The sequence below is a fragment of the Micromonospora sp. NPDC048842 genome (assembly GCF_040649935.1).
In the GTDB taxonomy this organism is placed as follows: Bacteria; Actinomycetota; Actinomycetes; order Mycobacteriales; family Micromonosporaceae; genus Micromonospora; species Micromonospora hortensis.
On sequence record NZ_JBEZGK010000002.1, the window covers coordinates 419683 to 524162 of the forward strand.

The 104480-nt window shown below is 70.8% G+C and carries 100 protein-coding genes, 4 tRNA genes and 1 pseudogene; 49 read left to right on the forward strand and 56 right to left on the reverse strand.

Translation table 11 applies throughout. From position 1 onward, the window contains the following. The 9 genes from AB0C19_RS04465 to AB0C19_RS04505 form a co-directional block, all read right to left on the reverse strand. On the reverse strand, positions 1 to 721 hold a 721-nt coding region (locus tag AB0C19_RS04465; protein ID WP_357179195.1), incomplete at its 3' end, for a hypothetical protein. Positions 722 to 1014: 293 nt separating this feature from the next. Beyond that, positions 1015 to 1088 (reverse strand) — tRNA-Phe (locus AB0C19_RS04470). Between the two features lie 99 nt (positions 1089 to 1187). Further along, positions 1188 to 1261, reverse strand: a tRNA-Asp gene (locus AB0C19_RS04475). A gap of 83 nt (positions 1262 to 1344) precedes the next feature. Continuing rightward, positions 1345 to 1417: transfer RNA gene (locus AB0C19_RS04480), tRNA-Glu, on the reverse strand. Between the two features lie 154 nt (positions 1418 to 1571). Beyond that, a complete protein-coding gene (locus AB0C19_RS04485) occupies positions 1572 to 2354 on the reverse strand; it encodes a polysaccharide deacetylase family protein (protein WP_357179198.1) in 783 nt (260 codons plus the stop codon). Between the two features lie 75 nt (positions 2355 to 2429). Further along, positions 2430 to 3380, reverse strand: a complete 951-nt coding sequence (locus AB0C19_RS04490) for a MerR family transcriptional regulator (RefSeq protein WP_357179520.1) — start codon at positions 3378 to 3380, stop codon at positions 2430 to 2432. Beyond that, positions 3370 to 3990 carry an isopentenyl-diphosphate Delta-isomerase gene (gene idi, locus AB0C19_RS04495; protein WP_357179201.1) on the reverse strand — a complete coding sequence of 207 codons (621 nt, stop codon included), beginning with the start codon at positions 3988 to 3990 and terminating at the stop codon, positions 3370 to 3372. Before idi ends, AB0C19_RS04490 begins: the two co-directional genes overlap by 11 nt. Continuing rightward, the gene (gene crtI / locus AB0C19_RS04500; RefSeq protein ID WP_357179204.1) at positions 3987 to 5468 is read right to left on the reverse strand and encodes a phytoene desaturase family protein; all 1482 of its coding nucleotides are present in this window, start codon (positions 5466 to 5468) and stop codon (positions 3987 to 3989) included. Before crtI ends, idi begins: the two co-directional genes overlap by 4 nt. Positions 5469 to 5496: 28 nt before the next feature. Further along, complete coding sequence (locus AB0C19_RS04505) at positions 5497 to 6639, reverse strand: polyprenyl synthetase family protein (protein WP_357179207.1); 1143 nt, start codon at positions 6637 to 6639, stop codon at positions 5497 to 5499. A gap of 64 nt (positions 6640 to 6703) precedes the next feature. On the opposite strand from AB0C19_RS04505, the gene AB0C19_RS04510 reads away from it, so the two are divergent. Beyond that, the gene (locus AB0C19_RS04510; RefSeq protein WP_357179210.1) at positions 6704 to 7627 is read left to right on the forward strand and encodes a phytoene/squalene synthase family protein; all 924 of its coding nucleotides are present in this window, start codon (positions 6704 to 6706) and stop codon (positions 7625 to 7627) included. After that, complete coding sequence (locus tag AB0C19_RS04515; protein ID WP_357179212.1) at positions 7624 to 8949, forward strand: deoxyribodipyrimidine photo-lyase; 1326 nt, start codon at positions 7624 to 7626, stop codon at positions 8947 to 8949. The genes AB0C19_RS04510 and AB0C19_RS04515 overlap by 4 nt, the downstream gene beginning before the upstream one ends. Here AB0C19_RS04515 and AB0C19_RS04520 read toward each other — a convergent pair whose 3' ends face one another. After that, on the reverse strand, positions 8950 to 10026 hold the full coding sequence (locus AB0C19_RS04520; protein ID WP_357179215.1) for a serine hydrolase domain-containing protein: 1077 nt from the start codon (positions 10024 to 10026) through the stop codon (positions 8950 to 8952). An 80-nt stretch (positions 10027 to 10106) separates the two neighbouring features. Here AB0C19_RS04520 and AB0C19_RS04525 point away from each other — a divergent pair, with 80 nt between their 5' ends. The 8 genes from AB0C19_RS04525 (at position 10107) to AB0C19_RS04560 (ending at position 25027) form a co-directional block, all read left to right on the forward strand. Next, positions 10107 to 11594, forward strand: coding sequence for an NAD(P)/FAD-dependent oxidoreductase (locus AB0C19_RS04525; RefSeq protein ID WP_357179218.1), 1488 nt, complete (start codon positions 10107 to 10109; stop codon positions 11592 to 11594). 92 nt (positions 11595 to 11686) lie between these two features. Then, entirely contained in the window at positions 11687 to 12691 is a 1005-nt protein-coding gene (locus AB0C19_RS04530) for a LacI family DNA-binding transcriptional regulator (protein ID WP_112586239.1), read from the forward strand. A 333-nt stretch (positions 12692 to 13024) separates the two neighbouring features. Beyond that, the gene (locus AB0C19_RS04535; protein ID WP_357179223.1) at positions 13025 to 14404 is read left to right on the forward strand and encodes an extracellular solute-binding protein; all 1380 of its coding nucleotides are present in this window, start codon (positions 13025 to 13027) and stop codon (positions 14402 to 14404) included. 86 nt (positions 14405 to 14490) lie between these two features. Further along, positions 14491 to 15447 carry a sugar ABC transporter permease gene (locus AB0C19_RS04540; RefSeq protein ID WP_112586243.1) on the forward strand — a complete coding sequence of 319 codons (957 nt, stop codon included), beginning with the start codon at positions 14491 to 14493 and terminating at the stop codon, positions 15445 to 15447. An 11-nt stretch (positions 15448 to 15458) separates the two neighbouring features. Further along, entirely contained in the window at positions 15459 to 16346 is an 888-nt protein-coding gene (locus AB0C19_RS04545) for a carbohydrate ABC transporter permease (RefSeq protein ID WP_357179227.1), read from the forward strand. Positions 16347 to 16485: 139 nt separating this feature from the next. Beyond that, the gene (locus AB0C19_RS04550) at positions 16486 to 18105 is read left to right on the forward strand and encodes a glycoside hydrolase family 13 protein (protein ID WP_357179230.1); all 1620 of its coding nucleotides are present in this window, start codon (positions 16486 to 16488) and stop codon (positions 18103 to 18105) included. Positions 18106 to 18248: 143 nt separating this feature from the next. Continuing rightward, positions 18249 to 21146 (forward strand): discoidin domain-containing protein, encoded by a 2898-nt coding sequence (locus AB0C19_RS04555; protein ID WP_357179233.1) that lies wholly within the window; start codon positions 18249 to 18251, stop codon positions 21144 to 21146. Positions 21147 to 21331: 185 nt separating this feature from the next. Then, entirely contained in the window at positions 21332 to 25027 is a 3696-nt protein-coding gene (locus AB0C19_RS04560) for a discoidin domain-containing protein (protein ID WP_357179236.1), read from the forward strand. A 1-nt stretch (position 25028) separates the two neighbouring features. On the opposite strand, the gene AB0C19_RS04565 is transcribed toward AB0C19_RS04560, so the two are convergent. Continuing rightward, entirely contained in the window at positions 25029 to 25829 is an 801-nt protein-coding gene (locus AB0C19_RS04565) for a crotonase/enoyl-CoA hydratase family protein (RefSeq protein ID WP_357179240.1), read from the reverse strand. 185 nt (positions 25830 to 26014) lie between these two features. On the opposite strand from AB0C19_RS04565, the gene AB0C19_RS04570 reads away from it, so the two are divergent. After that, positions 26015 to 26869, forward strand: coding sequence for a DUF2231 domain-containing protein (locus tag AB0C19_RS04570; RefSeq protein ID WP_357179243.1), 855 nt, complete (start codon positions 26015 to 26017; stop codon positions 26867 to 26869). 885 nt (positions 26870 to 27754) lie between these two features. Here the strand turns inward: AB0C19_RS04570 and AB0C19_RS04575 are convergent. The 12 genes and pseudogenes from AB0C19_RS04575 to AB0C19_RS04630 all read right to left on the reverse strand — a co-directional run. Next, positions 27755 to 28789: pseudogene (locus tag AB0C19_RS04575) on the reverse strand (LysM domain-containing protein); the annotation flags it as partial. Positions 28790 to 28803: 14 nt separating this feature from the next. Then, positions 28804 to 29253 (reverse strand): pilus assembly protein TadG-related protein, encoded by a 450-nt coding sequence (locus AB0C19_RS04580; protein WP_357179246.1) that lies wholly within the window; start codon positions 29251 to 29253, stop codon positions 28804 to 28806. Beyond that, positions 29250 to 29717: a TadE/TadG family type IV pilus assembly protein gene (locus AB0C19_RS04585; protein WP_357179249.1), complete on the reverse strand. Its 468-nt coding sequence runs from the start codon at positions 29715 to 29717 to the stop codon at positions 29250 to 29252. Before AB0C19_RS04585 ends, AB0C19_RS04580 begins: the two co-directional genes overlap by 4 nt. Continuing rightward, on the reverse strand, positions 29714 to 30157 hold the full coding sequence (locus AB0C19_RS04590; protein WP_357179252.1) for a TadE family protein: 444 nt from the start codon (positions 30155 to 30157) through the stop codon (positions 29714 to 29716). Before AB0C19_RS04590 ends, AB0C19_RS04585 begins: the two co-directional genes overlap by 4 nt. Positions 30158 to 30165: 8 nt before the next feature. Further along, a complete protein-coding gene (locus AB0C19_RS04595; RefSeq protein ID WP_112698784.1) occupies positions 30166 to 30366 on the reverse strand; it encodes a hypothetical protein in 201 nt (66 codons plus the stop codon). Between the two features lie 25 nt (positions 30367 to 30391). Continuing rightward, on the reverse strand, positions 30392 to 31264 hold the full coding sequence (locus AB0C19_RS04600; protein WP_357179256.1) for a type II secretion system F family protein: 873 nt from the start codon (positions 31262 to 31264) through the stop codon (positions 30392 to 30394). Then, positions 31261 to 32163 carry a type II secretion system F family protein gene (locus AB0C19_RS04605; protein ID WP_357179259.1) on the reverse strand — a complete coding sequence of 301 codons (903 nt, stop codon included), beginning with the start codon at positions 32161 to 32163 and terminating at the stop codon, positions 31261 to 31263. Before AB0C19_RS04605 ends, AB0C19_RS04600 begins: the two co-directional genes overlap by 4 nt. Positions 32164 to 32167: 4 nt before the next feature. Continuing rightward, on the reverse strand, positions 32168 to 33709 hold the full coding sequence (locus AB0C19_RS04610) for an ATPase, T2SS/T4P/T4SS family (protein WP_357179261.1): 1542 nt from the start codon (positions 33707 to 33709) through the stop codon (positions 32168 to 32170). Further along, positions 33699 to 34499, reverse strand: a complete 801-nt coding sequence (locus AB0C19_RS04615; protein ID WP_357179264.1) for a ParA family protein — start codon at positions 34497 to 34499, stop codon at positions 33699 to 33701. Before AB0C19_RS04615 ends, AB0C19_RS04610 begins: the two co-directional genes overlap by 11 nt. A gap of 2 nt (positions 34500 to 34501) precedes the next feature. Beyond that, positions 34502 to 35161: an SAF domain-containing protein gene (locus AB0C19_RS04620; RefSeq protein ID WP_357179267.1), complete on the reverse strand. Its 660-nt coding sequence runs from the start codon at positions 35159 to 35161 to the stop codon at positions 34502 to 34504. Continuing rightward, on the reverse strand, positions 35158 to 36093 hold the full coding sequence (locus tag AB0C19_RS04625) for a hypothetical protein (protein WP_357179270.1): 936 nt from the start codon (positions 36091 to 36093) through the stop codon (positions 35158 to 35160). The genes AB0C19_RS04620 and AB0C19_RS04625 overlap by 4 nt, the downstream gene beginning before the upstream one ends. Then, a complete protein-coding gene (locus AB0C19_RS04630; protein ID WP_357179273.1) occupies positions 36087 to 36653 on the reverse strand; it encodes a hypothetical protein in 567 nt (188 codons plus the stop codon). Before AB0C19_RS04630 ends, AB0C19_RS04625 begins: the two co-directional genes overlap by 7 nt. Before the next feature lie 797 nt (positions 36654 to 37450). On the opposite strand from AB0C19_RS04630, the gene AB0C19_RS04635 reads away from it, so the two are divergent. Next, the gene (locus AB0C19_RS04635) at positions 37451 to 38128 is read left to right on the forward strand and encodes an A24 family peptidase (RefSeq protein ID WP_357179523.1); all 678 of its coding nucleotides are present in this window, start codon (positions 37451 to 37453) and stop codon (positions 38126 to 38128) included. Positions 38129 to 38269: 141 nt separating this feature from the next. Here the strand turns inward: AB0C19_RS04635 and AB0C19_RS04640 are convergent, their stop codons facing one another. After that, entirely contained in the window at positions 38270 to 38899 is a 630-nt protein-coding gene (locus AB0C19_RS04640; protein ID WP_357179276.1) for a phosphatase PAP2 family protein, read from the reverse strand. A 170-nt stretch (positions 38900 to 39069) separates the two neighbouring features. On the opposite strand from AB0C19_RS04640, the gene AB0C19_RS04645 reads away from it, so the two are divergent. Continuing rightward, the gene (locus tag AB0C19_RS04645; protein WP_357179279.1) at positions 39070 to 41469 is read left to right on the forward strand and encodes a glycosyl hydrolase family 65 protein; all 2400 of its coding nucleotides are present in this window, start codon (positions 39070 to 39072) and stop codon (positions 41467 to 41469) included. 54 nt (positions 41470 to 41523) lie between these two features. On the opposite strand, the gene AB0C19_RS04650 is transcribed toward AB0C19_RS04645, so the two are convergent. Then, entirely contained in the window at positions 41524 to 41988 is a 465-nt protein-coding gene (locus AB0C19_RS04650) for a hypothetical protein (RefSeq protein ID WP_357179282.1), read from the reverse strand. A gap of 152 nt (positions 41989 to 42140) precedes the next feature. Here AB0C19_RS04650 and AB0C19_RS04655 point away from each other — a divergent pair, with 152 nt between their 5' ends. The 3 genes from AB0C19_RS04655 to AB0C19_RS04665 all read left to right on the forward strand — a co-directional run bounded on the left by AB0C19_RS04655 (position 42141) and on the right by AB0C19_RS04665 (position 44576). After that, a complete protein-coding gene (locus AB0C19_RS04655) occupies positions 42141 to 42416 on the forward strand; it encodes an SAM-dependent methyltransferase (protein ID WP_357179526.1) in 276 nt (91 codons plus the stop codon). 75 nt (positions 42417 to 42491) lie between these two features. Next, complete coding sequence (locus tag AB0C19_RS04660) at positions 42492 to 43652, forward strand: low temperature requirement protein A (protein ID WP_357179286.1); 1161 nt, start codon at positions 42492 to 42494, stop codon at positions 43650 to 43652. A gap of 27 nt (positions 43653 to 43679) precedes the next feature. Then, entirely contained in the window at positions 43680 to 44576 is an 897-nt protein-coding gene (locus AB0C19_RS04665) for a helix-turn-helix domain-containing GNAT family N-acetyltransferase (RefSeq protein WP_357179289.1), read from the forward strand. A 28-nt stretch (positions 44577 to 44604) separates the two neighbouring features. On the opposite strand, the gene AB0C19_RS04670 is transcribed toward AB0C19_RS04665, so the two are convergent. The 3 genes from AB0C19_RS04670 to AB0C19_RS04680 all read right to left on the reverse strand — a co-directional run bounded on the left by AB0C19_RS04670 (position 44605) and on the right by AB0C19_RS04680 (position 46180). Further along, positions 44605 to 44988 carry a hypothetical protein gene (locus AB0C19_RS04670; RefSeq protein ID WP_357179292.1) on the reverse strand — a complete coding sequence of 128 codons (384 nt, stop codon included), beginning with the start codon at positions 44986 to 44988 and terminating at the stop codon, positions 44605 to 44607. Further along, entirely contained in the window at positions 44985 to 45767 is a 783-nt protein-coding gene (locus AB0C19_RS04675) for a methyltransferase domain-containing protein (RefSeq protein ID WP_357179295.1), read from the reverse strand. Before AB0C19_RS04675 ends, AB0C19_RS04670 begins: the two co-directional genes overlap by 4 nt. A 119-nt stretch (positions 45768 to 45886) precedes the next feature. Further along, on the reverse strand, positions 45887 to 46180 hold the full coding sequence (locus AB0C19_RS04680; RefSeq protein WP_328651444.1) for a hypothetical protein: 294 nt from the start codon (positions 46178 to 46180) through the stop codon (positions 45887 to 45889). A gap of 56 nt (positions 46181 to 46236) precedes the next feature. On the opposite strand from AB0C19_RS04680, the gene AB0C19_RS04685 reads away from it, so the two are divergent. Continuing rightward, the gene (locus AB0C19_RS04685; RefSeq protein ID WP_357179300.1) at positions 46237 to 46881 is read left to right on the forward strand and encodes a TetR/AcrR family transcriptional regulator; all 645 of its coding nucleotides are present in this window, start codon (positions 46237 to 46239) and stop codon (positions 46879 to 46881) included. A gap of 9 nt (positions 46882 to 46890) precedes the next feature. Here the strand turns inward: AB0C19_RS04685 and AB0C19_RS04690 are convergent, their stop codons facing one another. Continuing rightward, positions 46891 to 47772, reverse strand: coding sequence for a LysR family transcriptional regulator (locus tag AB0C19_RS04690; protein ID WP_357179303.1), 882 nt, complete (start codon positions 47770 to 47772; stop codon positions 46891 to 46893). A gap of 114 nt (positions 47773 to 47886) precedes the next feature. Between AB0C19_RS04690 and AB0C19_RS04695 the strand changes: the two genes are divergently transcribed. Together AB0C19_RS04695 and AB0C19_RS04700 are read left to right on the forward strand one after the other, a co-directional pair. Continuing rightward, positions 47887 to 48498: a dihydrofolate reductase family protein gene (locus tag AB0C19_RS04695; protein WP_357179306.1), complete on the forward strand. Its 612-nt coding sequence runs from the start codon at positions 47887 to 47889 to the stop codon at positions 48496 to 48498. After that, positions 48495 to 49439 carry a GNAT family N-acetyltransferase gene (locus AB0C19_RS04700; protein WP_357179310.1) on the forward strand — a complete coding sequence of 315 codons (945 nt, stop codon included), beginning with the start codon at positions 48495 to 48497 and terminating at the stop codon, positions 49437 to 49439. The genes AB0C19_RS04695 and AB0C19_RS04700 overlap by 4 nt, the downstream gene beginning before the upstream one ends. Positions 49440 to 49462: 23 nt before the next feature. Here the strand turns inward: AB0C19_RS04700 and AB0C19_RS04705 are convergent, their stop codons facing one another. The 4 genes from AB0C19_RS04705 to AB0C19_RS04720 all read right to left on the reverse strand — a co-directional run bounded on the left by AB0C19_RS04705 (position 49463) and on the right by AB0C19_RS04720 (position 55035). Beyond that, on the reverse strand, positions 49463 to 51370 hold the full coding sequence (locus AB0C19_RS04705; protein WP_357179313.1) for an ABC transporter permease subunit: 1908 nt from the start codon (positions 51368 to 51370) through the stop codon (positions 49463 to 49465). A 125-nt stretch (positions 51371 to 51495) separates the two neighbouring features. Continuing rightward, positions 51496 to 52926, reverse strand: a complete 1431-nt coding sequence (locus AB0C19_RS04710; protein ID WP_357179316.1) for an extracellular solute-binding protein — start codon at positions 52924 to 52926, stop codon at positions 51496 to 51498. Between the two features lie 438 nt (positions 52927 to 53364). Further along, positions 53365 to 54171 carry an IclR family transcriptional regulator gene (locus AB0C19_RS04715; RefSeq protein ID WP_357179319.1) on the reverse strand — a complete coding sequence of 269 codons (807 nt, stop codon included), beginning with the start codon at positions 54169 to 54171 and terminating at the stop codon, positions 53365 to 53367. 144 nt (positions 54172 to 54315) lie between these two features. Then, positions 54316 to 55035: an SdrD B-like domain-containing protein gene (locus AB0C19_RS04720; RefSeq protein WP_357179322.1), complete on the reverse strand. Its 720-nt coding sequence runs from the start codon at positions 55033 to 55035 to the stop codon at positions 54316 to 54318. 186 nt (positions 55036 to 55221) lie between these two features. On the opposite strand from AB0C19_RS04720, the gene AB0C19_RS04725 reads away from it, so the two are divergent. Next, entirely contained in the window at positions 55222 to 55395 is a 174-nt protein-coding gene (locus AB0C19_RS04725; protein WP_357179325.1) for a hypothetical protein, read from the forward strand. A gap of 170 nt (positions 55396 to 55565) precedes the next feature. Continuing rightward, the gene (locus AB0C19_RS04730) at positions 55566 to 55946 is read left to right on the forward strand and encodes a DUF4839 domain-containing protein (RefSeq protein ID WP_357179328.1); all 381 of its coding nucleotides are present in this window, start codon (positions 55566 to 55568) and stop codon (positions 55944 to 55946) included. 400 nt (positions 55947 to 56346) lie between these two features. Here AB0C19_RS04730 and AB0C19_RS04735 read toward each other — a convergent pair whose 3' ends face one another. Both AB0C19_RS04735 and AB0C19_RS04740 read right to left on the reverse strand, forming a co-directional pair. Further along, positions 56347 to 56934 (reverse strand): nucleoside monophosphate kinase, encoded by a 588-nt coding sequence (locus tag AB0C19_RS04735; RefSeq protein ID WP_357179331.1) that lies wholly within the window; start codon positions 56932 to 56934, stop codon positions 56347 to 56349. A 169-nt stretch (positions 56935 to 57103) separates the two neighbouring features. Then, a tRNA-Lys gene (locus tag AB0C19_RS04740) sits at positions 57104 to 57175 on the reverse strand. 247 nt (positions 57176 to 57422) lie between these two features. On the opposite strand from AB0C19_RS04740, the gene AB0C19_RS04745 reads away from it, so the two are divergent. The 4 genes from AB0C19_RS04745 to AB0C19_RS04760 all read left to right on the forward strand — a co-directional run bounded on the left by AB0C19_RS04745 (position 57423) and on the right by AB0C19_RS04760 (position 60528). Next, positions 57423 to 57845: a helix-turn-helix transcriptional regulator gene (locus AB0C19_RS04745; protein WP_357179334.1), complete on the forward strand. Its 423-nt coding sequence runs from the start codon at positions 57423 to 57425 to the stop codon at positions 57843 to 57845. Continuing rightward, positions 57842 to 58891: a GlsB/YeaQ/YmgE family stress response membrane protein gene (locus AB0C19_RS04750; protein ID WP_357179337.1), complete on the forward strand. Its 1050-nt coding sequence runs from the start codon at positions 57842 to 57844 to the stop codon at positions 58889 to 58891. Before AB0C19_RS04745 ends, AB0C19_RS04750 begins: the two co-directional genes overlap by 4 nt. Before the next feature lie 103 nt (positions 58892 to 58994). Further along, positions 58995 to 59297 carry a hypothetical protein gene (locus tag AB0C19_RS04755; protein ID WP_357179340.1) on the forward strand — a complete coding sequence of 101 codons (303 nt, stop codon included), beginning with the start codon at positions 58995 to 58997 and terminating at the stop codon, positions 59295 to 59297. A gap of 148 nt (positions 59298 to 59445) precedes the next feature. Beyond that, positions 59446 to 60528, forward strand: a complete 1083-nt coding sequence (locus tag AB0C19_RS04760) for an NAD-dependent epimerase/dehydratase family protein (protein WP_357179342.1) — start codon at positions 59446 to 59448, stop codon at positions 60526 to 60528. A 151-nt stretch (positions 60529 to 60679) separates the two neighbouring features. Here AB0C19_RS04760 and AB0C19_RS04765 read toward each other — a convergent pair whose 3' ends face one another. The 7 genes from AB0C19_RS04765 to AB0C19_RS04795 form a co-directional block, all read right to left on the reverse strand. Continuing rightward, positions 60680 to 61864: a hypothetical protein gene (locus tag AB0C19_RS04765; RefSeq protein WP_357179529.1), complete on the reverse strand. Its 1185-nt coding sequence runs from the start codon at positions 61862 to 61864 to the stop codon at positions 60680 to 60682. 177 nt (positions 61865 to 62041) lie between these two features. Continuing rightward, the gene (locus tag AB0C19_RS04770; RefSeq protein WP_357179346.1) at positions 62042 to 63232 is read right to left on the reverse strand and encodes a GNAT family N-acetyltransferase; all 1191 of its coding nucleotides are present in this window, start codon (positions 63230 to 63232) and stop codon (positions 62042 to 62044) included. A gap of 68 nt (positions 63233 to 63300) precedes the next feature. Next, positions 63301 to 63993, reverse strand: coding sequence for a hypothetical protein (locus AB0C19_RS04775; protein WP_357179349.1), 693 nt, complete (start codon positions 63991 to 63993; stop codon positions 63301 to 63303). After that, positions 63990 to 64835: an ATP-binding cassette domain-containing protein gene (locus AB0C19_RS04780; protein WP_357179352.1), complete on the reverse strand. Its 846-nt coding sequence runs from the start codon at positions 64833 to 64835 to the stop codon at positions 63990 to 63992. Before AB0C19_RS04780 ends, AB0C19_RS04775 begins: the two co-directional genes overlap by 4 nt. Beyond that, positions 64832 to 65170, reverse strand: a complete 339-nt coding sequence (locus AB0C19_RS04785) for a PadR family transcriptional regulator (RefSeq protein ID WP_357179357.1) — start codon at positions 65168 to 65170, stop codon at positions 64832 to 64834. Before AB0C19_RS04785 ends, AB0C19_RS04780 begins: the two co-directional genes overlap by 4 nt. A 102-nt stretch (positions 65171 to 65272) precedes the next feature. After that, positions 65273 to 65992 (reverse strand): protein phosphatase 2C domain-containing protein, encoded by a 720-nt coding sequence (locus AB0C19_RS04790; protein ID WP_357179360.1) that lies wholly within the window; start codon positions 65990 to 65992, stop codon positions 65273 to 65275. A gap of 49 nt (positions 65993 to 66041) precedes the next feature. Further along, positions 66042 to 66668 (reverse strand): XRE family transcriptional regulator, encoded by a 627-nt coding sequence (locus tag AB0C19_RS04795; RefSeq protein ID WP_357179364.1) that lies wholly within the window; start codon positions 66666 to 66668, stop codon positions 66042 to 66044. A gap of 55 nt (positions 66669 to 66723) precedes the next feature. Here AB0C19_RS04795 and AB0C19_RS04800 point away from each other — a divergent pair, with 55 nt between their 5' ends. Then, a complete protein-coding gene (locus AB0C19_RS04800) occupies positions 66724 to 68013 on the forward strand; it encodes a benzoate/H(+) symporter BenE family transporter (protein WP_357179367.1) in 1290 nt (429 codons plus the stop codon). A gap of 67 nt (positions 68014 to 68080) precedes the next feature. On the opposite strand, the gene AB0C19_RS04805 is transcribed toward AB0C19_RS04800, so the two are convergent. The 4 genes from AB0C19_RS04805 to AB0C19_RS04820 form a co-directional block, all read right to left on the reverse strand. Continuing rightward, positions 68081 to 68452: a hypothetical protein gene (locus AB0C19_RS04805; RefSeq protein ID WP_091395802.1), complete on the reverse strand. Its 372-nt coding sequence runs from the start codon at positions 68450 to 68452 to the stop codon at positions 68081 to 68083. A gap of 316 nt (positions 68453 to 68768) precedes the next feature. Beyond that, positions 68769 to 69020 (reverse strand): hypothetical protein, encoded by a 252-nt coding sequence (locus tag AB0C19_RS04810; RefSeq protein ID WP_030486188.1) that lies wholly within the window; start codon positions 69018 to 69020, stop codon positions 68769 to 68771. Positions 69021 to 69101: 81 nt separating this feature from the next. Next, on the reverse strand, positions 69102 to 69563 hold the full coding sequence (gene mscL, locus AB0C19_RS04815) for a large conductance mechanosensitive channel protein MscL (protein ID WP_357179533.1): 462 nt from the start codon (positions 69561 to 69563) through the stop codon (positions 69102 to 69104). 39 nt (positions 69564 to 69602) lie between these two features. After that, positions 69603 to 70319 carry a FadR/GntR family transcriptional regulator gene (locus tag AB0C19_RS04820; RefSeq protein WP_357179372.1) on the reverse strand — a complete coding sequence of 239 codons (717 nt, stop codon included), beginning with the start codon at positions 70317 to 70319 and terminating at the stop codon, positions 69603 to 69605. Between the two features lie 50 nt (positions 70320 to 70369). On the opposite strand from AB0C19_RS04820, the gene AB0C19_RS04825 reads away from it, so the two are divergent. Further along, on the forward strand, positions 70370 to 71659 hold the full coding sequence (locus AB0C19_RS04825; protein ID WP_357179375.1) for an MFS transporter: 1290 nt from the start codon (positions 70370 to 70372) through the stop codon (positions 71657 to 71659). 13 nt (positions 71660 to 71672) lie between these two features. Here AB0C19_RS04825 and AB0C19_RS04830 read toward each other — a convergent pair whose 3' ends face one another. Next, positions 71673 to 72029, reverse strand: a complete 357-nt coding sequence (locus tag AB0C19_RS04830) for an STAS domain-containing protein (RefSeq protein ID WP_091395791.1) — start codon at positions 72027 to 72029, stop codon at positions 71673 to 71675. 163 nt (positions 72030 to 72192) lie between these two features. On the opposite strand from AB0C19_RS04830, the gene AB0C19_RS04835 reads away from it, so the two are divergent. The 6 genes from AB0C19_RS04835 to AB0C19_RS04860 are packed head-to-tail and all read left to right on the forward strand — an operon-like array spanning position 72193 to position 77790. Next, on the forward strand, positions 72193 to 73053 hold the full coding sequence (locus tag AB0C19_RS04835; RefSeq protein WP_357179379.1) for an STAS domain-containing protein: 861 nt from the start codon (positions 72193 to 72195) through the stop codon (positions 73051 to 73053). Beyond that, positions 73053 to 73463, forward strand: a complete 411-nt coding sequence (locus tag AB0C19_RS04840; RefSeq protein ID WP_334508955.1) for an STAS domain-containing protein — start codon at positions 73053 to 73055, stop codon at positions 73461 to 73463. Before AB0C19_RS04835 ends, AB0C19_RS04840 begins: the two co-directional genes overlap by 1 nt. Beyond that, positions 73460 to 73879 carry an anti-sigma regulatory factor gene (locus AB0C19_RS04845; RefSeq protein WP_357179382.1) on the forward strand — a complete coding sequence of 140 codons (420 nt, stop codon included), beginning with the start codon at positions 73460 to 73462 and terminating at the stop codon, positions 73877 to 73879. The genes AB0C19_RS04840 and AB0C19_RS04845 overlap by 4 nt, the downstream gene beginning before the upstream one ends. Further along, the gene (locus AB0C19_RS04850; protein WP_357179536.1) at positions 73876 to 74889 is read left to right on the forward strand and encodes a SpoIIE family protein phosphatase; all 1014 of its coding nucleotides are present in this window, start codon (positions 73876 to 73878) and stop codon (positions 74887 to 74889) included. The genes AB0C19_RS04845 and AB0C19_RS04850 overlap by 4 nt, the downstream gene beginning before the upstream one ends. A gap of 32 nt (positions 74890 to 74921) precedes the next feature. Further along, positions 74922 to 76247: a sensor histidine kinase gene (locus AB0C19_RS04855; protein ID WP_357179539.1), complete on the forward strand. Its 1326-nt coding sequence runs from the start codon at positions 74922 to 74924 to the stop codon at positions 76245 to 76247. A gap of 13 nt (positions 76248 to 76260) precedes the next feature. Beyond that, positions 76261 to 77790 carry a SpoIIE family protein phosphatase gene (locus AB0C19_RS04860; RefSeq protein ID WP_357179385.1) on the forward strand — a complete coding sequence of 510 codons (1530 nt, stop codon included), beginning with the start codon at positions 76261 to 76263 and terminating at the stop codon, positions 77788 to 77790. Between the two features lie 22 nt (positions 77791 to 77812). Here AB0C19_RS04860 and AB0C19_RS04865 read toward each other — a convergent pair whose 3' ends face one another. After that, the gene (locus AB0C19_RS04865; protein WP_357179388.1) at positions 77813 to 78640 is read right to left on the reverse strand and encodes an AraC family transcriptional regulator; all 828 of its coding nucleotides are present in this window, start codon (positions 78638 to 78640) and stop codon (positions 77813 to 77815) included. A gap of 31 nt (positions 78641 to 78671) precedes the next feature. Here AB0C19_RS04865 and AB0C19_RS04870 point away from each other — a divergent pair, with 31 nt between their 5' ends. The 4 genes from AB0C19_RS04870 (at position 78672) to AB0C19_RS04885 (ending at position 82232) form a co-directional block, all read left to right on the forward strand. Then, complete coding sequence (locus tag AB0C19_RS04870; protein ID WP_357179390.1) at positions 78672 to 79250, forward strand: TIGR03086 family metal-binding protein; 579 nt, start codon at positions 78672 to 78674, stop codon at positions 79248 to 79250. Between the two features lie 218 nt (positions 79251 to 79468). Continuing rightward, positions 79469 to 80005 (forward strand): PadR family transcriptional regulator, encoded by a 537-nt coding sequence (locus tag AB0C19_RS04875; protein ID WP_357179393.1) that lies wholly within the window; start codon positions 79469 to 79471, stop codon positions 80003 to 80005. Then, the gene (locus tag AB0C19_RS04880) at positions 80002 to 80703 is read left to right on the forward strand and encodes an ABC transporter ATP-binding protein (RefSeq protein WP_357179396.1); all 702 of its coding nucleotides are present in this window, start codon (positions 80002 to 80004) and stop codon (positions 80701 to 80703) included. The genes AB0C19_RS04875 and AB0C19_RS04880 overlap by 4 nt, the downstream gene beginning before the upstream one ends. Beyond that, the gene (locus AB0C19_RS04885) at positions 80700 to 82232 is read left to right on the forward strand and encodes an FtsX-like permease family protein (RefSeq protein ID WP_357179399.1); all 1533 of its coding nucleotides are present in this window, start codon (positions 80700 to 80702) and stop codon (positions 82230 to 82232) included. Before AB0C19_RS04880 ends, AB0C19_RS04885 begins: the two co-directional genes overlap by 4 nt. Positions 82233 to 82249: 17 nt before the next feature. Here AB0C19_RS04885 and AB0C19_RS04890 read toward each other — a convergent pair whose 3' ends face one another. Further along, positions 82250 to 82435, reverse strand: coding sequence for a hypothetical protein (locus AB0C19_RS04890; RefSeq protein WP_357179402.1), 186 nt, complete (start codon positions 82433 to 82435; stop codon positions 82250 to 82252). A 159-nt stretch (positions 82436 to 82594) separates the two neighbouring features. Continuing rightward, positions 82595 to 84691, reverse strand: a complete 2097-nt coding sequence (locus AB0C19_RS04895; RefSeq protein WP_357179405.1) for a S9 family peptidase — start codon at positions 84689 to 84691, stop codon at positions 82595 to 82597. Between the two features lie 96 nt (positions 84692 to 84787). Between AB0C19_RS04895 and AB0C19_RS04900 the strand changes: the two genes are divergently transcribed. Next, positions 84788 to 86146, forward strand: a complete 1359-nt coding sequence (locus AB0C19_RS04900; protein WP_357179408.1) for an FAD-binding oxidoreductase — start codon at positions 84788 to 84790, stop codon at positions 86144 to 86146. Positions 86147 to 86198: 52 nt separating this feature from the next. Here the strand turns inward: AB0C19_RS04900 and AB0C19_RS04905 are convergent, their stop codons facing one another. Together AB0C19_RS04905 and AB0C19_RS04910 are read right to left on the reverse strand one after the other, a co-directional pair. Beyond that, entirely contained in the window at positions 86199 to 86630 is a 432-nt protein-coding gene (locus tag AB0C19_RS04905) for a hypothetical protein (RefSeq protein WP_357179411.1), read from the reverse strand. A 48-nt stretch (positions 86631 to 86678) separates the two neighbouring features. Beyond that, positions 86679 to 88751: a SpoIIE family protein phosphatase gene (locus AB0C19_RS04910; protein WP_357179414.1), complete on the reverse strand. Its 2073-nt coding sequence runs from the start codon at positions 88749 to 88751 to the stop codon at positions 86679 to 86681. A gap of 294 nt (positions 88752 to 89045) precedes the next feature. Here AB0C19_RS04910 and AB0C19_RS04915 point away from each other — a divergent pair, with 294 nt between their 5' ends. Beyond that, positions 89046 to 93413, forward strand: coding sequence for a HAMP domain-containing protein (locus AB0C19_RS04915; RefSeq protein ID WP_357179417.1), 4368 nt, complete (start codon positions 89046 to 89048; stop codon positions 93411 to 93413). Then, positions 93410 to 93964 carry a response regulator gene (locus tag AB0C19_RS04920; protein ID WP_091395745.1) on the forward strand — a complete coding sequence of 185 codons (555 nt, stop codon included), beginning with the start codon at positions 93410 to 93412 and terminating at the stop codon, positions 93962 to 93964. The genes AB0C19_RS04915 and AB0C19_RS04920 overlap by 4 nt, the downstream gene beginning before the upstream one ends. A 15-nt stretch (positions 93965 to 93979) precedes the next feature. Here the strand turns inward: AB0C19_RS04920 and AB0C19_RS04925 are convergent, their stop codons facing one another. Beyond that, positions 93980 to 94315: an STAS domain-containing protein gene (locus AB0C19_RS04925; RefSeq protein ID WP_088951070.1), complete on the reverse strand. Its 336-nt coding sequence runs from the start codon at positions 94313 to 94315 to the stop codon at positions 93980 to 93982. A gap of 179 nt (positions 94316 to 94494) precedes the next feature. On the opposite strand from AB0C19_RS04925, the gene hemL reads away from it, so the two are divergent. From hemL to ccsB, 6 genes are read left to right on the forward strand one after another with little or no spacing between them, the layout of a single operon-like run. Beyond that, a complete protein-coding gene (gene hemL / locus AB0C19_RS04930) occupies positions 94495 to 95832 on the forward strand; it encodes a glutamate-1-semialdehyde 2,1-aminomutase (RefSeq protein ID WP_238683221.1) in 1338 nt (445 codons plus the stop codon). A 19-nt stretch (positions 95833 to 95851) separates the two neighbouring features. Next, positions 95852 to 96487: a histidine phosphatase family protein gene (locus AB0C19_RS04935; RefSeq protein ID WP_357179422.1), complete on the forward strand. Its 636-nt coding sequence runs from the start codon at positions 95852 to 95854 to the stop codon at positions 96485 to 96487. Further along, on the forward strand, positions 96487 to 97056 hold the full coding sequence (locus AB0C19_RS04940) for a TlpA disulfide reductase family protein (protein ID WP_357179425.1): 570 nt from the start codon (positions 96487 to 96489) through the stop codon (positions 97054 to 97056). The genes AB0C19_RS04935 and AB0C19_RS04940 overlap by 1 nt, the downstream gene beginning before the upstream one ends. Further along, complete coding sequence (locus AB0C19_RS04945; RefSeq protein WP_357179428.1) at positions 97056 to 97874, forward strand: cytochrome c biogenesis protein CcdA; 819 nt, start codon at positions 97056 to 97058, stop codon at positions 97872 to 97874. The genes AB0C19_RS04940 and AB0C19_RS04945 overlap by 1 nt, the downstream gene beginning before the upstream one ends. Next, positions 97874 to 99511, forward strand: coding sequence for a cytochrome c biogenesis protein ResB (locus tag AB0C19_RS04950; protein ID WP_357179431.1), 1638 nt, complete (start codon positions 97874 to 97876; stop codon positions 99509 to 99511). Before AB0C19_RS04945 ends, AB0C19_RS04950 begins: the two co-directional genes overlap by 1 nt. Further along, a complete protein-coding gene (gene ccsB, locus AB0C19_RS04955; RefSeq protein ID WP_357179434.1) occupies positions 99511 to 100482 on the forward strand; it encodes a c-type cytochrome biogenesis protein CcsB in 972 nt (323 codons plus the stop codon). The genes AB0C19_RS04950 and ccsB overlap by 1 nt, the downstream gene beginning before the upstream one ends. 53 nt (positions 100483 to 100535) lie before the next feature. Here ccsB and AB0C19_RS04960 read toward each other — a convergent pair whose 3' ends face one another. Next, on the reverse strand, positions 100536 to 100736 hold the full coding sequence (locus AB0C19_RS04960; protein ID WP_112677587.1) for a hypothetical protein: 201 nt from the start codon (positions 100734 to 100736) through the stop codon (positions 100536 to 100538). A gap of 332 nt (positions 100737 to 101068) precedes the next feature. Between AB0C19_RS04960 and AB0C19_RS04965 the strand changes: the two genes are divergently transcribed. Next, a complete protein-coding gene (locus AB0C19_RS04965; RefSeq protein ID WP_357179439.1) occupies positions 101069 to 101875 on the forward strand; it encodes a helix-turn-helix transcriptional regulator in 807 nt (268 codons plus the stop codon). Beyond that, positions 101866 to 102054, forward strand: a complete 189-nt coding sequence (locus AB0C19_RS04970; RefSeq protein ID WP_357179443.1) for a DUF397 domain-containing protein — start codon at positions 101866 to 101868, stop codon at positions 102052 to 102054. Before AB0C19_RS04965 ends, AB0C19_RS04970 begins: the two co-directional genes overlap by 10 nt. Before the next feature lie 132 nt (positions 102055 to 102186). Here the strand turns inward: AB0C19_RS04970 and AB0C19_RS04975 are convergent, their stop codons facing one another. Next, on the reverse strand, positions 102187 to 102663 hold the full coding sequence (locus AB0C19_RS04975; protein WP_357179446.1) for a MarR family winged helix-turn-helix transcriptional regulator: 477 nt from the start codon (positions 102661 to 102663) through the stop codon (positions 102187 to 102189). Positions 102664 to 102746: 83 nt separating this feature from the next. Here AB0C19_RS04975 and AB0C19_RS04980 point away from each other — a divergent pair, with 83 nt between their 5' ends. Then, complete coding sequence (locus AB0C19_RS04980) at positions 102747 to 103301, forward strand: carboxymuconolactone decarboxylase family protein (protein WP_357179449.1); 555 nt, start codon at positions 102747 to 102749, stop codon at positions 103299 to 103301. Between the two features lie 25 nt (positions 103302 to 103326). Here AB0C19_RS04980 and AB0C19_RS04985 read toward each other — a convergent pair whose 3' ends face one another. After that, the gene (locus AB0C19_RS04985) at positions 103327 to 104202 is read right to left on the reverse strand and encodes an alpha/beta hydrolase (protein WP_357179452.1); all 876 of its coding nucleotides are present in this window, start codon (positions 104200 to 104202) and stop codon (positions 103327 to 103329) included. Between the last annotated feature and the right edge of the window lie 278 nt (positions 104203 to 104480).

A 104480-nucleotide genomic window follows, 5' to 3' on the forward strand; every position in this document is an offset into this window, starting at 1 on the left:
CGATCGCCCGGGTCTCGATCGCCCGGGTCTCGATCGCCCGGGTCTCGATCGCCCGGGTCTCGATCGCCCGGGTCTCGATCGCCCGGGTCTCGATCGCCCGGGTCTCGATCAGTCCGGCAGTGGCCGTCTGGGTTCTGATCGGCCGGATGCGGGTCGGTCTGGGGCTGGTTCGGTCGGCGCGGGACCGGGTGCCGGCGGCCCTGGGCCGCGAGCCGGCGGCGCAGGGCCGGCCGACCAGGCGCAGCCGCAGGGCCAGCAGCCGCAGGGTCGGCAGTCGCAGGGTCGGCAGTCGCAGGGCCAGCAGCCGGAGGGCCGGCGGCCTGAGGGGCCGCGTGGGCAGGGCCAGCAGTCGGAGGGTCGGCGGCCTGAGGGGCCGCGTGGCGCGGGTGACGGGGAGCACCCTGCGGCGGGCCGGAACCAGCAGCACCTCGGGGGATCGACGGGGCCAGCCGCCGGGGAGGTTGGCAACAAGACCGGCCAGTCGGCGGCGTCCGGGCCGAACCCCTCCGGGGATGGTGACGGTGGTCTGCCGGGCGCGGCGCAGGCTGCGGCGCAGAGCGCAGCCCAGTTCGCCGAGCAGGCGGGGGAGACGCTGCGAGAGGCCGGACGCAGCGTGTGGGAGGCGATCCAGGGCAGCGTGGCCCAGCATCGTCCGCAGGGTCGCCGCGACCACTGACGCCGCACGGTCGCGCGTCACGTCCGCCGCACGGTCGCGCGTCACGTCCGCCGCACGTTCGCGCGTCACGTCCACAGCGCTGCCCCGATGCGGGGGTGACCGCGGGCATGATCGACTCGGTTTCTTTGAACACGCGGTGTTGCGCCTGCTGGGACACCGCGACTTCAAGGAAGTCGTGTTGATCACGCCGGCCGGCGGGGGTCGATCACGCAGGCCGGGCAGGGGCTGGTCATTGAGACCGCGACCCGCAAAAGTCAGGTAGACCGCGACCCGCAAAAGCAAGATCCCCACCTGCGTTTCCGCTGGCGGGGACCTCTGTAGCCCGGCGAAAGGCTATGTGGCCAGGGGCGGGGTCGAACCGCCGACCTTCCGATTTTCAGTCGGACGCTCGTACCAACTGAGCTACCTGGCCGTGTCGCTCGGCTCATGTTACCCGGCAACCGGACGAACCGGCGGCAAGGCGACCTGCTCCGATACGCAGAACGCCGCGCGGGGCGCGGCGTCAGCGCTGCGGTCCTGACGGGACTTGAACCCGCGACCTCCGCCTTGACAGGGCGGCGAGCACTCCAACTGCTCCACAGGACCTAGCTTGTGTTGCTCCGGCTTGCGCCGGTCGTACCTTGCTCCGGCTTGCGCCGGTCGTACCTTGCTCCGGCTTGCGCCGGTCGTGCCCCCAACGGGATTCGAACCCGTGCTACCGCCTTGAAAGGGCGGCGTCCTGGGCCGCTAGACGATGAGGGCGGCCCCGCCATCATTGCACATTCGCAACTTCAAGCGGACTTGCTCCCATCCGGCCCCGCCGGAGGCTTGGAAAGCATACGTGATGCTCCGTCGGTCGACAAAATCGGTGTCGGCAAGGGCTTGGGACGGGTCATAACCGCAGGTCAGAGCAGTTCTAGCGGAGTCGGGTGATGCCGAAGCGCTGCTTCAGGTCGGCGATCAACTTCGGGCACGCGGCGAGGGTCGCGGCCCGATTACCGCCTCCGTCGTGCAGAAGAACGATCGCACCGGGCCGGGTGGCGGCGTGGACACGCTTGCCGATCGTGGCCGCTGTTGGCTTGTCCCAGTCCTGCGGGTCGACCGACCAGTGCAGCGGGCGCATGCCGAGGTCCTTGGCCACCCCGATCACCTCCGACGTCCACCGGCCGCCGGGCTGCCGGTAGAACGACACCTTCGCGCCGGGAGCGGCCTTCTGGATGGCCTTGTTGGTGCGGTCCAGGTCGGCCCGGATCTCGCCGACAGGTCGACGGGCGATATCGAGGTCGTGACGCCAGCTGTGGTTGCAGAGCTGGTGTCCCTCCCGGACGATCCGCCGGACCAACTCCGGGTGACGCTGCACCTCGCGACCGACGACGCAGAAGGTCGCCGTCACCTTGGCGGCCTTCAGCTGGTCGAGCACCTTGGGTGTCCAGGCCGGGTTGGGCCCGTCGTCGAACGTCAGGGCCACCGGGCGTACGCCGGTGTTGCGCCCCAGGCCGGAGGGGAGCTTGGTCGGCAGCGGCCGCAGTGGCGGCTTGGCCGGCTTGGTGACGCTGGGGTGCGGTTTCGGGGTGGGTGGCGTGGTCGACTCCACCGGCCTTGGAGCGGCGGCGGGTGTGATGGTGCGGGTCGGCTGGGCGCAGCCGGACAGGAGCAGCGCCACGGCGAGGACGGACGCCAGGACGGCGCGGGCTTGCATCTGCTCGCTCCCGGAGGGTCGGGGTAGGCGGACCCGCCCGACGGTAGTTCACGCCGCGATCCAGCGACAGTGCGATCAATCACGCCTCGACTGGTCCAGGGAGTCGCGGACGGCGGCGGAGAGCGAGACCGCCTCGGCCAGGTCGACCGGCCGCACCACCCCGGCGGGCAGCGTGTCGGCTCGCCAGCCGGGGCCGGCGGCGAGCACCAGAAGTGGGCGCCGGGGCGCGGCGAGCAGCGCGCTGAGTTGGGTCGGGTCGGCGGTGGCCCGGGTGTGCGACCAGAGCACCACGGCGGCCGGTCCGGTCCGGTTGACCGCCTCGACGAGAGCGGCCACCGGCACCCGGGCGCCGAGCATCCGGTAGCTGACACCGGCCTCCGCGAGAGCTGCCGCCAACGCCTCCAGCGGCAGGGTGTGCTGCTCCTCGTCGGCGCAGGAGAGCAGGATCCGGGCCGGCCCGGTGGGGACGTTTGCCCGACTGGCCGCCGCGAGCGCCTCCGAGACGCAGCGGGACACCAGGTGTTCCACCTCGATCAGGCCGGCGGTGGCTGCGTGTCGTTCGCCGATGCCGGCGAGCACCGGGCGCAGCAGGCCCTCCCAGGTGGCGACGACCCCGCTGGCGGCCAGGGCGTGCGCGATCGTCTCGCTGATCGCCGCCGCGTCCAGTCGCATGGCGGCCCGGGCCAACCCGCGGGCCGCCGGACCGGCACGGCCGACCGGGATGGAGCCGCCGCCGTCACGGCCGGTCGGCTGGATCCGGACGGGGGCGACGGTGCCGGTGCCGTTGGGCATCGGGTCCGGTGCCTGGCGGGCCCAGCGGGCCGCCTCGGCGGGGCTCACCCCCTCGGCGGTGAGCCGGCGCATGATCTCGAGACGGGCCAGATCACTGGGTGTGTACCGGCGGTGGTGACCGGGGATGTGTTCGCTGGGCCCGAGCCCGTAGCGCTGGTGCCAGGTGCGGAGGGTCGTCACCGCGACCCCCAACCGACGTGCGACAGCGCCCGCGCTCAGCGCCTCATCGACCACCCGACCGCTCCGCCGTGTCATCCGCCGACGATCCGGGCGGCGTCATGGCCGGGCCGGTTGCTCCCGACCGGGACTCCGCGGGGCGTAGCAAGCGGTTCACCACCCCGCCCAGCCAGGGCGCGTACGACCGGGGGTCGAGCTTCAACTCGGCCTCCAGTGCGGCGGGGTCGGCCCACCGCAGCTCGGCCACCTCGTCCGGGTCGGGCAGCAGCGGAGCGCCGGGCAGGAACTCGCCGCGCAGTACGTGGTCGTACTCGAACTCGACCCGACCGGTCGCCGGGTCCTCGGCGTAGTAGACGTAGATGCCGACCTCGGTCAGCTCGACCGGGCCCGCGCCCAGCTCCTCGCTCAGCCGTCGGTTGGCAGCCTCGGCGAGTGACTCCCCGGGTTGGGGGTGGCCGCAGCAGGAGTTGGCCCAGCGCAGCGGGAACCGGGTCTTGACGGCGGCCCGGCGCTGGAGCAGCACCTGGCCGTCCGGGTCCACCAGCAACACCGAGAAGGCCCGGTGCAACTGCCCCGGTGGTTGGTGCGCGGCCGCGACTGTCGTCTCGCCGTGGGCACTGCCGGTCTCGTCGACGAGCTCGACGAGGTGTTTCTCGCGGCTGCTCATCGGCCTTCCCCGGTGATCCGGCCGGCGGCGAGCTTGCCGGAGATGAGCACCATCGGTACGCCGACGCCGGGCTGGGTCCCGGAGCCGACGAAGACCACGTTCGGCAGGTCGCGGTGCAGGTTGGACGGGCGGAACGGGCCGGTCTGGAAGAGGGTGTGCGCGGCGGCGAACGGGGTGCCGGCGGCCATCCCCTGCTCCTCCCACTCGGCGGGGGTGATCGCCCGGAGCACCTCGACCCCGGCGCCGAAGCCGACGTAGCCGCGCTCCTCCAGGGTGCCGATCAGTTGGTCGGTGTAGCGCTGGGTCAGGTCGCCACGCCACTCGAACGGTGCCCGGTGCAGGTTGGGCACCGGGGCGAGCACGTAGTAGGTGTGTCGGTCCGGTGGTGCCACGGCGGGGTCGGTCCGGCTGGGGTTGGTCACCAGCAGCGATGGATCGGTCATCAGCTCACCCCGTCGGATGACCTCATCGAAGGTGCCCTTCCACGCGCGTCCGAAATGGATGTTGTGATGGGCGATCTTCGCATAGGCCTGTCGGGAGCCGACGTGCAGAACGACGCAGGACGGCGAGTAGGTGAGCCGGCGCCGCGGCGCGGCGGGGAGCAGGTCCCGGTAGGCGACCGGCAGGTCGGGGTTGAGCACCACCACGTCCGCCGGCACCAGGTCGCCGTCGGCGGTGAGCACGCCGGTGGCGCGACCGTTCACGGTCTCCACCCGGGTCACAGTGGTGTCGTACCGGATCTGCACGCCGTGCTTCTCGGCCGCGCCGGCCATCGCCCTGGAGACCGCGTGTATGCCGCCGCGTGGGAAGTAGACCCCGGCCACCGAGTCGAGATACGCGATGACCGCGTAGATGGCCAGCGCGTCGTGCGGGGCGAGGCCGGCGTACATCGCCTGGAAGGAGAAGATCCGCTGGGTACGCGGGTCCCGGAAGAACTGGTTGATCTTCGTCTGGAGGCGCCGGAAGGCCCCACCGCTGAGCAGCTTGAGCAGGTTGCCGGTGATCAGGTCGGTCGGTGCGTCCAGGTTGCGCTCGATGAAGTCGGTGCGCTCCAGCCGCCACAGCTCCCGCGCGTACTCGACGAACCGCAGGTAGCCGTCGGCCTCCCGGGGGCCGCAGACCCGGGAGATCTCGGCCGCCATCCGGGTGGTGTCGGTGAGCACGTCGAGGGTCGAGCCGTCCGGGTAGTACGCCCGGTAGGCGGGGTCGAGCGGGGTCAGGTCCAGCCAGTCGTGCAGCTCCTCGCCGACCGCGGCGAGTGCCTCGGCGATCAGGTCGGGCATGGTGAGCACTGTCGGGCCGGTGTCGAACTCGTAGCCGTCCACGCCGAGACGCCCGGCTCGCCCGCCGGGCACCGGCTCGCGCTCCAGCACTGTCACCTGTCGACCGCTGCCGGCCAGGTGCAGCGCGCAGGCGAGCCCGCCCAGCCCGGCACCGACGACCACCACCCGGTCCGTCCGTCCTGTCACCGTCCGCACGTGACCACCTCCTCGCTCAAGTCGCTCATCAGGCTCGCCGGTTGGCGGCGGCGGTGGCCAGCCCGGTCAACGCGGTCCGCGCCGTCTGGTCCACGGGTGCGGCGTCGAGCGCGGCCAGCGCGTCGCTGACCCGCTCGGCGATCATCTGCTCCACCCGGGTCACCGCACCGGTCTCGGCGACCAGCGCGGCGAGCGTGTCGACCGATCCGTCGGCGGCTCGCTCCAACGCCGTGAGCTGGGCCGGCGTGGCCAGCTCACGGGCCAGCATGAGCAGCGTGGTCGGCTTGCCGGTGCGGAGGTCGTCCCCGGCCGGCTTGCCGGTGGCCGCCGGGTCGCCGTAGACGCCGAGCAGGTCGTCGCGGAGCTGGAACGCTTCGCCGACAGCCAGGCCATAACGGGTGTACGCGGAGACCAGCGGGTCGTCGGCGGGCACTCCGGCCAGGCAGGCGCCGAAGAGTAGTGGTCGCTGGACGGTGTAGCTGGCGGTCTTGTAGCGGGCCACCCGCAGTGCGCGGTCGACCGACCAGCTGCCCGGGTCGTTCTCGCCGAGCACGTCCAGATACTGCCCGGCGACCGTCTCGACACGCATCTGGTCGTAGCAGCGGCGCACCTCGAAGAGTCGCGTCGACGGCACCGAGGCGTGGGCCAGCAACTGGTCGGCCCAGACCATGCAGAGGTCGCCGATGAGCACGGCGACTGCCTCACCGAATCGGCCGGGATCACCTCGGTGGCCGGCGGCGATGTGCTGTTCGGCGAGCGCGATGTGCGCTGTGGGCCGGCCGCGGCGGGTGGTGGACGCGTCCATCACGTCGTCGTGCACCAGCGCGAAGGTGTGCAGCAGTTCCAGCGCGGCCAGCGCGGGCAGCACGGGTGGCAGCGCCGCGGTGCCACCGACGGCCCCGCGCCACCCCCAGTAGGCGAACGTGGAGCGGATCCGCTTGCCGCCGGTCAGGACGGCCTCCCGCGCGGTGGCGGCGAAGCTGCCCATCGACGCGTCGATGTCGTTGAGGGTGTCGACCTCGGCGGTGAGGAAGGCGTCCAGGGTCTCGTCGACCGCCGTGACCAGATCGTGGGTATAAGCAGCCAGAACGGCGCGGACCGGATCGTCCCCGTCCCCCGGCCCTGTCGGCGCCACGCGGGTCACGTTGCCCGCAACTGCGTCGTTGGCCATGCGGCTGAGCGTACCCTAGGCTACGAGTTGCGTCGATTGGTGCGTCGATAATGGAGGAGGGCCGGTGGAAACTGATCTCACCGCTGCCTATGACCGGTGCCGTGAGCTGCACAAACGCCATGGCCGCACCTACTATCTCGCCACGCGCCTGCTCCCCGCTTGGAAACGACGACATGTGCACGCCCTCTACGGGTTCACGCGGTACGCGGACGAGATCGTCGACCGCACCGAGGACCTGCCGCCGGCCGAGCGGGCCGCCCTGCTGGATCGCTGGGCCAGCCAGTTCGTGGCCGGTCTGCACGGTGCGCCCGTCGACGACCCCCTGTTGCCGGCCGTGTTGCACACGATCGCCGTCTTCGATCTCGACCGGGACGACTTTGCGTCGTTTCTGAAGAGCATGGCGATGGACCTGACCGTCACGGCGTACCCGACCTACGACCACCTGCTCGACTACATGGAGGGTTCGGCGGCGGTCATCGGCACCATGATGCTGCCGATCCTGGGCAGCTCCGACCCGGTGGCGGCCCGGGAGCCGGCCCGGCAACTCGGCTTCGCCTTCCAGCTCACCAACTTCATCCGGGACGTCGCCGAGGACCTCGACCGGGGCCGCACCTACCTGCCGGACGAGGACATGGCGAAGTTCGGGGTCACCCGTGAGGAGTTGGCCGAGGCCCGCGCCCGGGGCCGCGTCACCTCACGGATCCGCGAGCTGATCGAGTACGAGGTGACCCGCGCCCAGGCGCACTACGCCGCCGCCGCACCGGGCATCACCATGCTGGCGCCCGCCTCGCAGGCCTGCATGCGCACCGCGTACGCCCTCTACGGCGGCATCCTCGACGAGGTGGCCGCGCAGGACTACGACGTCTTCGTCCGGCGTGCCCTGGTGCCGCAGCGGCGACGGATGGCGGTGGCCGCGCGGGCCCTGCTCAGCTCGACCGGTACGCCGGTCGTCATCCCCGGGCCGACGATCCAGCCGGAGAGCCGGTGACCGCGAGCACGGCGATCGTGCTCCTCACCCGCGACCTGCGGGTGCACGACCACCCGGCGCTGGCCACCACCTGCGCGGCCTTCGACCAGGTGGTGCCGCTGTACGTGCTCGACCCGGCGCTGGCCGACCTCTCCGCCAACCGCACCCGCTTCCTGCACCAGGCCCTCGCCGACCTGCGCGACCAGCTCCGTGAGCGCGGTGGCGACCTGGTGGTCCGGCACGGCGACCCGGTGGCCGAGACGATCCGGATTGCCGGCGAGGTCGGTGCCAGCGCCGTGGCGCTGTCGGCCGACGTCAGCCACTACGCCGTGCGGCGGGAGCGGCGACTACGCGCCGAGTGCGAGCGGCACCGACTGCACCTGCGAGTGTTTCCCGGGTTGACAATGGTCGAGCCGGGCGCGTTGCGGCCCGGTGGCGGCGGCGACCACTACCGGGTGTTCAGCCCGTACCACAGGGCCTGGGCGGCCAACCGGTGGCGCGAGGAGTTGGCCGCGCCGCGCCGGATCGCGCTGCCCGATCGGGTACGCGTGGGCCGGCTGCCGGCGCTGCCGGCGGGCGACTCGCCGGACGCGGCCATCGGTGGCGAGCGGATCGCCCGGCAGCGGCTCACCGACTGGCTGCCCGACCTGACCCGGTACGGCGATCAGCACGACGACATGGCCGGCGACGACACCTCTCGGCTCAGCCCGTACCTGCGCTTCGGCTGCGTGTCGCCGCTGGCGGTGGCGAACCGCGCCGGCGACAGGTCCGGCCCGTTCGTCAGGCAGCTCTGCTGGCGGGACTTCTACTACCAGGTCACCGCCGCGTTCCCGGCGATCTCCACAGCGGCGTACCGGCGGGGTGCCACCGAACAGTGGCGCTACGACGACGACGCGTTGGCGGCCTGGACCGAGGGACGCACCGGGATGCCGATCGTCGACGCCGGGATGCGGCAGATGCTGGCACAGGGCTGGATGCACAACCGGGCCCGGCTGATCACCGCCGGCTACCTGACCAAGCACCTCGGGCAGGACTGGCGGTCCGGGGTTGCGGTGTTCTTCCGCTGGCTGCTCGACGGGGACGTGGCGAACAACTCCGGCAACTGGCAGTGGGTCGCCGGCACCGGCAACGACACGAAGCCCTACCGGGGGTTCAACCCGGTCCGGCAGGCCGAACGGTACGACCCGGACGGCGACTACGTGCGCCGGTGGGTGCCGGAGCTGGCGGGGGTGCAGGGCAAGGCCATCCACCAACCGTGGCGGCTGCCGGAGGCCCTGCGTCAGACGCTCGACTATCCACCGCCCCTCTCGGTCCCCGGCACCGACCCCGTCTGGCTGCGCTGATCAGAGCACCGAGTGCAACGCCTCGACCAGCTCGTCCACCCGGTCGTGCTCGGCGAGGTGCGCCGTGGCGTACGCGAAGGTGTAGCCCCGCTCGGGGTCGGCCCACGCGCTGCTGCCGCCGATGCCACCCATACCCCAACTGCCGTCCGGCTCCCGTTGCATGCCCAACGTCCAGCAGGCGTCGCGGTCCAGCACCAGGTCGGGCCCGTCGTACTGGACCCGTGTCGCCTCCGCTACCAGCTCGGGGCTGAACAGCCGAACCCCGTCCAGGACACCACCGGCCAGCAGGCCGGCGTAGAGCCGGGCCAGGCTGGGCGCTGTGGCGTGCAGGTTGACGGCGGGCATCTCGGCGCTCCGCCATAGCGGGTTGTTCAGCACGGCCAGGTCCAGCCCGCCGGCCGGGTTGCCCAGCGCCCGCGCCCGCAGCGAGCCCGGCTCGCCGAGCTTCCGGCTCGGCCATCCCGGGTCGCCGTACCGCAGGTCCGCGCTGCGCAGTTGGTCCGCCTCGGTCAACCCGAAGCCGAGGTCGAGCTGCCACCGGTCGGCGACCTCCTCGGCCAGGAACCGGCCCACCGACCGTCCGTCGACGCGGCGGACCAGCTCGCCCACCAGATGCCCGTACGTCCAGGCGTGTTCCCCGGCGACCGTGCCCGGCGCCCACTCGGGGTCGGCGGTGGCCAGGTCGCCGGTGAGCAGCGCCCAGTCGGCGATCGCGGCGGCCGGTCGGGGCACCGGGAAGGCCGGCAGCCCGGCGGTGTGCGACAGCACCTGACGCACCGTGGCGGGTGTGCGGAACTCCGGCCAGTACCGGGCCACCGGCGCGTCGAGATCGACGGTTCCCCAGTCGACGAGCAGCAACAGGCAGAGCGCGGCCACCGGCTTGCCGACCGAGTAGACGTTCACCAACGTGTCCGGCAGCCACGGCTCGCCGCCCGGCCCGTGGCCGCGGCGGGACCCGCCAGTCAGGTCCACTACCGGCTGCCCGTCGTACCAGATGGTCACTGCGGCGCCGGTTTCCCGGCCGGAGGCGAGCAGGTCGTGGAAGCAGTCCCGGACCGGAGCGAAGCGTGCGTGCATCCGGCCACGGTAGGCGTCCGGGCCGGTGCGCGTGCCGACTTTTCCGCCGACCCCGGTGGTTGGGGTGGTGTCGCTGGGGGATGCTGTTCGGTGTGGCGGAGCCGGAGCTGGTGGATGTGGTCGTGGTCGGGCTCGGGGTCGGCGGCGAGGAGGTGGCCGAGCGACTTGCCGAGGCCGGCCTGCGCGTCGTCGGCGTCGAACGGGATCTCGTTGGCGGGGAATGCCCGTACTGGGGCTGCATCCCGAGCAAGATGATGATCAGAGCCGCCAACGCGCTCGCCGAGGCACGCCGGGTCGACGGGCTCGCCGGGACGGCGCAGGTCCAGCCGGACTGGGCGCCGGTGGCGAAGCGGATCCGTGAGGAAGCCACCGACACCTGGGACGACACGGTCGCGGCCGAGCGGTTCGTCGGCAAGGGTGGCCGACTCGTGCGGGGCAGCGGTCGGCTCGACGGTCCGCGCCGGGTCCGCGTCGGTGACCAGGTGTTCGAGGCCCGACACGGGGTGGTGCTGGGCACCGGGACCCGACCGTCGGTGCCGCCGATCGACGGCCTGGCCGACACGCCGTACTGGACCAACCATCAGGCGATCGAGGTCGAGGAGCTGCCGCAGTCGCTGCTCGTGCTGGGTGGCGGCGCGATCGGCCTGGAGTTGGCGCAGGTCTTCGCCCGCTTCGGGGTGCGGGTCACAGTGGTCGAGGCGCTCGACCGGGTGCTGGCCATCGAGGAACCCGAGGCGTCCGAGGTCGCCGCCGCGGCGCTGCGCGCCGACGGCGTGGAGATCCACACCGGGGTACGCGCCGAACGGGTCGAGCACGACGGGACAAGGTTCACACTGCGCGGTGGCGGCGGCGCGGAGTTCACCGCCGACCGGCTGCTGGTGGTGACCGGGCGTAAGGCCCACCTCGCCGAGCTGGGTCTGGACACGATCGGCCTGGACGCCAGCCAGCGATACCTCCCTGTCGACGACCGTCTGCACGTCACCGACCACGTCTGGGCGGTCGGCGACATCACCGGCGAGGGCGCGTTCACGCACATCGCCATGTACCAGGCGGGGATCGTGATCGCCGACATCCTGGCCCGCGCCCGGCAGGCGAAGGCGGGGGCGGACGCCAGCGGCACCTCAAGCGTGGTCGGCGGGGCGATGGGAGCGTCCAGCTCACTGGCCGCCAGCGGGTCGAGCGGTTCGGCCGGCACCGTCCCGCGGGCCGACTACCGCGCGCTGCCCCGGGTGACCTTCACCGATCCCGAGATCGGCGCGGTCGGGCTCACCGAGCAGCAGGCCCGCGAACGCGGCATCAACGTGCAGGTGGGTTTCACCAAACTCGGCAGCTCGACCCGCGGCTGGATCCACCGGGTCGGCGACGACGGTTTCATCAAGCTCGTGGCGGACGCCGACCAGGGCGTGCTGATCGGCGCGACATCGGCCGGCCCGGCCGGCGGCGAGGTGCTGTCCGCGCTGGTGGTGGCGGTGCACGCGGCGGTGCCGCTGAGTCAGCTCCGGCACATGATCTACGCGTACCCGACCTTCCACAGGGCCATCGAAACCGCCCTACGTGACCTGTCCTGACCCCAGCCCCGCGCGGCGATCAAGCAGTGCGCCGGCAAACGCCGGCAATTTGCTGTTCATTTCTTTCATCCGGGTGACGTACGATTGCGACCGTGACCAAGCGGTTGACTGAAGTTGCCAAGAAGGCGGGCGTCAGCGAGGCCACCGTCAGCCGGGTGCTCAACGGCCGCGACGGGGTCTCCGAGGCGACCCGCACCGCAGTGCTCACGGCGCTGGACGTGCTCGGTTACGAGCGGCCGACCAAGCTGCGCGGCGAACGCGCCCGGCTGGTCGGGCTGGTGCTGCCCGAGTTGCAGAACCCGATCTTCCCGGCGCTGGCCGAGGTCGTCACCGGCACTCTCGCCCAGCGCGGCTACACCCCGGCGCTCTGCGCCCGGACCATCGGCGGTGTCTCCGAAATGGACTACGTGGAGATGCTCCTCGACCACCAGGTCTCCGGGGTGATCTTCGCTGGTGGCTCGTATGCGCTCGCCGACGCCAAACACGACCACTACCGGCGGCTGACCGACCGTGGGCTTCCGGTCGTGCTGGTCAACGCCGGTGTGGACGAGCTGGGTTTCCCCCGGGTCTCCACCGACGACGCGGTGGCGGTGGAGCAGGCGTACGGGCACCTGCGCTCGCTCGGGCACGAACGGATCGGCATGGTGCTCGGCCCGGAGGGGCATGTGCCGTCCCGGCGCAAGCTCGACGCGATGATGAAGGCCGCGGGCTGGGACGAGGGTGACGCCGAGTGCGTGGAGCGCTCCAGCTTCTCGATGGAGGGGGCGCGGGTCGCCGCGACGAAGTTGGTCGAGCGGGGCGTGACCGGCATCATCTGCGCCAGCGACGTGCTCGCGCTGGGCACGATTCGTGCGGCCCGGCGGCTGGGCCGTTCGGTGCCGGCCGACGTGTCGGTGGTGGGTTTCGACGACTCCGCCTTCATGACGTGCACCGATCCGCCGTTGACCACTGTGCGGCAGCCGATCGAGACGATGGGGCAGGCCGCCGTGGATCTGCTGGTCACCCAGATCGAGGGTGCCGGTGTCCTTCAGGACGAGCTGCTGTTCGAGCCGGAGTTGGTGGTGCGGGGTTCCACCGCTCCCGCCCCCGGCCGCTAGGCACCACACCGAACGACGCTTCGGCCGTCGACCGCCTCTCGCGGTCGGCGGCCGTTGTCGTCGTTGCTCGCCATCGTCGGCATCGACCGGGCCGAATGACCGGTCATAAGCTATCAATAGACCGCAAGACGGGCTGCTTTCAGCGACTTGCCAACATCTGTCGTCATCACGTCGTGTCCTTTCGGAACAGGGTCGATACCTTGCCGAAATGAGTCGGCCTCGCTACAGTGACTCCACTCACACCTGGCTCCGACGCAGCTACTGGGCGTCAGGTCGTATCACCGCAGATCAGCGAAGGTCATTGGAGTCACCCGTTCCCGAAGGGATGGACAGATGTCCGTACCGCAATACCGAAAGGCTGCGGCGGTTGCGCTCGTGGCCGGCCTGGGGCTCAGCCTCACGGCATGCTCCACGAAGAGCGACGACAAGGGCTCGAACGCAGGCGGCAAGGTCACCATCACTGTCGACTGCCAGCCGGTCGGCGCCCAGAAAGAGCTGTTGAAGAACTGGAACGACGACGTCGCCGAGTTCCAGAAGCAGAACCCGGACATCACCATCAAGAGCGTCAGCGTCGGCGAGCAGTGCAACAACCCGCCGGACTTCACCGCCCGCCTCGCCGGCGGCACCGTGACCGACGTCTTCTACGGGTACATGACCGATCTCCAGCAGGTGCTCGACTCCGGTCAGGCGATGGACATCAGCCCGCACGTCAACAAGGACGCGATCGCGACCTGGGACAGCGTCGACCCGGCGCTGAAGGAGGTCTTCACCGACGGCGGCAAGCTCTACGCCGTTCCGGTGAAGAACTACTCGATGGGCCTGGTCTACAACAAGGCGCTGTTCCAGCAGGCCGGGCTGGACGTGAACAACCCGCCCAAGACCTGGGCCGAGGTCCGTACCGCCGCCAAGAAGATCTCCGCGCTCGGCAACGGCATCGCCGGCTACTCGGAGTACAGCGCCGGCAACACCGGCGGCTGGCACTTCACCTCCCTGCTCTACTCGCAGGGTGGCCAGGTGCTGACCGAGGACGGCAAGAAGGCCGACTTCAACAACGCCCAGGGCAAGCAGGTCCTGCAGAACCTCAAGGACATGCGGTACGGCGACAACAGCATGGGCGCCCGTCAGCTGCTCCAGTGGGGCGACCTGCTGACGAACGCCGGCGCGGGCAAGGTCGGCATGTTCATCGGCGCGCCGGACGCCACCCAGGCGATCGTCAGCCAGTTCCAGGGCAAGTTCCAGGACTGGGCGATGGCCCCGCTGCCCGGCCAGGACGGCGCGGCGAAGGGGACGCTCGGTGGTGGCGAGGGCTACTTCTTCAAGAAGGACCTCACTCCTGAGCAGGTCAAGGCCGGTCTGAAGTGGATCGCGTACCAGAAGCTCACCCCGGGCAAGGGCCAGTTCGACTACGTCCGGGCCAAGCCGCAGAACTACCCGGTGGGTCTGCCCCAGCCGCTGCTCTTCGCCAACGGCAGTGACGCGCAGAAGCAGGAGCTGGAGCTGCGTAAGGCGAACGCGAACGTCGACACGACGAACTTCGCGCTCTTCGAGGCGACCCCGGTGCCGATCAAGGGTGAGCCGCGCAACGCCCAGGCCGTCTACGCGGTGCTCGACGCCGCGATGTCGGGTGTGCTGACCAACCCGAACTCGAACATCGACGCACTGCTCAAGACCGCCGAGGAGAAGGTCAACCAGCTCCTCGCCGCCGAGAGCTGATCGATCGTGTGGGGGTCGGGACGCCGACCCGACCCCCACGCCACTCGCACCACATCTCGACGTCACGAACTCACCCAGGAGTTGCCTTGGCGATCACCACCGTCCCGGAGACCCCCAGGAAACCGGGCCGCCCGCCGTCGCCGTACTCGGCGAGGCCACAGCGCACCAGCCTCGGCCGCAAGGTACGGGACAACCTCACCGGTCACGCGTTCCTGATCGGGGCGGTGCTCTGCTTCGTCGTCTTCTCCTGGTACCCGATGGTTCGCGGCATCATCATGAGCTTCCAGCGGACCCGGCGCGGCGAGACCACCTGGGTGGGCTGGGACAACTACTCCCGCATCATCGCCGACCCCAGCTTCTGGACGGCCTGGCAGAACACCTTCTACTTCACAGTCCTGGCGCTGGCCCTCGGGTACGTGGTGCCGTTCTTCGTGGCGATCCTGCTCAACGAGTTCCGCCACGCCAAGGGGTACCTGCGGATCCTGGTCTACCTGCCGGTGATGCTGCCGCCGGCCTCGGCGCTGTTCCTCTTCAAGTTCTACGCGTACGACCCGAGCGAGGCCGGGCTCTTCAACGCGATCCTCAAGGCACTGCACCTGCCCACCTCGCAGTGGATGCAGTCGCCCGAGATGACGATGCCGGCCATGGTGCTCGCGTCGACCTGGATGAACATGGGCGGCGCGGTACTGATCTACCTGGCGTCGTTGCAGAACATCCCCGGTGAGCTCTACGAGGCGGCGGAGCTCGACGGCGCCGGGATCTGGCGCCGGATCGTCCACGTGACGATCCCGCAGACCCGGTTGATCCTCGCGCTCCTGGCGATGTTGCAGATCGTCGCCACCATGCAGCTCTTCATCGAGCCACTCATCCTCGCCAACGGCGCGGGTGCGGAGGACTCGGCGACCTCGGTGGCGTACCTCATCTACCAGCACGGGTTCTTCCAGAACGACCTCAACGGCGCCGCCGCCCTGGGCGTGATCATGCTCGTGGTGCTGGCCGGCTTCTCCGCCGTGTACGTGCGGCTGACTGCGAAACAGGACTAGGACGGCGAGGAATGGCACAGGATTCCGGAACCCGGACCCTCATCTCCCAATCCCAGCTCAGCCGGGGGCGCGGCCGGGTCATCTACTGGACGCTGCTGGTAGTGGTCGTGGCGGGGTTCACGCTCGTCTTCCTCGGACCGCTCTACTGGATGGTCACCGGCGCGCTCAAGTCCGGCCAGGAGATCGCCCAGACCCCACCGTCGCTGTTCCCGAAGGATCCGCAGCCGCAGAACTACGTCGACGCGTGGAACAACCTGGCTCTCGCCAAGCTGCTGTTCAACACCTTCTACTACGCGATCGGCGCGGTGCTGTTCCAACTGGTCTTCGACACCGCCGCCGCGTACTCGCTCTCCAAGCTTCGACCGATCTTCGGCAACGTGATCCTCGCCCTGATGCTGGGGACGCTGATGATCCCGGCGATGGTCCTCATCGTTCCGCAGTACGTGACGGTGATCGACCTGCCGATCGTGCACATCAACCTGCTGGACTCACCGTTCGCGATCTGGTTGCCCCTGGTCGCGAACGCGTTCAACATCTTCCTGTTGAAGCGGTTCTTCGACTCGATCCCCGAGGAGTTGATGGCGGCGGCCCTGATGGACGGGGCGTCGTCGCTGCGCACGCTCTGGTCGATCATCCTGCCGCTGTCGCGCCCGATCCTCGGCGTCGTCTCGATCTTCGCCGTGACGGCGGTCTGGAAGGACTTCCTCTGGCCGAAGCTGGTCATGCCGTCGCCCGAGACCCGGACGGTCAGCGTCGGCATCTACGCCTTCGCGGGTGGCACGCCGATGAACGTGGTGATCGCCGCGTCGGTAATCGCCGCGATCCCGACTGTCATCATCTTCTTGATCTTCCAGCGGAACATCATGTCCGGTCTGACCACGGGCAGCATCAAGGGATAGCGACCACCGGTCCTCCCGCGCGGCGAACAACGACCGTTCGCCCGACACATAACCAGGTCCGGCGAACCCGCCGACGTACTGACGCAGAAAGCAGGTGCTCGTGTCCACAGCTGACAGAAGTCCGTGGTGGCGTGGAGCCGTGATCTACCAGGTGTATCCCCGGAGCTTCGCCGACGGTAACGGCGACGGCATCGGTGACATCGCCGGCATCCGGTCCCGGCTGAACCACCTGTCCGCGCTCGGCGTCGACGCGATCTGGTTCAGCCCCTGGTACCCGTCCCCGATGGCCGACGCGGGCTACGACGTCTCCGACTACCGGGACATCGACCCGGTCTTCGGCACCCTGGCCGAGGTGGAGGCGCTGATCGCCGAGGCGCACGCGCTGGGCATTCGGACCATCGTCGACGTGGTGCCCAACCACTGCTCCGACGCGCACCCCTGGTTCCAGGCCGCGCTCGCCGGCGGCCCCGGCGCGCCCGAGCGGGACCTGTTCTGGTTCCGACCCGGCCGGGGGCCCAACGGCGACGAACGACCCACCGACTGGATCGGCGAGTTCGGCGGCGAGACCTGGACCCGCACCACCAACCCGGACGGCACCCCCGGTGACTGGTACCTGCACCTGTTCGCCCCCCAGCAGCCGGACTTCAACTGGGACCACCCCCGGGTGCGGGAGGAGTTCGAGGACATCCTGCGGTTCTGGTTCGACCGAGGCGTGGACGGCATCCGGATCGACTCGGCCGGGCTCCTGGTCAAGGACGGGACGCTGCCCGAGGTCCGCGAGGACCAGCCGCACCCGTTCCACGACCTCGACGGCGTACACGACATCTACCGGGGCTGGCGTCGCGTCGCCGACGAGTACGCCGACCGGGCGCTGATCGGTGAGGTGTGGCTGCCGGACCGGCAGCGGTTCGCCAACTACCTACGCCCGGACGAGCTGCACGCCGCGTTCAACTTCGACTTCCTCGGCTGCGCCTGGGACGCCGCGGCCCTGCGAGAGAGCATCGACGGGACGCTGAGCGCGCACGCGCCGGTCAACGCGCCGGCCACCTGGGTGCTCTCGAACCACGACGTCACCCGGCACGTCACCCGCTACGGTCGCGCGGACACCCGGTTCAGCTTCGCCGCCAAACGCGAGGGGACCCCCACCGACCTGGAGCTGGGCACCCGCCGGGCCCGCGCCGCAGCGCTGCTCTCGCTGTCGCTGCCCGGCGCCGCCTACGTCTATCAGGGCGAGGAGCTGGGCCTCTACGAGGTCGAGGACATCCCGTACGCGATGCGGCAGGACCCCATGTGGGAGCGGTCCGGCCGGATCGACCCCGGTCGGGACGGCTGCCGCGTACCGCTGCCGTGGGCCGGGGACGAGCCGCCGTTCGAGTTCAGCCCCGCTGGTGCCGCGGCGCCGTGGCTGCCGCAGCCGGCCGACTGGAAGGACCGGACGGCCAGCGCGCAGACCGGCGACTCGGCCTCGATGCTGGAGCTGTACCGGGCGGCGATCCAGGCCCGAAAGGCCGACCCGGCGCTCGGTGACGGCGAGCTGACCTGGCTGCCCGCCCCGGACGGGGTGCTGGCGTTCCACCGCGGCGGTGGCTTCACCTGCCTGGTCAACCTCTCCGCCGCGCCGGTGCCGATGCCAGCTCAGGGGGAGTTGCTGCTGGCCAGCGGGCCGCTCGACGACGGGTTGCTGCCGTCCGACACAGCGGTCTGGCTGCGTACCACCGAATCCACCGACGGGCCGCGTGGGGCGGACGGCCCGGCCTGACCTGACTCTGCTCGCCGTGGTGCCGGCGGCCCGTCCCGGCCGCCGGCACCACGCCACCAAGAAGGGAGAACCGAGGGGGGACGCGCTACACCGCACCGATACGGGGGGATCTGGCCTGCCTGACGAAAGGGAGAGCGCAGCTCATGGCCAACCACACCACCGGCACCCCGCACCACCTTCGACACCCGACCCGGGCAGTGTTGGCCGCCATCGCCGCCACACTGCTCGCCGCCACAACGGTCACCGCCCTCGCGGTCACCGGCACCGCGACCCCGGCCTCGGCGGCGGGGTTGTCCCCCTTCGACATCCCCAACCGGGGCGCCACAGTTCCGTTCATCGAGCAGGAGGCGGAGGAGACCGCCCACAACGGCACGAAGATCGGCCCGGACCGGCGGTACGGCACGCTGCCGTCCGAGGCGTCCGGCCGGGAGGCGGTCACCCTCGACGCCGTCGGCGAGTACGTCGAGTTCACCCTCACCGCCCCGGCCAACGCTGTCACCTTCCGCTACAGCCTTCCGGACAGCCCGGCCGGCACCGGCCGTGACGCATCCATCGACCTGCGGGCCAACGGGTCGCTGCTGAAGTCGGTATCGGTCACGTCGAAGTACGGCTGGTACTACGGCGGATACCCGTTCAACAACAACCCGGGTGACACCAACCCGCACCACTTCTACGACGAGACCAGGGCGCTGTTCGGCAGCACCCAGCCGGCCGGGACGAAGATCCGGCTCCAGGTCTCCTCGACCGCGCAGTCGCCCACGTTCACCATCGACCTGGCCGACTTCGAGCTGGTCGCCCCGGCGATCACGAAGCCGTCCGGTGTGCTCGACGTGGTCACCGACTTCGGTGCCGACCCGAGCGGCGCTACCGACTCGACGGCGAAGTTCCAGGCGGCGGTCGACGCCGGCAAGGCCCAGGGCCGGGCCGTCTGGATCCCGACCGGCACCTTCACCCTCTGGGATCACGTGGTGGTCGACGGGGTGACACTGCGCGGCGCGGGCCCCTGGTACTCGGTGCTCGGCGGCCGGCACCCCACCGAGCGGAACAGGTCCGTCGGCATCTACGGCAAGTACGTCCCCGGCGGCGGCTACACCGGCCCGGTCCGCGCACACGAGGCGAACGGGCCCAGCCGCAACGTCACGCTGCGGGACTTCGCCATCATCGGCGACATCCGCGAGCGGGTCGACGACGACCAGGTAAACGCCCTGGGCGGGGCGATGACCAATTCGGTGGTGGACAACCTCTGGCTGGAGAACACCAAGGTCGGGGCGTGGATGGACGGCCCGATGGACAACTTCACCATCCGCAACAGCCGGATCCTGGACCAGACCGCGGACGGGGTGAACTTCCACACCGGCGTCACCAACTCGACGGTGACGAACACGTTCGTCCGCAACACCGGCGACGACGCGTTGGCGATGTGGGCGCAGAGCGTGCCGAACGTCAACAACTCCTTCACCCGCAACACCATCGGGGTGACGCTGCTGGCGAACCACCTGGTCAGCTACGGCGGTCGGGACATCAAGATCACCGACAACGTGACGGCCGACTCGCTGACCAACGGGGGCGGCATCCACGTCGCGAACCGCTACCCCGGCGTGCAGGGCGCCACCGGAGTCCAGGGCACCTGGACGATCGCCCGGAACACGTTGATCCGTAACGGCAACTCGGACTACAACTGGAACTTCGGTGTCGGGGCGATCTGGTTCTCCGCGCTCAACGAGGCGTTCCAGAACCCCACCATCAACATCACCGACACCGACATCCTGGACAGCTCGTACGCGGCGCTGCACTGGATCGAGGGCCAGACCAACGGGATCAACCTCAACAACGTACGCATCGACGGCGCCGGCACGTACGCGCTCCAGGTGCAGGCGAACAGCCAGGTGTCGTTCACCAACGTGCGGGCCACCAACATCGCGCAGAGCAACCCGATGCACAACTGTGTGGGCGCCGGCTTCCAGATCACCCAGGGCTCCGGCAACTCCGGCTGGTACACCCCGACCCCGTACTGCGGCCCGTGGCCCAACCCGCAGTGGGGCGGTGGACCCACCACCCCGCCGCCGACCACTCCGCCCCCGACCACCCCGCCGCCCACCACGCCGCCCCCGACCACGCCGCCGCCTACCAGCGGGAACCTGGCGCTGGGCCGGCCGGCGACCGCGACCAGCACCAACCAGAGCTACACGGCCGCCAACGTGGTGGACGGCAACGCGTCGACGTACTGGGAGAGCGCCAACAACGTCTTCCCCCAGTCGGTCACCATCGACCTGGGCGCGTCCCGGTCGGTCGACCGGGTGGCGCTGAAGCTGCCCAGCGGTTGGGAGCAACGCACCCAGACCCTGTCGGTGCTCGGCTCCACCGACGGTTCGTCGTACACCACACTGGCGTCGTCCGCCGGTCGGGTCTTCGCCCCCGGTGCGGGCAACACCGTGTCGATCGGGCTGCCCTCCGGTGACCGCCGCTACATCCGGGTCACAGTCACCGGCAACTCCGGCTGGCCGGCCGCGCAACTCTCCGAGGTCGAGGTGTACGGCGGCACCCAGACCACCCCGCCGCCGACCACGCCGCCTCCGACCACCCCGCCTCCGACCACCCCGCCTCCGACCACGCCGCCGCCCAGCGGCAACCTGGCGGCCGGACGGTCGATCACCGAGACCAGCCACTCCGACGTGTACGCCGCCCCCAACGCGGTGGACGGCAACGCGAACACCTACTGGGAGAGCGCCAACAACGCGTTCCCGCAGTCGTTGACAGTTGACCTGGGGGCCGACCGGTCGGTGTCCCGGGTAGTGCTGAAGCTCCCACCCTCATCGGCCTGGCAGACGCGTACGCAGACGCTGGCGGTGCTCGGCTCCACGAACGGCTCGACGTTCAGCACGCTGAAGGCGTCCGCCGGCTACAGCTTCAACCCGGCCAGCGGCAACACGGTCACCGTGACCTTCACGGCGACCACCCAGCGGTACCTGCGGCTGAGCGTCACTGGCAACAGCGGCTGGCCAGCCGGCCAGCTCAGCGAGTTCGAGGTCTACTCCAGCTAGGTCGGTTGCCCCCGCCCGGACCGGGCGGGGGCAACCGGTCCGGGCGTCCCGGCGCAACGCCGCGCCACCCGCCCCCGTCCCCAACCCGCACCGTCCCCCACCTGTCGCGGAACGACGTGCGTACCTCTGCACCCGTCACCGGGCAACGCACCCACACCCACCCCCGAAAGAGGTGTAGCGACCCCATGTCCAGGACCGGCACCAGACGAGGCACGCCGCCAACCGGCGCGCCCACCACCGTCCCCCGCACCGCCCGCACGGGCCACCGTCGGATGCTTGCCGGCGCGCTCGCCGGGATGCTCCTCGCCACCGCCCCGGTCGTCACCCCCATGGCGAGCGCGGCACCGGCGACCGACCCGTCCGCTGCCGCCGCCCGCGTGGCAATGCTCGCCGGGCTCTCCGCGACCATGACCGCCAGCAGCTACAACCAGAACTACGTGGCGGGCAACGCCAACGACGGCAACGCGTCGACCTACTGGGAGAGCGCCAACAACGCTTTCCCGCAGTGGATCCAGGCGGACCTGGGCGCCACCGTCAGCGTGGACAGGGTGGTGCTCAAGCTGCCACCCGCCTCGGACTGGCAGACCCGTACGCAGACGCTGTCGGTGTTGGGCTCGACCAACGGCTCGTCCTTCACCACCCTGAAGGCGTCCGCCGGCTACACGTTCAACCCGAGCAGCGGCAACACCGCGACGGTCAGCTTCACCGCCGCCAGCACCCGCTACGTACGCGTGCAGGTCACCGGCAACACCGGTTGGCCGGCCGCCCAGCTGTCCGAGGTCGAGGTCTACGGCGCCACCGGCAGCAACGACACCCAGGCACCCAGCGTGCCGGGCAACCTGGCCTACACCCAGCCGGTCAGCGGGCAGATCCGGCTCGCCTGGTCGGCGTCCACCGACAACGTCGGGGTGACCGGGTACGACGTCTACGCCAACGGCGCGCTGCGCGGCAGCGTCAGCGGTTCGACGCTCACGTACACCGACAGCCAGCCGACCAGTGCGACCGTGTCGTACTACGTGCGGGCCAAGGACGCGGCCGGCAACCAGTCGGCCAACAGCAACACAGTGACCCGGACCGGCACCGGCAACCCGCCGACCGGCTCCAACCTGGCGATCGGTAAGCCGATCACCGCCTCCGGGTTCGTGCACACGTTCGTGGCCACCAACGCCAACGACAACAACGTGGCCACCTACTGGGAGGGCAACGGCAACCCGAGCACGCTGACAGTGCAGCTCGGCGCGAACGCCAGCCTCAGCCAGGTCGTCGTGAAGCTCAACCCGGACTCGGCCTGGGGTGCGCGTACCCAGAACATCACTGTGCTCGGCCGGGACCAGGGCTCGTCGAGCTTCACCACACTGGTCGGCGCGGCGAACTACAGCTTCAACCCGGGCAGCGGCAACACGGTGACCATCCCGGTCTCCGGCGCGGCGGCCGACGTACGGCTCTCGATCGCCTCGAACACCGGTGCTCCGGCCGGTCAGGTGGCCGAGTTCCAGGTCTTCGGCACCCCGGCGCCGAACCCGGACCTGACCGTGACCGGCATGTCGTTCAGCCCGTCCGCACCCGTGGAGACCAGCACCATCACGCTCTCCGCCACGGTGCGTAACGCGGGCTCCTCGGCCTCCGGCGCGACCAACGTCAACTTCTACCTGGGCTCGACCCGGGTGGGCACGGCATCGGTCGGCGGTCTCGCGGCGGGCGCCTCGACCACTGTCAGCGCCAGCATCGGCACCCGGGACTCGGGGAGCTACCCGCTCAGCGCCAAGGTCGACGAGTCGAACACGGTCGTCGAGCAGGACGACACCAACAACAGCTACACCAACCCCAGCCCGTTGGTCGTCGCCGCGGTCGCCAGCTCCGACCTGGTCGCCTCGGCGGTCGCCTGGTCGCCGGGTAACCCGTCGGCGGGCAACACGGTCACCTTCTCCGTGTCCATCCGCAACGCCGGCAACCAGGCTTCGGCGTCCGGTGCGCACGGCATCACCCTGACCGTTCTCAACGAGTCCGGCACCGTGGTCCGTACCCTGACCGGCTCGCACTCCGGCGTGATCAACGCCGGCGCCACTGTCGGCCCGATCAACCTGGGCACCTGGACCGCCGCGAACGGCAAGTACACAGTCCGGGTGGTGCTCGCCGTGGACGGCAACGAGTTGCCGGTGAAGCAGGCCAACAACACCAGTGACCGGCCGCTCTTCGTCGGTCGCGGCGCGAACATGCCGTACGACATGTACGAGGCCGAGGACGGCGCTATCGGCGGCGGCGCCAGCGTCGTCGGACCGAACCGGGAGATCGGCGACCTGGCCGGCGAGGCGTCCGGTCGGCGAGCGGTGACCCTCAACTCGACCGGCAGCTACGTCGAGTTCACCACCCGGGCCAGCACCAACACGCTTGTCACCCGCTTCTCCATCCCGGACGCACCGGGCGGCGGTGGGATCAACTCGACGCTGAACGTCTACGTCAACGGCGCGTTCCACAAGGCCATCGACCTGACGTCCCGGTACGCCTGGCTCTACGGCAACGAGGCCAGCCCGGGCAACTCGCCGAGCGCGGGCGGACCGCGGCACATCTACGACGAAGCCAACGTCATGCTCAACTCCACAGTCCCGGCCGGCAGCAAGATCCGCCTCCAGAAGGACCCGGCCAACACCACCACGTACGCGATCGACTTCATCAACACGGAGCAGGTGGCGCCGATCGCCAACCCGGACTCGGCGCGCTACACCACGCCGACCGGCTTCACCCACCAGGACGTGCAGAACGCCCTGGACCGGGTGCGGATGGACACCACCGGCAACCTGGTCGGGGTGTACCTGCCGGCCGGTAACTACTCCACCTCGTCGAAGTTCCAGGTGTACGGCAAGGCCGTCCAGGTGACCGGCGCCGGCCCCTGGTACACCCGGTTCAACGCTCCGTCGGGCCAGGACAACACCGACATCGGCTTCCGGGCCGAGAACTCGGCGGCGAACTCTTCCTTCAAGAACTTCGCCTACTTCGGCAACTACACCTCGCGGATCGACGGTCCGGGCAAGGTGTTCGACTTCGCCAACGTGTCGAACATCGTGATCGACAACATCTGGAACGAGCACATGGTGTGCCTCTACTGGGGCGCGAACACCGACTACATGACGATCAAGAACTCCCGGATCCGGAACATGTTCGCCGACGGCATCAACATGACCAACGGCAGCACCAACAATCTGGTCAGCAACAACGACGCCCGAGCCACCGGCGACGACAGCTTCGCGCTGTTCTCGGCGATCGACGCGGGCGGCGCCGACATGAAGGACAACATCTACGAGAACCTGACCTCGACCCTGACCTGGCGGGCCGCCGGTGTCGCCGTGTACGGCGGCTACGGCAACACGTTCCGCAACATCTACATCGCGGACACCCTGGTCTACTCGGGCATCACCATCAGCTCGCTCGACTTCGGCTACCCGATGAACGGCTTCGGTGCCAACCCGCCGACCCGCTTCGAGAACATCTCGATCGTGCGGGCCGGTGGGCACTTCTGGGGCGGGCAGACCTTCCCGGCGATCTGGGTCTTCTCCGCCTCGAAGGTGTTCCAGGGCATCCGGGTCAGCGATGTCGACATCATCGATCCGACCTACAGCGGCATCATGTTCCAGACCAACTACGTCGGCGGGCAGCCGCAGAACCCGATCACCGACACGGTCTTCACGAACGTCTCGATCAGCGGTGCCCGGAAGAGCGGGGACGCCTACGACGCGAAGTCCGGCTTCGCCATCTGGGCGAACCCGATGCCGGAGGCCGGGCAGGGGCCGGCCGTCGGGTCGGTCACCTTCAACAACCTCCGGTTGAGCAACAACGCCGTGGACATCCAGAACCCCACGACGACCTTCACCATCAACCGCAACTGAGCTAACCGGTAGCCGACGCCGCCGGGGGGTGTACCCCTCCCGGCGGTGTCGTGCCGTGTCGGCCCTCGCCCGCGGCGAACCGGGCCGCGCCGGCCGCCGCGTCCGTGGCCAGCGAGTCCATCCCGTACGCCAACTCGGTCGCCAGCGCCTCCGGCTCGGGCCGCCCCGCGCCGGCCAGCAGCGCCGCCCGGTCGTTGCGCAGGCAGGTCTGCGGATGCCGGGCGATCGCTGCCGCCAACTCCTCGGCCGCGGCCCGCGCCTGGCCGGGTGGCACCAACCGATTGACCAACCCCATCGTGTACGCCTCGTCGGCCGGCACCGGGCGGCCGGTGAGGATCAGGTCCATGGCCCGACTCTCGCCGATCAACCGGGGCAGCCGGACGGTGCCACCGTCGATCAGCGGCACTCCCCAGCGGCGGCAGAACATCCCGAGTGTCGCGTCCGACTCGGCGACCCGTAGGTCACACCAGAGCGCCAGTTCGAGTCCACCCGCCACCGCGTATCCGGAGATCGCCGCGATCACCGGTTTGCTGAGCGTCATCCGGGTCGGACCCATCGGGCCGTCCCCCTCCGGCTCGACCCGGTTGCCGCTCGGTGTGCCGATCGCCTTGAGGTCGGCGCCGGCGCAGAACGTCCCACCGGCGCCCCAGAGCACTGCCACCAAGGCGTCCGGATCAGCCTCGAAGGCCCGAAACGCGTCGGCCAGCGCCCGAGCCGTAGGACCGTCCACGGCGTTCCGGGCGTCAGCCCGGTCCAGCACAACGGTGGTGACCGCCCCGACCCGCTCCACCCGCACACCCATCCCGCCAGCATGCCGGCCCGGCCCCACCCCCACAATCCCCGTCGATCTTGCACTTGCTGTTGCCAATTTGCGGCTCGTGCCCCGGATTATGTGAGCAGAAACTGCAAGACCGGCGGTGTGGGCGGTGCGGCAGGTTTGTCGCCGCCGACCGGTTTGCGACGACGATCGCCGGGAAGTCGGTACTCGTGCGAGCACTTTTGACGAAAGTTGAGCAGGACTCCCGGCTGGACCGCGCGGGTGACCGGTTGCAGAAGGTCGTACTGGGGACGCTGCGCCCACGCCGGCTGCGCGACCTGCTGCACGGGGTGACCCTCGGGCACCCGCTGCACCCGGCGATGGTGCAGGTGCCGGTCGGCGCGTGGATCAGCGCCGCGGTGCTGGACCTCATGCCCGGGCAGCGCCGGCCCGCCACCGTGCTGGTCGGTCTGGGCACCGTCAGCGCGCTGCCCGCCGCGGTCGCCGGTCTGAACGACTGGGCGGCACTCGCCCGGGACCAGCGCCGGGTCGGCCTGGTGCACGCCGCTGCCAACACCGTCGGCATAACGCTCTACGCCGGCTCGCTGGCCGCCCGGCTGTCCGGCCGCCACGGAATGGGTCGCGCCCTCGGCTTCCTCGGGCTCTCCACCGTGAGCCTTGGCGCGTACATCGGGGGTCACCTGGCGTACAAGCAGGGGGCACAGGTCAACCAGAGCGTCTCCGAGCTGCATCGGATGACCGATGGCTGGCACTCGCTGGTCGACATGGCGACGCTGCCGCAACGCACCCTGATCACCCGAGAGGTGGACGACGACATCTCGGTGATCCTCTATCGGCACGGTGACGAGGTGACAGTGATGTTGGAGCGCTGCCCGCACCAGAGCGGGCCGCTCGGCGAGGGTGAGGTGCAGGAGATCGACGGCCACGCCTGCGTGGTCTGCCCGTGGCACGGCAGCGCCTTCCGACTCAACGGCGGTGAGGTCATGCAGGGGCCGTCCGGCAACGACCAGCAGGTCCTGCCGACCCGGATCGAGAACGGCGTGCTCCAGACCCGCCTGCCCTGACCCGTTCGCGCTGGCCCGCCCGCGCCTTGGCCTGGTCCGGGCGCCTCCGGCTTCGGGATGCCTCACCTCACGCAGATGCTCCACGCCCCAAGGCAGTAACTCCTTCGACGCTGATGTCTGTGAGTCATCACGATGACTCACAGACATATCGCTCTCCGAGACGTCGCCCCGGCCGCCCCGCCAGGGCGGCGTGACCAGACCGCCTCGGGCGCGATCGGCGCGACGTGGAGGAACCAGGTCCAGCGTGGGGTGGCCAGCCGCGTCGCAGGCGCGGCGTGGCGTGCGGGCCGCTCAGGTGCGTCGGTGTCGGCCGACCGGCGGACCGTCCGGTACCGAGTCCAGGCCGTGCCCGCCGTCGAACAGTCCGCCCTCGCCGCCAGCACCGGCCCAGCCCTCGTCACCACCCCAGCCGGCAGGGCCGGCGGCCGCCATTCCGCCGCCGTGAGGTGCCGTGCCGCCGGAGAGAGCCATACCGCTGCCCGGGAACGCCGTGCTGCCGGGGAAAGCCATTCCACTGCCGGCGGGAGCCACGTCGCTTCCGGCGGGCGTCGCCCCACCGCCGGTAGATGCGACCCCACTGCCGCTAGGTGACATCCCGCCGCCGCGAGGTCCAAAGTCGTTCCCGCTCGGTGCCGCGCCGCCATGCGGTGTCGCCGGGGCTTCGATGGCCGCAGCCGCCCGGCTGGCAGCCCAGGCGGCACCGCTTCCGGCCGCCCCACCACTGCCGCGCCGGCCCGCGCCGCTGCTGCTCCGGCCCGCGCCACCGCCTGGGCCCGCGTCACCGTTTCGGCCCGCGTCACCGTTTCGGCCCGCGCCACCGCTACTTCGGCCCACGCCGCGCCGTGAAGTGCGGGAGGACGCTGCCAGTCGGGGGGCCGCCCCGGCGGTGGCTGGGCGGCGGCGCAGCCCCAGGACTGCGCCGATCTGGGCGCCAACGATGCTCGCCACGGCCAGTACGGCGGAGACCGCCAGTGGGCGGTTCACCCGATCGGCGGCACCAACCCGGGCCGCACCGACCGTCATCGCTGGTGGTTGGCCCGCTGACTCCGTACCGCTGGGTGGTGCCGGGGCCACCCGCGGCGGTGCGGCCCGCTCGGGCGCCGGCCGGGGCGCGGGCGGCTTCGGCGCTGCGGGCCTGTCGACGAGCCGACCGGTGGCGTGCTTCCGGTCCCCCTGGTCGGCCGCCTCGGTGGGCAGTCGGAGCAGTTGGCCGGGGCGGATCCGGTCCGGGTCGTCGAGCTTGTTCAGCTTGGCGAGCTGTCGGTAGTCGTCGAACTCGTCCAGGTACCGCTCGGCCACTTCCCCGAGGTAGTCGCCCCGCGCCACCCGGTACACCGGCGCGGCCTCGTCGTTCGCCGCCGAGGCACCGGGTGCGGCCAGCCCTGTCCCGGCCATGCCGAGCAGCCCGCCACGGGCCACCGGCGCGGCCGTGCCCGGTGTCGTCGCGGCGCGGGTCGGCGCTGCCAGGGTGGTGACGGCCGTTGCGCTCGGACTCGCGTACACCGGAGTTCCGTAGATTGCCGCGGCGCTGGCGGCGGCGGGGCTGGCGACCAGGATCAGCGCGACCGAGCCGACCAGCGCGGCAGCGGCCTTCTGCTGGCGGCCCATTCCGGGCAGCTTCGGCGCCGGCCGGTGCAGGGTCTGCGCGCCCAGTTCGACGACGACGGAGAAGGCGAACGTGGCCCAGCCGAACCAACCGGCCACGGCCAACGCCCGCAGGAAGAGCTGGCCGTCGTCCCGGCTGGTCAGCGCGGTGCCCACCTCGCTGATCGTGGGGAGGTGATCGGGCAGCGGGTTACCGGCGAAGGCGAGCAGCGCGATCGGCGCGCCGACCAGCAACACCAGGAGCACGGCCAGCGCGCCGATGCCGGTGAGGATTCGTCCGGTCCGCCGTACGACGGACCCACCCGATACGGGCATGGCTGCCTTCCTTCCTACGGTGTTGCGGTGATGGCACGCGCGGTCGCCTCGCCGGTGACGGTGACCGTCTTCTGTTGAATGAACGGTCCGATCATCGAGCGGTGGTAGGTGATGGAGACGGTCACCCGGATCAGGGTTTCCCCGTCGACCTGCGGGAAGTTGACTGTGTGGCTGGCGGTGTTCACGGCGTCCAGGTAGTTGGCGACCGCATCGCGCGCCTCCGGCTCGTTGATCCGCTTTGGCCCGCCCTCGATGGCGGTGGCCCGGTCGATGGCCTGACCGCCGGTCCGGGCCGCCTCGGCGGCCAGGTTCTGGGCGCGTTGCAGGGTGCGGAGCTGCCCGGCGGCGTCGAAGGAGAGGCCGATGATGGCCAGTACGCCGACCATCGTCACCGCGAGGAAGATGCTCACTCGGCCGTGTTCACCTGACCGGGAGGGACTGGCAGCCGACGTGGTGGCCGTCATTGCCGACTCCGGTAACGGTCAAGGGGGGAGGTGAACTGCGCGGAGATCAGCCGTTCACTCGCCATCCCGGGCAGGATGTCGAGGGTGATGTCCTTGAAGGACACGCGACAGCTGATCTTCACCGTCACCGTGGCGTTCGTGCCGACTGTGCTGCTGAAGGCCTTGTCGAAGCTGGACTCACTGTCGGGCGACTTGCCGGTGAATTCCGGGTCCAGGCCGTTGGCGCAGGCCAGGCCGTGCCAGTCCAGCTGTTTCTGGGCAGCCTCCCGCGCCTCTTCTTTGGCGACGTCGGAGTTCCGGGAGATCGACGCGGCCCGAGCGGCGTCGTGCGCGGCTGCTTCGAGCGCCTCCGCGGCAACCGCGCTGCGCCCGACCACGCCGGCCAGCACCATCAACGCGATGAAGGCGGGTGCCAGTACCGCCACCTCGATGGAGACCGAGCCCCGCTCGGCGGTACGGGTCATGGCGGGGTCACCCTCTCCACAGTTCCGTGGGCAGTCTGCCGAATCGCGAAGTCCACGCCCGGCACCACCGACAGGGACCGGCCGCTCACCGTGCAGGTCACGTCGGTCGTGGTGGTCACGCACGTCGGACCGGACCTGTCCCAGCCCACCAGCCAACCGCCGGAGGCCCTCAGGAAGCGGGAGGCGCTGTCCACCCCGGCGCCGTTGCGCGCCTCGTACGTCCGCTGCGCGTTGACGCCGCTCTGCGCGGCGTTCAGGGCGGTCGATCGGGCGAGGAAGACGGCCGCGACCTGGATCGAGGCGAAGAGCAGCACCAGGATCAGCGGCATCATCACGGCGAGTTCCACCGGGTTGGCGCCCCGCTCCCGGTCGCCGGCCGCGAGGCGGCGCCGGGCGGCGGTGACCGCCCGGTGCCACCTCGGGAACGCCTGTCGACTCATGCCGGCTACTACGGCTTCGTGTAATCCGGGATGCCGGTCATCCAGTTGTTGGCCTTGATCAGGGCCGCAGCGGTGACGGCCATGGCGACGGCGACCAGGCCGGCGATGATCACCGCGGTGGGCACCGGGCTGTCGCCGCGCTCACTGTCACGGTGCAGTTCGGCCAGGCGCGTCGTCACCACGACGTGCAGATAGCTGAGGATGGACATGGCGTTCTCCTTCAAGGGGGAGGGGTCAGACACGGGCGATGAACGGATAGAGGACGAACCCGAGCAGCACGAAGACGAGCAGCGCGCCCGGGATGTCAAGCTTGCTGGTCACCCCTTCGGCGCGAGCCAGGTTGTCGGTGCGGATCTGGTCGCGCAGCGAGTCGGCCCGGCTGCGCAGCGTCTCGTGCACCTGCGCGCCCTCGCTGCCGGAGGAGCGCATGATCGCGCCGACGTCGCCCAACTCGGGAATGCCGATCTTGTCGGCGAGGTCGCGCAGCTCGTCCCAGGGCGCGTGCATCTGCATCTGGGCGATCCGCAGCGACTCCTGGAGTCGGTCGAACACCCAACCGTCACAGACCGCCGCCGCACGCTCCAGCGACTGCACCGGCCCGTGCGCGGCGGAGAGCTGCAACGCCACCAGATCGAGGTAGGTGCAGACCGCCTGGCGGAACTCTTCACGGGCGGCGTTGGCCTTGGTCAGCACGGCGCGGTGCGCCAGCAGGCCGGCCAGCAGCGCCAGGCCGAGGCTGCCCAGCACCGGCACGACCACCGGGAAGGGGATGCCGAGCACCCACAGCACCACCCCGAGCACTGTCGGCGTGGCCAACCCGATCAGCGCGGAGAGCAGCACCGACAACGCGTACTGCTCGGAGGTCTGACCGATCAGGGCGAGCTGCATCTGCGGCGGCCGCAACCAGCGGGACATCCCGGTCAGCCAGTCGAGCCGCCGGGACGCGGGCGTGGCCACCCGGCCGGTGCCCGGCGGCTGATGCAGTCGGCGCAGCGCAGGCCCCAGCGCCGGTGTCGCCGGCACCAACTCCCGGACCACCAGGAAAACACCCAGGCCGATCCCGGCGCCACCGCAGACCGCGAGGGCAAACTGCCAGTTCACGATCATGCGATCACCTCGGCCGGGTTGGGCGCCGGCAGGAACCGGGCCGGCCGTTGCGGCTGGCTCATCGACCGCACCCAGGCCAGCAGGCCGATGAAGGCGGCGCCGAGGGCGGCCATCACCAGCTGACCCACCGGTGTGCCGTACGGCCTGATGTACTCGGTGTTGACCAGCCCGTACGCGAGGGTCGCCAGCGTCATCCCGGTGAGGAAGCGGACCGCGAACCGGGGCTGGGTGCGCTTGGCCTCGATCTCCCGGCGGGTCGCCACCTCGGCGGACGCCGCGCCGGCGATCGAACCGAGCACGTCACCCAGCCGCTCACCCCGGTCCGACAGGTGCAGGATCAGCGCAGCGACCACCTGGTCGCAGACCGGGTCGGCGATCTCGTCGGCGAACGCCAGCAGCGCGGAGCGGGCCATCCAGCCGGCCTGGAGACGGGCGGCGAGCAGCCGTACCTCGTCCTCGACGCCGGGCGGCACGCTGCCGATCGTGCCGAGGATCGCCTGTTGGAGGCCCTGCCCGGTGCCGGAGACGTCCTTGAGTCGGCGGGTCCACTCGCCGACGGCCTCGATCCGGGCGATCGCCCGCTGCTCGGCCTTGCCCACCCCGAACAGCCACGGCGTGCCGGGCACCGCCACCGCCACCAGCAGACCCACCACCGGCAGCCCGGTCAGCAGGAACGCCAACGCGCCGGCGACCAGCGCGACGACCAGCAGCGCCTGGTAGCTCCGCTGCTCGGCCGGAGTGCTGCCCGGGCCGCGCCACAGTCGGCTCAGCCCTGGCCCGCCGCCCGGCTGCGGCCCGGGGGGTCGACGGGTGCCGACCAGGGCGACCACGGCCAGCAGCAGCCCGGCCACACAGGCGGCGCCGGAGACCACAGCGATCAATTCCAGGCTGTCGAGCATCACGTCACCGCCGGGCCAGTCGGGTCTGCCGAGGCCGCCGCCAGGCACCCGCACCGGCCTCGATCCACCGGGTCAGCAGCCGCGCGTCGTAACCCACCCGCAGCAACTGGTCGCGGACCCGCTCCGGCAGGTGCCGGGGGACCGCACGACCGTCCGGGCCCGGCCCGAAGACGGTGGTGGTGGTGATCCGACCGGCTTCGCCGGCCCCGATCACCTCCTCCACGTGCGAGACGAACCGGTGCTTCCGCCCGCCGATCGCGGTCTCGTCCTCGATGGTGACGTAGACGATCAGGTCGAGCGCGTTGCCGGCCATCCGGCGGGCCTGGTCGACTGTCATCTCGCGGCCGTGCGCCAGGGCCAGCTCGACGATCCGTTCACCCACACCGGAGGCGGTGCGGGCGTGAATGGTGCACATCGACCCCCGGCTGGTGGTCATCGCCTGGAGCATCGGCACGATCTCCCGGGACCGCACCTCGCCCACGATGATCCGCAGGACGCCCATCCGCAGCGACAGCGGGATCAGATCGGCGATTGTCACCTCACCGGCTGGGCGCCCGTCGAAGCCGCGCTCGCCGTGGCCCTCCCGGGCCTCGAAGCTCATCACCGCCCGGTGCCGTTCCCGACGGCGGGCCGGGAGCAGTTCCCGACTCTCCTCCAGCAGCACGTACGGCTCATCCTGCGGGATCTCGTTCATCAGCGCCCGGATGACAGTGGTCTTACCGGCGCCGGCCAACCCGGCGACCATGATGTTCAGACCGGCGCGCATCGCCGCGCGGAGGAAGTCGCGCAGCAGTGGGTCGATCATCTCGTCCAGGTCACCCCGGGCGCCCGCGAGGTCGTCGAGGCTCACGTCCAGGGTGTTGTGCTTGCGGATCACCGCGTACGGGCGGTGGCTGACCAGGAACACCGCGGCCAGCCGGCTGCCGTCGGGCAGTTGCAGGTCGAGGGTGGGCTTCACCGTGGAGAGGGACCGCTCGGTCGCGCCCGCCCGACGGGCAGCCGCCTGGAGGATCTCCACCAGCTCGGCGTCGCTGTCGGCGATCGGCTCGGCCCAGTCCACCCCACCGCCGTGCCGGGTGATGCGCACCTGGTCGCAGCCGAGGATGTGCACCTCCTCGATGGTGTCGTCGACAAGCAGCGTCTGTAGCCGGCCGAGCCCGACCAGCTCGGCGGTCACCTGGTCGAGCAGCAGGCGTTCGTCGCCGGCGGCCATCGGCGTGCCGGCCCGACGTACCGAGTCCGCGTACGCGGCGACCACTGTGACGGCGAGTCGGGCCCGCTCGGTGTCCTCCTCGTCGACTGTGAACTCCCGGCCGCGCTGCCAGAGGGTGAGCCGTTCGGTGAGTTCCCGGCGCAGCTCCCGGACCACCTGGAAGTCCATCCGGGCCCGGGGCGGCGCCTCCGGTGGCGGGCTGGCCGTGGGCGTCGACTGGGGTTGCGGCCCGGACTGGTGGTGCCGGCCGTTCGGCACGGCCAGGGGCGGCGCGGTGGAGGTCACTGCCGGTGGCTGCTGGCGCGGATCGGTGGAGACCGGCTCAAACCGCATCCGGCACCCCCTGCTGCACGGGCCAGGCCAACCGGGCCCGTCGCCGTTCCAGGAGCGCCCCGATCGGGACCTCCAGCGCTGCCGCCGCGCGCATCAGCGGCCGACCGGCCCGCACGGTCCCGCCCAGGGCGAGCACCCTGGCGGTACGCGGATCGTGCGGCAGCCGTGCGATGACCGGCAGTTTCAGGGCACGGCTGATCTCGGCCCGCCCGTGCCCATCGCCGACCAGCAGCAGCCGCAGGGTGCCCGGGGGCACCCTGTGCTCGGCGAAGTCCCGTTCGATCGTGGTGACCACCGCGCGGGTGCCGGACAGGTCCGGCAGGTTCGCCCGGGTCACCAACAGCACCACCGAGGCGGCCCGCAGCACCGGCCACGGAGGCCCGGTCACGTGCAGCCGACCGCAGTCGACAAGGACGTCGTAGCCGGGGGTGCCGCGGTCGAGGGCGTCGAAGTAGTCGGCGAAGCGCTGCCAGAGCGGGGTGACGCTGCCGCTCTGGGCCGGGTCGACGAGGCCGGGCAGCAGCAGCCGTTCCCGGCGAGGGGCGTCCAGATCGACCAACTGGGACCAGAACGCGGTCTCCAGGTTGCCGTCGCGCAACTCGCCGACGGCCAGCTCTCCGATGCCGCGCGGGCCGTCCAGTTGGCCGCCGAGGTATCCGGCGAGGATCGAGCCGCCGGCCGGGTCACATTCGGCGACCACCAGCCGCCGGTGCCACGCCAGCGCGCAGGCCAGCGCCGAGGTGGTGACGCCGGGCGAACCCTTCGCGGACACCAGCGCGATGATCGCCATGCTCAGGCCGCCTCGGTCAGTACGACGGCGAGCCGTTCCTGTGCGGCGAGTGCCACCACCGCCGGCACGTCACGGGTGAGCAGCGCCAGGTACAGGACCTTGTCGTCGGTGGCCGGGCTGACCATGTCGATGACGGTGGCCGCGAACCGGGTGCCGGCGGCGGCCGTGTCTTCGTCGGCATTGTTGTCCGGAGTGCTGACCAGCAGCACCTTGTCGCCGGGGTGCAGTTCGCGGGCCGGCACCTGGGCGGTCTTCAGGCCGAGCGCGATCTGCTGCTGGCCGGGGCCGAGCAGCGGGTCGTCGGTGACCTGTCCCAGGGTGAGCAGCGTGCCCGGAAGCAGCGCGACAGCGGCCCGTTTGCCGACCACCTCGTCGAGCCGTGCGGCGGGCACCGGGCGCAACCCCTGGCCGCCGGCGACCTGCACGGTGACCAGGTCGGCTGCGCTGATCTCCCGGCCCACCTCCACCGGGCGGGCCACCGCCAGATAGCTGCCGGTGGCCCGTACTGAGGTGACAGCGAAGGCCGCTCCCAGCCCGCCCAGCGCGATCAGGAGGACGGCGAGACCGAGCAACCCGGGACGGACCCGGCGCTGGCGGACCACTGTGGGCGGGTTGATGGGTGCGTCCACCGACGGGGTCCCGTTGCGCGTCGCGAGGCTCATCTGGTGACCACCTGGAGTTCGTTGATCTGGATCTGCACGATGCCGCTTCTCCGGGTCTGCGGGATCACCCGCCTCGTGGCGTCGTTGTTGGTCCACCAGTTCACCGTCCAGTGCGTGGTGGCGGTGACGTCGTAGGTGTCTGCCTTCGGGTAGCCCTTGTCGTAGCCGCAGTCCGGGGAGGTGGAACCCGCCCGCGTGCCCGTGGCCTTGTACTCGGTGCCGGCGCTGTAACAGGTGACCTTCTTGCCGTTGCCCATGTCCCAGACGATCCGGTCGACCTTCGCTTCGATGTAGACGGTCAAACCCCTGTCGGACTCATCGGCGTATAGCGGGCCGAAGTAGTTCTTTCCCGGCGTGGCCCACATCCAGACGGGCAGGCCGACCAGGCCGGGGCCGACGTTCTTGCGGGGTGCCACCTTCAGGCGCGCCGGCAGCAGGCTGATCGACGCCAGGGCGCGACGGGCCAACTCCTCCGGGTCCGGCGGTGCGCCGAAGCCGCCCGGCGGGTCGGCCAGGGACACCACCTCCTGGGCGCCAAGGTCGCCGCCGTTGCAGGTTTTCAGGTACCACTGCTCACCCTCGGGGGGAGCGACCGGCCCCTCGGTCAGCTTGTAGTAGCACCCGTCGCCGTTGTTGAACCAGCCCAGGTCCTCGTCGTAGCAGGGGATGGTCCGCCCGTTCCACTGACAGGAGCCGCCACCGCCACCGCCGCCGTCGTCCCCGCCCCCACCGTCGTCCCCGCCGCCCCCGGGATCACCGGGATTGCCGGGCTCGTCGTCCCAGACGCTGCAGTCGGGTTGGTCGGGTGGGCAGCCCGCTCCCGGGTCGGCCCGGAGGGCTGCGGGGGCCGGCGGGGCCGCACCGACCACCAGCAGGAGCGTGAGGCCGAGCCCGGCGAGTGCCCGTCGGGTTGTCGCGGCCCCGCTCAGCACGGCTGGTCCCGGTGCGTCGCGCCATAGTTGATCAGCCAGCGGCCGTCGGGATAGCGGGTCGCGGTGGCGGTGGAGAGGTGCCGGCCGCCACCGCTGCCCGGTACCGAGCGCTTGTCCTTGGCGTAGACCAGCCGGTAGCCGGTCGTGTCCAGGCAGTCCTGGATCTCCACTGTGGCTGGTCTCGCGTCCAGGCTGACGGCGGTCACGGTCGGGTCGGACTTGAACGTCCCGGTACGCATAGCGCCGTGCTCCTTGGCCTCGCGAATGGATACCCGGACCCGAGTCAAAAGTGGATCACCAAGGAACCGGGACAGTTCCGGCGAACGAGGATCACTGCGCAGGCCCGCCGTGCGCGATGCCGCGAGATAACCGGAGTACGCGTCAAGCGCCGCCTTTTCGGCAGCGCGTCGTTCGATGTCGGAATCGGTCCGGGGTCCGTTGTCGCGGACTGCCGTAGGTCGTTCGACCGCTTCCTGTCCGCTGGCGCAGGCGGTGACCGGCATCGCCGCCACGCCCACCAGCAGGCAGATTGCCGCTCTTCTGAGCTGCCGTCCGCGCACCGTCGAGCCTCCTCGTGGTCGCCCGGGGCGGTGATGGTTCACCGCCGCCGGGCATGCGGAAGCGCGCCCGGATCAGCACATCCGGAGCCGTTCATTGCGCTTCTGCATTCACCGTTACGGATCTTCTACAAATTCGGGGTCCTGTGTCGTCCGATGGTGAAGGTGAGGCTTGCGTCACACCCAAGGGGCGAGCATAGGCTGACGCTCGCCGATGCAACAGAGGCAATTCATCCGAACACTCAGCGTGATGACAGGTGGTGGTGGTGGGTGTCCACACTGCGGTCGGGGCAATGGGCGAACAAACTGTCGTTATTGGTGGGGGGTCGCCGGGCCGGATGGGCTCACCGGAGTCACGCCACCGGCCGCGGGAGTGGGACATCGCGGTCTCATCCCGGCATTCGACCGACGTCGGCACCCTGTCGGCGGGCTGCCTCGTCCACCGGCAAGCCTGATTCGAAAGCGGTCGACAGCGCGCGTGCAGGCTCCGGTCGGCACGTCGCTTTCTGCGCCATCCGCTACACCATTGCGGGTGTTCAATCACGATCCGTGTTCATCATCACGGGGGAGCAGCTGGCCGCAAAGGAGGCGACATGGCGCTGACCGGCCCCCCGGCGGCCATCCCCGGTCGGGGAGACCCACCCGATCGGAGCCCAGCACCCCCGCCGTCCGGTGCGACGACGGAACCCGCACGCCAGGCGACGCCCGCTCCGTCGAGCGAACGACCGGCCGCCCTCGCCTCGGCGGTGGCACGCACCCGGGTTTCGACGGTGTTCGCGATCCTCGCGATCAGTCCGCTGATGCGGTTGGTCGCGCTGCGCTACGCCGTACCCCCGGGTGTGCCCAGCCGGACCGGCTGCGACGCCTGCGGCGCGCCGGTCGGCCTGACCCGCCCCTGGCCGGCGCTGGGCCCGGCAGCCCGGTGCGGTCAGTGCCGCGCCCGGGTCGGCCCACCGCCGGCCACCGTCGAGCTGGCCGTGCTCGCGGCGGCGGTGCTGCTGGCGCTCGCCGGGCCGCCGGGCGGGGCGCTGCCGGCGCTGATCTGGTGGCTGGGCTGGACCATCCCGGCGATCCTCGTCGACCTGGCCGTGCACCGGTTGCCGGACCGGCTCACAGTGCCCGCGGCGGCCGGGACCTGGCTGTTGCTCGGCGTGGCCGCGCTCGACGCCGACCCGGGGCACTGGCTGCGAGCCGTCATCGGCGGGGCCGGGCTGGCGTTCTTCTTCGCCAGCACCGCTGTGCTGCTCGGCCGCCGCGGCTTCGGGCTGGGCGACGCCAAGCTCGCGCTCAGCGTCGGCGCGCTGCTCGGCTGGTACGGCTGGCCGGTGCTGCTGTTCGGGCTGGTGCTCACCTTCGGGCTCTCCGCCCTGGTGAGTCTGGGCCTGCTGGCCACCCGCCGCGCCAACTGGAGCACCCACCTGCCCTTCGGCCCGTTCCTGCTGCTCGGCACAACGGCCGCCCTCCTGCTGGCGACCTGACCCCGCCCCCGCCCCCGCCCCCGCCCCCGCGATCTTGCACTTCCTGTCCCGGCATAAGGGGCGTCCCGCTCATATCGACAACCGAAAGTGCAAGATCGGCGTGGCGAGGGGGCGCGCTCTCACTCCAGGTCGCGCTGGCCGCTAGGGGCGGGAGCGGCTGGCCAGTTTGGGGACCGGGCTGTCGGGACGGTTGGCCCGGCGGCGGAGCACCTCGCTGGTCGGGCGGGCCAGCAACGGGGTGAGCACCACTGCGACCAGGGCGCCGAACAACACACCCGCGATCACGTCGTGCGGGTAGTGCACACCCACGAAGACCCGGGAGAAGGCACCGAGCGCGGCCAGGGGCAGCGCGACCAGGCCCAGTCGGCGGGAGAGCAGCAGCGTGGTGACCGCCAGCGCGCCGGCGATGGTGGCGTGGTTGCTGGGGAACGACCAGTCGCCCGGCGGTGGGCAGGCACCCGCGATGATCTCCCGACCGATCGTCCGGCAGGGGCGGTCCTGGTCCACCACTGTCTTGAAGAACTCGCTGCCCACGTACGCCAGGAGGGCCGGCACCGGCGCGATCAGGGCGAGTGCCCGGTCGTGCGGGCCGCCGGACCGGCGGCTCAGCGCGGCCATCACCAGCAGCGCGCCGAGTAGCAGGATCACCCCCTCGGTGGCGTGTCCGACGAACCACTGCACCGGCTCTGGGCTGCCGGCGGCGGCGTCGACGACGTCGCTGTACCACTCGGCACTGATCTCCGGAACGTCCATGCTGCCGTTGTCGACCATGCATCACCTCACTTCACGTTCATACCCTGTTCACCTTGGGCACACCCTAGGAACGCGCCAGAGGGCATCGCTGCTGTCGAAGGTCGGGTGGTCTGTCAGACCTTCGTCCAGGGTTCGCACAGCCGGCTCTGGTTGGCTGTTGCAGGACGTCGACATCGACAGGAGGCCTCGTGCAGACCGGTTCGGCCACCGATCAACAGCAGTCCACCACCGCGCCGGCGGACGACGAGACCTGGCGGATCCGGCGCACGGAGGCTGACGTGGACCGGCTCGGCGAGACCGAGTCGATCTTCGCGTTGGGCAACGGGTGGATCGGCTGGCGTGGGGTGCTCGACGAGGGTGCCCCGTGCGGGATGCCGGGCAGTTACGTCAGTGGCTTCCACGAGCGGCGCGAGCTGAGCTATCCCGAGGAGGGGTACGCGTTTCCGCCGGCCAGCGACACAGTCATCAGCGCACCGAACGCCGCGCTGATCCGGCTCTGGGTCGACGACGAGCCGCTGGATCTCCGGACCGGAACGCTGCGCAGCCATGAGCGGGTGCTCGACCTGCGTACCGGCGTGCTGCGCCGGGAGACCGAGTGGATCTCGCCGGCCGGGCGGGGCGTACGCATCCGCAGCACCCGGTTGGTGTCCCTGCCGCGTCGCCCGGTGGCCGCCGTCCGGTACGAGGTCGAGCCGCTGGACGCCGCCGTCGAGGTGCGGGTCTGCTCGGATCTGCTGGCCAACGAGAAGGTGCCGGAGCGTTCGGACGATCCTCGGGCCGCCTCGGTGCCCACCGACCCGCTGACCGCCGAGACGTACCGTGCGACAGGCCTCGACGGCGTGCTGGTGCACCGCACCGAGCGCAGCGGCCAGCGCGTCGCGGTCGCTGTCAGTCACCTGCTGGAGGGCCCGGACACGGCGACGATCAGCGGTGACTGCACACCGGACCGGGTACGGCTGACCGTGACGGGTCGCCTGCACCCGGGGGAGCGGTTGCGGCTGACGAAGTTCGCCGCCTACGAGTGGGCGGCTGTCGACGCGACGCCCGCCGACGAGTTGGCCGCCCTGGTCGCCGCCGAGGCGGACGCGGCACGCGCGGACGGCTTCGATGCCCTACTCAGCGATCAGCGCGCCGCCCTGGACGCGGCCTGGCAGGTCGCCGACGTGCGGCTCGACGGCGATCCGGAGCTTCAGCAGGCCGTTCGGTTCGCGATGTTCCACCTGATCCAAGCCGGTCGCCCGGAGTCCGACCGGACCATCTCGGCCAAGGGGTTGACCGGCAACGGCTACGACGGGCACGTCCTCTGGGACACCGAGAGTTACGTCCTGCCGGTGCTCACCTACCTGGCCCCGGCGGTGGCCCGCTCGGCGTTGCGGTGGCGGCACGCCCACCTGCCCGAGGCGCGGGAGCGGGCCGCCGAGCTGCGGTTGACCGGCGCGACCTTCCCGTGGCGCACCATCGGCGGCCGGGAAAGCTCCGGCTACTGGCCGGCGGGCACCGCGGCGCTGCACGTCAACGCCGACATCGCCGACGCGGTGCTGCGTTACCTGGCGGCCACCGACGACCAGGGGTTCCTGGCCGAGGCGGGGCTGGAACTGCTGGTGGAGACCGCCCGGCTCTGGCACGGTTTCGGCCACTGGTCGGACGAGGGCGACTTCCACCTGCACGGGGTGACCGGCCCGGACGAGTACGCGGCACTGGTCGACGACAACGTGTTCACCAACCTGATGGCGAAGCGCAATCTGTGCGGTGCGGCGGACGCCGCCGAGGCGCATCCCGAGCTGGCCGGCAGGCTCGGCGTGGACCGCGACGAGGTGGCCGGCTGGCGGGCCGCCGCCGACACGATGGCCGTTCCGTACGACAGCGAGCGCGGGGTGCACCAGCAGGCCGCCGGCTTCACCGAGCAGCCGGAGTGGGACTTCGCGAACACCGGCGACGACGACTACCCGCTGCTGCTGCACTTCCCGTACCTGGAGCTGTACCGCAAGCAGGTGGTGAAGCAGGCCGACCTGGTGCTGGCCATGCAGCTCTGCCCCGGTGAGTTCACCGCCGACGAGAAGGCCCGCAACCTGGCGTACTACCAGGCCCGCACGGTCCGCGACTCGTCGCTGTCGGCGGCACCGCAGGCAGTGCTGGCCGCCGAGGTCGGGCACCTCGATCTGGCGTACGACCTGTTCGCCGAGTCGGTTCTGCAGGACCTGGCCGACCTGGGCGACAAGACCGCCGACGGGCTGCACCTGGCCTCGCTGGCCGGCGCGTGGCTGGCGCTGGTGCAGGGCTTCGGTGGGCTGCGCGACGACCGGAGGGTGCTCTCCTTCGACCCCCGACTGCCGCGCCGGATCGACCGGCTGGCGTTCAGCCTGCGCTGGCGCGGCCACCGGCTACGGGTCACGTTGACTCCGGCCGAGGCCCGCTACGAGCTGCCCGACGCCGCCGCGGATGCCGAGGTCGAGCTGTGGCACCACGGCGAGTCGCTGCGGGTCACCGGTGCCGAACCGGTCACCCGGTCGATGCCACCGGTGCCCGACCCCGGCCCGGAGCCGCCCTCCCCGCCCGGCCGCCGCCCCACCCGCCGCTCAGCCGACTGAGCCGCCCCGACCGGCTCAGGGGACGCCGCGGCTCAGGTCGGCGCGGGCTCCGGATCAGGTCGGGCCGGGACCGCCGGCCATCCGCTCGCGGACGGCCTCCAGCGCCTCGAAGGCGTACGCCCAGTTGTGGCACTTGAAGCTGCGCAGGCCGTCGATCGCCGTGTGACAGTCGGAGCAGCGCACCCCGGCGATGGCATCCGGGATCTCGGTGTTGACGTACTTGCGCTCACCCAGGATGACCGTAGCGATCATGGCCTTGTCGTGCAGGCCGGAGAGCGCCGACGAGACGATGTCGTACCAGGTGACCCGCCGGCGGCACTTCGGGCAGTCGGGTTCGTCGCCGCTGACCCAGAGCGGGGCGCCGATGCTGCGCGCCGGCATGCCGAGCAGTTTCTCCAGCCGCCGGACGTCCGACTCGGGGGTGGTCCAGCGGTGTCGGCCGGGCAGTGATGCGGGCGAGTCGTACACGGCGCGGAACAGGTCGTTGTCGACCTGCACGGTCTCGCGCTGAGCGGTCATCGGCGTCCCTCCTCGTTGAGTCGGTGCCCCCACCGTGGTCAGCGGTGACCATGGGCGCAGCCGGATCAACGACACGAGGGGTCAGCGGGTCGTCGCCGCAGGTGTTAGACATCGAGCTCCGCGCCCGTCGCCGAAGGGATCCCGCATGACCGATCAGCCGGCGCGACGCCACAGCGCCCGGCAGTCACCTGGTGCTGTCCCACCTGACGCTTGACGGCATCCCGCCGGAGCCGGCCGAGCGCGGCCAGGCCGTCTACCGCAACAGCAGCGCCCCGCTGGTGCCCCGCTCACGCGCCGAGACGGCACGCTTCTTCGCCGGCTACGACCTGGTGGAACCCGGCCTGGTCGCCACCACCCGGTGGCGCCCGGAGGGCGAGCCGGAGACCGTGGACGCCCACGGGTACGCCGGGGTCGGCGTCCGCCGCTGACAGCGCTTTCGCCTCCGGTGGCCGGCCTCGGGTGGTACGACGGACGCAGGGCGTGCGCCAGCGGGAGGAGCGCCGATGGCGAGCAGACCCGAACGGCTGCTGCGGGGAAGTGACTCACCGCTGAGCGCCTCGTTCCTGGAGCTGTTCTTCGACCTGGCGTTCGTGCTCGCCCTGAGCCAGTTGGCCGCCCACCTGCTGCACGACCTCAGTCTGGGCGGCGCGCTGCACACCGCAGTGCTGTTGGCCGGGGTCTGGTGGATCTGGGTGACGACCACCTGGTTCGCCGACTGGTACGACCCGGAGAGCCCGGCGGTGCGCTGGCTGCTGGTCGGTGCCGCGCTGAGCAGCCTGCTGGCCGGGGTGGCGATCCCGCAGGCGTCGGACGGGCGGGGCCTGCTCTTCGCCGGCGCGTACGTCTCGGTGCACATCGCCAGGGGGGCGGTCACCGCCCTGGCGCTACGCGGCCACCCGCGGCAGAGCCGGGCGCTGCGCATCCTCTGCTGGTTCAGCGTGTCGGCCGTACCGTGGTTGGCCGGCGGGTTTCTGCCGGAGTGGCGGGTGCCGCTCTGGCTGCTCGCCCTCGCCATCGACTTCACCGGCCCGCGCCTCGGCTGGCCCACGCCACTGATGGGTCGGACCGGGTCGCAGGAGCTGCATCTGGCCGGCGAGCACTTCGCCGAGCGGTACCAACAAATCATGATCATTGCGCTGGGCGAGCTGGTCCTGGTGGCCGGCCTCTCGTACGCCGACACTGACCTCGCCCTCCCGCAGACCGCCGCGTTCCTGCTGGTCTTCGCCGCCGCGGTGCTGATCGGTCTGCTCTACGTCACGCCTGCCGGGCAGCGCCTCGGCCCGGCCATCGAGCACGCCGACCCGTCCCGACTCGGTGTCACCACCGGATACCTGCACCTGGTGATGATCGCCGGGCTGGTGGTCACCGCCGTCGGCGCCGAGCTGAGCATCGCCCACCCTCTGCGCGACGGTGACCGCACTGCGGTCCTGGTCATCCTGAGCGGCCCGTTGCTGTTCCTCGTCGGGCGGATCCTGTTCTCGGCGGCGATCCACCGGCGACTCTCCTGGCCCCGGGTTGCCGCACTGCTCGTGCTGGCCGGTGCGGCGGCCGTCGTGCGGCTGCCGCTGGTGGCGGTCAGTGCGGTCGCCACCGGCGTGGTGCTCGTGGTGGTCGTCCTGGACCACGCCGGCATCGGGTCGTACCGGCACCGAGCTGGCGCGTAGTCCATATGCCTGACTAAAGTCAGGCATATGGACTCGGCTCTCATCGCCGCCGTGCGGCGGTTCAACCGGACGGTCACCCAACGGGTGGGTGCGCTCGACGACGAGTACATGGCCCAGGGGCGCCCGCTGGGGCAGGCCCGGCTGCTCTGGGAGATCGGCCCCGCCGGTGCCGAGGTCGCAGCGCTGCGGGCCCGGCTCGGCCTGGACTCTGGATACCTCAGCCGACTCCTGCGCACACTGGAGAACGACGGCCTCATCGCCGTCGGGCCGGGCGACCAGGCGGGCGGTGACGGCCGGGTCCGCGTCGCCACCCTCACCGACGCCGGCCGGACCCAGTGGGCCGACCTCGACCAGCGGTCCGACGATCTGGCCGCCTCGATCCTCGAACCGCTCACCGAACGCCATCGCGAACGACTCGTCACCGCCATGGCCGAGGTCGAACGGCTGCTCATCGGCTCGATGGTCGTCATCGAGCCATGCTCGCCGAGCGACCCGCGAGCCCGCTCGTGCCTGCGGGCCTACGCCCGCGACATCGCGCGACGATTCGACGACGGGTTCGACCCGGCGCTGAGCAACCCGGTCCACGACGAAGCGCTCGTCCCGCCCAACGGCGTGCTCCTGCTCGCCACCCTCAACACCGAACCGATCGGCTGTGGCGCCGTCAAACTCCACGCCGACGCACCCGCCGAGATCAAACGCGTGTGGGTTGCCGACACCGTACGTGGCCTCGGGGTCGGGCGGCGGCTGCTGGGCGAGCTGGAACGGTACGCCGCCGAGCGCGGCGCGACAGCGGTCCGGCTGGACACCAACCGCAACCTCACCGAGGCGATCGCCCTGTACCGGGCGACCGGTTACCGGGAGATCGAGGCGTACAACACCGAGCGCTACGCCCACCACTGGTTCGAGAAGCGGTTGGGGCACTGACGGCCGCGACCGTCCGGTGGTCGGGCGGCTACAGCCGCTCGAAGCTCTCCATGCCGGCGAGTTTCAGCACCTCGGTCCGGGTCGCCGGGCATTCCTTGCGGGTCTGGTCGTCGATGTCACGGCCGTTGGGCACGGGGCCCTGCTTCTCGTACCAGGAATAGAGGTTCACTGTGAGGTTGGCCATCACGCCCGTCTCGGACCCGATTCCCTTGAGCGTCGGCACCTGGCCGGCCAGGTAGGCGCACACTTCCTTCGCCGACACCGAGGGGCCGTCGGCCGGAGCGGATCCGGCCGCGCTGGTCGATCCTGTCGTGTCTGGCGCCGCAGTGGGCTCGGGCGCGTCGGTCTCGGTGCACGCCGTCAGGGCGAGCACGAGGCAGAGGGCTGGTGCGAGCGGTCGGAACGTACTCATTGGATTTTGTCCTCACGGGGTTCGTGGTGGGTGGGGGTTCCGGCGGCGTTCGCGGTGACGAGCCAGAGGCCGGTGGGCAGCCGGTAGCCGACGCCAGGCTTACGGAACCGGCCGAGCAGCCGGGCGGCCCCCGCCCGGGCCGAAGCCTGACCAGCCGGCGGAGCCGTCCGGTACGCGGCGCCGGCCGGGCCGACCTCGATGAGCCATTCGGCCACCGCGTCAGCGTCGTCCGGAGTTTCCAGGACGACATCGCACTGCGTGATCGTGACGGCGGTGAAGCCGGCGGTGGTGAGGATCCGGGCGAGCCGCTCCGGGTCGGCGAACGCGAACGGACCGGGCTCGTCACCGACCGGGAGCGGTGGTAGAGGTCCGAGATGTGGTGCGGCGCCGAGCATCGCCGCGGACAGCCACGGGTTGACCCCGCTGTCGCGGAAGACGGTAGCGGCGAGGCGCCCTCCGGGGCGCAGTGACCGCCGGATCGTGCGGCAGCCGGCAACCGGATCCGCCAACAGCATCAGTGTCATTCGTGAGAACGCCGCGTCGAACGGGGCACCGGGCACGGCATCGAGAGTCTCGACGTCGGCCACGTGGAACTGGATGCCCGGGTGCCCGTCGGTGGGGAACCGGCGTCGAGCGGCGGTCACCATCGCCTCGTCGATGTCGACACCGATCGCCGCGCCGGTCTCGCCGACCGCGGCGGCGATCTCGGCCGTGGTGCCGCCGCAGCCGCAGCCCACGTCGAGGATTCGTTCGGCGGGTAGTGCCGCCAGTCGATCCATGGCCGCCGCTCCCAGCGGTCGACCGGTCTCGTCCTGCCTATCGGCGTGGCGAATCCAGCCAGCTGCCGCTTCCGCCCAGAAAGCGGTGCCGCGGGCCCGCAGGCTGGCGGTGTCGGCCATCAGAACGGCATCTCGGCGCCGTCGACGCTCATCGAGCGGAAGTGAGCCGCCTTCGTCGGGTCGAAGCCGTCCTCCTGTGCCGCCAGGCCAGCGGCCCGGACCAGCCGTTCGGACTGGAACCGGCGGAATGCCGCTTCGTCCTGCCAGACGTTGATGATCCGCCAGCCGTCCTCGGTCGGCCCGGCGACATGGGCGAGGAGACCCGGGGGTCGATCCGGCCCGAGGTGTCGTTCCACCTGCCGGTACTCCGCTTCGCTGACGCCGGGCATCTCCTGCAACACACCGAACGGCATGGCCGTCACCTCTCGATAGAGTGAGCCTCTATCCAATAGAGCACTACAGTTGAGAGGTGGTTGTCAAGCGGCGATATGACTCATCTCGGCGACAGGAGCAGGCCCGACAGACCCGGCGGGCGATCCTCGAAGCGGCTGGCCGGCTGTTCGTCGATCCGGGCTACGCGGCCACACCGCTGACCGCTGTCGCAGTGGAAGCCGGCGTCGCGGTCCAGACCCTGTACGCGGTGTTCGGCAGCAAGCGGCAACTGCTCTCCCAGTTGGTCGACGTCACCCTGGCCGGCGACGACGAACCGGTGGCTCTGCCGGACCGGCCCTTCGTGGCCGAGATCCGCGCCCTCGCCGACCCTCAGGCTAAGCTCGCCCGCTACGCCCGCCATCTGGCCGAGGTCAACGCCCGGCAGGCCCAGGTGATGCTCGCGCTGGCCGGGGCTGCCACGGCCGATCCGGATGCCGCCGAGATCTGGCGCAAGAACGTCGACGACCGCCGCCGCGGCATGGCCATGTTCGCCGCCGAACTCGTCGACACGGGAGGCGTACGCCCCGACCTGAGCGTCGATCAGGTGGCCGACATCCTCTGGTTGGCCCAGGACGTCCGCAACTTCGACTGGCTCGTCCGGCAACGCGGATGGGCGATCGAGCAGTACCAGCGGTGGTATGTGGACACCGTCGGCGGCGCGATCATCGCCGGCGCCGGGTAACGCGGCGGGCTATTCGACGGAGTGCAGACCCTGCGCGACGCCGGCGAAGGAGCGGATGAGTTCCGTCTCGCAGCCGGTACGCCAGATCAGCCCCCACCGGCCGGGCGGGGCGTCGTGGATGGGCACGTAGGCGATGTCCGGCCGCGCGTAGTAGCTGGCGGCCTGGGCGTGCACGGGCGAGACGGCTTCGCCAGTGACGAGGATCGGGATCATCTCCTGAAAGTTGGAGACCGACGGGCCGATCGGGATCAACCGTCCGCTCGGTGTGCGTACCGGCACCAGGATCTCCCGCCAGTAGTCCGGCCGGGCCCCGCCCATGACCGTCTCGTCCGCCAGATCCTCGTAGGAGACCGATTTCCGGCCAGCCAGCCGGTGGGTCGACCCGACGGCCAGCACGATGGGTTCGGTGTAGATCACCGGGCCGACGGTGAGGTCCGGCTCCTTGACGGGCAACCACACGATCTGCACGTCGATGTCGCCGGCGCGCAGCCGACCGAAGGGATCGCCGAAGTCGACATGCCGGAGCTGCACCTCGCACTCAGGGTGGTCCTTCGCGAACCCGTCGAACAACTCGCGGAAATCATGGAGGTTGACGGCGATCGACCCGACCCGCAGCACCCCGGTCTTGCCGCGGGCGGCCAGCCTGGCCCGGTCCATTCCCTCGTGCAGACCTCGGTACATGGGCTGGATGTCGTCGAAGAGCCGTTGGCCGATCGGCGTGAGCGTCACCTGCCTGTTGTTCCGCTCGAACAGCGCGGCGCCGATCCGACGTTCCTGCTTCTTGATCGCCTGGCTGACCCGGGCCTGGGTCACGTGCAGCCGCTCGGCGGTGCGGGTGAAGTGCAGTTCCTCCGCCAGGGTCAGGAAGATCTCGATGTCGCGGAGTTCCATGTGCTGTCCCCGATCCACCCATTAGCGCAGGGTTATGGCACGTTACCAGTTGTGATCTTGTAGGCCGGTGCCGCGCCGGGCAGGCTGATGGCACCCCTGAACGAGGAGATCGTCGTGCGCAAGCTCGTGTATTACATCGCCGCCACACTGGACGGCTTCATCGCCGGCCCCGACGGCGCCGACCCCACCGGCCCCGACGGCTTCTGGCCCGTCCCGGACGACTACCTGCGCCACCTCGTCGCGGAGTACCCGGAGACGCTCCCCGGCCCGGCCCGGCAGGCGTTCGGCATCACCGACCAGGGCAGCCGGTTCGACACAGTGCTGGAAGGGCGCCACTCCTACGAGGTTGGCCTGAAGGCCGGCGTGACCGACGCGTACCCGCACCTGCGCCACCTGGTGTTCTCCCGGACGCTGGGCAGCAGCCCGGACCCGGCCGTCGAGGTCATCGGCCAGGACCTGATTGCCACCGTACGAGAGCTGAAGCGGCACGACGGCAAGGACGTCTGGGTGATCGGCGGCGGCGCGCTGGCCGGTGCCCTCTACCCCGAGATCGACCAGCTGATCATCAAGCTCGCCCCGCTGACCATCGGCGCCGGCATTCCGCTCTTCGGCCGCGACGCCGTCTTCGCACCACGCACCTGGCGCCTGACCGACCACACAGTTCTGGACAGTGGCGCTCTCTTCCTCACCTACACGCGCACACAGACCGGAAACGAGTCCGCATGAGCACGTCCCCTGACACGGTCACGATCCGTCCCATCACCGGGCCGGACGAGACCGCCCTGTTCAACCGCCTGCCGTACACCATCAATCACGAGCTCGACGACGACCTTGCCGACAAGCGCCGCCGACCGGAGTGGATGTGGGTGGCAGTGCGCGGCGACCGACTGCTGGCCAGGGTCGCCTGGTGGGGCCGCAGCGGCGACGACGCTCCGCTGCTGCTGGACATCCTCGACGTCGACGACACCGCCGAGGATCTGACCGAGGTGGCGCGGGCGTTGTACGAGACCGCCGCGAAGCAGGTCCTGGCACCCGGCTCGGTCCCTCCCGAATATGGCCGGTTCATTCCGGCGGACTGGCGCGAGAACCCGGACACGTACCGGGCCGTGCGTACCAGGATGGGCGTCCTCGAGAGCACCGGCGCCCGCCTGACTGTCGAACGCCTACGCCTGGAGTGGCGCCCCACGGCCGGCCTGCCAACGCCCGACAAGCGACTGGCCTTCCGCCCAGCCCTGGACACCGACGAGTTGGTCGCGCTGATGACCCGCGCACTGAACGGGACCCTGGACGCGCACAGCCGTACCGACCTGGCACAGATGTCGCCCCACGAGGCCGCGCTCAAGCACTACGAGCAGGAACTGGCCACGTACTCCAGCCCTCGTGAGTGGTGGCGCATCGGGACGTTGGGCGAGAACGGCGAGCCCGTCGGGTTCGTCGTTCCCGCCCGCAACGCCTACCACCCGGTGATCGCCTACCTCGGCGTCGTTCCGGAGCACCGGGGCCACGGGTACGTCGACGGCCTCCTCGCCGAGGGCACCCGAACCCTGGCCGCCGAGGACGTCCCACGCATCCGCGCTGCCACCGACCTGGGCAACGTACCCATGGCGAAAGCCTTCGCCCGCGCCGGTTACGTCAACTTCGAGCGGGCCATCAACATGGCCTGGTAGCGCGAGCGGTCGGCTGCCCCCGATCAGCCCTTCACAGCGCCAGCGGTGAGCCCCTCGGTCAGGAAGCGCTGCCCGAGGGCGTACATGATCACCACGGGGATGCTGACCAGCAGCGACGCCGCGGCGAGTTGTCCCTGCGGTACGACGTCTCCGGCGATCATCGACTGCATTCCGACCGGAAGCGTCTTGTACTCGTCCTTCGTGATGAACACGAAGGCGAAGAGGAACTCGTTCCAGGCGTTGGTCAGTGTGAAGAGCGCAACCGCCAGCAGCCCTGGCTTGGCCAGCGGCAGCACCACCTTGCCGAACGCCTGGATGCGGCTGCAACCGTCCACCAACGCGGCCTCCTCCAGCTCGATGGGAATCGACGAGAAGTACCCCACCAGCAGCCAGGTGGCGAACGGCAGCGTGAAGGTCGGGTACGTCACCACCAGGGACCACAACGAGTCGGTGAGCCTGGCGCCGATGAGCATCTGGTACAGCGGGATGAACAGCAGCGCGCCCGGCATCACGTAGGTGAGCAGCACCGTGACGGTGAAGCCCTGCGCCCCGCGGAACCGCAGCCGGGCCAGGGCGTACCCCGCCAGGGCGGCGCAGACCAGTGCCACGACTGTCGACGCCGCGGACACCAGCAGGGTGTTGAGGTACCAGCGGCCGAACGGTTGGTTGTCGAACAGGGCGCCGAACTGCTCAAGGGTCCACGGCGTCGGCCACAGGTCGTCGGTACGCATGACGACCTGGCCCTCGGACTTGAAGGCCGTGACGGCGATCCAGTACAGCGGGCCCAGCACGAAGAAGAGCAGGCCGGCCAGCGCAGCCCAGGAACCCAGGCCCGACACCACCGACGACGAACGGCGACCACCTCGGGACTGGAGGGTCGAGACCACCCGGCCGACCCCCGCCGCGATCAGCAGAATCACGCCGAGGACCACCGCCGCCTTCCAGAAGATCTGCGGTGATGCCCAGGCCAGCAGGCCGGTGACCAGCGCCGCGATGACCCACGGCAGCGCCTTGCGCGCCGTCGGAGCCCACCGCCGTGCCCCGATCCACAGCGCTGTCCGGCGTCGCCGGGGCAGCTTGATGTTGGTGTCCTGACGCAACAACCGGACCAGGACGAACACCAGCCCGCCGATGATCGGCAGCATGACGAGCGTGACCGCCGCGCCCGCGCCGTACTGGAGTTGCAGGATGGCCTTCGAATAGGCGATGAGCACGTACGGCGCTGTCACGTCGCCCGGGCCGCCCTGCGTCAGCAACCAGACCAGGTCGAAGTTGTTGAACGTCCAGATCGACGACAGAGTCACCGTCACGGTGATCACGTGGCGCAGTCCGGGCAGCGTCACGCTTCTGAACCGCTGCCACGCCGTGGCACCGTCGATGGTCGCCGCCTCGTAGAGGTCCGCCGGGATGGCCTTCAACCCCGCGAGGAAACACACGGTGAAGAACGGCACTCCCTTCCAGACGTTGACGAGGATCACCGACGGCATGGCCAGCGACGGGTCGGACAGCCAGCCCGCAGGCCAACTGTCGACCAGGTGCGCGCTGGCCAGCAGCGGCCCGATCCCGGTGGCGGTGAGCAGCGTGTTGACGCTGCCGAAGATCGGGTCGAGCAGCGCGCGCCAACTGAACGCCGTCACCACCGTCGGCACCACCCACGGCACCAGGAGCAGCCCGGCCAGCACGGCCCGCCCACGGCGGCGATGATGCAGCAGCAGGGCCGCCGCCAGCCCCAGCACGACCTTGAAAATTTCGGCGTACGCGGTGAAGACGAACGAGTTCACCACGCCGGTGTGGAACTGATCGTCGCTGACGAGCGCGAGATAGTTGTCCAGGCCGACGAAGACGGTGTCCTGCCCGTGCCGTTCCGTGGTGCTGGTGATGATCGACCGGGCGATCGGCACGAGAACGAGCCCGCCGACCAGCACTGCCATCGGCGCCAGGAACAGCGCCGCGAGTCGCCAGTCGCGCCCCAGCCGCCGCTGGACCGCAGTGAGAGAGCCGGGCCCCGACGGCGGGGATTTCCTCGCCGTCGGGACCCGCGCAGGACGGACCGACCTCACTGCCGCAGCCCCTGCTGGTTGAAGATCTGCACCATCTTCGCGTGGGCGGCCGTCACGGCCTGCGCCGGCGCCGTGCCCTGCACGACCTGCTGCATCATGTCGGTGAGGACGTAGGCCGATCCCACCGCCTGCTGGCCCGCGCTGGCCTTCTGCGGGAAGGCCAGGCCGTTCTTCGTGTTCAGCGGCAGCTTCAGTTCAGTGATCTTTCGCAGCATGGGGAACGCCGCGTCGCCGCTGGTGAAGAACGGGTCGGCGTCCCAGACCTTCTCCCAGGCGGGCATCACCAGGCCGGGTGCTTCCTTCGCCACCCCGAGCAGCGCGGGCGCGCTGACCAGGTACTGGGCCAGGAGCTTGGCGAGCGCCGGGTTCTTGGCACCCTTGAAGACGACGAAGCCCTGCGACTGGCCGAGCAGCAGCGGATTGTCGGTCGCGGGCCCGATGCAGTCGGAGAACACGTGGGTGTTCTCGTGCACCGGGTTCTTCTTGGTCCTGGAGTCCGCGTAGACGCTGAACTGGTTGCGGGTGTAACCGAGGATCCCGGCGAGCCAGTTCTCGTTGTTGCTGGTGTCGGTCCAGCTCGCGATCCCCGGTGGCAACATCGGCTTGTACTTGGGGTTGGTGTAGATGTCGCCGAGGAAGGTAACCGCCTGCACCGTCTCCGGTGAGTTGAAGGTGACCTTCCGGCCGTCGTTGGCGGCGATCGACCCGCCGTAGGCGTTGATCAACGCCTCGATCATTCCGTTGCCGTCACCGGACCGGTTCACAGTCATGCCCCAGCCGAACCGGCGCTTGGTCGGATCGGAGATCTCCAGGCACAGGTCCCGCAGCTCCTCCCAGCTGTAGATGTCCTTGGGGGTGATGCCCTTGTCCTGCATCCAGTCCTTGCGCAGGAACGACCCGATCCCGATGAAGTGGTACGGGATGGCGAACCACTTGCCGTCGAAGACGCAGAAGTTCTTGGCCTCGGCGCAGGGTTCGCCGTACTTGGCGGTCAGCGCCTTGACGACGTCCGTCACGTCCTCCAGGTCGCCCAGCGCCTGGAACTGCGCGACGAACCGCGAGTCGGTCATGAACGCCAGGTCACGGGCCACCCCGCCCTTGACCTCGGCGTCGATCTTGGCCACCACGTCACCGGCGTCGGCCTGGACCAGACTGTTCTCGATCTTCGTCCCGGTGCTGTCGGCGAACTTCTTGATCGAGCTGTCGAGGGCTTCGTTCGCCGCCGTCGAGTACAGCTTCTGCGACAGCATGCCCATCGAGGAGCCCTTCATCGCCGCCGCGGCGTCGATAAGCTCCTGCGGAACCTCCGGCTGCACCCTGGTGGGCGATTCGGAGCCGTCCCCACACGCGGCCAGACCGGCCGCACCGAGCACCCCCACCCCCATCCCCAGAAAGCCCCGCCGTGACCACCCCGACTTGTCCTCCATGGACACCCGCCTCCTTCTTCTGCCCGCGCACGGCTGCACGCCGAAGGTCTAACTGGCGAACACCGCGATGCTTGTGTTGCAGTTGGTTTCTGCCGGCGACCACCGAGGGACGCCCGTCGAGATCAGTGCGTTCGTGGGTTCCTACGGTGGTGAGCGGGCCCGCCCGTCACCGTGGGACGTCCGCTCACGCGCGCTTCGTCGGAGCCACCCGAGACATGTCGGGTGGCGCTCTCCGGGTAGCGCGACGAGGTTGAGGCGATCGGCGACCGGGCCGAGGCAGTAGCGCTGACGTTCCAGTTCGGTCGGATCACCTGACCACCGCCGTTCGAGATTTCGAACTAGGTTCGATATACCGTATCGAGTGGTCGCGACGCTAGGGCAGCTTGATGAGCAATGTCAATGTTTCGATGTTGTTTCGAACCGAAAGCGGGAGGTTGCCTACCGAGATTGCGCCCGGTAGCCCATGCGGGCCGACAACACAGCCGCGCCCTCGCGAACCAGCCCGGTCCACTCCACCTGCACCTGAGGCGTCCAACGAATGCTCGGCGCGGACAGACTCATCCCAGCGATGATGGCGCCGGTATGGTCCCGGATCCCCGCAGCGACACAGCGCATCGCGGTGTCCGACTCGCCGATGTCGACAGCGACACCCTCCGCCCGGACACGGTTCAGATGCTCACGAAGAAGATCCGGGTCGGTGATGCTGTCCGGCGTCATGCCCGGCAGGGGGTCCTTCAGTAGGACGCCGTCCAGGTCCGCCTGATCGAGATCCGACAGCAGTACCTTGCCGACGGCCGTGCAGTGTGCGGGCAGCCGCAGCCCGACCCCGGAAACCATCCGGACGGGGTGCGTGCTGTCGAACTTCACGAGGTAGATGACATCGGCGCCGTCGAGCACCGCCACATGGACCGCCTCGTCGCACGCGGCCGCCACGTCCCGCGCGACGCCCTGCGCCTCGCGTACCAGATCAAGCCGGCCGGCGAACGCCGCGCCGAGCTGGAACAGCGGCATGCCGAGCCGATACTGCACAGGCTGACCCGGTACGGAGATCAGGTACGCGCGAGCCTCGAGCGTCACGAGCAACTCGTGGACAGTCGTGCGGGGCAGATCGAGTCGCTCCATCACCTGGCGGGCCGACAACTGAGGGCAGTCCAGGAACAGTTCGAGGACGTCGAGCGCGCGGATGACCGCCGGTACCACACGGGGCATGTCGATAGTCCCTTCGCAGTGCCGGACCCATGTCAACGATCTCCACACGGGCCAGCACCTGAAGAGGATATCTACGTCAGCCCCCGGCGCCAGGTGTCATCACCACCCCCTCCGGCGGAGCCGCTGCTGTCTGTCCGGATCGCCGCCCGCCCGAAACATCTCGGGCGGGCGGCGAGGGGCTCAGCTCTGGCCGACGAGGCCGGCGTCGACCACGTACTCTCCGCCATGCACGGCCTGGAATTCGGCGCTGGCGACGAGCAGGGTCGGCTCGAACTGGTACGACCTCACGATGTCCGAGTCCGTGGCGTCGTCACCCACGTCTGCGACAGTCCGGCCGTACGTGGCGGCTGCCTCCAGCCGGACCTCGTACAGCAGCTCGGTGCGGGCGGTGATCGACCAGGTTCCGTCCGGGTTGACGGTGGCCGAGCCACCGCCAATCGCCTGTCGCTGCGGACTCGACAGACTCACCTCCAACACCCCGTCCGGGCCACCGGCGATGGCTGGCTCATCCGCCTCGCGCTGCCCATCCCGGTCAAGGCCGTGCCACACACTGCCGCGGATGACGCACGTGCCCGAGATCGCCACCGTGACGGATTCGGTGTTGTTGTCGGTGTTCGCCTCGCGGCGTTGCGGGGTGATGCTCGTGGTGATGGGCACCCTGCTGCCCGGTGTCGCGCCGGCCACGACGAACGGCACGAACAGCTCGCCGGAGAAGGTCTCGCCCTCCGCCGGATTGAGCACGTCGGTCATCATCAGATCGACGACCAGATCGGGCTGGAGTCGCCCGGCCGCCACCGCGTCGGCCGGAGCGAGGGCCGCCGCGCCCCCGACGAGGGCGAGGGTGGCCAGCGAGGTGGAGAAGGTGCGTCGGATCGAGCGGGAAAGGGAGCGAGGGCGCATAGGTTCCTCACGTCGCAGGTGACGGCCCTTCCAGGAGAGTGGAGGCCGCATTGGAGATCAAGATCTCCACTCATCCGGCTTCACCGATCAGCCCGGCGTTACACGCGGCCGGTGTCAGTTGTGCCTGTCCCCTATGCTGCGCCGGGCCGCTGTTGTGAGCAGTCCACTTAGGAGGCGCGGAGCCGCATGGCCGACGAGATCAAGTACGAGTTCAAGACCGTACGGCCAGTTCGCGGCACCGACGGCTGGGTTATCTCGAAGATGCAGAAGGAAGGCTGGGAGCTCGTACGACAGGCCCAGGCGCGCTGCGCTCCACAGTCGACTTCCGTCGGCCGAAGAAGCCGCAGCCGTGGCTCCTGATCGGCGCGGCGGCCGCCGTCCTCGTGATCCTTGCCGTCGTCATCGGCGCCGCCTCTGCACTCAGCGGCGGAGACGAAAAGAAGGACGAGTCAGACAAGTCGACGGCTGCTGTGAGTGAGAAACCGTCTGCTACGCCGGCTCCGACCGCTGTCGAGTCGGCTGCCACTGAGGTGATCACGCCCCAGAACAACCCGGAGTTCGCCGCGCTGCTGAAGGCGGACAGTTGCGACGACGCGAACCTGGCCTTCGCGACCAGGCACGAGGGCAAGACGGTCGCGTTCAACGGCTCGATCGTGAACATGGTGCCCCACGGTGACTACGACACCCGCTACGACTTCCTCCTGGGCCCAGGCGACAAGGGCCCGAACACGGCAGTCGGCCCGGCCTTCAAGTACGAGGACGTCAACATCCTCGACCTGAAACTGACCGGCAAGCAGATCCCCGCCACCGTCGGCGAAGGCGACAAGTTCCGCTTCGTCGCCGAGGTAGGCGAGTTCAAATCCGCCCAGTGCCTCTTCTTCCTCGACCCGGTCTCGACGGAAGTCCGGTAGTCAAGATGGGCGGCGGCGTCATCACCGACCGGCTTGCTCGGTGATCAGCTAGGCGGACACGTCACGGCCGCGCCGTGACCCGCCGACGGACCCCCGACCATCCTGGAGCCCGAGCGCCCCGCCGGAGGCGAAGTAACCGCAACCCCGCTACCCGCCACCAGCTCGCCGACGCAGCCGGCGTGCGCTGCACTATGCCGCGGGCTCGTGACCGCGCGGCCCGGCCGGCTGCCGGCCCCATGGGCTGACCGCTTCCGGCCAGCCGCCGGGCGTGTTGCGTGGCCGGAGTCGGAGCGACGGACGCGCGCCCAAACGGCGGCGCGTGCGGCACGTCCAGGGCCGCCTTGATAGATGTGAGGAAATTCCTCCCACGTCGCCCGGCGGCCGGCCTACCTGCGCGATATCAGGAGTGGCGTTTACTGGCAGAGGCGATTGGGATCAGCCTGGCTGCTACGTCCTCGAAGTCGCCGAAGCCACTGACGGCTTGCCACAGGCCATGGGCCCGGTAATAGGCGCGCAACGGCTCGACCTGCTCTCGGTAGGTCTCCTGTGAATGCGAGTACATCAGCAAGAGTTCCTGGCGTCGCTCGGCTTGCTGAGAGTCCAGGTCTATCTGACGTTCCACCCAGCGCTGCGCGGCGAGGCGGAGTTGATCCTCCGTAAGGACAACTTCGATCACTGCGTCGGGGACATGGCCGCTCTGCGTCTGCAACTCAGCTTGGCGGATGTTGCGAGGGAAGTTGTACAGCACCCAGCCACCGTCGGCGTTGGTTAGGGCGTCAGCGATGGCTTTGACCATTAGCTCATCCGGGACAAGATGTCCGGCCTGCATATACCGGCTCGCCTCTTTGCTCAACGGAGTCTGCTGCTGCACGTGACCGCGGAGGACGTTGCCTGCGCTGACAACCTGTAGGCCGATGGCGTCTGCCAGAGCCCACGCAGCGGAAGCCAGGTCGACTACCGGCCCGGCGATGAGGACCACGTTGGGCATGTGTACTCCATGTGGATGACGCCGAAGCGCCAAGCTAGCCACCCGCAACGTGCTCAAGCGGCTCGGCAGAGCACTGGACCGGTAGAGCGCTACTGCTGTACTTCGCTGCTGTACGAGTCGTGCTGACAAAGACAGCGGCCCTACACAGGGCCGCTGAGCTGGAACGGAGTGGGCCGCCAGGGACTCGAACCCTGAACCTATGGATTAAAAGTCCACAGCTCTGCCATTGAGCTAGCGGCCCGCGCGCTCAGGTTACCCGACGGTCTGCGCCCCGGCTGATGTCCGCCCCCGGGCCAGAGGAGCGATGCTGATCTACGCCCACGACGGTGTGGGCGTTGGACTGCCGCCGTTGCTGGTGCAAGGCCGAGCGGCCCGCCGGGATGACCAACTGGCGAGGTGGCTCGCGTCCGCAGCCGGCCTCGACGCCTCCGGCAAACTTCTGCATCGCTTCGTCACCGGTATAGCTTCATCACCGATATATTGGCGTCATGGCCACACCCACGCCACTGCGGGAACCCACCTTCTTGATCCTGACTGCCCTTGCCCGGGAATCCATGCACGGCTACGGCATCGTCAGCGACGTCGCGGCCCTCTCCGATGGGCGGCTGGCGCTGCGGCCCGGCACCCTCTACGGCGCACTCGACCGCCTCACCGACGAAGGGCTGGTCGAGCGGGCCCACGAGGAGGTCGTCGAGGGACGGTTGCGCCGCTACTACCGGCTCACCGAAGCGGGCCGGTCCGTGCTCACCGGCGAGACCGAACGGCTGCGCCGCAACGTCGAGGCCGCCACGCAGCGGTTAGGTGCCCGACCTGCGGGCACCCGCACCGCCGACGGCATCTCACGCGGCCCTCTCACCATCCCCGGAACGGCCGCCCACCGCGTCCTTCGACCGACCGGAGGCCCGGCATGAACCAGCCCAATCCCGCGCAGGAACAGGCCGGGTCGCCGCTGGAGTCCCGCTACCGGCGGCTGCTGTGGGCCTACCCGGGTGACTACCAGGCTGAGCGGGGCGACGAGATCGTCGGGACGTACCTCGACACCGTCGATCCGGGGCGGCGCTGGCCATCCCCACACGACGCCGTCGATCTGCTCGGCGCCGGGCTCCGGGAGCGACTGCGCGGGTACGGCGCTCTCGGGCTGGTTGCGGCTCTCCCACTGGCCGCGACCGCCGCGCTGAACACCCTGGTCGGGGTCTCCGCCTTCCTGCTCCTGCAGGTCGAGTTCGAAGATCCGCGTTTCGCTCGGCTGGACCCGGTTGGTCCGTTCCAGACCCTCGGCGCAGTGATCTGGCTTGGCTGGCTGCTCGTCGGCCTCGCCGCCACGGCGCTGCCCGGGGCCTGGGCTCGAACCGTCGCGGCCGGTGGTCTCCTACTGACTGTCGCCGTGCCGCCAGTGGCCGCCGTCACCGGCCAACCTGGGCCGCCGCTGTTCGTGCTGGTCCCCGCCGTCGCGCTCGGCCTGGCCACGCTTGCGCTGCCCTCCCATCCCGGTTGGGTCGTGCGTAGCCTGCCGCCGCTCACGGTCGGTTGTGTGACGGCCGCGTCCGTGGCACTGAACGCAGCTGAGAGCGGCGGGGGCATGTTCGTCTCGTACGGCTCGACCCCCGAGCTGCTGGCGATGGCCGGTGGGCTGATGTTCGCACTGGTCCTGCTCGTCGGCCTCGGTCGCGCCCTGCGAGCCGACGACGCCGGCCTCTGGGCGACCCTGCTGGTTGCCGCCCCGGCCGGCCTGTTCGGCGCCGACCAGCTCAGCCAGGCGACCTGGGGTACCAGCGGCGGCGGGCCCGCCCCGACGGCCTATGCCGTCACAGCCGGGTCGATCCTTCTTGTCGGCGCGGCGCTGCTGGCAGCGGCCCTCGCCGGCCAGGCCGCCCGACACCAGACCGTACGTCGACGAGTGCTCGACGACGTCTGTCCGACCTGCGGGCACCGCTCGACTGCGATGACAGGGGCCTGACTTCGGCAGGATCAGCGATGCGGCGGGGTCGGTGATTGGGGTGGATCAAGCCGGCCTCGTTCGGCGGCGCATGGGTGGGGGCCGATGGGGAACCAGGACCGGCATGGGATCGAGCCGCTTGCCTGCCGTGGCGGCCTCCGGGGAGGAGGTCGGGCGTGACGGCGTACGCCAGCCGCGCGGCGAGGTGCACGCCTGGTTGCCCGGCCAGAACCAGACGGTCTGTGGCCTGGCGCTGAGCCGTACCCGACTGCGTCGCTTCCCGCACGTACCTTTCGACTACTCGGGTACCGACGTGCTCACCGTGGCGGATGCGGTGGGCTGGATCTGCCCGCGCTGCCTGGCCGCCATCGCTGGTAGGCGGGGCAAGGAGAAGCACGGCTGGGTACGGGAGTCACCTCGGCCGTGATCGACTCGGGATCCCGGAAGTCAAGGTGTCCTGAGCGCGCGGATGCCGCGACTTTCAGGAAGTCGAGTGGATCAAGACGCGCCCGCCGCAGGCCCTCCGCCGCGCTGGTGGGTGGTTGAGCTGCTGCTGGGCGGGTACGGGGTCGGACATGCGGATCGTGGTGGTGGGGGCGAGCGGCAACGTCGGTACAGCGGTGCTGCGGCGGCTGCGCCGGGAGCGGGGCGTGGAGCTGGCCGGGGTAGTAAGACGGTTGCCCGGCCCGGATGCCGGCGAGCCGTACGACCAGGTGGAGTGGCACTCCTGCGACATCGGCGCGCCGGGCGCGGCCGGGCAGCTCGCCGAGGTGTTCGCGGGTGCGGACGCTGTAGTGCACCTGGCCTGGCAGATCCAGCCCAGCCACGACCAGCGGGTGCTGCGCCGGACCAACGTCGAGGGCAGCCGGGCGGTGATCAACGCGGTGGTCCAGGCCGGTGTTCCGGCCCTGGTGTACGCCTCGTCGGTCGGCACCTACGCGCCCGGCCCGAAGGATCACCCGATCAGTGAGCGGTGGCCCGCCACCGGCGTGCCCGGTTCGTCGTACAGCGAGCACAAGGCGGAGGTGGAGGCTCTGCTGAACGAGGTCGAACGGGATCACCCGACGCTGCGGGTGGTACGGATGCGGCCCGGGTTGATCTTCCAGCGGGCCGCCGGTGCGGAGATCACGCGTTACTTCCTCGGCCCGTTGGCGCCGGTGCGGCTGCTGCGCTTCGGCCGGATCCCGTTGGTGCCGACGAACCGCCGGTTGCGGATGCAGGCGGTGCACGCCGATGACGTGGCTGACGCGTACGCCCGGGCGGTGCTGGGTGATGCGCGCGGCGCCTTCAACGTCGCCGCGGACCCGGTGCTCACTCCGGAGCTGGTGGCCCGGCACTTCCATGGTTGGACGGTGCCGGTCGCCGCGCCGGTGCTGCGGGCGGCGGCGGCGCTGACCTGGCGGGCGCGGCTGCAACCGGTAGACGCGGGCTGGGTGGAGCTGGGTCTGAACGCCCCGCTGATGTCCAGCGAGCGTGCGGAGACCGAGCTGGGCTGGCATCCCAAGATCAGTGCACTGACGGCGCTCAAGGAACTCTTCGCCGGAATGGCCGACGGCGACCACACGACAAGCCCGCCGATGTCTGGCGCACGGGACCTGCCCGGCCGCCCCGCCGCCCTCCTCCGCGCCCGCCCCCCAGGCCAAGGAAACCCCTACTGACCCACCCCAGCTTGTTGATCAAGAGCTTTCGGTCAGAAAACGCCGCCCTGATGACCGAAACCTCTTGATCACCGGCGCGGGCCGGAGGGGGCGCGGGCGCGGGCGCGGGCGCGCGGGGGCGCGGGCGCGGGCGCGCGGGGGCGCGGGCGGGTTAGGAGAGCTTGGAGTTGGTGACTGTGGGGTTGCGGGCGCCCAGGAAGAAGATGCCGGGGAAGCCGCGGGTCTCGAACTTGGCGCTGGGATTGCGGCGCAGGGTCGAGTTTTCGATCTTCATCGTGCCGGTGCGGTTGTTGCTCACGAAGAAGACAGCGCCGCCACCCTCGTTGGCAGTGTTGTTCTCGATGATCGTGCCGGCGATCCGCACTGTGAACTCGTTGCCGTCGCAGTAGATCGCGCCGCCGCTGCCGCCGCCGGGCGTGCCGGACTTGGCCGGGTTGGCACCGCTGCCGATCGCCTCGTTGTTCCTGAGCAGGCTGTTCAGCACCACCCACGACACGCCGATGCTGCTCAGTGCCCCTCCGTTGGAGCAGGAACCGCCGTCGAAGGTGCTGCCCACCACGTACACCGGCTTGTTCTCGTACTGGCTCAGCACCCGGACGGCCGCGCCACCCAGGTCGGGGCCGGTGCGGTCGCAGCGGTTGCGGACGAAGCGCGAGTTGACCACCTTCAACCGCCCACCGCGTACGAAGATCGCCCCGCCGCCGCCGCCCTCGACCTTCTCACCTGTGGAGTTGCCGTCGGCGAAGGTCAGATTCTGCACGGTGAGTTGCGGGTGATCCTGGTTCTGGCAGTGCGAGGTGGTGAAGCCCTGGGCCTCGTCGCAGGTGTTCATGTAGAGGATGCGGCGCTGCCCCTGGCCGCTCAACGTGATCTTGCCGCCGCCGTCCAACACGATCTTCGGCCCGTTGGCGTTGCGGACCTTCGCGGTGGCGGCCATCTTGATCGTCACCGGGGCCGGTCCACAGTTGAACGTGATGACACCGCCGGCCGCGACGGCCTTCACGACCGCCGCGGAGGTGCAGCTCGCCGGGGTGCCGGTGCCGATGGTCCGGGTCGGCTTCGAGGTGTTCACCGCCCGCGCCTCGGCCGGCACTGTGGCAGTGCCGTTCGGGTTGCCGGCGGCGAGCACCTTGTTGGCGGGCTTTGGGCTGGCGCTGGCCCCCGGGCCGCCGAGGCCGTCCCGCGCCCCCGGCGCTTCGCTCTGACCACCGGTGGGCAGCGCCGTCGGCGAGGCGGTCGAGCCGGCCTCGAAGGCGGGAGCCGGGTCGTTGGACGCGCAGGCGGGCAGGGCCGCGGTGGCGACACCGAGGACGAGGAGAGCGGCAAGCGACGTCATGCGCACCCCGTGATGCTAGGAGCCGCGACGGCGTCGCGACGAATCCGCCGGGCCGGCTTAATGCACCGCTAAGCCACGCCCGCCGCCCGCCGCCCGCCGCCCGCCGCCCGCCGCCCGCCGGCTGCGGCGTGGTGGGTCCCCGGCGGCAAACCGGGCTCAGAAGTCGGCAAACCGGGCTCAGAAGTCGGCGAAGAGGTACGGCACTCGGCGGGGGAAGAGGCCGCGCAGCTCCGTGACGGCGTCCACCGGCACCTCACCCAGACCGCGTAGCGGCAGCTCGGCCGGGTCCAGCACCCCGTACGCGAGGGCGGAGAGCCCGGCGGCGGTGAGCGTGGCGGTCGGCGCGCGGCCGGTGGTGTCGTCGACCAGCTCCAGCGCCCCGGTAGTGCCGTCGAGCAGGTGGGTGCCGGCCAGCCAGCGGTCACCGGTCAGCTCGATCCGCACCCGGCCCGGGCCGGCGGGCAGCCCGCTCAACGCGTCCAGTGACAGCAGCCGGGCCATCGGCGCGGACGAACCCGGCACGGACGTCCGGGCCTCGACGTGCACGTCCAGGTCGGTCAGCCACAGCTCGGGCAATTCGTCCGGCGGAACCTGAACGGTGATCCGCTCGATCTGGTCGACGTGCCGGGCGAAGAACTGCAACAGCAGCGTCCGCGCGAGCGGGTCGGTGACAAGCAGCTCGTTGCCGTGCAGCGTGCCGCCGTGTTCGTCGATCCGGTACGTCACCGCGCCGGTGACCTCCCCGTCGACCCGGGCGGTGAGCAGCCAGTACTCGTCCCGGTCACGCAAACCGACCGCCCGGTGGTCCGGAAAGATCGCGAAGCCGTGCCGTTCCTGGAGGTTGCGCTCGGTGAACGCCCGCCACGCCGGATAGCCGGCGGCGACGCGTTCCCAGCCGACCTCGCCGGGCAGGTCCGCCCGGAGCAGCGAACCCAGGTTGGCCGGGGTGAAGGTGACCCGGCGCGGCTTGGGCAGCCCGACGTAGCCGAACCGGGCGTAGAAGCTGGGCCGGAACGGATAGAGCGCGCTGAGCGGATGGCCCTCGTCGCGCATCTCGTCGAGGAGTTGGTGCAGCAACGTCCGGACGTGACCCTGCCGGCGGGCCAGCGGATGGGTCGCCACCCCGGCGACACCTGCCATCGGCAGCACCACCCCGCGCAGGTTCTGTCGCATCGGGATGGCCGAGACGGCTGCCAACGTGGTGCCGTCCTCCTCGGCGATCAGCGTCCGGTTGCCCTGGTTGTAGGGCAGGTAGTCGCGGAACTCGGCGGTCCGTGCAGCGCTGAGCGGCGAGGACTCGAAGGCGTACGCGGCCAGCGGGAAGCTGGTGGTGAGACGGTCGTCGTCGGTCACCCGGCGGATGGTCATTCGCCCATCTCAACCCGGCGCGCGGGTCGCAGCAACCGGATTGGCCCGATCCGCAGCCGGTGCGGCGGTCAGCCGACCGGCAGGTGCCGCAGGTGGCGACGGCGGCGCAGGCGGACGCTGGCCACCGCGGCCACGCCCAGGGCCAGCAGGGCGGTGACGACGAGCCCGTGCAGCAGGCCACGGAAGAGATAGCCCTGGTCGGTGTTGTCGACAGTCCAGGTGGCGATCTCCCGGCTCGACCAGAACGGCGTCAACCTCGCCCCGGACCCGGCCGGGTCGATCAGCATCTGCACCGTCACCACTGTGAGCAGCAGCAGCGTGCCCTCCAGCTCGCGGGGCAGCAGCGCACCGATCAGCATCCCGAACGGCGCCGCCACCGCGACGGAACAGAGCAGCGCCGCCGCCAGGCCGCCGTACCGCAGGTCCGCGCCGTCGATCATCGGGAGCAGGAAGAAGGGTACGGAGATGACCAGCCCCACCGTCCACAGGCCGAGCATCCGACCGAGGTAGAGGTGGTGTGGGCGGTAGCCGGCCAGCCGCAGCCTCGGCTCCAACTCGCGAGCCGCGGTCGTGGCGAACAGCGCGGCGGTGCTCACCGCCCAGCCCACGCCGAGCAGCAGCGAGCGAACCGACTGCCCGAGGTAGGCGTCCCGCCGGATCAGGTAGAAGGTCAACGGCATCAACAACAACAGCAGGAGTACGCCTCGACGCCGCAGCAACTCCCGCAGTGTCATCTCGGCGACGGTGACGAGCCGGTTCACGGGCGGCCTCCCTGGATGCCGGGCGCGTGCCACCCGGTCTCGTGTGCCGGGGTCAGGTCGAGCACGATGTCCACCCGGTCGAGTTGGTTGAGCAGGTGGGTCACCACGACGATGGCGGTGCCGGCGTCGCGCAACCTGCTGAGCTGGTCCCAGAAGTTGACGTACGTGCCCTGGTCGAAGCCCTGGTACGGCTCGTCGAGCAGCAGCACGTCGGGGGCACTGAGCGTGGACATGGTCAGGTTGAGCTTCTGTCGGGTGCCGCCGGAGAGGTGGCGGGCCTGCACGTCCCCGCCCGCCTCCCAACCGAGCTGCCGGGCCGCCGCCCGACCGGCGCGGCGGGCCGGGCCCCGGGCCACATCCTGGCCGGCGCCGATCAGCACGAAGTGCTCGTCGGCGAGCAGGAAGTCGGAGGTGCCGCCGGACTGCGGGCAGTAGCCGAGCCGCCCGGAGACTGTCACCTCACCGGCGTCCGGTGACATGAGTCCGGCGCAGATCCGGAGGAAGGTGCTCTTGCCGCAGCCGTTCGCGCCGACGACTGCGGCGATCTGTCCAGCCCGGACGGTCAGCGTGGCGTCGCGCAGCACGGTTCGCCGTCCGTACCTCTTGGTGATGCCCGCGGCGTGCAACCGGACCGGGCCGGGGCGCGGTCCGGGCGCGGTGCCGATGCTCTCCACGACGGCACCCGCGTACTGCTGGGGTGGGCCGAAGACGACCCAGGGGTCGCCGCCGCCCTCGCGTAGGTGCGTGGCGGCCTCGGCGACCACGTGCCGTGCGGCATCCGCTGCGACCCGGCGCTGGTGCAGCTCGGCTGTGAGCGTACGCAGCCAATCGTCGGCGTTCACCGGGTGACCCCCTTCGTGACGATGTCGTTCACCGGCCGGACGAAGGTGAGCCAGGCGCTGCCGCCGGCGCGGAGCGCCGAATGCCCGTCGTCGGTGAGCCGGTAGTACTTGCGGGCCGGCCCGGCGCTGCCCTCCCGCCACTGCGCGGTCACCAGGCCGGTCTTCTGGAGGCGCAGCAGCACCGGATAGAGCGTGCCGCCCTGGATCGGCCCGACGCCGGCCGCGTCGAGCGCCTGGGCGAGCTGGTAGCCGTAGGACTCGCCATTGGACAGCAGGGCCAGGACGCAGATGTCGAGCACCCCCCGCAGCCACTGCCCGCGCCGGTCGGAATCCACGCGTCGGACAGTAGCGGCGCTAGCTAGATGGCACAACCACCTACTGTGGCAGCGGTACCCGAACCAGTCGGTTCGGGTGAGCCGCGGAGTGAGCCGTACGCGTCAGCGGGCGACGACGTCGGAGACCACGACTGTGACGTTGTCCGGCGCGCCGGCGTGGTGGGCCAGCTTCACCAACTGCTCGCCGCACTGCTGGCGGTCGGCGTACATGCCCAGGGCGGCGGCGATGGCCTCGTCCTCGACGTAGTCGGAGAGCCCGTCGCTGCACAGCAGCAGCCGGTCACCGAGGACCACTGTGAGCACCCCTACCGCGGGTGGGGTGTCGGCGCCCTGCACGGCCCGGGTCACCAGGGACCGCTGCGGGTGGTGGCGGGCCTGCTCGGGAGAGAGGGTGCCCTGGTCGACGAGCGCCTGTACGAACGTGTCGTCCCGGGTGAGCTGGGTCAGCTCCCCCTCGCGCAGGAGGTAGCAGCGGGAGTCGCCCACCTGGGCCAGCACCAGCGTCTCCCCGGCCAGCAGCGCCGCCGTGAGCGTCGTACCCATGCCGTCCCGGCTCGGGTCGACGGTGATGGCGGCGTGGATGCGCTGGTTGGCGGTGCTGACCACGGCACGCAGCGCGTCGGCGGCGCCGTCGGGGTCGGTGGGCGGAGCCAGCTCGTCCAGGATCCGGATCACGATCTCGCTCGCCACCTCGCCCGCAGGCAGCCCGCCCATGCCGTCGGCGACGGCGATCAGGCGGTCACCGGCGAGGGCGGAGTCCTCGTTGTTGGTGCGCACCAAGCCGATGTCGTTGAGGATGACCGAGCGGAGGATCAGCGTCATGGGGTCAAGCTTGCCAAGAACAACCCGCATTCGTCTCTACGCCTCCTACCTAGGTCGAGAAATGATTGCGATTTTCGTCGACGAGGCCGACGGTCCGTGACCGATCGGTGGGGTCTCCGCGGCGCGGATAGCGCAGCAGCAGGCTCGCGGCAACCTCCTCGTCACCCACCGCCGCGTAGCTGTGTGGCACGTCCGACACCCAGCGGAGGTGACCGCCGGCCGGGGCGGTCAGCGGTGCGTCGGCCGGCCCGGCGCGCAACACCCCGGCGAAGACGGTGACGTGCTCGGTTACCCCTGCCGGGTGGGCGGGGGAGAGCTGGCCGGGGCCGGGGGCGACCCGCATCCGGTACAGCTCGTAGGTCGCGTCGGTGTCGGTGAAGACCTCAAGCAGGGTCGCGGTGACCGCGGTGCCGTGCACTGTGGGCCCGGCGGCCGGCTCCGCCAGCACCGCCGTCAGCGGTACGCCGAGCTGCGCGGTGACCGCCCAGAGCGTCTCCAGGGTCGGGTTGCGGGTGCCGTGCTCCAGGCCGGAGAGGGTGGCCTTTCCGACACCGGCGAGCCGGGCGAGTGTGGACAGCGAGATCCCCTGCTCCTCGCGTAGGGCGCGGACCCGGCGCCCGACGACGGCGGGATCCACGTCGAGGCCCGGGCGCGGGGCTGGTGGTGGGTGCGGCACCCGGCTATCGTGCTACACGCTTCCGTTCCGTAAACGGAACAGTCGGGAGGATGGCGTGGCCGGACGCGTGCAACCGGTGCTTGCGGGGGTGGTGACCGCGCTGGTGGGCTTCGCCAGCTCGTTCACAGTCGTGCTGGCCGGGCTCCGAGCGGCGGGCGCGTCGGACGCGCAGGCCGCCTCCGGCCTGCTCGCTCTCTGCGTGGCCAGTGGGCTCGCCGCCGCCTGGCTTGGCTGGCGGTACCGGATACCGATGAGCGTGGCCTGGTCCACTCCGGGCGCGGCGCTGCTGGTGGCGACCGGGCCGCCGCCGGGCGGATGGCCGGTAGCAGTGGGCGCCTTCCTCGTCTCCGGTGTGCTGATCGTCGCGGCCGGGTTGTTCCCGCCGCTCGGCCGTGCGGTGGCCGCCATCCCCAAGCCGGTGGCCGGCGCGATGCTCGCCGGGGTGCTGCTGCCGCTGTGCACCGCCCCGGTCCGCGCGCTTGTCGAGCTGCCGGTGGTGGCCGGATCGGTGGTGGTCGGTTGGCTGCTGCTGCACCGGTTCGCCCGACGCTGGGCGGTGCCCGGTGCGCTGGTGGTGGCCGTGGCGGCGATCGCACTGACAGCACCGCCGACCGGCCTGACCGGTGCCGCGCTGATCCCATCGGTCACGCTGACCGCGCCGGCCTGGAACGCGTCAGCACTGGTCGGGTTGGCCCTGCCGCTGTTCCTGGTCACCATGGCCGCGCAGAACGTACCCGGCATGGCGGTGCTGGGCGGCTACGGCTACCGGCCGCCGTTCGGCGCCGCGCTGCGGACCACCGGCCTGGCCAGTCTGCTCGCCGCCCCGGCCGGCGGGCACGCGGTGAACCTCGCGGCGATCACCGCCGCGCTGGCCGCCGGCCCCGACGCGCACCCCGACCCGGAGCGCCGATGGATCGCCTCGGTCACCGCAGGCGCTGGGCTGGCCGTGCTCGGCCTCGGCGCCGGCGTGGCCACCACGCTGGTGGCGGTCGCCCCACCGATCCTCATCGAGGCGGTCGCCGGGCTGGCGCTACTGGGCGCCCTCGCCACAGCGCTCGCCTCGGCGGTGACCGACCCGGCGACCCGCGAGGCCGCAGTGGTCACCTTCGTGGTGACCGCGTCCGGGGTGACGCTGATCGGCGTGGGCGGCGCGTTCTGGGGCCTGGTCGCGGGCTGCCTGATGCTGCTGCTCTTCCGCCGCCGCCAACCCGCCCCCCCAGCGCCCGACCAACCCGCCGCGCCCGACCAACCCGCCGCGCCCGACCAACCCGCCGCGCCTGATCAGCCCGGCCCGCCTGATCAGCCCGATCCTGCCGCGCAGGGAAGATCCACTCGGGTTTCATGAAGTCGGGCTGTCCCGAGGCTCTGGACGCCCCGATTTCCGTGAAGCCGAGTCGATCAGGGTGGTGGGGTCACTCCTCGGGCGGCAGGTCGGCCACCCCGACTGCCAGGAGGACCCGGCCATCGGCCACCGACCCGATCCGGTCGGCCGGTACGTAGACCGCGCCGGTACGGGTCAGGTCGGTCGAGACCTTCAGATAGCCGCTGTGCAGCAGCCGCGCCGCCAGATCGGCCGGCACGTCCGGCTCCTCGACAGCGGTCGCCTCGATCAGCTCGTCCAGGCTGCTGCCCGGGTCGGCGGTCGGTGTCTGGACGGTCACCGCGTTCGGGTCACCCCGCTGGACGAGGTCCACGGTGCCGACCTCGGTGCCAGCTGAGTCGATCACCGGCATCCCGGTGGTGATCCGCGAGATGGTCGCCTGCTGCTCGTCCTGCTGGTCCATCCCGCTGCGGTTCCCAGGGCGGCGCGCCGCTAAACGCCGCCGCCCACCCGCTGGGCGCTCAGCAACTGCGGCGGCGGTGGGCCTGGCGGCGACGGCCCCGAGGCGATGGCCTGGCGGCGATGGCCCGGAGGCGATGGCCCGGAGAGCGTGATGACTCTGAGGCATATTTATGCTTCAGAGTCATCACTGTCGAAAGCAATGCCGCCTCTACGGCCCGCGCAAGGTGGCAGGCGGCGGACCGCGGCACCAGCGGCACGCAGCACACACGGCGCCCAGCACACGGCACCCTCGCGCCCGTGCGCGGTGTTCCGCTCACTCAGCTGTTCGGGAGGGTCCAGCCGCCGGGCGGGCGAGGGGACAGCTCCCGCCAGGTGTCCGGTCCGTCGAGCAGCGCCCGGACGGTGTCCTCGGCCTCGTCAGCACTGCCGTACTCGTAGAAACGGGAGATGCCCTCGGCGCCGCCGGCCCGCTGCTCGACGTGCCACCGGTCGGCGTCCACCCGCAGGAAGACGTCCCGCCGGGCCAGCCGCCCCCACTTCCCGTTCCACCAGTGCTTTCGCTGCTCCATGGCGGGACTCTATCGAACACACGTACGAGAAGATGCGGCCCCTGCGGGAATCCCGCAGGGGCCGATGTGCATCCGTTCGGGTCAGCGCTGCGTCGGCGGCTCCGGGCGGCGGCCCAGCACGTCGTCCAGCGCCCCACGCTGCTGGCCGGGGGTGGTGTGGCCGGCGGAGACCAGGGCGTCCCGGATCTCGGTGAGCAGCTTGACCTCCTCGCTCGGCGCCGAGGGCGGCGGCTCCTCGCCCCGCTTGCGCCGCTCGGCCAGCTTGTTCATCGGGAACACCACGAAGAAGTAGAGCACCGCCGCGGTGAGCAGGAAGGTGATCAGGGCGTTGATGAACCCCGCCCAGTCCATGTAGTTGTCCTTGGTGATCTCCCACCTTCCGGCCGACAGGCCAGTGCCCCCGCCGACTGCCTTGATCAGTGGTTCGAGGAACGACTTGGTGAGTTGGGTGACCACGCCGGTGAACGCGGCGCCGATCACGATGCCGACCGCCAGGTCGACGACGTTGCCGCGCATGATGAAGTCTTTGAAGCCCTTGAGCATTCGTACTCCCGAGGTGTCCGCTTTTCTGTCGGGCACAACCTATGCCCGTTCGGCGGGTTCCAGAAAAGCGCCGGCTTCGAGCGCCGCCCGGCCGGGATCGCCGGCCCGGATCGCCTCGACCAACCGGGTGTGGTCGACGTAGCGCTCGGGGGTGAGCTCCCCGCCCATGGCCTGGGCGACAGTGCTGCGCAGGGCGGTGCCCACCGAGGCGTACAGCTCGGCGAGCATGGTGTTGTGCGCCGCGGCGACCACCGCCGTGTGCAGTGCCGCGTCGGCCTCGACGAACGCGTCGACCCGGCCGCCGTGCCAGGCGGCCTCGCGCTGGGCGAGCGCGCCGTCGAGCGCCGCCAGGTCCTCCGGGGTACGCCGCAACGCGGCGAGCCGGGCGGCCTCCACCTCGAAGGCGCGGCGTACCTCGATGACCTCGGTCATCCGGTCGTCGCCGAGTCGGCGGGCGACCACCGGTGCCAGTTCGTCGGTGGACACCACGTAGGTGCCGGAGCCCTGCCGGCACTCCAGCACCCCGGCGTGGACCAGGGCGCGGACCGCCTCGCGGACCGTGTTGCGCCCGACGCCCAGTGCGGCGACCAGTTGCGGCTCGGTGGGGATGCGCCCGCCGACGGGCCACTCGCCGCCGAGGATCCGGGCGCGGAGTTGCTCGGTGGTCTGCCGGACCCGGTGGCCGCGGGGCGGCACGGCGGGCTGGCCGCTGGGCGACGCCGGCGGCGCGGAGGGGAAATCAACCGACGGTGGCACTGGTTACATCACCGGTCCCAGATTCATCCCATGATTGTAGGTTAGAGGCCATGACCCCGCCACCAACCGCCGCTCCGGCGCTGCCCGCCCCCGCCCCCGTCGCCGTCCCCGGCCCTCGCCCGACGCGGGACCCCGGCACCGGCAGGCGGACGCACCCGGCGACCGGTGGCGCGCTGGTGCTGGTCGGGATGCTGCTGGTCGCGCTCAACCTGCGCGCCGTGGTGACGAGCCTCGGGGCGCTGCTCGACGAGGTCCGCGACGGACTGGGCCTCTCCGGCGTCACCGCCGGCCTGGTCACCACCCTGCCGACCATCGCGTTCGCCGGCCTCGGCGCGCTCACCCCGTGGCTGGTCCGCCGGGTGGCACCGGCCCGGGTGCTGGTGGTCGCCATGTTCGCCCTCGCCGTCGGCCAGGTACTCCGGGTCGTCACCGACTCGGCCTTGATCTTCGTGCTCACCAGCGCGCTGGCGCTGTCCGGCATCGCGGTCGCCAACATCCTGCTGCCGATGCTCGTCAAGCAGCACTTCCCGCACCGCACCGGCCTGGTCACCGGGGCGTACACGATGGCGTTGACAGTGGGCACGACTGTGGCCGCCGCCTCCGCGGTGCCGATCGCGCACGCCTTCGGGTCGTGGCGGGCCGGGCTCGGCGTCTGGGCCGCGATGGCCGCGGTGGCCGTACTCCCGTGGGTGCCGCTGGCGCTGCGGACCCGCGCCGCGGCGCGGCGGGCGACCCCGACGGCGGTCGTCGCCACGCCGACGCGGGTCCGGCCGGCGCGGACCCGGCTCGGCTGGGCGATGGCCGTCTACTTCGGGGCGCAGTCGCTCAGCGGGTACGCGATCATGGGCTGGTTGGCCCAGCTGTTCCGCGACGCCGGTTACCAGCCGGAGTCGGCCGGGCTACTGCTCGCCGGGGTGACCGCGCTCGGCGTGCCGATCGCGCTGCTGATGCCTACCCTGGCCGGTCGGCTCGGCAGCCTGCGACCGCTGGTGCTCGGGCTGACCACCGCGTCGGCACTGGCCTACCTGGGGTTGGCGCTCGCACCGCACGGTGCCGCGTTGCTCTGGGTCGCCCTGCTGGCGATCGGTCAGGGCGCGTTCCCGATGATCCTGACCGCCATCGGTCTCCGCGCCCGCACCGCCGAGGGCACTGTCGCGCTCTCCGCGTTCGCGCAGAGCACCGGGTACGTGATCGCCGCCCTCGGCCCACTGATGGTCGGCATCCTCTACGAGGCCACCGGCGGCTGGACCGCGCCGATCGGGTTCCTGCTGGGCGCCCTGGCCGTGCAGACGACGGCGGGTATGGCGATCGCTCGTCCCCGTTACGTCGAGGACGAGTGACGCACGCCGACGGTCAGGAGGAAGCCGGCGTCGATTCGCCGGCGACTGCCTCATCCACCGTCGGGTAGGTGTGCAGCACCTCGACCAGCCCGCTCACCTCGAGGATGCGCAGCACGCCGCGCTGCGGGGCGGCCAACCGGACCACGCCGCCAGCCTCGTCGCAACTGTTCTTGGCGCGGACGAAGACCGACAGACCGGTCGAGTCGCAGAACGAGACGTCCGCCAGGTCGAACACCAGCCGGTTGCGGCCCTTGTCGAGCAGGTCGGTGATCTGGTCCTGCAGCTGCGGTGCAGTGGCCATGTCAAGCTCGCCCGCGACCGCCACGACGACCACGTCGCCGCGTTGTTCCGTGTGCACCGTCAACGACATTCGCCAGACCTCCTGTTATCGGGGGAACGGTATCCCACGACCATGGTCGGAGGTAGAACGGGAGCCGTGATCCGGTGGCCATCGTCATTCCGTTGCTACGGGGCAAGTAGTTGGTCAGGCCCCGGTGATAGAGTCCGCCCGGTCCAGGTCAAGGGGGTTCGAAATGGCGTTGAGCACCGAAGAAAGTGGTCGGCTCGCCGCGCTGCTGAGCGGGCAGGACGAACGGGTCACGACTCGGTGGACCGAGATCGTCACCAGTTCGTTGCGAGGCCGGCTGAGCCAGGCGGAGCTGCGCCGACAGGTCCAGGACCTGCACCGCGCCATCGTCGCCACGGGCCAGCAGGGCACCATCGACCTGGCCGCCGACGGCGCCGCCGAGCTGCGTGCCGCGCTCTCCGAGCTGTCCCGTGGGCGGGCCCGGCAGGGCTTCTCCGCCACCGAGACCACGGTCAGCGTCTTCGCGCTGAAGGACGTGCTGGCCGAGTTGGTGCAGGAGGCCGGTGGCCCGAACGCGCTCGAGGACTACGTCGCCTTCTCGAAGCTGGTCGACGAGATGGGCCTGTTCACCTTCGAGAGCTTCGTCCGGACCCGGGAGAGCCTGATCGCCGATCAGGCCGAGCAGTTGCTCGAGCTCTCCACGCCGGTGGTCAAGCTCTGGGAGGGCGTCGTCGCCGTGCCGCTGGTCGGCACCCTCGACTCGGCCCGGGCCCAGGTCGTCATGGAGCGGCTGCTCCAGACCCTCGTCGACACCGGCTCGCCGTACGCGATCATCGACATCACCGGCGTACCGGCGGTGGACACCCAGGTCGCCCAGCACATCCTGAAGACCGTGGTGGCCGCCCGGCTGATGGGCGCCGACTGCATCATCTCCGGCATCCGTCCGCAGATCGCACAGACCATCGTGGCGCTCGGCATCGAGTTCGGCGACATCGCCACCAAGGCGAGCCTCGCCGACGCGCTGCGCCACGTGCTGCGACTCACCGGGGTGGAGACCGCCCGCCGCCAGCCGCGTCGGGCCGTCTGATGGAACGCGTACCGATCCTCAAGATCGGCGACATTCTGCTCGTCTCCATTCAGCTCGACATGTCCGACCAGACGGCGGTCCAGCTCCAGGAGGACCTGGCCGAGCGGATCGTTGACACCGGCTGCCACGGCGTCATCATCGACATCACCGCGCTGGACATCGTCGACTCCTTCGTCGGGCGGATGCTCTCCACCATCGCGTCGATCTCCAAGGTGCTGGACGCGGAGACGGTGGTGGTCGGCATGCGTCCGGCCGTCGCCATCACCCTTGTCGAACTCGGGCTGTCGCTGAACGGCATCCGTACCGCGCTGAACGTGGAGCGCGGCATGGAGCTGATCGCGGCGGCCCACGCCGACGAGCTCGACCACCAGCTCGACGACGATCCGGACGCCGAGACGGCCACGCCGTGACCGCGGGCATCGACCTGGGCCAGCCACAGGCGCAGTCGGTCCGCAGCGACGAGGACGTGGTGCGCGTCCGGCAGCTGGTCCGCGCCGTGGCGGTGGCCAGCAAGCTGTCCCTCGTCGACCAGACCAAGGTGGTCACCGCTGCGAGCGAGTTGGCCCGCAACACCCTGGTGTACGGCGGCGGCGGTTCGGTCGAGGTGACTGTCGTGGACAACGGCCGACGCAAGGGCGTGCAGATCGTGTTCGCCGACTCCGGGCCCGGCATCGCCGACCTGAACCTGGCGATGACCGACGGCTACACCAGCGGCGGTGGCCTCGGCCTCGGGCTCAGTGGATCACGACGCCTGGTCGACGAGTTCCAGATCGAGACGTCAGCGGAAACCGGCACGCGGATCACGGTCACCAAGTGGTCCAGGTGAACGCCGACGCGGTCACCGACAGTGGCATCTGGTTCCGGGTGGAGGCCAGCAGCGCCGCGAGTGCCGTGCGGCGTGCCGCCGAACGCCTCGGCGCGCAGGTGGAGATGGGCGAGGCGCGCATCGCCGACCTGGCCATCGTCGCCGCCGAGCTGACCAGCAACCTGGTCAAGCACGCCGACGACGGTGTCCTGCTGCTCCGGCCGGTACGCCGAGCCGGGCAGGCCGGGGTGGAGCTGATCGCCATCGACTCCGGGCCCGGCATGGCCGACCTGACCGTCTCGTCCCAGGACGGGCACTCCACCACCGGCACGCTCGGCATCGGTCTGGGCGCCATCGTCCGGCAGGCCAGCTGGTTCGACGGATACTCGCTGCCGGGCCGGGGCACCGTCCTCGCCGTGCAGGTCTGGCCGGCCGAGCCGGCTCGGCCGTCCTGGGCCGGCGCTCTCACCCGACCGCTGACCGGCGAGACGATCAGCGGCGACGGCTACGCCGTGCGGGTCGTCGACGGGCGGCACCAGGTGCTGGTCAGCGACGGGTTGGGGCACGGCCCGCTGGCCGGGGCCGCCACCGACGCCGCCTTGGCCGCGTTCCGCGACGCCCCGGCCGGCCCACCGGCGACGGTGGTCGGTCACCTGCACCGAAGCATGTCGCACACCCGGGGCGCCGCGCTCGCCGTCGGCGAGCTGATACCGGAGGCCGGCGTGCTGCACTACGCCGGCCTGGGCAACATCTCCGGCGTGGTCGTCGAGGGTGACGGCCGCCGTCGAGGGCTGGTGTCACTGCCCGGCATCGCCGGCCACCAACGGCCGACGATCCGGGAGTACGACTACCCGTTCGGTCCCGGCGCCCGGCTGGTGATGCACAGCGACGGGGTGGTCGACCGGTGGCGGATGACCGACTACCCGGGCCTGGCGGAGCGATCTCCGCTGGTCATGGCGGCGACCCTGCTCCGCGACGCCGGTGTACGACGTGACGACGCCTGCGTACTGGTCGCGAGGTCGTGGGCGTGAGCGGGGAGCCGGCAGCGCTGCCGCTGCTCCAGATGGCGCTGCGGGTCGAGCAGGACATCTTCGTGATCCGTCAGCGGGGGCGCGAGGTGGCCGCTGTGGTCGGCCTCGAACACCAGGACCAGGTGAGGATCGCCACCGCGCTCAGCGAGGTCGCCCGGGATCTGCTGCGGACAGTCGGCGGTGCCGATGTCTCCTTCCACGTCGACGCGGGTGCCGACGGCCGCTTCCACCTGCGCGCCGACCTGGCCCCGGTGTCCCCGCTGCCCGACGATCGCTACCAACCGCAGTCCGGCGCGGTGTCCCGACTGGTCGACACACTGAGCGTGTCGACCGTCGAGGGGGTTACGGTCGTACGGATGTCCCGACGAGTCCCGGCCAACGCGCCGACGCCGACCCCGGAGCGGCTGGCCGAGTTCCGTACCGAACTCGGCCGCACCGCGCCGGCCAGTGCGCTGGACGAGTTGACAGTGCAGAACGGGCAGCTCATCGCCGCACTCGACGAGGTACGCAGTCAGCGCGACGAGCTGGCCGTGCTGAACGAGGAGCTGGCCGAGACCAACCGCGGCGTGCTGGCGCTCTACAACCAGCTCACCGAGGAGTTGGAGGAGACCAACCGTGGCGTCGTCGCCCTCTACGCCGAGCTGGACGAGAAGTCGGCCCAACTCCGTGCGGCCAGTGAGTCGAAGAGCCGGTTCCTGGCCAATGTGAGCCACGAGCTGCGCGCCCCGGTCACCGCGATCATCGGCCTGGGGCGGCTGCTCACCGACTCCGCCTCCGACCCGCTCACCGACGAGCAGGGCCGCCAGATCGATCTGATCCGCTCGTCGGCGGCGGACCTGCTCAACCTGGTGAACGAACTCCTCGACCTGGCCAAGGCGGAGTCCGGCCGGATCGAGCCGGAGCTGGCCGCTGTCGACCTGCGGCCGGTCTTCGGTCAACTACGCGGCACCCTGCGCGCGCTGGCCACCCGCCCCGAGGTGGAGTTGGTAGTGGAGGAGCCGACCGGGCCGGCCCTGCTGCGCACCGACGAGGTGCTGCTCGGCCAGGTGCTGCGCAACCTGCTGCACAACGGGTTGAAGTTCACCGAGCGCGGCGAGGTGCGCCTGCGGGCCAGCCAACACGGCGACCGTTGGCAGTTCGAGGTCCGCGACACCGGGCCGGGCATCGCTCCCGAGCTGCACGACCGGATCTTCGAGGAGTTCTACCAGATCCCCGGTGCCACCCGGGTCGGCGGCACCGGCCTCGGTCTGCCGTACGCCCGGCGGTTGGTGACGCTGCTCGGCGGGTCACTGGAGCTGACCAGCGCGGCCGGCGAAGGCAGCACATTCACCGTCTCCCTACCCGTCGGCGGGGCGTGACGGCGTGGACGGCATGCCGACAACCATCCTGGTGGTCGACGACAGTCGTACCAAGCGTTACCTGCTGGTCAGCTGGTTGACCCGTTCCGGGTTCACGGTGCTGGAGGCCGAGAACGGCGCCGAGGCGTTGGCCCGGGTCGAGGTGGACCGGATCGACCTGGTGGTCCTCGACGTCCGGCTGCCCGACCTGAGCGGCTACGAGGTCTGCGAACAGATCAAGGCGCGGCACCCGGCGATGCCGGTGATCCACGTGTCGGCGCACGCAGTGGACGTGGCCGACCGCGCCCAGGGGCTGACCCGGGGTGCAGACGCGTACCTGACCGAGCCGATCGAGCCCGAGGAACTGATCGCCACCACCCGGGCGGTGCTGCGCTACTACCAGGCCCGGCAGCGCGCCGAACTGCTCGCCGAGCGGCTGCTCGGGTTGGCCGACACGACAGTCGCTGTGCACGCGGCACCGACCTTCGCGCGCCTGCTGGAGGCCGCCGCCGAGGGCGCCGCCCAGATCTTCAAGAGCCCGGCCGCGGTGATCGCCGAAACCTTCGACGGTGACTGCCTCGCGGGTGTCTGCGCCGGTCCCGGCGCGGTGGCCGCCGTCGTGCCCTGGGTCGTCGACGACACCGGGGTGCCCACCGGTGCCACGGTGCGAGTGGAGACCCCGGCGAACTGGGCGCTCGTCGACTGGCCGGTGGACGACACGGTGACCGTCGCCGCCGCCCGACTGCGCGAGGACCGGGCCCCGCTGTACGTGGTGGTCCCGACCGCCACCCAGACCGCGCGGACCCCGGTGCTCAAGCAGCTGGCTCAGGCGGTGGCGGCGGCCGTGGAGGGGCAGCGCTCGTTCGATGAGGAGCACCGGATCGCTGTCACCCTCCAACGCAGCCTGCTCCCGCGGGGGCTGCCCACAGTGGCCGGCCTCGACCTCGCTGTGCGCTACGAGCCGGCGAGCGCGCAGACCGAGGTGGGCGGCGACTTCTACGAGCTGGTGATGCTCGATGGGCACCTGCTGCTCGCGATCGGGGACGTCGCCGGCCACTCACTGCACGCGGCGACAGTGATGGCCGAGCTGCGGCACGCGGTGCGGGCGTACGCGGTCGAGGGCCACCAGCCCGGCGAGATCCTGCACCGGGTCAACGAGCTGATGCGGACACTGCTGCCGAACGAGGTGGCGACGCTCTGCGTACTGCTGATGCACCCGCCGACCGGACGGGTCCGGCTGGCCAGCGCCGGGCACCTTCCACCGCTGCTGATCCTGGACGGCAAGGTCGAGTTCGTGCAGCACTCCGCGCCGCTGCTCGGCGTCCGCGCCCCCCGTCCGGACGACCTGGAGTTCGTGGTGCCGGCCGGGGCCACGCTGGTCTTCTACACCGACGGGCTGATCGAGCGACGGGACGCCACCATCGACGAGGGGCTGGCCGCGCTGGCCGGGGTCGCCGCGACCGTCGACGGCGACCTGGACCAGTTCTGCGCCCGACTGCTGGTGGAACTGGCCCCACCGGAGATCCAGGACGACGTCGCAGTGGTCGTCCTGCGGCGTCGCTGATCTGTCAGCTCTGTCAGCTTCCTCAGTTCACCGAGCGGGCGTACGCGGCGGGGGACACCCCGGCCACGGCGGTGAAGTCACGGACCAGGTGAGCCTGGTCGCTGTAGCCGAGGTCGGCGGCGAGATCGGCCCAGCTCAGCGGGCCGCCGGCAGCCTGTTCGACAGCCTCCTGGAGCCGGTAGCGGCGGATCACCCACTTCGGCCCGACCCCCACGTACTCCACGAAGAGCCGCTGCAACCGGCGGACCGGAACGTCGTGCCGCGCGGCGAAGTCGTCGACGCGCAGCACCGTCCGGTCGGCACGGATCGCCTCGGCCAGTCGGACGGCCTCCTCGGCCATCGGGTCCGGCTCCGGCTGCCAGGCAACGAGGAGGGTGTCCAGCGCCCGGCAGCGCTCGTCGTCGCTGGCCGCCGAGGTGGGTGCTCCCGAATACGTGCCCGCGCCCACCGGGACGTCCGGGCGGGTCAGCCGGCCGGCGGGCAGCGGCACCCTACGGCCGGTCAGCTCACTGACCGCACGCCCCCAGAACGGGTGGAAGCCGCCGGGGCGGAACTGCACCCCGGACACCCTGCCGATGCCGCTGAGCGTGATCCGGAACAGGTCGCGGCCCACCCCGGCCACCTCGCCGGACTCGGGCCCGTCGTCGTCCCGTCGGAACACCACGTTCACCGCCGGGTGCGGCACGACCCGCTGCTCGAACGGCGCGCTCAACGCCCAGTCGATCAACCAGTAGTGCTCGACCCACTGACGCAGCGACTCCGCCGGCAGGTGTCGGCGGAAGCGCATCTCGCGCAGCAGGCGCCCAGGGTCGAGAATTCCCCGGCTGTCACCACGCGGTCGCTGTCGCATTTGTTCAAGACCACCCTCATACGCTGGCCCTATGTCCACTCAGACTAGCGAGCTGCTGGCGGCCGCCGCGCCGCGAACCGTCGATGTCGTACGGGGTATCTCCGACGACCAGCTGGACCTGCCCACCCCGTGCAGCGACTACCTGGTCCGTGATCTGCTCAATCACCTCTTCCAGGTGGTGGTCAACTTTCAGGACCTGGCCGAGAAGCGACAGGTGGAGTGGGCCGAGAAGCCCGACCACCTGGGCGACGGCTGGCGGGACCGATTCGAGGTGGAGACCGGCCGGTTGGTGACCGCCTGGTCGGACCCGTCCACCCTGGAGGGCGTGTCACCGGGCATGGGCATGCCGCAGCCCGTCATCGGCGGCATGGCCCTGCTGGACCTGACAGTGCACGGCTGGGATCTCGCTGTTGCCACCGGCCAGCCGTACCACCCGGTCCCGGAGGTGGTGGCGCGGCTGCACGAGCTGGTGGAGCAGTTGGGTCCCACCGCCCGCAAGATGGGCGTCTTCGCCGACCCCCTACCCACCCCCATCCCCGACCTGGCCCCCGACCTCACCCACCTCCTGACCCAAACCGGCCGAACCCCCACCTGGCCCCAAACCCCCTAACCCCCCACCCCCACCCCCACCCCCACCCCCACCCCCACCCCTCCCGCCCCACCTCGGTGATCAAGAGGTTTGCGTCAGATTCCGGCGCGTCGGTGACGCAAACCTCTTGATCAACCAGGTGGGCTGGGGTGGGTGGGGGTGGGGTGGGGTGGGGGTGGGGGTGGGGGTGGGGGAGGGGGTTGTTGACTTGGGTATTCGCTGGGTGAATAGTGGGCGGGGTGTCTACGCCGCACGTTCTGCTCGGGTTGCTCGCTGGGGGCAGCCGGCACGGGTATGAGCTGAAGCGTGCGCACGACGAGCGGCTGCCGCGGGCTCGGCCACTGGCCTTTGGCCAGGTCTACGCCACTCTCGGTCGTCTCGAACGCGACGGGCTGGTGGCTGCCGCCGGCCAGGACCGGGTGGGCGGGCCGGATCGCACCGCGTACGCGCTGACCGACCAGGGGCGGGTCACGCTGGACCAGTGGCTGTCCACCGTGGAAGCGCCCATGCCGTACGTGGCCAGCACCCTCTTCGCCAAGGTAGTGGTGGCGCTGCTGGTCGCCGACGTCGATCGGGCCCGGTCGTACCTGATCGCCCAGCGGGCCGCGCACACCGCACGGCTGCGGGAGCTGACCGCGGTCAAGGCCGATCAGGCCGCCACTCTCAGCGACGTGGTCGCTGCCGATTTCGCTATCGCCCACCTCGACGCGGATCTGCGGTGGCTGCACGCCACCCTGGGCCGGGTCGCCGACTGGCACCGGGAGGTGCATCCGTGACGCAACTCCAGGCTCGCGGCGTGGTTCGGGCGTATGGCCCGACGCCCGCACTGCGCGGCGTGACGCTCGACGTGACGGAGGGCGAGATCGTCGCCGTGACCGGGCCGAGCGGCTGCGGCAAGTCGACCCTGCTGCACTGCCTGGCCGGGATTCTCCGGCCGGATGCCGGCGAGGTCACCTGGCGTGGGCACCGCATCGACACCTGGTCGGAGGCGGCCCGGTCCCGGCTAAGGCGCACCGAGTTCGGGGTGCTGTTCCAGTTCGGTCAGCTGGTGGCCGAGTTGACCGCCGCCGAGAACGTCGCCCTGCCCCTGCTCCTCGCCGGCACGGGGCGGCGAGAGGCACGGACGGCGGCGTTCACCTGGCTGGAACGGTTCGGGGTGGCCGAGGTGGCCGACGTCCGGCCGGGTGAGATGTCCGGGGGTCAGCAGCAGCGTTGCGCCACGGCGCGGGCGCTGGTGACCGAGCCTCGGGTGCTCTTCGCCGACGAGCCGACCGGCGCACTGGACACGCTCACCGGCGAGCAGGTCCTCACCCAACTGGTCCGGCTCGCCCGCGAGCAGCGCACCGCCGTCGTACTTGTCACCCACGAGCCGCGGATCGCCGCGTACGCGGATCGGGAGATCGTGCTGCGTGACGGCCTGGTGGACCACACCGGCCTGGGGCTCGACGTGCCGTTGGCCGGCGGCGCCCGGTGAGACCGGCGACGCTGCTCCGCCTCGCGCTCGCCGGCACCCGCACCGACACCGCCCGGGTGGTGCTCACCGCGCTCAGCGCCCTGCTCGCGACAGTGGCCGGGCTCGCAGCGTTCACCGTGTTGGCCATCCCGACTCCCGCCGCGACGGACGGGAACCAGAACAGGTGGTCGGAGCAGTATCACAACGCGCTGTTGGTGGAGCCGGGGTTGCGCGGCGGCACGGCGTTCGCACTGCTGATGCTGATGGTCCCGGTGCTGGCGCTGGCCGGTCAGTGCGCCCGGCTCGGCGCGCCGGCACGGGACCGCCGGTTGGCCGCGCTCCGGTTGGCCGGCGCCACGCCCGGGCAGGTCACCCGGCTGGTGGTGCTGGAGACCGGCGTGGCCGCCCTGCTCGGCACGCTCGTCGGGCTGGGTGTCTATCTGGTCGGCCGCGATCTGCTGCACCGCCCGGACGCGCAGGGTCAACTGGCCCTGCCCACCGACGTGCTGCCGTCGACTGGCGCGCTGGCCGGCGTGGTGCTCGGTCTGCCGGTCGTCGCGGCGCTGGCCACCGCCCTGATGCTGCGTACTGTCACCACCAGTCCGCTCGGGGTGACTCGCAAGGCGGCCCGCGAGCGCGGACCAGGCCCGTGGGCGGGGCTGCTGATCGGGGCCGGCGTGGTCTCGATCGCGGGGATCCGCCCGGCGATCCAACGGTTCTCCGGCGACGCGGAGGTGGTGGCCTGGCTGGTGCCGCTGCTGTTGGCGGCGGGTGCGTTCGCGGCGATGATCGGGGTGGTGCTCGGCGCCGGCTGGATCTCGTACCACTGCGGGCGGTTGTTGCGTCGGCACGCCCGCCGTGCCCCGGCCCTGCTCGCGGCGGGCCGGCTGATGGCCGACCCGTGGGCGGGCAGCCGTACCTTCGCGGCGTTGCTCGCCGCCCTGATCTTCGGCGCCGGCGCAGCTGCGTTGCGCGCCCAGTTCGCCGCGCAGGACCAGCTCGACCGCGAGCGGAACCTGCTCGTCGGGGCGGACGCAGGTGGCTCCTCGTTCTACCTGGACACCATGGATCTGGTCGACACCGCAGTCGCGGTGGCCATCCTGATCGCGGCGGGCGGGCTGATGGTCGCGCTGGTCGAGGGGATCGTCGCCCGTCGACGTGCGTACGCCGCGTTGGTCGCCACCGGGGTGCCCCGCGCCACGCTGAGCCGCTCGGTGGCCTGGCAGGCGTTGGCGCCGGCCGTGCCGGCGATCCTGCTCGCGCTCACAGTGGGCACGCTGCTCGGTCGTGGGCTCTTTCCCGGAGCCGTGGCGGGTGTGTCGTCGATGGAGTCCTGCACCGCCACGGCGGCGCTCTGTGCCGATCCGGCCACCCGCGGGCAGTACACCCAGATCGTCCACCTACCCGAGGTCCAGCGGGTTCCTGCCGTACCCCTGGAGCACCTGGCCTGGCTCGGTGCCGGCGCGTTGGTAGCGGTGCTGGTGACGGTCGGTGTCGGCCTGCTCTTCCTGCGCTCCAGCACCGCCCTGGACGAGCTGCGCACGACCTGAACCGAGGGCGGGCCAGGTCAGGCGCCGAGCAGGCCGGAGGAGAGTGCGATGAGGGTGCCGACCACTGCCGAACAGCAGCAGACCAGCAGGCCGGCGACCACCGCGAGGATCAGCCAGACCCGGCGGTCCCGCGCCACCGCTGCCACGCTCGGTCGGCGGACGTCCTCGGCGGCTCCGCCGTCACCATCCGTAGCCCCGGTCACAGCGGAAGTCTAGGCCGGGACATCGGCCGCGACCTGGAAAGGCCAGGCCGCGCGTGAACGACCCGGCCATGATCGCGCCCGATCACGGAAGTAGTTGCCTCCCCGAGCCGCCGAGGGGACTACTCCCACCACCGAGCGCGATCATGTCGACCCGACGGGTCAGGCGTGGCCGATGCGGTCCAGGATCCAGGCGTTGATGAACGCCTCCTCGCGCCACGAGTCGTAGCGACCGCTCGGGCCGCCGTGCCCGGCACCCATCTCGGTCTTCAGCAGGTAGTCGCCGCTCGGGGCCACCGCCCGCAGCCGGGCGATCCACTTCGCCGGCTCCGAATAGAGCACCCGGGTGTCATTGAGGCTGGTCACCGCGAGGATCGCGGGATAGTCCACGGCGGCCACGTTCTCGTACGGCGTGTAGGACTTCATGTACGCGTACACCTCGGGGTCGTCGAGAGGGTTGCCCCACTCCTCCCACTCGGTGACGGTCAGCGGCAGCGACGGGTCGAGGATCGACGTGAGCGCGTCCACGAACGGCACCTGCGCCACGATCCCGGTGAACGCGTCCGGCGCGAGGTTGGCCACCGCGCCCATCAGCAGGCCACCGGCCGAGGCACCTCGGGCGACCAACCGGTCGCTGGCAGTCCAGCCTGCCTTGACGAGATGCTGGGCGCACGCCACGAAGTCGGTGAAGGTGTTCTTCTTGGCCAGCAGCTTGCCCTGGTCGTACCACCGTCGGCCCAGCTCACCGCCGCCCCGGATGTGCGCCACAGCGAAGACAACGCCCCGGTCCAGCAGGGACAGTCGGGCCACCGAGAACCACGGGTCCATGCTGGCCTCGTACGAGCCGTAGCCGTACAGCTCGCAGGGCGCCGAACCGTCCCTTGGGGTGCCCACGCGGCAGACAAGTGAGATCGGCACCCGGGTGCCGTCGTCGGCGAGCGCCCAGTCGCGGTGCTGCTCGTACTCGGCCGGGTCGTACGGTCGCCCGTCCGGCCCGGGCAGCACGGGCTTCTGCTTGAGCAGCACCATCTGCCGGGTGACCAGGTCGTAGTCGTACACCGAGTCGGGGGTGATCAGCGAGGAGTAGCGCAACCGGACCTGGCCGGTGCGGTACTCCGGGTTGGCGTCCAACCCGACGCTGTACAGCGGCTCGGGGAAGTCGATGTCGTACCCGTCGTCACTGCCCACCGGCAGCACCCGCAGCCCGGTGAGCCCGTCGGTGCGCAGCGACACCACCAGGTGGTTCGCGAAGGCGTCGACGGCCTCCAGCCGGGTTCCGGGGGTGTGCTCGATCAACGGCACCCAGTCGCCCGGTACGTCCGCCGAGGTGAACGCCAGCGCGAAGTCCTCAGCGCCGTCGTTGTGCAGGATCAGGAAGCGGTGGCCGTGGTGCTCCACAGTGTATTCGACGCCCTGCCGGCGGGCGGCGATCACGGCCGGCGCGCCGGTCGGGTTGCCGGCGGGGATCACCAGCACCTCGCTGGTCACCTTGCTGTGCACGTCGATGAGGATGAACTTCTCCGACCGGGTCAGCTCCACCCCCACCCAGAACCGCTCGTCGTCCTCCTGGTGGACCACCACGTCGTCGGCGGCCGCCGAGCCGATGGTGTGCCGCCAGACGCGGTTCGGCCGCCAGGCGTCGTCCACCGTCACGTAGAACAGCACCGAGGCGTCCGACGACCAGGCGGTGCCGTAGAACGTGTCCGGCACCTCGTCCGGCAGCAGCTCGCCGGTGGTCAGGTCCTTCACCCGCAGGGTGAAGCGCTCGTCACCGGAGAAGTCGGTGGAGTAGGCCAGCCAGCGACCGTCCGGGCTGACGTCGAACGCGCCGAGCGAGAAGAAGTCGTGCCCCTCGGCCAGCAGGTTGCCGTCGAGCAGCACCTCCTCGCCGTCGAGCGGGGCGCCGTCGGTGCTGACCGGCGGGTCGGTCTCACCGTCGCGGACCGCCCGGCGGCACTGCACCCCGTACTGCTGCCCCTCGACCGTGCGGGTGTAGTACCAGTGTCCGCCCTTGCGGGTCGGCACGGACAGGTCGGTCTCCTGGGTGCGTCGGCGAGTCTCCTCGAACAGGTCGGCGCGCAGGTCGGCCAGGTGTGCCGTACGCGCGTCGGTGTACTCGTTCTCGGCGGTCAGGTAGGCGATCGTCTCCGGGTCGTCCTTGGCGGCGAGCCAGGCGTACTCGTCGACGACTGTGTCGCCGTGGTGGGTGCGCTCGCTGGGCACCCGCTTCGCCGCGGGCGGGGCAGTCTCGGTGGTCACGGCGGCCACGTTACCGGCCGGCAGGCGCAGCGCGCCGGACCAGCGGCATCCCGATACTCCCCACCACGTCTTTCGAACACATGTACGATAGCCGGCATGGCGGCAGCAGCGAGTTCCCTCGGCCGGTCCGGAGCCCTCGAGATCACCCGGCGGTTGGCGGCGATCTGCGGTCCACCGTTCTCCCGGCTGGCCGGGCCCGCCGACGAGGTGGCGGGGCGACCGGCGCGCTGGGTGGCCGTCCCGGGCGGCCCACACGCCGCCGCCGAGGTGCTGCGACTGGCCGCCGTGCACGATCTGGCGGTGGTGCCCCGAGGTGCGGGCACGAAGATCGACTGGGGTGCCGCCCCCGTTCAGGTCGACATCCTGCTCGACACCGGCCGGCTGGCCGGCATCGGTCACGAGCCGGTCGATCCACTGGTGACCGACGTGGGGGCCGGCACCCCACTGCGGGCGGTGCAGGCCACCCTGGAGCGCACCGGGCAGCGGCTCGCGATGGACGCCCCCTCGCCCGGCGCGACAGTGGGCGGCGTGCTCGCCGCCGGCGAGGCCGGCCCGCTGCGCCACCGCCACGGCAGCCCCTGCGACCAACTGCTCGGTGTGCGTTACCTCGCCGCCGACGGCGAGTTGATCAGCGTCGGCGGTGGCGCGCCCGGGCTCGACCTGGCCCGCCTGCTCTGCGGCTCCCAGGGCGCGCTCGGCGTGCTGGTGTCGGCGAGCCTGCGGGTGCAGCCGGTGCCGGCGAGCAGGCTCTGGGTGTCCCGCCCGGTGTGGACGCCGTTGGAGGTGCACGACCTGGTCCGGACGATCCTCGCCGCTCGGCTGGAGCCGTCGGCCATCGAGCTGGACCTGCCCGGAGGCACCCCCCGCCCCCGTACGCCGTACCCGCCCGGTCACCCGGCGGCCACCGCTCGGGAACGTCATCCGTCGATGTCCGGCCGGGCCGGTGCCCCGTCCCGGGCCGGCAGCCTGGTGGTCCTTCTGGAAGGTGGCCCCGCCGACGTCACCGAGCGCGCCGAGCGGCTGGTCGGTCTGCTGCACGGGGAGGCGACGATCGCCCACTCCGCGCCGACGTGGTGGCGGCGCTACCCGTTCGCGCCCGGTGACACGGCGCTGCGCTTGGAGGTGCCGATCGGCGACCTGCACGCCGCCGTCTACGCGCTACGCGACGCGGCCGGAGCGCCGGTGCCGGTGCGCGGGTCCGCCGGGCTGGGCGTGGTGCACGCGGCACTGCCCGGGGCGCTGGCGGCCGATCGGGTGGCGTCCATCCTGGCCGCCGTGCGCGGGGTGCTGCTGGCCCGGGAGGGCCGCTGCGTGGTGGTCTCCGCTCCGGCGGCGGTCCGTCAGGCGGTCGACCTCTGGGGCGAGCTGGCCGGCCTGGCCCAGCTGCGGGCCGCGAAGCGGCACCTGGATCCGGAGCACCGGCTCGCGCCCGGGCGACTCCCCGGCGGCCTGTGAGGCCGGGCCGGCATTGTGAGCCGTCGGCCGGGCCGGTGCGGCTCGGCCGAGATCAGTCCATCCACCACCGGTGCATGTCCAGCAGCGGCGGGGTGAAACGGGTCACCAGCACCAGCAGACCGCCTATTGCGCCGGCAAGCAGCAGTGACCGGGTCGCCCGGGGTAGGGCAGCGCGCTCCCGGGCGGCCAACGCCACAGCGACGATCGCCAACGGCAGCGCGAGCACCGCACCCACCACATAGAGCATCCCGACCACGGCATAGAGCCAGAGGAACGGGTTCAGCCCAGCCATCCCGAACGGGATCATGTCCTTCGGGTCGTAAGCGCCGGTCAGCATCTCGGTCGGGCCGACGCCGGCGCTCGTCATCCGACCGACGTAGAGCAGCAGCACGGCGAAAAACTCGCCGATGGTGGCGAACTGCGCGACGATCAGGGCCCGGACCGCCGGCCGGGAGTACGACGTGACCTGCGCGACGCTCGTCATGGCCGTCAATCTACCGAGTGCACCCGGCAGCCGGGGGCCGCGCTGCGGTCAGGGCGCGTCGTTGCGGAGCACCAGAATGGCGATGTCGTCCCGGGGCGGCTCGACCGAGAAGTTGATCGCTGCGGCGCGCAGCCGGGCGGCCACCACGTCGGCCGAGTATCCGGCCAGGGGCGCTGCGGCGTCCCGCAGTCGGTCGGTGCCGAACAACTCCCGGCCGCGCCGCCGCTCGGTGACGCCATCGGTGTAGAAGATCAGCGCATCGCCTGGCGCGAGCGTGATCTCCGCCGTCGGCGAGGTGATCGTGTCGAGCAGGCCGAGCGCGGTGCCGCCGGTGCCGACGAACTCGGCGCCGCCAGCCGCGGCGAGCAGCACCGGTCGGTCGTGCCCGGCGAGGTGCAGCGAGACGTCCAACTGGTCACCCTCGCCCTGCCCGACCGCTGCCAGCGCCAGCGTGCAGTAGCGACCGCCACCGCGCTCGACAAGTGTCTCGTTGAGCCGCGCCAGCGCCTCCGGTAACGGTTTGCCGTCGCCGACCAGCACCCGGATCACGTCCCGGACCAGCCCGGTCACCGCGGCGGCCTGGACACCCTTGCCCGAGACGTCACCGATCACCACCAGCCAGCGCCCGTCGGGCAGCGGCACCACGTCGTAGAAGTCGCCGCCCACCTCGGCGTCGTCGCCGGTCGGGACGTACTCGGCGGCGAAACCGATCCCGTCCACCAGCGGCAGCACCGGCGGCAGCAGGGACTGCTGGAGCGTCTGCGCCACCCGACGGCGTTCGGCGTGGATCCGGGCGTTCTCGATGGCCAGCGCGGCCCGCCGGGCCACGTCCTCCAACACTGCCACCTCGTCCGGGTCGTGCCGGTGCCGCTGGTGCCGCCCCACCGCCAGGGTCCCGAGCCGCTGCCCGCGGGCGATCAGCGGGACGGCGAACCCCTCCATCGGCCCGCCCAGGGGGATCTGCGCCGCGTTGCGGGACGCCTCGCGCAGGCGGGCCTGGATCGAGTCGGGCCCGGTCTCCGCCAGCACCTTGTGCAACTGCGGAAGCATCGACTCGTCGGCGTGGCTGGCCGCTGCCAGCCGGAGCCGACCCCACTCGTCGGTGGTGTGCACCGCGCACCACTGGCCGAGTCGCGGCACCACCAACTGCGGCACCAGCGCCATGGTCAGGTCGACGTCGAGCGACTGGGCCAGCAGTTCGCTCGCCTCGGCAAGGAACGTCAGCCACACCTGCCGGCGGACGTCGGCCCGGCGCAGCCGGTCGTTCTCCAGGTGCAGCGACAGCCGCTCGGCGGTGAGCACCGCCAACGGTTGGGCGTACGCCGACGGCGCCGCGTCCAACTCCAACTCCCCGGCGTACGGGCGGTGCACGGTCAGTGGCACCCGGAGCAGGTCGCTGCCGGGGCGGGGCGGCCGACCGAAGCGGGCCAGAACCTGGCGGCCCTGCCCGTCGCCCCGGTCCAGGCGGATCGTGCCGCCGGCTGCGCCCACCATCTCGGCGACCCGGCTGAGCAGGCTTGTGGCGAAGTCGGGCAGCGGGTCGTCTCCGTACAGGTCGGGGGTGGTCTGCATGAGTTCGCTCATCGCGCTGGCGCTCGGCGCGGACCCGTCGGTGCTCGTCCGGGGGCCGGCGTTGGCCGGTGTCGATTCGCCGATGCTCCCCCCGGAGGGCGGGTCGGCGCCGGGGCGGTCCAGCCGGAACCAGACGCCCTTTCCGGTGGGCAGGTACGTGGTGCCCCAGCGGCTGGCGAAGTGGTCGACCAGCAACAGGCCCCGGCCCCGCACGGAGACCTCGTTGATCTCGGTGGAGTCGTTGCGGTCGCCGACGGTCAGCTCGTCGCCGGAACCGGGGGCGAAGTCGGAGACGGTGACGGTCAGCCCGATCTCGTCCGCGACGACCTCGATGTCCAGTTCGGTGCGGGCGTGTTCGACGGCGTTTGTGGTCAGCTCGGTGGTGAGCAGCAGCGCCTCGTTGGCCAGCTCGTCCAGGTGTGACTCGGTCAACACGGAGCGGACCACGGCGCGGGCGGCGGCAGGCGTACGGCGGTCGGCGGGCAGCCGGACACGCCGGACGGCCCCGTCCCGGGCCCCGGCCGTCGCGGCCCCCGCCTCGGCTGACACCCCCGTATCCTCCACCGTCCCCCTGCCGGGTGCCAAGCCGATCACCAATCGCGGGCTGTCGCGTCGGTCAGCGGCACCGGCGGCAGCGAGCGGGTTGACGCGTCGAAACGACCGGTGCGGGAGCCGGGCGAGGTTTGCGGCGAGCCGTGCCGGCTCGACGCCGATCGGGCGGGTCGACGCGCGATCGATGCCACCTGGCGGGTCGCGCACCCTGGCACCACGGCGCGCGCGGGCACAATATGGGGTGCCGGTGTGTCCGCACGGACCGGCGCCCCCCGAGTTGAGCGAGGAATGATGACCACGTCGAAGCAGTCGGTGGCGGATCCGTCCGCGCCCGACAACGAGGCGCTCCTCGGTGAGTTGGCCGAGGCACTGCGACGGATCGGGCGCGGCGACCTGAAGGTCCGGCTTCCCCGCCGGGCCGGCGCGGCCGGTGAGGTGGCGGACGCCTTCAACGAGGTGGTCTCGCTCCAGGAGCGGCAGTACCTGGACCTGCGGCGGATCAGCCGGATCGTCGGTCGTGACGGCCGGCTCACCGAGCGGCTCGACGACGAGGGGCTGGACGGCTCCTGGGCGGAGGGGCAGCGGGCGATCAACTCGCTGATCGACGACCTGGGTCGACCGACCACCGAGATCGCCCGGGTGATCGTGGCGGTCGCCGACGGTGACCTGTCCCAGCACATGGCGTTGGAGATCGACGGCCGGCCGCTGCGCGGTGAGTACCTGCGCATCGGGCGGACCGTGAACACGATGGTGGACCAGCTGTCGTCGTTCTCGAACGAGGTGACCCGGGTGGCCCGTGAGGTGGGCACCGAGGGCAAGTTGGGTGGCCAGGCCGACGTGCGGGGCGTCGCCGGCACCTGGAAGGACCTCACCGACTCGGTGAACACCATGGCGTCGAACCTGACCGGCCAGGTGCGGTCGATCTCGCAGGTGGCGACGGCGGTGGCCAAGGGTGACCTGTCGCAGAAGATCACGGTCGGCGCGCGTGGTGAGGTGGCCGAGCTGGCCGCCACGATGAACTACCTCACCGACACGCTGCGGCTCTTCGCCGAGCAGGTAACCCGGGTGGCCCGCGAGGTGGGCACCGAGGGCAAGTTGGGCGGCCAGGCCGAGGTGCCGAACGTGGCAGGCACCTGGAAGGACCTGACCGACAGCGTCAACTCGATGGCGTCGAACCTGACCGCCCAGGTCCGTAACATCGCGCAGGTCTCCACTGCGGTGGCGCGCGGCGACCTGTCGCAGAAGATCACGGTGGCGGCGCAGGGCGAGATCCTGGAACTGAAGGACACCGTCAACACGATGGTGGACCAGTTGTCGTCGTTCGCCGATGAGGTGACCCGGGTGGCCCGTGAGGTGGGCATCGAGGGCAAGTTGGGCGGTCAGGCCCAGGTGCGCGGCGTCTCCGGCACCTGGCGGGACCTCACCGAGAACGTCAACCAGTTGGCCGGCAACCTGACCAGCCAGGTCCGCAACATCTCCCAGGTCTCCACGGCCGTGGCGAAGGGCGACCTGTCGCAGAAGATCACCGTGGACGCCCAGGGCGAGATCCTGGAGCTGAAGAACACCGTCAACACGATGGTGGACCAGTTGTCGTCGTTCGCCGACGAGGTGACCCGGGTGGCCCGTGAGGTGGGCACCGAGGGCAATCTGGGCGGTCAGGCGCAGGTGAAGGGCGTTTCCGGCACCTGGCGGGACCTGACTGACAACGTGAACTCGATGGCGTCGAACCTGACCAGCCAGGTCCGCAACATCGCCTCGGTGACGACGGCGGTGGCGAAGGGTGACCTGTCGCAGAAGATCACCGTGGACGCGCGGGGCGAGATCCTGGAGCTGAAGTCGACTGTCAACACGATGGTGGACCAGTTGTCGTCGTTCGCCGACGAGGTGACCCGGGTTGCGCGTGAGGTGGGCACCGAGGGCAAGTTGGGCGGCCAGGCACAGGTACGCGGGGTCGCCGGCACCTGGCGGGACCTGACCGACAACGTGAACTCGATGGCGTCGAACCTGACCGCCCAGGTCCGCAACATCGCCCAGGTCTCCACGGCGGTGGCGAAGGGTGACCTGTCGCAGAAGATCACCGTGGACGCGCGGGGCGAGATCCTGGAGCTGAAGTCGACTGTCAACACGATGGTGGACCAGTTGTCGTCGTTCGCCGACGAGGTGACCCGGGTCGCGCGTGAGGTGGGCACCGAGGGCAAGCTCGGCGGTCAGGCGCAGGTGAAGGGCGTCTCCGGCACCTGGCGCGACCTCACCGACAACGTCAACTCGATGGCGTCGAACCTGACCAGCCAGGTCCGCAACATCGCCTCGGTGACGACGGCGGTGGCGAAGGGTGACCTGTCGCAGAAGATCACCGTGGATGCCCAGGGCGAGATCCTGGAGCTGAAGTCGACAGTCAACACGATGGTCGACCAGCTCTCGTCGTTCGCCGACGAGGTGACCCGGGTGGCCCGCGAGGTCGGTATCGAGGGCAAGCTCGGCGGTCAGGCGCAGGTGAAGGGCGTCTCCGGCACCTGGCGCGACCTCACCGAGAACGTCAACCAGCTCGCCTCGACGCTGACCACGCAGTTGCGGGCCATCGCCCAGGTGTCCACCTCGGTGACCCGGGGCGACCTGACCCAGCGGATCGCGGTCAAGGCGCAGGGCGAGGTCGCCGAGCTGAAGGACAACATCAACCAGATGATCGTCACCCTCCGGGAGACGACGAAGAAGAACGCCGAGCAGGGCTGGCTGGACTCCAACCTCGCCCGCATCGGCGGCCTGTTGCAGGGCCAGCGCGACCTCGGCGAGGTCTGCCGCATGATCATGACGGAGGTGACTCCGCTGGTCGACGCCCAGCTCGGCGCCTTCTTCCTGGCAGACGACACTGACGGCAGCATGCGGCTGCGGCTGACCTCCTCGTACGGGTACGTGGCACGGGGGCACGACGTCACCTTCGGGCCGGGTGAGGGGCTGGTCGGGCAGACCGCGCTCTCCCGTCGCACGATCCGGGTCAGCGCCTCCCCGAACAGTCGACTCACCCTGCGGTCCGGCCTGGCCGAGACACCCCCGTCCGACCTGGTGGTGCTCCCCGTCCTGTTCGAGGGCGAGCTGCTCGGGGTGATCGAGTTCGCCAGTGTGTCGGCCTTCTCCGAACTGCACCTGTCGTTCCTGGAGCGGTTGGTGCTCACCATCGGCATCGCTGTCAACACCATCCAGGCCAACCGGCGTACGGAGGAGCTGCTGGCCCAGTCGCAGCGGCTGGCGCACGAGATGCAGGAGCAGTCGGCGGAGTTGCAGCGCACCAACGCCGAGCTGGAGGAGAAGGCCACTCTGCTGTCCGAGCAGAAGGGCAACATCGAGACGAAGAACCGGGAGATCGAGCTGGCGCGGCTGGGCCTGGAGGAGAAGGCGCAGCAGCTGACCCGGGCGTCGGCGTACAAGTCCGAGTTCCTGGCCAACATGAGCCACGAGCTGCGGACCCCGCTGAACTCGTTGCTGCTGCTGGCCCGTCTGCTGGCCGAGAACTCGGAGCAGAACCTCAGCCCGAAGCAGATCGAGTTCGCCCGGACCATCCACGGGTCCGGCTCCGACCTGCTGCGACTGATCGACGACATCCTCGACCTGTCCAAGATCGAGGCGGGCCGGATGGACGTCGAGCCGACCGAGATCCGCTTCACCGAGCTGCGCGGCTACGTGGAGCAGGCGTTCGCGCCGCAGGCCGAGGAGAAGAACCTGGACTTCCAGGTACGGGTGAGCAAGGATCTGCCGCCGGCGTTGGTGACCGACGCGCAGCGGTTGCAGCAGATCCTGCGCAACCTGCTCTCCAACGCTGTGAAGTTCACCGACAACGGTGCAGTGACGCTGCGGATCGCCCCGGCCGCGGAGAACGCGGTCTTCGACGTGCCGGCGCTGACGAACGCCCAGCAGGTGATCGCGTTCACCGTGATCGACACCGGGATCGGCATCTCCGACGACAAGCTGTCGATCATCTTCGAGGCGTTCCAGCAGGCCGACGGCACTACCAGTCGCCGGTACGGCGGCACCGGCCTGGGTCTGTCGATCAGCCGCGACCTGGCCCGACTGATCGGCGGCACCATCACCGTCTCGTCCGCGCCCGGTCAGGGCTCGACCTTCACCCTGTTCGTGCCGCAGGTGCTGGCCCCGGACGCGGTGGTAGCGCCGCAGACTCCGTCGCCGCAGCGCGCCGGGCTGCCGTCGTCGCTGCTGATGCCGCCGCTGGAACTGCTGCCGGAACGGCCGGAGGCACCGGCCACCCGTCAACTGGACGGCGCCACTGTGCTGATCGTGGACGACGACGTCCGCAACGTCTTCGCGTTGACCAGCGCGTTGGAGCTGCACGGGATGACCGTGCTGTACTCGGACAACGGGGCGGACGGTGTCCGTCTGCTGGCCGAGCATCCGGAGGTGGACATCGTGCTGATGGACGCCATGATGCCCGACCAGGACGGTTACGAGACCACCCGCCAGATTCGCCGCAACCACCGGTTCGCCGACCTTCCGGTGGTCTTCCTGACCGCGAAGGCGATGCCGGGTGACCGTGAGTCGGCGCTCGCTGCCGGGGGCAGCGACTACATCACCAAGCCGGTCGACCTGGACGACCTGATCGAACTGATGTCGTCCTGGATCAACGGCAGCCGGACCGAGGAGACTTCGTGACCCAGATGGCCAAAGCGCTGCTCGTGGACGACCGGCGGCAGAACCTGACGGCCCTGGAGGCGATCCTTCAGGGTCTGCCGGTCCAGTCCGTGGCGGTGGAGAGTGGCGAGGCGGCGCTCAAGCAACTGCTGGTGGACGACTTCGCGGTGATCCTGTTGGACGCGCAGATGCCGGACATGGACGGCTTCGAGACGGCAAGCCACATCAAGCGCCGCGAGCGGACCCGGCACGTGCCGATCATCTTCCTCACCGCCGCCGACCGGGACGCCCAGCTCGCCCTTCGGGGTTACCAGGTGGGGGCTGTGGACTACCTCACCAAGCCGTTCGACCCGTGGGTGCTCAGGGCCAAGGTGTCGGTATTCGTCGAGCTGTGGGTGAAGACCCGGCAGCTCGCCACCCAGTCGGATCTGGTCCGGGAGCGCGACACGCAGTGGCGGCGGCTCACCGACGCTGTCGACGAGGCGACCGCCCAGCTCCGGTCGGACGACCCGGAGGTCCGCGACCGGGCGGTACGGCTGCTCGAACAGGCCCGCTGGGGCAACACCGCCTGACGGCGGCGGGGCGACTCAGCCGGTGGGCTGGTCGTTGCGGATCATCAGGGCGCTGCGCAGGCCGGTGATGTCCAGCACGCGGATCAGGAAGTCGCCCACGTGCGTCAGCATCAGCAGGCTCTGCGCGTGGCTGGCCTTGCGGCTGAGCACGACCAGGGTGCCCAGGCCCTGCGAGTCGCAGAAGGTGACGCCGCCGAGGTCGAGCACGATCTTCGGCGGCGGGTCGGCCAGCACCTCGTTGACGACGGTGGAGAGCTGGGCCGCCGTGAGCATGTCGATCTCACCGGCCAGGCGCAAGACTGCTTCGTCGCCTGTCCGGTGTAGCGTGATGGACAGTTCGGCACGATCCACCCGCTCAGCCTAGCGCGATCCGACCGACCTGGCCTGTCGAGGCCGCGAGCCGTCGCCGTCCAGGCCACGAAGCCCCCCGTGTCGGCGCTGCTGACCGGCGCGAGTCACAGGTGAGCCGGGTAACCCCGCCACGGGGTGGCTGCTGGTTGACCGTCCGGCGCTGTCACAATGGCGGCATCGTGACCGACATCTTTCCCGCCGGATCCGGCCGCTACCCAGCCGATGCGCCGGCCTCCGAGGCCCTGTTCGACCGCGCCCGCGCCATCGTGCCGGGCGGGGTGAACTCCCCTGTGCGCGCCTTCCAGGCGGTCGGCGGCACCCCGCGTTTCATGGTCCGTGGTGAGGGCCCGTGGCTGTACGACGCCGACGGTCGCCGCTACGTCGACCTGGTCTGCTCCTGGGGTCCGCTGATCCTCGGGCACGCCCACCCGGAGGTGGTGGAGGCCGTCCAGGCCGCCGCCGCCCGGGGTACCAGCTTCGGCACGCCCACCCCCGGTGAGGTGGAGTTGGCAGCCGAGCTCGTCGACCGGACCCCGATGGAGCAGGTCCGGCTGGTCAACTCCGGCACCGAGGCGACAATGTCGGCGATCCGGCTGGCCCGTGGCTTCACCGGCCGTTCGAAGATCGTCAAGTTCGCGGGCTGCTACCACGGCCACGTCGACGCGCTGCTCGCCGCCGCCGGCTCCGGCGTGGCCACCCTGGGCCTGCCCGACTCGCCCGGCGTGACCGGCGCGGCGGCCAGCGAGACGATAGTGCTTCCGTACAACGACATCCGGGCCGTCGAGGAGGCGTTCGCCGCCGAGGGCCAGCACATCGCCGCGGTGATCACCGAGGCCGCCGCCGGCAACATGGGCGTGGTGGCCCCCCGCGACGGCTTCAACCAGCAGCTCGCCCGGATCGCGCACGCACACGGCGCCCTGCTCGTGGTGGACGAGGTGATGACCGGGTTCCGGGTCTCCCGCGCCGGGTGGCACGGCCTCGACGCCTCCGACGCCGACCTGTGGACGTACGGCAAGGTCATGGGTGGCGGCCTGCCCGCCGCGGCGTTCGGCGGGCGCGCGGACATCATGGCGCGGCTCGCGCCGGCCGGCCCGGTCTACCAGGCCGGCACTCTCTCCGGTAACCCGCTCGCCTGCGCCGCCGGCCTGGCGACCCTGCGGCTCGCCGACGACGCGCTGTACCAGCGCCTCGACGAGACGGCCGCCGTCGTGGGCAAGCTGGCGTCCGACGCGTTGGCCGCCGCCGGGGTCCCACACCGGCTGTCGTACGCGGGCAGCATGTTCTCGGTCTTCTTCACCGACGCCGACGTGGTCGACTACGACAGCGCGCGCACCCAGCAGGTGCCGGCGTTCAAGGCGTTCTTCCACGCGATGCTCGCCGCCGGCGTCTATCTGCCGCCGAGCGCGTTCGAGTCGTGGTTCGTGTCGGCGGCGCTCGACGACGCCGCTCTGGAACACATCGCCGACGCGCTGCCGACGGCGGCGAACGCGGCGGCAGCGGCCGGTCACGGGGGGTAGAAAAACCTTGAGTAAGACGGTGGTGCACGTGCTTCGGCACGGCGAGGTGTACAACCCCGACCAGATCCTCTACGGCCGGCTGCCCGGCTTCCGCCTCTCCGAGTTGGGTGTGCAGATGGCCAAGGCCGCCGCGCAGGGCCTGGCCGAGCGGGAGATCGTGCACGTGGTGGCCAGCCCGCTGGAGCGCGCCCAGCAGACCGCCGAACCGATCGCCGCCCAGTTCGGGCTGCCGGTCGGGGTGGACGAGCGGCTGATCGAGAGCGCCAACTGGTTCGAGGGCAAGAAGGTCTCCCCGGGTGACGGGTCGTTCCGCGATCCGCGCAACTGGTGGGTGCTGCGCGACCCGGTGACCCCGTCCTGGGGTGAGGCGTACCGGGTGATCGCCGAGCGGATGTTCGCCGCCGTGCAGGCCGCCCGGGTCGCCGCCGAGGGACGCGAGGCGGTGCTGGTGTCGCACCAGCTCCCGATCTGGACGTTGCGCCGTCACGTCGAGCGCAAGCGGCTCTGGCACGACCCGCGCAAGCGGCAGTGCGGGCTGGCGAGCCTCACCTCGTTCCACTTCGACGACGCGAAGGTGGTGGGCATCGGCTACAGCGAGCCGGCCGCGCACCTGATCGCTCTCTCCGCGACAGCCCGGACGGCCAAGGGGGCCTGATGAACGCCCGGAGGTGGACCGCCGGTCTGCTCGCCACCGTCGCCGCGGTGGCGCTGGTCGGCTGCACGTCGTCGAAGGCGCAGGAGAAGACCTGCACGACCACCACCGACGGGATCTTCGAGTGCGCACCGGACCAGCGCTCCGCACCACCGAAGCTCGCCGGTGAGCTGCTTCTCGGCGGCACCTATGACGTCAGCGAGGCTCGCGGTCAGGTGGTGGTGGTCAACTTCTGGGGCTCCTGGTGCGCGCCGTGCCGCGCCGAGGCCGACGATCTGGAAGCCGTCTACCAGGCCACCAAGGGTTCCGGGGTGAACTTCCTCGGCATCAACGTCCAGGATTCGCGGGACAAGGCCAAGGCGTTCGAGAAGGGCCGGGTCACCTATCCGAGCCTGTTCGACCCGTCAAGCAAGACGGCACTCGCCCTGGACATCCCGCCGAACAGCGTGCCGGCGACTGTGGTGCTCGACCGGGACGGCCGGATCGCGGCGGTGATCCGGGCCGCCGTCAAGCAGGAGGGCCTGCAACCGATCGTCGAACGGGTCGCCGCCGAGAAGTCAGCGCCGAACTGATGGGCGAGACCTTCGAGCAACTGGCCCTCAACGGGCCGCTGCTGCTCGCCATCGGCGCGGCGGCGCTCGCCGGCCTGGTCAGCTTCCTCTCCCCGTGCGTGCTTCCGCTCGTCCCCGGTTACCTGTCGTACGTGACCGGCCTGGCCGGCGCCGACCTGGAGGGCCGACGGCCGGAAGCCGATCCCGTGCCGGGCAGCGGGGGTGTCGCGGTCAAGGAGCGGGTCGCGCGAGTCGGCGCGGTCAAGGGTCGGGTGCTCGCCGGGACGCTGCTCTTCATCGGCGGCTTCACAGTCGTCTTCGTGGCCACCGCGATCCTCTTCGCCAGCATCGGCCGGGTGTTCTTCGACTACAAGCGCGAGTTGCAGATCGGCGTCGGCGTGCTGGTCATCGTGGCGGGGCTGAGCTACCTCGGGATGATCCCGGCCCTGCAACGGGAGTTCCGGATCTCCCGCTTGCCGTCGGCCGGGCTGCTCGGCGCACCGGTCTTCGGGGCTGTCTTCGCGCTCAGTTGGGTGCCCTGCACCGGCCCCACGCTCGGCGCGGTGATGGGCATGGCCACCGCCAGCGGCCAGAGCGACCGCGCCGTGGTGCTCGCCGTGGCGTACTGCCTCGGGTTGGGGATACCGTTCATCGTCTTCGGGCTGGGCTTCGAACGCCTGCTCGGGGTCTTCCGCGCCGTCCGGCGCAACAGCCGCTGGGTCACCCGGGTCGGCGGCGCTCTGCTCATTTTGATCGGCCTGGCCCTGGTCACCGGCGGATGGCAGAGCTTCGTGATCTGGTTGCAGACCACCGTCGGGGTGGGCGAGGTGAGCATCTGATGACGGTCGTCGACGACCGACCGGAGACCGTGGCGCCCGCGCCACGCCGCCGGCCGAACCGGCTGCTGGCCCTGCTGCGCAACTCGTGGCGGCAGCTCACCAGCATGCGTACGGCGCTGATCCTGCTCTTCCTGCTCGCGATCGCCGCCATTCCCGGCTCGGTGCTGCCGCAGCGCGGGATCAGCCCGGAGAAGGTCAACGAGTACTTCGTCGACCACCCGGACTGGGCCCCGCGACTGGACCGGATCGGCGCGTTCGAGGTCTTCGGGTCGGTCTGGTTCTCCGCGATCTACCTGCTGCTGTTCACCTCCCTGATCGGCTGCATCACGCCCCGGCTGCGCGACCACGTCCGCACACTGCGGTCCCGTCCGCCGGCCGCGCCGAAGCGGATGGCACGGCTGCCGCAGCACACGGTGCTGCCCGCACCGCCCGGTGGGGCGGCGGCGATCGCCGAGGCGCTGCGCAAGCGCCGCTGGCGCGTCGAGGTGCGCGGCGACGAGGTCTCCGCCGAGAAGGGCTATCTCAAGGAGACCGGCAACCTGCTGTTCCACACCTCGCTCATCGCGGTGCTGATCGGGGTGGCGCTCGGCTCCTGGTACGGCTGGAGCGGCAACCGGCTGCTGGTGGCCGGCGCGGACAACGCGTTCTGCAACACCCGCCAGCAGTACGCCGAGGCGAAGCTCGGCCCTCAGGTGGACAGCGCCGACCTGCCCGGCTTCTGCCTGCGGCTGGACGACTTCGAGGCCCGGTTCCTGGCGTCCGGCCAGCCGGAGTTCTTCAACGCCACGGTCACCGTCGACGGCCCGGACGAGCCGACCCGCAGCGCCGACTTCTCGGTGAACTCGCCGCTGCGCCTCAACGACGCGAGCGTCTACCTGCTCGGCCACGGGTACGCGCCGGTGATCCGCTACACCGACCGGTTCGGCAACAGCCAGATCAGTGACGAGCCGTTCCTGACCACCGGCGACATGGGCCTGACCAGCGAGGGGCTGGCGGCCTTCCCGGACGCGAACGTGGACCCGGCGACCGGCCAGCGCGCACCGGATCTGCAGATGGCGTTCACAGGCATCTACCTGCCCACAGCGCCCGAGCAGGCGCCGTTCGTCCGCTCGCAGTACCCGACCGAGCGCAACCCGGCGCTGAACCTGGTCGCCTACCGGGGCAACCTCGGCCTGGACGCCGGTATCCCCGGCTCGGTCTACCAACTCGACCAGCGGCAGGTGCGGGCCGGCAAGGTCAAGGAGGTCGGCACCAAACTGCTCCGCAAGGGCGAGACCTGGAAGCTGGACGACGGCACGACAGTCGAGTTCCTGGGCACCGAGCGGTACGTCACCCTCTCCATCCGGCACGATCCCGGCTCGACGATGCTGTTGGTCAGTTGCGGCGTCCTGCTGGTCGGGTTGATGGGTTCCCTGTTCGGGAAGCGCCGCCGGGTGTTCTTCCGGGTGGCGCCGGCCGACCCCGGGGAAGGATCTCCGACGAGCGGTAGTAGCTTGATGGAGGTCGGTGGGTTGCCGCGTACCGACTATCCAGGGTTCGCCGACGAGTTCACCCAGCTCGTCGCCGCCGTCAGCGGTGCCGAACGGCCTGAAGCTGACTCCGCTGACCGGGCCGGCGTGCGAGAAGGAGCCGAGTGATGTCCGCACTCTCCGACAATCTGGTGACCTTCGCGATCCTGGCCTACCTGGTCGCGATGATCGGCCACGCCGTCGAGTACGCGCTGGGCAACGTGCGTACCCGGGTCGCCACGGCGGCTCCGGTGCGCGAGCTGGTAGGTGCCGGCGGCGGTGTCGTCCCGACGCCGCCCGCGCCGGTCCCGTCGCCGCCCACCGGCGACCGCTCCGCCCGGCGGGCCCGGCTCGCCGGCCTGGTCGGGGTGGGTGCCACAGCGGTCGCCGCCGCGCTGCACCTGGCTGCGCTGGTCACCCGTGGGCTCGCCGCGGACCGGATGCCCTGGGGCAACATGTACGAGTTCGTGCTCACTGTGACGTTCATCGGGGTCGCCGCCTGGCTGGTGGTGCTCTGGAAGCGGCCATCGCTGCGCAAGCTCGGGCTCTTCCTCACCCTGGTGATGGTGCTGCTGGTCGCCACCGCCGAGCTGGTGCTGTACGTGCCGATCGTGCCGCTGGTGCCGGCGCTGAACTCGTACTGGTTCGTCATCCACGTCTCGACGATCGTCTTCGCGTCCGGCATCTTCCTGCTCGGTGTGGTGCCGGCGGTCGGCTTCCTGATGCGCAACGGGTACGAGCAGGGCAAGCGGAGCTTCCCGTACACCCTGGCCAAGCGGCTGCCCGGCGCCGCCGGCCTGGAGCGGCTGACCTTCGCGCTGCACGCCTTCGCGTTTCCGATCTTCACCTTCGCGGTGATCGCCGGTGCCATCTGGGCCGAGGCGGCCTGGGGGCGGCCGTGGGGCTGGGACCCGAAGGAGACCTGGGCGTTCATCTCCTGGGTGGTGTACGCCGGCTACCTGCACGCCCGCGCGACGCCCAGCGTGAAGCGCAACGTGGCCACCTGGATCGCGGTTCTCGGCTTCCTCACCATGCTGATGAACCTGTTCGGCGTGAACATCTTCTTCACCGGCCTGCACTCGTACGGCGGGTTGGACTGATCCTGGCAACGCGGTGCGGGCCGGTCACGGATTCGTCCGTGACCGGCCCGCGTCTACCGGGTGGGTCGCCAGGCCCGCAACGCCCGCTCGACCTGGATGGTGACCTGGTAGGACACCTCCGGTAGATCGGCCAGCTCGATCCGCTCACCGCGCATCGCCAGTTGGGCGTGCAGCTCCCGGGCGACGGCGTCGCGAAGCTCGACCAGCAGGGGCGACAACCCGTCCGGGTCGCCGACGACGTACGCGTCCGACATGAACCCACTCTGCTCCCGCGTCCCGCCGTTCGGCCAGGCACGGTGAGATGTGCCCGCCGGGCTTGACCCGGTCCTGATCGGCAATGTGGCGGTGTCCCGCGCCCGGTCGGCCGTTGATCCACTCGGCTTCCAGGAAGTCGGGGTGTCTGGCAGCCCGGGACACCGCGACTTCGCGAAACCCGAGTGGATCTTGTGGTTGCCGGCCACCCGGGTCGGGTCACAGCTCGCGTTACCCCGATATGCGCGTCACGGGGTGACGCAGCGTTGAGTGCTCGCTACCGTGCGGCGGACGGGTCGCCTGACCCGACAATCGCGGCGGAAGGTGGGGTGCGGTGACCACAGTGGTGTCCACGGCGGCGTTGATCCGGGAGCAGCTCCGGCGGTCGCGGCTCGCGGCCGGGCTGACTCAGGAGGAGTACGGCAAGCGGGCGCACTACTCGCCGTCCATGGTGTCGGCCGTCGAGCTGGGGCACACGGCGCCCAACGAGGCGTACCTGACCCGGGCCGACGAGGTGCTCGACACCGGTGGTCTGCTGACCTCGCTCCGCGACCTGGGTCGGCGCGACGGCGAGCCGGTCTGGTTCCGCCCCTGGCTGGAGGTCGAACGGGTCGCCACCCAACTTCGCTGCTTTGAGGCGACGATGATTCCCGGGCTGTTGCAGACCGCCGACTACGCCCGTGCGGTGTTCCGGCTCGACCTCGGGCTGACCGCCGACCGGGTGGAGGAGTTGGTGGCGGCCCGGCTGGAGCGGCAGACCATCCTCGACCGGGAGCACCCGCCGCAGCTCACCGCCGTGATCGACGAGGCCGCGTTGCAGCGTTTCGCGGAGGGCTGCGCCGGTGTGCTGGCCGAGCAACTGCGGCACCTGGTGGCGTGCGCCCGCCGCCCGCACATCAGGGTGCACGTGCTGCCGCAGGGCGTGGGCCTGCACGCCGGCCTCTTCGGGCCGTTCATTCTGGGCCGCACCGTCGACGGCAGTTGGCTCGGCTTCCTCGACAACCAGACCGGCGGCACCACGGTGGACGACATCTTCGAGGTGGCGACCCTGCTCGGAAGGTGGGAGAGTCTGCGCAGTGACGCGCTGCCCCGGCAGCAGTCGATCGACCTGCTCGAGGAGATCGTGAAGCCATGGATCTGACCGGAGCCCGCTGGCACAAGTCCACCCGGAGCGGCAACAACAGTGGCGCGTGCGTCGAGGTCGCCGACAACCTGGCCGGCCGGGTGCACGTCCGCGATTCCAAGGACCGCGACGGCGACCTGCTGACCTTCACCCCGGCCGCGTGGCGGGCCTTCGTCGAGCTGGCCCGCACCCACTGACCGAGCGCTGAACCGGGCAACCGCAGGCTGCACCGCATCCGCCGCGGGTCGCCTGGCAACCGTCACCTCGGCGACATGGCGTCGATCCGATCCACGACTCGCCACCGGCTCATGCCTGCGCAGCAACTGGGGTCAGCCGCCGAACCAGCCGGGCACGTCGAGTCGGAACCAGTTGGCCGAGGCCATCGCGCCGAGGTCGTCTTCCATCGCGGTGACCCGTTCCGGACCGAGCGTGTCGACCCACTGTGCCCGCAGCCGGTCGAAGATCTCGGCCGAGCGGCGTAGCCCGTCGGCGCCACGCGGGGTCACCCGGATCAGCCGCCGTCGGGCGTCGGAGGGGTCGTCGACCCGCTCCAGGTAACCGACGGCCACCAACCGGTCGACGGTCTTGCCCGCGGCCTGCTTGGAGATGCCCAGCCGCTGGCCCAGCTCGGTGGCGGTGGTGCCGTCCGCCCCAACCGCCTGGAGCACGAACCCGTGCAGCGGTCGCAGCTCCGGATGCCCCTCCCGGGCCAGCTCGGTGTGCAGGTCGTCGATCAGCGTCCGGAAGCCGGCCAACAGCAGTAGCGGTAGCGCGAAGCCGGGACGCGCGGGATCAGCGGTTGCCATGTTCGACAACCACGTTTACTATTCCGTCAACCACGTTGACTATCTTACCGTCCCCCGAACCAGGCTCTGGGAAGCAGGTAACCATGTCCGTCTTCACCGCCCACACCGCTGAGACCGCACCCGCCGCCGCCCGTCGGTCCATCGAGGGAGTGAGTGGCCGGTTCGGCTGGCTGCCCACCCCGGTGGCCCTGATGGCCGATTCGCCGCAGTTGCTCACCGGCTTCCTCACCGCCAGCACAGGCTTCGAGCAGACCGACCTCGCCCCGCTGGACCGGGAGGTGGTCATCCTGACGGTCTCCACCAGTCACGAATGCCATTTCTGCGTCGCCCTGCACACCGGCAAGCTCACCGGACTCGGCGCGACCCCCGAGCTGATCACCGCGCTGCGTGCCGGCTCGGTGCTGCCCGACCCGCGCCTGGAGGCGCTGCGCCGCTTCACGCTGGCCGTGCTCGACCACCGGGGCGCAGTGCCCGACGACGAGATGGACGACTTCCTGGCCGCCGGCTACCAGCCCCGGCACGCGCTGGACGTGGTGCTCGGCGTCGGCGCGTACACCATGTCCACATTCGCCAACCGACTCACCCGGGCGCCGCTCGACCCGCCACTGGCCGCCCACGCCTGGACGCCCGCCGCCTGACTGAGAACACCTGCGGACACCTGCTTCAGGCCGCGTGAAGGAAATCCCGCAGCAGGGCGAGCATCTCGTCCGGGCGCTCCTCGTACAGCCAGTGCCCGCAGTCCTGGATCACCTCGCCGCGGACCGTGTCGGCGTACCGCCGGACCTGCTCGGCGATCTGCCCGCCGAGGCTGGCCGCCGCCCCGACGGCCAGCACCGGCATGGTCAGCTTCGTGCCCCGGTACGCCGCGTTGTCGGCGATGTCCTGCTCGAACGCCCGGAAGTAGGCGAAGCTGGCCCGCAGATGCGCCGGGTCGCGCAGATGGCTGGCGAACTCCTCGATGTCGGGTGCGGCGATGCTGCCCTTGCGCACCATCAGCGCATCGGTGAACTTGTCCACCCAGAGCGACTCCCGCCCGTCGACCAGTGCCTCCGGAAGCCCGTTGCCGAGGGAGAAGTAGCCGAAGTTCCACACCCCCGGCCCGGCCGAGGTGAGCGCGGGGAACGTGTAGATGCTCTCGTCGGGGATCGGCGCCTCGGTGAGCGCCAGCCGACTCACCCGCTGCGGATGGGCGGCGGCATACGCGTACGCCACCATGGTCCCCAGGTCGTGCCCGACCAGCCGAAGGTCACTGACCAGGCCGAGCTGGTCGAGTAGTCCGTGCAGGTCGGCGGCGACAGTCTTCTTGTCGTACCCGCCGTCCGGGGCGTCGCTGCCCCCGAAGCCGCGCAGGTCGGGCGCGACCACCTCGAAGGAGCGCCCCAACTCGGGCAGCAGGTGCCGCCACATGTACCAGCACTGCGGGTACCCGTGCAGCAGCACCAGTGGCGGGCCAGCGCCGCCACGGACGTAGTTCATGGTGATCTGGCCGACCCGAGCCCGTTGCTCGGTGAACCCCGCCGGAACCCGCTCCCCGCCCACAGCCGCCTCCGTCTGTCGTCCGCCCCGCGCGTGCCTCCGTCTGTCGTCCGCCCCGCGCGTGCCTCCGTCTGTCGTCCGCCCGCCGCCTGCCCGGCTACCCGCTCAACCGCCCGCCATGCCCGCGAGATTCGAGACCTGCCGGTTGATCCACTCGGCTTCCTTGAAGTCGCGGTGTTCGGCTACCTTGGGCTCAAGTGGTTGTTGCAACGGGGTGGATTCTCGTCAGGATGAGGGGTCATGCCGGGGCAGAGGTTGTCGTCCGCGGAGCGGGCGCAGAT

Bases quoted from the DNA above. Each gene is read 5' to 3' on its own strand.
- AB0C19_RS04580 (WP_357179246.1), bottom strand. From the start codon at position 29,253: ATGACGGCCACCACGTCGGCTGCCAGTCCCTCCCGGTCAGGTGAACAC.
- AB0C19_RS04600 (WP_357179256.1), bottom strand. From the start codon at position 31,264: ATGATCGTGAACTGGCAGTTTGCCCTCGCGGTCTGCGGTGGCGCCGGG.
- AB0C19_RS04555 (WP_357179233.1), top strand. From the start codon at position 18,249: ATGGCCAACCACACCACCGGCACCCCGCACCACCTTCGACACCCGACC.
- AB0C19_RS04560 (WP_357179236.1), top strand. From the start codon at position 21,332: ATGTCCAGGACCGGCACCAGACGAGGCACGCCGCCAACCGGCGCGCCC.
- AB0C19_RS04975 (WP_357179446.1), bottom strand. From the start codon at position 102,663: ATGGCAACCGCTGATCCCGCGCGTCCCGGCTTCGCGCTACCGCTACTG.
- AB0C19_RS04940 (WP_357179425.1), top strand. From the start codon at position 96,487: ATGAACGCCCGGAGGTGGACCGCCGGTCTGCTCGCCACCGTCGCCGCG.
- AB0C19_RS04675 (WP_357179295.1), bottom strand. From the start codon at position 45,767: ATGGATCGACTGGCGGCACTACCCGCCGAACGAATCCTCGACGTGGGC.
- AB0C19_RS04670 (WP_357179292.1), bottom strand. From the start codon at position 44,988: ATGAGTACGTTCCGACCGCTCGCACCAGCCCTCTGCCTCGTGCTCGCC.
- AB0C19_RS04810 (WP_030486188.1), bottom strand. From the start codon at position 69,020: ATGGAGCAGCGAAAGCACTGGTGGAACGGGAAGTGGGGGCGGCTGGCC.
- idi (WP_357179201.1), bottom strand. From the start codon at position 3,990: ATGAGCAGCCGCGAGAAACACCTCGTCGAGCTCGTCGACGAGACCGGC.
- AB0C19_RS04680 (WP_328651444.1), bottom strand. From the start codon at position 46,180: ATGCCGTTCGGTGTGTTGCAGGAGATGCCCGGCGTCAGCGAAGCGGAG.
- AB0C19_RS04770 (WP_357179346.1), bottom strand. From the start codon at position 63,232: ATGACCATCCGCCGGGTGACCGACGACGACCGTCTCACCACCAGCTTC.
- AB0C19_RS04825 (WP_357179375.1), top strand. From the start codon at position 70,370: ATGACCCCGCCACCAACCGCCGCTCCGGCGCTGCCCGCCCCCGCCCCC.
- AB0C19_RS04835 (WP_357179379.1), top strand. From the start codon at position 72,193: ATGGCGTTGAGCACCGAAGAAAGTGGTCGGCTCGCCGCGCTGCTGAGC.
- AB0C19_RS04765 (WP_357179529.1), bottom strand. From the start codon at position 61,864: ATGACGTCGCTTGCCGCTCTCCTCGTCCTCGGTGTCGCCACCGCGGCC.
- AB0C19_RS04620 (WP_357179267.1), bottom strand. From the start codon at position 35,161: ATGAGCCTCGCGACGCGCAACGGGACCCCGTCGGTGGACGCACCCATC.
- AB0C19_RS04970 (WP_357179443.1), top strand. From the start codon at position 101,866: ATGGATCTGACCGGAGCCCGCTGGCACAAGTCCACCCGGAGCGGCAAC.
- AB0C19_RS04605 (WP_357179259.1), bottom strand. From the start codon at position 32,163: ATGCTCGACAGCCTGGAATTGATCGCTGTGGTCTCCGGCGCCGCCTGT.
- AB0C19_RS04980 (WP_357179449.1), top strand. From the start codon at position 102,747: ATGTCCGTCTTCACCGCCCACACCGCTGAGACCGCACCCGCCGCCGCC.
- AB0C19_RS04900 (WP_357179408.1), top strand. From the start codon at position 84,788: ATGGCGGCAGCAGCGAGTTCCCTCGGCCGGTCCGGAGCCCTCGAGATC.
- AB0C19_RS04615 (WP_357179264.1), bottom strand. From the start codon at position 34,499: ATGGCGATCATCGCGCTGGTGTCCGCGAAGGGTTCGCCCGGCGTCACC.
- AB0C19_RS04945 (WP_357179428.1), top strand. From the start codon at position 97,056: ATGGGCGAGACCTTCGAGCAACTGGCCCTCAACGGGCCGCTGCTGCTC.
- AB0C19_RS04590 (WP_357179252.1), bottom strand. From the start codon at position 30,157: ATGAGTCGACAGGCGTTCCCGAGGTGGCACCGGGCGGTCACCGCCGCC.
- AB0C19_RS04950 (WP_357179431.1), top strand. From the start codon at position 97,874: ATGACGGTCGTCGACGACCGACCGGAGACCGTGGCGCCCGCGCCACGC.
- AB0C19_RS04865 (WP_357179388.1), bottom strand. From the start codon at position 78,640: ATGCGACAGCGACCGCGTGGTGACAGCCGGGGAATTCTCGACCCTGGG.
- AB0C19_RS04610 (WP_357179261.1), bottom strand. From the start codon at position 33,709: ATGCGGTTTGAGCCGGTCTCCACCGATCCGCGCCAGCAGCCACCGGCA.
- AB0C19_RS04705 (WP_357179313.1), bottom strand. From the start codon at position 51,370: ATGGCAGTGCTGGTCGGCGGGCTCGTTCTCGTGCCGATCGCCCGGTCG.
- AB0C19_RS04750 (WP_357179337.1), top strand. From the start codon at position 57,842: ATGAACCAGCCCAATCCCGCGCAGGAACAGGCCGGGTCGCCGCTGGAG.
- AB0C19_RS04720 (WP_357179322.1), bottom strand. From the start codon at position 55,035: ATGCGCCCTCGCTCCCTTTCCCGCTCGATCCGACGCACCTTCTCCACC.
- AB0C19_RS04870 (WP_357179390.1), top strand. From the start codon at position 78,672: ATGTCCACTCAGACTAGCGAGCTGCTGGCGGCCGCCGCGCCGCGAACC.
- AB0C19_RS04485 (WP_357179198.1), bottom strand. From the start codon at position 2,354: ATGCAAGCCCGCGCCGTCCTGGCGTCCGTCCTCGCCGTGGCGCTGCTC.
- AB0C19_RS04710 (WP_357179316.1), bottom strand. From the start codon at position 52,926: ATGGAGGACAAGTCGGGGTGGTCACGGCGGGGCTTTCTGGGGATGGGG.
- AB0C19_RS04830 (WP_091395791.1), bottom strand. From the start codon at position 72,029: ATGTCGTTGACGGTGCACACGGAACAACGCGGCGACGTGGTCGTCGTG.
- AB0C19_RS04650 (WP_357179282.1), bottom strand. From the start codon at position 41,988: ATGACCGCTCAGCGCGAGACCGTGCAGGTCGACAACGACCTGTTCCGC.
- AB0C19_RS04840 (WP_334508955.1), top strand. From the start codon at position 73,053: ATGGAACGCGTACCGATCCTCAAGATCGGCGACATTCTGCTCGTCTCC.
- AB0C19_RS04760 (WP_357179342.1), top strand. From the start codon at position 59,446: ATGCGGATCGTGGTGGTGGGGGCGAGCGGCAACGTCGGTACAGCGGTG.
- AB0C19_RS04545 (WP_357179227.1), top strand. From the start codon at position 15,459: ATGGCACAGGATTCCGGAACCCGGACCCTCATCTCCCAATCCCAGCTC.
- AB0C19_RS04805 (WP_091395802.1), bottom strand. From the start codon at position 68,452: ATGGACCAGCAGGACGAGCAGCAGGCGACCATCTCGCGGATCACCACC.
- AB0C19_RS04915 (WP_357179417.1), top strand. From the start codon at position 89,046: ATGACCACGTCGAAGCAGTCGGTGGCGGATCCGTCCGCGCCCGACAAC.
- AB0C19_RS04700 (WP_357179310.1), top strand. From the start codon at position 48,495: ATGAGCACGTCCCCTGACACGGTCACGATCCGTCCCATCACCGGGCCG.
- AB0C19_RS04535 (WP_357179223.1), top strand. From the start codon at position 13,025: ATGTCCGTACCGCAATACCGAAAGGCTGCGGCGGTTGCGCTCGTGGCC.
- AB0C19_RS04520 (WP_357179215.1), bottom strand. From the start codon at position 10,026: ATGCACGCACGCTTCGCTCCGGTCCGGGACTGCTTCCACGACCTGCTC.
- AB0C19_RS04755 (WP_357179340.1), top strand. From the start codon at position 58,995: ATGGGATCGAGCCGCTTGCCTGCCGTGGCGGCCTCCGGGGAGGAGGTC.
- AB0C19_RS04595 (WP_112698784.1), bottom strand. From the start codon at position 30,366: ATGTCCATCCTCAGCTATCTGCACGTCGTGGTGACGACGCGCCTGGCC.
- AB0C19_RS04565 (WP_357179240.1), bottom strand. From the start codon at position 25,829: ATGGGTGTGCGGGTGGAGCGGGTCGGGGCGGTCACCACCGTTGTGCTG.
- AB0C19_RS04745 (WP_357179334.1), top strand. From the start codon at position 57,423: ATGGCCACACCCACGCCACTGCGGGAACCCACCTTCTTGATCCTGACT.
- AB0C19_RS04640 (WP_357179276.1), bottom strand. From the start codon at position 38,899: ATGGTCGACAACGGCAGCATGGACGTTCCGGAGATCAGTGCCGAGTGG.
- AB0C19_RS04790 (WP_357179360.1), bottom strand. From the start codon at position 65,992: ATGACGCTGATCCTCCGCTCGGTCATCCTCAACGACATCGGCTTGGTG.
- AB0C19_RS04665 (WP_357179289.1), top strand. From the start codon at position 43,680: ATGGACTCGGCTCTCATCGCCGCCGTGCGGCGGTTCAACCGGACGGTC.
- AB0C19_RS04690 (WP_357179303.1), bottom strand. From the start codon at position 47,772: ATGGAACTCCGCGACATCGAGATCTTCCTGACCCTGGCGGAGGAACTG.
- ccsB (WP_357179434.1), top strand. From the start codon at position 99,511: ATGTCCGCACTCTCCGACAATCTGGTGACCTTCGCGATCCTGGCCTAC.
- AB0C19_RS04735 (WP_357179331.1), bottom strand. From the start codon at position 56,934: ATGCCCAACGTGGTCCTCATCGCCGGGCCGGTAGTCGACCTGGCTTCC.
- AB0C19_RS04855 (WP_357179539.1), top strand. From the start codon at position 74,922: ATGGCGCTGCGGGTCGAGCAGGACATCTTCGTGATCCGTCAGCGGGGG.
- AB0C19_RS04905 (WP_357179411.1), bottom strand. From the start codon at position 86,630: ATGACGAGCGTCGCGCAGGTCACGTCGTACTCCCGGCCGGCGGTCCGG.
- AB0C19_RS04725 (WP_357179325.1), top strand. From the start codon at position 55,222: ATGGCCGACGAGATCAAGTACGAGTTCAAGACCGTACGGCCAGTTCGC.
- AB0C19_RS04960 (WP_112677587.1), bottom strand. From the start codon at position 100,736: ATGTCGGACGCGTACGTCGTCGGCGACCCGGACGGGTTGTCGCCCCTG.
- AB0C19_RS04505 (WP_357179207.1), bottom strand. From the start codon at position 6,639: ATGGCCAACGACGCAGTTGCGGGCAACGTGACCCGCGTGGCGCCGACA.
- AB0C19_RS04860 (WP_357179385.1), top strand. From the start codon at position 76,261: ATGCCGACAACCATCCTGGTGGTCGACGACAGTCGTACCAAGCGTTAC.
- AB0C19_RS04635 (WP_357179523.1), top strand. From the start codon at position 37,451: ATGCGGTTGGTCGCGCTGCGCTACGCCGTACCCCCGGGTGTGCCCAGC.
- mscL (WP_357179533.1), bottom strand. From the start codon at position 69,563: ATGCTCAAGGGCTTCAAAGACTTCATCATGCGCGGCAACGTCGTCGAC.
- AB0C19_RS04660 (WP_357179286.1), top strand. From the start codon at position 42,492: ATGGCGAGCAGACCCGAACGGCTGCTGCGGGGAAGTGACTCACCGCTG.
- AB0C19_RS04585 (WP_357179249.1), bottom strand. From the start codon at position 29,717: ATGACCCGTACCGCCGAGCGGGGCTCGGTCTCCATCGAGGTGGCGGTA.
- AB0C19_RS04525 (WP_357179218.1), top strand. From the start codon at position 10,107: ATGCTGTTCGGTGTGGCGGAGCCGGAGCTGGTGGATGTGGTCGTGGTC.